The organism is Mesorhizobium sp. ORM8.1, from assembly GCF_053005525.2.
In genome coordinates, this window is sequence record NZ_JBRKPX020000002.1 from 115,344 (window position 1) to 230,288 (window position 114,945).

At 59.6% G+C, this 114,945-nt stretch carries 97 protein-coding genes and 17 pseudogenes (2 of these 114 running past the window's edge); 43 read left to right on the forward strand and 71 right to left on the reverse strand.

The features are described 5' to 3' along the window. From ACVDG8_RS37385 to ACVDG8_RS37440, 12 genes and pseudogenes are all read right to left on the reverse strand, one after another. Positions 1–497, reverse strand: the beginning of a protein-coding gene (locus tag ACVDG8_RS37385) for an aminotransferase (protein ID WP_447250638.1). 907 nt of this gene lie to the left of the window's left edge; 497 of the gene's 1,404 nt are visible here — the first part of the coding sequence; the start codon lies at positions 495–497; the stop codon falls past the left edge of the window. A 397-nt stretch (positions 498–894) separates the two neighbouring features. Beyond that, positions 895–1,563, reverse strand: a complete 669-nt coding sequence (locus ACVDG8_RS37390; protein WP_455707923.1) for an SDR family NAD(P)-dependent oxidoreductase — start codon at positions 1,561–1,563, stop codon at positions 895–897. A 222-nt stretch (positions 1,564–1,785) separates the two neighbouring features. Beyond that, positions 1,786–2,892: an AraC family transcriptional regulator ligand-binding domain-containing protein gene (locus tag ACVDG8_RS37395; RefSeq protein WP_447250640.1), complete on the reverse strand. Its 1,107-nt coding sequence runs from the start codon at positions 2,890–2,892 to the stop codon at positions 1,786–1,788. Beyond that, complete coding sequence (locus ACVDG8_RS37400) at positions 2,880–3,071, reverse strand: hypothetical protein (RefSeq protein WP_447250641.1); 192 nt, start codon at positions 3,069–3,071, stop codon at positions 2,880–2,882. The genes ACVDG8_RS37395 and ACVDG8_RS37400 overlap by 13 nt, the downstream gene beginning before the upstream one ends. A gap of 135 nt (positions 3,072–3,206) precedes the next feature. Next, positions 3,207–3,611 (reverse strand): N,N-dimethylformamidase beta subunit family domain-containing protein, encoded by a 405-nt coding sequence (locus ACVDG8_RS37405; RefSeq protein WP_455707958.1) that lies wholly within the window; start codon positions 3,609–3,611, stop codon positions 3,207–3,209. Between the two features lie 17 nt (positions 3,612–3,628). Then, a pseudogene (locus ACVDG8_RS37410) lies at positions 3,629–5,497 on the reverse strand (N,N-dimethylformamidase beta subunit family domain-containing protein); the annotation flags it as partial. Positions 5,498–5,516: 19 nt separating this feature from the next. Then, entirely contained in the window at positions 5,517–6,551 is a 1,035-nt protein-coding gene (locus ACVDG8_RS37415) for a branched-chain amino acid ABC transporter permease (RefSeq protein ID WP_455707924.1), read from the reverse strand. 553 nt (positions 6,552–7,104) lie between these two features. Continuing rightward, the gene (locus ACVDG8_RS37420) at positions 7,105–7,983 is read right to left on the reverse strand and encodes a branched-chain amino acid ABC transporter permease (protein ID WP_447250644.1); all 879 of its coding nucleotides are present in this window, start codon (positions 7,981–7,983) and stop codon (positions 7,105–7,107) included. Between the two features lie 13 nt (positions 7,984–7,996). Then, entirely contained in the window at positions 7,997–8,746 is a 750-nt protein-coding gene (locus ACVDG8_RS37425) for an ABC transporter ATP-binding protein (RefSeq protein WP_447250645.1), read from the reverse strand. Beyond that, positions 8,743–9,456 (reverse strand): ABC transporter ATP-binding protein, encoded by a 714-nt coding sequence (locus ACVDG8_RS37430; RefSeq protein WP_447250646.1) that lies wholly within the window; start codon positions 9,454–9,456, stop codon positions 8,743–8,745. The genes ACVDG8_RS37425 and ACVDG8_RS37430 overlap by 4 nt, the downstream gene beginning before the upstream one ends. Before the next feature lie 24 nt (positions 9,457–9,480). Next, positions 9,481–10,251: an ABC transporter substrate-binding protein gene (locus ACVDG8_RS37435; RefSeq protein ID WP_455707925.1), complete on the reverse strand. Its 771-nt coding sequence runs from the start codon at positions 10,249–10,251 to the stop codon at positions 9,481–9,483. Between the two features lie 16 nt (positions 10,252–10,267). After that, positions 10,268–10,747 (reverse strand): hypothetical protein, encoded by a 480-nt coding sequence (locus ACVDG8_RS37440; protein ID WP_455707926.1) that lies wholly within the window; start codon positions 10,745–10,747, stop codon positions 10,268–10,270. Between the two features lie 417 nt (positions 10,748–11,164). Here ACVDG8_RS37440 and ACVDG8_RS37445 point away from each other — a divergent pair, with 417 nt between their 5' ends. Continuing rightward, the gene (locus tag ACVDG8_RS37445) at positions 11,165–12,832 is read left to right on the forward strand and encodes a choline dehydrogenase (protein WP_447250648.1); all 1,668 of its coding nucleotides are present in this window, start codon (positions 11,165–11,167) and stop codon (positions 12,830–12,832) included. Between the two features lie 239 nt (positions 12,833–13,071). On the opposite strand, the gene irrA is transcribed toward ACVDG8_RS37445, so the two are convergent. Then, positions 13,072–13,470 (reverse strand): iron response transcriptional regulator IrrA, encoded by a 399-nt coding sequence (irrA, locus tag ACVDG8_RS37450; protein ID WP_447250649.1) that lies wholly within the window; start codon positions 13,468–13,470, stop codon positions 13,072–13,074. A gap of 406 nt (positions 13,471–13,876) precedes the next feature. Here irrA and maiA point away from each other — a divergent pair, with 406 nt between their 5' ends. Further along, the gene (gene maiA / locus ACVDG8_RS37455; RefSeq protein WP_447250437.1) at positions 13,877–14,515 is read left to right on the forward strand and encodes a maleylacetoacetate isomerase; all 639 of its coding nucleotides are present in this window, start codon (positions 13,877–13,879) and stop codon (positions 14,513–14,515) included. A 130-nt stretch (positions 14,516–14,645) separates the two neighbouring features. Here the strand turns inward: maiA and ACVDG8_RS37460 are convergent, their stop codons facing one another. Then, positions 14,646–15,686, reverse strand: coding sequence for a YncE family protein (locus ACVDG8_RS37460; RefSeq protein WP_455707927.1), 1,041 nt, complete (start codon positions 15,684–15,686; stop codon positions 14,646–14,648). A 264-nt stretch (positions 15,687–15,950) separates the two neighbouring features. After that, on the reverse strand, positions 15,951–17,318 hold the full coding sequence (locus ACVDG8_RS37465; protein ID WP_447250651.1) for an aminotransferase: 1,368 nt from the start codon (positions 17,316–17,318) through the stop codon (positions 15,951–15,953). 225 nt (positions 17,319–17,543) lie between these two features. On the opposite strand from ACVDG8_RS37465, the gene ACVDG8_RS37470 reads away from it, so the two are divergent. The 4 genes from ACVDG8_RS37470 (at position 17,544) to ACVDG8_RS37485 (ending at position 21,069) form a co-directional block, all read left to right on the forward strand. Beyond that, positions 17,544–18,386 carry a transporter substrate-binding domain-containing protein gene (locus ACVDG8_RS37470; protein ID WP_447250652.1) on the forward strand — a complete coding sequence of 281 codons (843 nt, stop codon included), beginning with the start codon at positions 17,544–17,546 and terminating at the stop codon, positions 18,384–18,386. 82 nt (positions 18,387–18,468) lie between these two features. Beyond that, positions 18,469–19,173, forward strand: coding sequence for an ABC transporter permease (locus ACVDG8_RS37475; RefSeq protein ID WP_447250653.1), 705 nt, complete (start codon positions 18,469–18,471; stop codon positions 19,171–19,173). Positions 19,174–19,176: 3 nt separating this feature from the next. Continuing rightward, a complete protein-coding gene (locus ACVDG8_RS37480; protein ID WP_447250444.1) occupies positions 19,177–19,875 on the forward strand; it encodes an ABC transporter permease in 699 nt (232 codons plus the stop codon). A 372-nt stretch (positions 19,876–20,247) separates the two neighbouring features. Continuing rightward, on the forward strand, positions 20,248–21,069 hold the full coding sequence (locus tag ACVDG8_RS37485; protein WP_447250445.1) for an IS630 family transposase: 822 nt from the start codon (positions 20,248–20,250) through the stop codon (positions 21,067–21,069). A gap of 180 nt (positions 21,070–21,249) precedes the next feature. On the opposite strand, the gene ACVDG8_RS37490 is transcribed toward ACVDG8_RS37485, so the two are convergent. From ACVDG8_RS37490 to ACVDG8_RS37500, 3 genes are read right to left on the reverse strand one after another with little or no spacing between them, the layout of a single operon-like run. Further along, a complete protein-coding gene (locus ACVDG8_RS37490; protein ID WP_455707928.1) occupies positions 21,250–22,935 on the reverse strand; it encodes an ABC transporter ATP-binding protein in 1,686 nt (561 codons plus the stop codon). Then, positions 22,928–23,806 carry an ABC transporter permease gene (locus ACVDG8_RS37495; protein WP_447250655.1) on the reverse strand — a complete coding sequence of 293 codons (879 nt, stop codon included), beginning with the start codon at positions 23,804–23,806 and terminating at the stop codon, positions 22,928–22,930. The genes ACVDG8_RS37490 and ACVDG8_RS37495 overlap by 8 nt, the downstream gene beginning before the upstream one ends. 11 nt (positions 23,807–23,817) lie before the next feature. Beyond that, positions 23,818–24,768 carry an ABC transporter permease gene (locus ACVDG8_RS37500; protein ID WP_447250656.1) on the reverse strand — a complete coding sequence of 317 codons (951 nt, stop codon included), beginning with the start codon at positions 24,766–24,768 and terminating at the stop codon, positions 23,818–23,820. A gap of 297 nt (positions 24,769–25,065) precedes the next feature. On the opposite strand from ACVDG8_RS37500, the gene ACVDG8_RS37505 reads away from it, so the two are divergent. From ACVDG8_RS37505 to ACVDG8_RS37520, 4 genes and pseudogenes are all read left to right on the forward strand, one after another. Beyond that, positions 25,066–26,340, forward strand: coding sequence for a M20 family metallopeptidase (locus ACVDG8_RS37505; protein ID WP_447250657.1), 1,275 nt, complete (start codon positions 25,066–25,068; stop codon positions 26,338–26,340). A 58-nt stretch (positions 26,341–26,398) separates the two neighbouring features. Continuing rightward, positions 26,399–27,303: pseudogene (locus ACVDG8_RS37510) on the forward strand (IS481 family transposase); the annotation flags it as partial. Continuing rightward, positions 27,304–27,747, forward strand: a pseudogene (locus tag ACVDG8_RS37515) (transposase); the annotation flags it as partial. It lies immediately after the preceding pseudogene. A 78-nt stretch (positions 27,748–27,825) separates the two neighbouring features. Continuing rightward, positions 27,826–28,158: pseudogene (locus tag ACVDG8_RS37520) on the forward strand (IS5 family transposase); the annotation flags it as partial. Between the two features lie 256 nt (positions 28,159–28,414). Here the strand turns inward: ACVDG8_RS37520 and ACVDG8_RS37525 are convergent. Beyond that, a pseudogene (locus tag ACVDG8_RS37525) lies at positions 28,415–29,442 on the reverse strand (IS110 family RNA-guided transposase). A 62-nt stretch (positions 29,443–29,504) separates the two neighbouring features. Here ACVDG8_RS37525 and ACVDG8_RS37530 point away from each other — a divergent pair. Further along, positions 29,505–29,942, forward strand: a pseudogene (locus ACVDG8_RS37530) (IS5 family transposase); the annotation flags it as partial. A 235-nt stretch (positions 29,943–30,177) separates the two neighbouring features. Here ACVDG8_RS37530 and ACVDG8_RS37535 read toward each other — a convergent pair. The 4 genes and pseudogenes from ACVDG8_RS37535 to ACVDG8_RS37550 all read right to left on the reverse strand — a co-directional run bounded on the left by ACVDG8_RS37535 (position 30,178) and on the right by ACVDG8_RS37550 (position 34,460). Next, positions 30,178–31,164, reverse strand: coding sequence for a 2-dehydropantoate 2-reductase (locus ACVDG8_RS37535; protein ID WP_447250453.1), 987 nt, complete (start codon positions 31,162–31,164; stop codon positions 30,178–30,180). Then, a complete protein-coding gene (locus ACVDG8_RS37540) occupies positions 31,164–32,675 on the reverse strand; it encodes an acyl--CoA ligase (protein ID WP_447250454.1) in 1,512 nt (503 codons plus the stop codon). Before ACVDG8_RS37540 ends, ACVDG8_RS37535 begins: the two co-directional genes overlap by 1 nt. 122 nt (positions 32,676–32,797) lie before the next feature. Next, positions 32,798–33,646, reverse strand: a complete 849-nt coding sequence (locus ACVDG8_RS37545; RefSeq protein ID WP_447250455.1) for an amidohydrolase family protein — start codon at positions 33,644–33,646, stop codon at positions 32,798–32,800. Between the two features lie 83 nt (positions 33,647–33,729). Then, positions 33,730–34,460, reverse strand: a pseudogene (locus tag ACVDG8_RS37550) (SDR family NAD(P)-dependent oxidoreductase). A gap of 56 nt (positions 34,461–34,516) precedes the next feature. On the opposite strand from ACVDG8_RS37550, the gene ACVDG8_RS37555 reads away from it, so the two are divergent. The 7 genes and pseudogenes from ACVDG8_RS37555 to ACVDG8_RS37585 all read left to right on the forward strand — a co-directional run bounded on the left by ACVDG8_RS37555 (position 34,517) and on the right by ACVDG8_RS37585 (position 43,001). Further along, entirely contained in the window at positions 34,517–35,440 is a 924-nt protein-coding gene (locus tag ACVDG8_RS37555) for an enoyl-CoA hydratase/isomerase family protein (protein WP_447250457.1), read from the forward strand. A gap of 321 nt (positions 35,441–35,761) precedes the next feature. Further along, positions 35,762–37,368: pseudogene (locus ACVDG8_RS37560) on the forward strand (ABC transporter substrate-binding protein). Between the two features lie 48 nt (positions 37,369–37,416). Next, positions 37,417–39,018 (forward strand): ABC transporter substrate-binding protein, encoded by a 1,602-nt coding sequence (locus ACVDG8_RS37565; protein ID WP_447250669.1) that lies wholly within the window; start codon positions 37,417–37,419, stop codon positions 39,016–39,018. A gap of 144 nt (positions 39,019–39,162) precedes the next feature. Further along, positions 39,163–40,104, forward strand: coding sequence for an ABC transporter permease (locus ACVDG8_RS37570; protein ID WP_447250459.1), 942 nt, complete (start codon positions 39,163–39,165; stop codon positions 40,102–40,104). 14 nt (positions 40,105–40,118) lie between these two features. Further along, the gene (locus ACVDG8_RS37575) at positions 40,119–40,976 is read left to right on the forward strand and encodes an ABC transporter permease (RefSeq protein ID WP_447250670.1); all 858 of its coding nucleotides are present in this window, start codon (positions 40,119–40,121) and stop codon (positions 40,974–40,976) included. 34 nt (positions 40,977–41,010) lie between these two features. Continuing rightward, complete coding sequence (locus ACVDG8_RS37580; protein ID WP_447250460.1) at positions 41,011–41,982, forward strand: ABC transporter ATP-binding protein; 972 nt, start codon at positions 41,011–41,013, stop codon at positions 41,980–41,982. Positions 41,983–41,993: 11 nt separating this feature from the next. Then, positions 41,994–43,001 (forward strand): ABC transporter ATP-binding protein, encoded by a 1,008-nt coding sequence (locus tag ACVDG8_RS37585; RefSeq protein ID WP_447250461.1) that lies wholly within the window; start codon positions 41,994–41,996, stop codon positions 42,999–43,001. Between the two features lie 119 nt (positions 43,002–43,120). On the opposite strand, the gene ACVDG8_RS37590 is transcribed toward ACVDG8_RS37585, so the two are convergent. Beyond that, on the reverse strand, positions 43,121–43,252 hold the full coding sequence (locus tag ACVDG8_RS37590) for a hypothetical protein (RefSeq protein ID WP_455707961.1): 132 nt from the start codon (positions 43,250–43,252) through the stop codon (positions 43,121–43,123). On the opposite strand from ACVDG8_RS37590, the gene ACVDG8_RS37595 reads away from it, so the two are divergent. Genes ACVDG8_RS37595 through ACVDG8_RS37605 form a run of 3 tightly spaced genes read left to right on the forward strand, consistent with a single transcriptional unit; the run spans position 43,197 to position 45,409 of the window. Further along, on the forward strand, positions 43,197–43,484 hold the full coding sequence (locus ACVDG8_RS37595) for a hypothetical protein (RefSeq protein ID WP_455707959.1): 288 nt from the start codon (positions 43,197–43,199) through the stop codon (positions 43,482–43,484). The genes ACVDG8_RS37590 and ACVDG8_RS37595 overlap by 56 nt on opposite strands. Further along, complete coding sequence (gene ggt, locus ACVDG8_RS37600) at positions 43,394–44,743, forward strand: gamma-glutamyltransferase (protein ID WP_455707929.1); 1,350 nt, start codon at positions 43,394–43,396, stop codon at positions 44,741–44,743. The genes ACVDG8_RS37595 and ggt overlap by 91 nt, the downstream gene beginning before the upstream one ends. A gap of 45 nt (positions 44,744–44,788) precedes the next feature. Further along, positions 44,789–45,409, forward strand: coding sequence for an NUDIX hydrolase (locus tag ACVDG8_RS37605; RefSeq protein WP_447250463.1), 621 nt, complete (start codon positions 44,789–44,791; stop codon positions 45,407–45,409). A 25-nt stretch (positions 45,410–45,434) separates the two neighbouring features. On the opposite strand, the pseudogene ACVDG8_RS37610 reads toward ACVDG8_RS37605, so the two are convergent. After that, positions 45,435–45,680: pseudogene (locus ACVDG8_RS37610) on the reverse strand (Re/Si-specific NAD(P)(+) transhydrogenase subunit alpha); the annotation flags it as partial. 128 nt (positions 45,681–45,808) lie between these two features. Between ACVDG8_RS37610 and ACVDG8_RS37615 the strand changes: the two are divergent. Then, positions 45,809–46,563 (forward strand): IS5 family transposase gene (locus tag ACVDG8_RS37615; protein WP_455707930.1). Its coding sequence is split into 2 segments (ribosomal slippage): positions 45,809–46,142 and positions 46,142–46,563, totalling 756 coding nucleotides; the frame shifts between segments, so codons are not numbered across the junction. A gap of 16 nt (positions 46,564–46,579) precedes the next feature. Here ACVDG8_RS37615 and ACVDG8_RS37620 read toward each other — a convergent pair. The 5 genes and pseudogenes from ACVDG8_RS37620 to ACVDG8_RS37640 form a co-directional block, all read right to left on the reverse strand. Then, complete coding sequence (locus ACVDG8_RS37620) at positions 46,580–47,677, reverse strand: IS630 family transposase (protein WP_447250464.1); 1,098 nt, start codon at positions 47,675–47,677, stop codon at positions 46,580–46,582. A gap of 74 nt (positions 47,678–47,751) precedes the next feature. Beyond that, positions 47,752–48,145: pseudogene (locus ACVDG8_RS37625) on the reverse strand (Re/Si-specific NAD(P)(+) transhydrogenase subunit alpha); the annotation flags it as partial. A 244-nt stretch (positions 48,146–48,389) separates the two neighbouring features. Further along, positions 48,390–49,211, reverse strand: a complete 822-nt coding sequence (gene panB / locus ACVDG8_RS37630; protein WP_447250466.1) for a 3-methyl-2-oxobutanoate hydroxymethyltransferase — start codon at positions 49,209–49,211, stop codon at positions 48,390–48,392. Between the two features lie 244 nt (positions 49,212–49,455). Beyond that, complete coding sequence (gene gfa / locus ACVDG8_RS37635) at positions 49,456–50,025, reverse strand: S-(hydroxymethyl)glutathione synthase (protein ID WP_447250467.1); 570 nt, start codon at positions 50,023–50,025, stop codon at positions 49,456–49,458. Positions 50,026–50,093: 68 nt separating this feature from the next. Then, positions 50,094–51,221, reverse strand: a complete 1,128-nt coding sequence (locus ACVDG8_RS37640; RefSeq protein WP_447250468.1) for an S-(hydroxymethyl)glutathione dehydrogenase/class III alcohol dehydrogenase — start codon at positions 51,219–51,221, stop codon at positions 50,094–50,096. Between the two features lie 258 nt (positions 51,222–51,479). On the opposite strand from ACVDG8_RS37640, the gene ACVDG8_RS37645 reads away from it, so the two are divergent. Next, on the forward strand, positions 51,480–51,632 hold the full coding sequence (locus ACVDG8_RS37645) for a hypothetical protein (RefSeq protein ID WP_447250469.1): 153 nt from the start codon (positions 51,480–51,482) through the stop codon (positions 51,630–51,632). 534 nt (positions 51,633–52,166) lie between these two features. Here the strand turns inward: ACVDG8_RS37645 and ACVDG8_RS37650 are convergent. Continuing rightward, positions 52,167–52,331: pseudogene (locus ACVDG8_RS37650) on the reverse strand (IS481 family transposase); the annotation flags it as partial. After that, a pseudogene (gene tnpC / locus ACVDG8_RS37655) lies at positions 52,327–53,091 on the reverse strand (IS66 family transposase); the annotation flags it as partial. The pseudogenes tnpC and ACVDG8_RS37650, both read right to left, overlap by 5 nt. A gap of 398 nt (positions 53,092–53,489) precedes the next feature. On the opposite strand from tnpC, the gene ACVDG8_RS37660 reads away from it, so the two are divergent. Next, positions 53,490–53,639, forward strand: coding sequence for an NAD(P)-binding protein (locus ACVDG8_RS37660; RefSeq protein ID WP_455707931.1), 150 nt, complete (start codon positions 53,490–53,492; stop codon positions 53,637–53,639). Next, a complete protein-coding gene (locus ACVDG8_RS37665; protein WP_455707932.1) occupies positions 53,591–55,222 on the forward strand; it encodes a choline dehydrogenase in 1,632 nt (543 codons plus the stop codon). The genes ACVDG8_RS37660 and ACVDG8_RS37665 overlap by 49 nt, the downstream gene beginning before the upstream one ends. 184 nt (positions 55,223–55,406) lie before the next feature. Here ACVDG8_RS37665 and ACVDG8_RS37670 read toward each other — a convergent pair whose 3' ends face one another. Together ACVDG8_RS37670 and ACVDG8_RS37675 are read right to left on the reverse strand one after the other, a co-directional pair. Further along, complete coding sequence (locus ACVDG8_RS37670) at positions 55,407–56,840, reverse strand: NAD-dependent succinate-semialdehyde dehydrogenase (RefSeq protein ID WP_447250471.1); 1,434 nt, start codon at positions 56,838–56,840, stop codon at positions 55,407–55,409. Between the two features lie 736 nt (positions 56,841–57,576). Further along, positions 57,577–58,149 carry a hypothetical protein gene (locus ACVDG8_RS37675; RefSeq protein WP_447250472.1) on the reverse strand — a complete coding sequence of 191 codons (573 nt, stop codon included), beginning with the start codon at positions 58,147–58,149 and terminating at the stop codon, positions 57,577–57,579. A 1,037-nt stretch (positions 58,150–59,186) separates the two neighbouring features. On the opposite strand from ACVDG8_RS37675, the gene ACVDG8_RS37680 reads away from it, so the two are divergent. After that, positions 59,187–60,461, forward strand: coding sequence for a hypothetical protein (locus ACVDG8_RS37680; protein WP_447250473.1), 1,275 nt, complete (start codon positions 59,187–59,189; stop codon positions 60,459–60,461). Between the two features lie 110 nt (positions 60,462–60,571). On the opposite strand, the gene ACVDG8_RS37685 is transcribed toward ACVDG8_RS37680, so the two are convergent. After that, entirely contained in the window at positions 60,572–61,726 is a 1,155-nt protein-coding gene (locus ACVDG8_RS37685) for a TIR domain-containing protein (RefSeq protein WP_455707933.1), read from the reverse strand. Between the two features lie 466 nt (positions 61,727–62,192). Then, positions 62,193–63,215: an IS110 family RNA-guided transposase gene (locus ACVDG8_RS37690; protein ID WP_447250672.1), complete on the reverse strand. Its 1,023-nt coding sequence runs from the start codon at positions 63,213–63,215 to the stop codon at positions 62,193–62,195. A gap of 231 nt (positions 63,216–63,446) precedes the next feature. On the opposite strand from ACVDG8_RS37690, the gene ACVDG8_RS37695 reads away from it, so the two are divergent. Beyond that, entirely contained in the window at positions 63,447–64,214 is a 768-nt protein-coding gene (locus ACVDG8_RS37695) for a hypothetical protein (protein ID WP_455707934.1), read from the forward strand. Positions 64,215–64,295: 81 nt separating this feature from the next. Here ACVDG8_RS37695 and ACVDG8_RS37700 read toward each other — a convergent pair whose 3' ends face one another. From ACVDG8_RS37700 to ACVDG8_RS37720, 5 genes and pseudogenes are all read right to left on the reverse strand, one after another. Further along, on the reverse strand, positions 64,296–66,434 hold the full coding sequence (locus tag ACVDG8_RS37700) for a hypothetical protein (protein WP_128374101.1): 2,139 nt from the start codon (positions 66,432–66,434) through the stop codon (positions 64,296–64,298). A gap of 355 nt (positions 66,435–66,789) precedes the next feature. Further along, the gene (locus ACVDG8_RS37705) at positions 66,790–67,473 is read right to left on the reverse strand and encodes a DUF2971 domain-containing protein (protein WP_447250477.1); all 684 of its coding nucleotides are present in this window, start codon (positions 67,471–67,473) and stop codon (positions 66,790–66,792) included. Between the two features lie 2 nt (positions 67,474–67,475). Then, a complete protein-coding gene (locus ACVDG8_RS37710) occupies positions 67,476–67,943 on the reverse strand; it encodes a hypothetical protein (protein WP_447250478.1) in 468 nt (155 codons plus the stop codon). A gap of 140 nt (positions 67,944–68,083) precedes the next feature. Beyond that, complete coding sequence (locus tag ACVDG8_RS37715; RefSeq protein ID WP_447250479.1) at positions 68,084–69,034, reverse strand: IS630 family transposase; 951 nt, start codon at positions 69,032–69,034, stop codon at positions 68,084–68,086. 283 nt (positions 69,035–69,317) lie between these two features. Next, a pseudogene (locus tag ACVDG8_RS37720) lies at positions 69,318–69,629 on the reverse strand (CapA family protein); the annotation flags it as partial. 120 nt (positions 69,630–69,749) lie between these two features. Between ACVDG8_RS37720 and ACVDG8_RS37725 the strand changes: the two are divergent. After that, entirely contained in the window at positions 69,750–70,460 is a 711-nt protein-coding gene (locus ACVDG8_RS37725) for a topoisomerase DNA-binding C4 zinc finger domain-containing protein (RefSeq protein ID WP_447250480.1), read from the forward strand. Positions 70,461–70,497: 37 nt separating this feature from the next. Here ACVDG8_RS37725 and ACVDG8_RS37730 read toward each other — a convergent pair whose 3' ends face one another. The 6 genes and pseudogenes from ACVDG8_RS37730 to ACVDG8_RS37755 all read right to left on the reverse strand — a co-directional run bounded on the left by ACVDG8_RS37730 (position 70,498) and on the right by ACVDG8_RS37755 (position 80,644). Next, positions 70,498–70,722: a hypothetical protein gene (locus tag ACVDG8_RS37730; protein ID WP_447250481.1), complete on the reverse strand. Its 225-nt coding sequence runs from the start codon at positions 70,720–70,722 to the stop codon at positions 70,498–70,500. A 57-nt stretch (positions 70,723–70,779) separates the two neighbouring features. Further along, positions 70,780–71,736 (reverse strand): COG2958 family protein, encoded by a 957-nt coding sequence (locus ACVDG8_RS37735; protein WP_128373687.1) that lies wholly within the window; start codon positions 71,734–71,736, stop codon positions 70,780–70,782. A 17-nt stretch (positions 71,737–71,753) separates the two neighbouring features. After that, positions 71,754–72,035 carry a hypothetical protein gene (locus ACVDG8_RS37740; protein ID WP_126089350.1) on the reverse strand — a complete coding sequence of 94 codons (282 nt, stop codon included), beginning with the start codon at positions 72,033–72,035 and terminating at the stop codon, positions 71,754–71,756. A 100-nt stretch (positions 72,036–72,135) separates the two neighbouring features. Then, positions 72,136–75,435: a type ISP restriction/modification enzyme gene (locus ACVDG8_RS37745; protein WP_447250482.1), complete on the reverse strand. Its 3,300-nt coding sequence runs from the start codon at positions 75,433–75,435 to the stop codon at positions 72,136–72,138. Between the two features lie 483 nt (positions 75,436–75,918). After that, positions 75,919–79,368, reverse strand: a complete 3,450-nt coding sequence (locus ACVDG8_RS37750; RefSeq protein ID WP_455707935.1) for an AAA family ATPase — start codon at positions 79,366–79,368, stop codon at positions 75,919–75,921. A 17-nt stretch (positions 79,369–79,385) separates the two neighbouring features. Then, a pseudogene (locus tag ACVDG8_RS37755) lies at positions 79,386–80,644 on the reverse strand (metallophosphoesterase family protein). Between the two features lie 656 nt (positions 80,645–81,300). On the opposite strand from ACVDG8_RS37755, the gene ACVDG8_RS37760 reads away from it, so the two are divergent. Beyond that, positions 81,301–83,913, forward strand: coding sequence for an AAA family ATPase (locus ACVDG8_RS37760; protein WP_447250485.1), 2,613 nt, complete (start codon positions 81,301–81,303; stop codon positions 83,911–83,913). Between the two features lie 8 nt (positions 83,914–83,921). On the opposite strand, the gene scpB is transcribed toward ACVDG8_RS37760, so the two are convergent. Next, on the reverse strand, positions 83,922–84,620 hold the full coding sequence (gene scpB / locus ACVDG8_RS37765) for an SMC-Scp complex subunit ScpB (RefSeq protein WP_447250486.1): 699 nt from the start codon (positions 84,618–84,620) through the stop codon (positions 83,922–83,924). A gap of 2 nt (positions 84,621–84,622) precedes the next feature. Further along, positions 84,623–85,576, reverse strand: a complete 954-nt coding sequence (locus ACVDG8_RS37770; protein WP_447250487.1) for a DUF1403 family protein — start codon at positions 85,574–85,576, stop codon at positions 84,623–84,625. 294 nt (positions 85,577–85,870) lie between these two features. On the opposite strand from ACVDG8_RS37770, the pseudogene ACVDG8_RS37775 reads away from it, so the two are divergent. After that, a pseudogene (locus tag ACVDG8_RS37775) lies at positions 85,871–86,939 on the forward strand (site-specific integrase). A gap of 17 nt (positions 86,940–86,956) precedes the next feature. Here ACVDG8_RS37775 and ACVDG8_RS37780 read toward each other — a convergent pair. The 3 genes from ACVDG8_RS37780 to ACVDG8_RS37790 form a co-directional block, all read right to left on the reverse strand. Further along, positions 86,957–87,301 (reverse strand): helix-turn-helix domain-containing protein, encoded by a 345-nt coding sequence (locus tag ACVDG8_RS37780; protein ID WP_447250488.1) that lies wholly within the window; start codon positions 87,299–87,301, stop codon positions 86,957–86,959. Next, a complete protein-coding gene (locus ACVDG8_RS37785) occupies positions 87,298–87,636 on the reverse strand; it encodes a type II toxin-antitoxin system RelE/ParE family toxin (protein ID WP_095809220.1) in 339 nt (112 codons plus the stop codon). Before ACVDG8_RS37785 ends, ACVDG8_RS37780 begins: the two co-directional genes overlap by 4 nt. Positions 87,637–88,080: 444 nt before the next feature. Then, complete coding sequence (locus tag ACVDG8_RS37790) at positions 88,081–88,344, reverse strand: hypothetical protein (protein WP_447250489.1); 264 nt, start codon at positions 88,342–88,344, stop codon at positions 88,081–88,083. 197 nt (positions 88,345–88,541) lie between these two features. Between ACVDG8_RS37790 and ACVDG8_RS37795 the strand changes: the two genes are divergently transcribed. The 4 genes from ACVDG8_RS37795 to repC all read left to right on the forward strand — a co-directional run bounded on the left by ACVDG8_RS37795 (position 88,542) and on the right by repC (position 93,880). Continuing rightward, the gene (locus ACVDG8_RS37795) at positions 88,542–89,636 is read left to right on the forward strand and encodes a hypothetical protein (RefSeq protein WP_447250490.1); all 1,095 of its coding nucleotides are present in this window, start codon (positions 88,542–88,544) and stop codon (positions 89,634–89,636) included. A 635-nt stretch (positions 89,637–90,271) separates the two neighbouring features. Beyond that, positions 90,272–91,474 (forward strand): plasmid partitioning protein RepA, encoded by a 1,203-nt coding sequence (repA, locus tag ACVDG8_RS37800; protein WP_447250491.1) that lies wholly within the window; start codon positions 90,272–90,274, stop codon positions 91,472–91,474. A gap of 80 nt (positions 91,475–91,554) precedes the next feature. Then, positions 91,555–92,520: a plasmid partitioning protein RepB gene (gene repB / locus ACVDG8_RS37805; RefSeq protein WP_447250492.1), complete on the forward strand. Its 966-nt coding sequence runs from the start codon at positions 91,555–91,557 to the stop codon at positions 92,518–92,520. A 154-nt stretch (positions 92,521–92,674) separates the two neighbouring features. Further along, positions 92,675–93,880 (forward strand): plasmid replication protein RepC, encoded by a 1,206-nt coding sequence (repC, locus tag ACVDG8_RS37810; RefSeq protein WP_455707936.1) that lies wholly within the window; start codon positions 92,675–92,677, stop codon positions 93,878–93,880. Positions 93,881–94,449: 569 nt separating this feature from the next. Here repC and ACVDG8_RS37815 read toward each other — a convergent pair. Continuing rightward, a complete protein-coding gene (locus tag ACVDG8_RS37815) occupies positions 94,450–94,650 on the reverse strand; it encodes a DUF6494 family protein (RefSeq protein WP_455707937.1) in 201 nt (66 codons plus the stop codon). A gap of 248 nt (positions 94,651–94,898) precedes the next feature. Here ACVDG8_RS37815 and ACVDG8_RS37820 point away from each other — a divergent pair, with 248 nt between their 5' ends. The 4 genes from ACVDG8_RS37820 (at position 94,899) to ACVDG8_RS37835 (ending at position 97,231) form a co-directional block, all read left to right on the forward strand. Next, on the forward strand, positions 94,899–95,603 hold the full coding sequence (locus ACVDG8_RS37820) for a hypothetical protein (protein ID WP_447250495.1): 705 nt from the start codon (positions 94,899–94,901) through the stop codon (positions 95,601–95,603). Between the two features lie 464 nt (positions 95,604–96,067). Beyond that, the gene (locus tag ACVDG8_RS37825) at positions 96,068–96,361 is read left to right on the forward strand and encodes a type II toxin-antitoxin system Phd/YefM family antitoxin (RefSeq protein ID WP_447250673.1); all 294 of its coding nucleotides are present in this window, start codon (positions 96,068–96,070) and stop codon (positions 96,359–96,361) included. Further along, positions 96,348–96,779 (forward strand): plasmid maintenance toxin (PemK-like), encoded by a 432-nt coding sequence (locus ACVDG8_RS37830; protein ID WP_447250496.1) that lies wholly within the window; start codon positions 96,348–96,350, stop codon positions 96,777–96,779. Before ACVDG8_RS37825 ends, ACVDG8_RS37830 begins: the two co-directional genes overlap by 14 nt. Before the next feature lie 239 nt (positions 96,780–97,018). Then, positions 97,019–97,231, forward strand: a complete 213-nt coding sequence (locus ACVDG8_RS37835; RefSeq protein WP_006339568.1) for a cold-shock protein — start codon at positions 97,019–97,021, stop codon at positions 97,229–97,231. Between the two features lie 132 nt (positions 97,232–97,363). Here the strand turns inward: ACVDG8_RS37835 and ACVDG8_RS37840 are convergent, their stop codons facing one another. From ACVDG8_RS37840 to ACVDG8_RS37860, 5 genes are all read right to left on the reverse strand, one after another. Then, on the reverse strand, positions 97,364–97,828 hold the full coding sequence (locus ACVDG8_RS37840) for a MucR family transcriptional regulator (RefSeq protein ID WP_447250497.1): 465 nt from the start codon (positions 97,826–97,828) through the stop codon (positions 97,364–97,366). A 299-nt stretch (positions 97,829–98,127) separates the two neighbouring features. After that, complete coding sequence (locus ACVDG8_RS37845; protein ID WP_455707938.1) at positions 98,128–98,925, reverse strand: DUF309 domain-containing protein; 798 nt, start codon at positions 98,923–98,925, stop codon at positions 98,128–98,130. A gap of 124 nt (positions 98,926–99,049) precedes the next feature. Further along, positions 99,050–99,796 carry a thermonuclease family protein gene (locus tag ACVDG8_RS37850; RefSeq protein WP_447250499.1) on the reverse strand — a complete coding sequence of 249 codons (747 nt, stop codon included), beginning with the start codon at positions 99,794–99,796 and terminating at the stop codon, positions 99,050–99,052. 135 nt (positions 99,797–99,931) lie between these two features. Further along, the gene (locus ACVDG8_RS37855) at positions 99,932–100,213 is read right to left on the reverse strand and encodes a hypothetical protein (RefSeq protein ID WP_447250500.1); all 282 of its coding nucleotides are present in this window, start codon (positions 100,211–100,213) and stop codon (positions 99,932–99,934) included. A gap of 256 nt (positions 100,214–100,469) precedes the next feature. Further along, complete coding sequence (locus ACVDG8_RS37860; protein WP_447250501.1) at positions 100,470–100,655, reverse strand: DUF3606 domain-containing protein; 186 nt, start codon at positions 100,653–100,655, stop codon at positions 100,470–100,472. Between the two features lie 175 nt (positions 100,656–100,830). Between ACVDG8_RS37860 and ACVDG8_RS37865 the strand changes: the two genes are divergently transcribed. Continuing rightward, the gene (locus ACVDG8_RS37865) at positions 100,831–101,664 is read left to right on the forward strand and encodes an ATP-dependent DNA ligase (RefSeq protein ID WP_455707960.1); all 834 of its coding nucleotides are present in this window, start codon (positions 100,831–100,833) and stop codon (positions 101,662–101,664) included. A gap of 378 nt (positions 101,665–102,042) precedes the next feature. Here ACVDG8_RS37865 and ACVDG8_RS37870 read toward each other — a convergent pair whose 3' ends face one another. Genes ACVDG8_RS37870 through ACVDG8_RS37895 form a run of 6 tightly spaced genes read right to left on the reverse strand, consistent with a single transcriptional unit; the run spans position 102,043 to position 104,104 of the window. Continuing rightward, complete coding sequence (locus tag ACVDG8_RS37870; RefSeq protein ID WP_455707939.1) at positions 102,043–102,261, reverse strand: hypothetical protein; 219 nt, start codon at positions 102,259–102,261, stop codon at positions 102,043–102,045. Then, entirely contained in the window at positions 102,258–102,548 is a 291-nt protein-coding gene (locus tag ACVDG8_RS37875) for a hypothetical protein (RefSeq protein WP_447250505.1), read from the reverse strand. The genes ACVDG8_RS37870 and ACVDG8_RS37875 overlap by 4 nt, the downstream gene beginning before the upstream one ends. Before the next feature lie 13 nt (positions 102,549–102,561). After that, positions 102,562–102,738, reverse strand: a complete 177-nt coding sequence (locus tag ACVDG8_RS37880; protein ID WP_447250506.1) for a hypothetical protein — start codon at positions 102,736–102,738, stop codon at positions 102,562–102,564. Beyond that, positions 102,735–103,427, reverse strand: a complete 693-nt coding sequence (locus ACVDG8_RS37885; protein ID WP_447250507.1) for an SOS response-associated peptidase — start codon at positions 103,425–103,427, stop codon at positions 102,735–102,737. The genes ACVDG8_RS37880 and ACVDG8_RS37885 overlap by 4 nt, the downstream gene beginning before the upstream one ends. Positions 103,428–103,436: 9 nt before the next feature. Beyond that, positions 103,437–103,778, reverse strand: coding sequence for a hypothetical protein (locus ACVDG8_RS37890; protein WP_455707940.1), 342 nt, complete (start codon positions 103,776–103,778; stop codon positions 103,437–103,439). Positions 103,779–103,816: 38 nt separating this feature from the next. Beyond that, positions 103,817–104,104: a hypothetical protein gene (locus ACVDG8_RS37895; protein ID WP_447250509.1), complete on the reverse strand. Its 288-nt coding sequence runs from the start codon at positions 104,102–104,104 to the stop codon at positions 103,817–103,819. 93 nt (positions 104,105–104,197) lie between these two features. Between ACVDG8_RS37895 and ACVDG8_RS37900 the strand changes: the two genes are divergently transcribed. Then, positions 104,198–104,518 (forward strand): hypothetical protein, encoded by a 321-nt coding sequence (locus ACVDG8_RS37900; protein ID WP_455707941.1) that lies wholly within the window; start codon positions 104,198–104,200, stop codon positions 104,516–104,518. 66 nt (positions 104,519–104,584) lie between these two features. Here the strand turns inward: ACVDG8_RS37900 and ACVDG8_RS37905 are convergent, their stop codons facing one another. Continuing rightward, positions 104,585–105,799 carry a DUF1173 domain-containing protein gene (locus ACVDG8_RS37905; RefSeq protein WP_455707942.1) on the reverse strand — a complete coding sequence of 405 codons (1,215 nt, stop codon included), beginning with the start codon at positions 105,797–105,799 and terminating at the stop codon, positions 104,585–104,587. A 308-nt stretch (positions 105,800–106,107) separates the two neighbouring features. On the opposite strand from ACVDG8_RS37905, the pseudogene ACVDG8_RS37910 reads away from it, so the two are divergent. Then, positions 106,108–106,686: pseudogene (locus ACVDG8_RS37910) on the forward strand (hypothetical protein); the annotation flags it as partial. A gap of 66 nt (positions 106,687–106,752) precedes the next feature. Further along, a complete protein-coding gene (locus ACVDG8_RS37915; RefSeq protein WP_455707943.1) occupies positions 106,753–107,625 on the forward strand; it encodes an ArdC family protein in 873 nt (290 codons plus the stop codon). On the opposite strand, the gene ACVDG8_RS37920 is transcribed toward ACVDG8_RS37915, so the two are convergent. From ACVDG8_RS37920 to ACVDG8_RS37935, 4 genes are all read right to left on the reverse strand, one after another. Further along, the gene (locus tag ACVDG8_RS37920; protein WP_447250512.1) at positions 107,626–107,892 is read right to left on the reverse strand and encodes a hypothetical protein; all 267 of its coding nucleotides are present in this window, start codon (positions 107,890–107,892) and stop codon (positions 107,626–107,628) included. A 179-nt stretch (positions 107,893–108,071) separates the two neighbouring features. Further along, positions 108,072–109,934, reverse strand: a complete 1,863-nt coding sequence (locus tag ACVDG8_RS37925; protein ID WP_455707944.1) for an integrase — start codon at positions 109,932–109,934, stop codon at positions 108,072–108,074. Between the two features lie 4 nt (positions 109,935–109,938). Beyond that, positions 109,939–111,705, reverse strand: a complete 1,767-nt coding sequence (locus ACVDG8_RS37930) for a hypothetical protein (protein ID WP_447250514.1) — start codon at positions 111,703–111,705, stop codon at positions 109,939–109,941. Next, positions 111,695–112,765 carry a tyrosine-type recombinase/integrase gene (locus ACVDG8_RS37935; RefSeq protein WP_447250515.1) on the reverse strand — a complete coding sequence of 357 codons (1,071 nt, stop codon included), beginning with the start codon at positions 112,763–112,765 and terminating at the stop codon, positions 111,695–111,697. Before ACVDG8_RS37935 ends, ACVDG8_RS37930 begins: the two co-directional genes overlap by 11 nt. A gap of 256 nt (positions 112,766–113,021) precedes the next feature. On the opposite strand from ACVDG8_RS37935, the pseudogene ACVDG8_RS37940 reads away from it, so the two are divergent. After that, positions 113,022–113,663: pseudogene (locus ACVDG8_RS37940) on the forward strand (DUF932 domain-containing protein); the annotation flags it as partial. 365 nt (positions 113,664–114,028) lie between these two features. Here the strand turns inward: ACVDG8_RS37940 and ACVDG8_RS37945 are convergent. After that, complete coding sequence (locus ACVDG8_RS37945; protein ID WP_447250516.1) at positions 114,029–114,487, reverse strand: MucR family transcriptional regulator; 459 nt, start codon at positions 114,485–114,487, stop codon at positions 114,029–114,031. Positions 114,488–114,701: 214 nt separating this feature from the next. Beyond that, positions 114,702–114,945: the 3' end of an alpha/beta hydrolase gene (locus ACVDG8_RS37950; protein WP_447250674.1), read on the reverse strand. Its footprint extends 971 nt past the window's final position; 244 of the gene's 1,215 nt are visible here — the last part of the coding sequence; its start codon lies beyond the right edge, outside the window; it ends in the stop codon at positions 114,702–114,704.

Sequence of the window (114,945 nt, forward strand, 5' to 3'; positions counted from 1 at the left end):
GTCATCGACATGGCGAGATACGTGCTGCCATGGTAGCCGTCCTGGCGGGTGATGATCTTTTTCTTCGTCCGCTTGCCCAGACGATTGAAGTAAAAGTGGATCATCCGCACCGCTGTGTCGTTGGCGACGGATCCGCCCGACCCGTAGAAGATATGATTGAGCGATCCGGGCGCAAGCTCAGCGAGCTTGGCCGCCAGTTCCGCCGGCGGCACCGACGTGTAGTGACCGAATGTAGAGCAAAAGGCGATCTCACGAGCTTGCTGCGCCATCGCTTGCGCCATCTCTTCGCGACCATAGCCTATGTTCACGCACCAGGCGCCCCCAACGCCGTCGAGATACCGCCGGCCCTCGCCATCCACGAGATACGCGCCATCAGCACCGGTAAAAACCATTGAACCGGTCTGCTTGAACGTCGAAAAATCCGTAAACGGATGAATATGATGATTCAGATCCTGCTGCTTGACCGTGTCAACATCGTAATTCCGATGAACAGACATTCGCTCACTCCCGCCATTTGCCCCTTTTAGGCACATTGTCATTCATACGCCCGTCATCGGCGCAGCAGCACGAGTGCACGACGCCGACCGACTCCAAAGCCACAAAAGGTTATCGGGGCATTTCGCGCGGATTTCAAACCAGGGTCAAGGCTGCCCGGACCTAGGTGCGTCGTTGTGCGTGCTGCCCTGGAGGCGACATGCACTGAACAACCTATCAGGACTGCCTTCGGCACGATTGACATTCAGCGCCAAAGTTGCGGCTCCTGATCCAGCGCAACAGCAAGCGGCGGTAACATCCACGCATTCGATCAAAAGGCCTCAAGCATGCCGAGCTCGGCCCGTCCTTGCCGCTGTCTCTGAAGGCGAACCGTGCGCAGAGAGGATCGTGCGAACGTCGCTATTGCGAAACAAAGCCTCCATCCACCGCTATGGATTGGCCTGTTACATAAGACGCCCGGTCAGACAACAGGAATGCTGCAACCGCCGCGACCTCCTCGGGCTCAGCAATGCGCCCGATCGGGATATTGGCCGCGAATGGATGGACACTCGTGCCGTCGGTCAGTTTCACAATGTCCGGTTCGGTCATCGGAGTGCGGGTTGTCACGGGATTGATCGTGTTTACCCTTATGCCTTTATCGGCGAATTCCACGGCCGCACCTCGCGCAAACGCGGCCAACCCACCCTTGCTGGCGCAGTAGATGGCGGCCCCGGCAAAGGCCGTGTCTGCCAGAACCGATCCATTGAAGACGATCGATCCGCTGCCCCGATCGAGCATTGTAGGCAGAACGGCTTTCAGGCAGAAAAAGGCGCTCTTCAGATTGGTATCGATATGTGCATCCCAGGTCGCTTCGTCCTGGTCGACCAGCGGCGGGGCAAGTTGATAAATACCCGCATTCGCAAACAGGCCGTCAATGTGGCCAAAATGCTGGATGAATCGCTTCGTCATGTCCTCGACGGCCACCCATTTTGTCAATTCGGCCGGGACGAACATAACATTGTTGCCTCGTGCCCTAATCTCGGCGGCAATCTTCTCACCTTCCGCAACGTTGCGGCCTGTTAAGGCCACCCTTGCTCCCTCTTTGGCAAAATAGAACGAGGCAGCGCGCCTATGCCCGATGTGGCCCCCGTTATAAGCAAAACCTTGCCTTCTAGCTCTCCCATCGTATGTCTCCCTATCTATGAAAAAGCCTGGCCTCGAGCTAAAGCGGCAGTCCTGCACTTTGCTTGCACGGATCGCTTAACCTTAGCCGTCCGAGCGGATGGACATCCTGGCCTGCGCTTCGGCCCTTCAGACCCTGTGCCGGTCTCGCACGGGATGGTTCAATTCAATCAGACATTGGGCTGTCCTGCGCCGCGGTGTCCTGACAGGTTCCCAGTCGCCGCGACGTTGGGCTCGATATTGAACCGGCGTCAGGTTCATCTGGGATTTGAAGTGCCGCGAAAATGCGCTTGTTTCACTAAAGCCGACACTCAGAGCAACCTCTGTGATCGACATGGCGGTGGCCTCCAGCAGGGACGCGGCTAGCAAGATCCTGACTTCATTTCGCAACTCCAAAAAACTGACGCCGATCTCCTGCAGGCGTCTTTGAAAAGACCGCGGGCTCATGCCGAAGTCTGCCGCCGCGCAGTCCATGTCATGCGACTCGCCGCAACGAAATACCGCCACAAGCCAGGCCCGAATGGCATCGCTCAGACCGAGGCGTCCCTGATCCGCCGTCCATGTCTCTTCGGGCTCCGCAGGTAAGGAAATGTCGTCGACGCGGACCGATGTGGGAAGCGCGCAATCCAGGAAACGAGCTGGAAATGCGATGAGATTGTATGGACGATTGAAAAGGACCGGACACTGGAAATGCTGTCCGAACGCTGCGGCGTCCTGAGTCGCGTGGGCAAATTCCACGCGGCTGGGATGCCAGTTTGCTTCCAAGAGGTTCTTCAGAATCGCATGGTGGCAGGCGATGGTAAGATTGGCGTCCTGTTCGCGATACCGTACGCCGGGATCGGTTATCAGGTATTTGAGATAGGCCATTCCGTTTTCAGTGGTCAACTCAGTCCGGGACCGGCTTTGTAAAAGCGGGTAATGCCGGATGAACTGCCTCAAGCCCTCGCCGATGCTAGCGGAGGACAGGTATTTGCGACCAGCAACCCCGAGCGCGCTGTAAGGCCGGTATGCGCCAAGAGACAAACCGAGTGTCGCGTCGTTCCGGTCGGCGGCGGCGGCTTCCAGCATAGTCGAATATGTGGCGAGCGGGGTAACGCGCGAGGTGGCAGAATACTTCAAATTGCGCAGTCCGGACTGGGCCACGACCGAATTAACATTGACGCGGAAATGAGGAAGAGTCGCCAGAAGGCTCTGTGTCGATAAATTGGAAACGGTGCCGTACTCTATCGGTGACACAGCTCCACCTTTCCTTCAAACGAGTGGCTCAACAAATCAGTCTTATCCAGCGCCCGCCCATCCACCGTGCCGCGATGCGCGGATTCGACCTTCTCGCGAAAGCAAAGCTCAAGCGTAACGTTGGGCTGACTCTCCCAACCCGACGCCTTACCAAGCTTCTCATTCTCCGTCATCTTCATCAAGCGCTCACGCTTCCAAAAGCGCGAAACGGATCGAAACCGGCGTGGATCGGACATGAAAGCGGCGGCGCCGAAGAACGGCTCATCGCTGGCGGATCTTTGAACCGCCCAGCGTGCGCAGAGTCAATGAATGATCTAGGCGTCATAGTCCTTACCGGGTAGTGCGCCGGGCCCAACGAATGCGTCGAGGATATTCTTCGTCAAAACCGAAACGGAATTGTTGTAATTGTTCCAGGACAAGGCAGCGCTCCAGGCAATCGAGCCCGTCGAGAACACAGCACCGTCATTTGGCGTCGTGAAATAAACGAGGTCCGCGCGGACCCAAGGGTTCTCCGTCCCGCCAAGGCCCGGGGTCGAGAACATGATCTCCTCCTGGACGAGAACATAATTGTCGCTGAACGGCTCCGAGGATGCCAGGATGCGGGCATGGGGCGGCGTGCCGTGCATGAGATCGTAGCGGTCAACCTCCGATCCGGCCGCTCCCCCTGAAACACTCCGAAGTCCCCCACGACGTCGCCATCGATCCCCTTGAAAATCCATGAGACGCTCCGGTGGTAACTGTCGGGCATCCGGCGGAACGCTGCTGCGACGTCTTCTCCATCTGCGGTGTAGCCGACGCCGACCAGCTTCTGGGGAGCGCGGCCGCGATGCCGCCACAAGCCGCTCCGTTCCCCCGTTGTTGCCAGATAATGCTCGCCGGGCCGCGACTGCCAGGCTCGGTTGCCTGCATCCAATCGGCGGATTTCCATGACTGAGAGGTCATCGTCCCGGAATCCGACACACCAGTAGTAGCCGTTGCCACCGAGATAAAGGAGACGGCCGCCATCTGCCAGATAATCTTCGGTCGCGTCCATCATGCGCTCCGAATAATATTCGTTGTGGGTCCCGTTCAGAACGACCTTGTACGGCTTGACAGCGGCGATGCCGTCGCGGTGAAGATCTTCATCCGTGATCACGTCATAGCTGTATTCCATCGCCTCAAGCCAGGCGACGATATAGAGGTCGGCCGCGAACTGCCACGGACCCGGAGCGCCCGGCGTGCGGTATTTTGGTCGGAAATTGATGATGGGACGGCGATAGGAACTGTAGCATATGCCGGCACCGTCATTGTGGGCGTTGTAGGTCGATAGGCCGAATTCCGCATCGTTTTTATACACCTCCACATCGATGTCCTGAACCACCGATGTGATCGCGCTGACGGACTGAAACATGGCGCCGTCGAAGGCGCCGCTGCCATTGGCATAAGCCAGATAGCTTGCCGTCGGCATGATCAAGACGATGTCACCAGTCGGCTTTTGCGGACGCACGACGAAAGGTGCGAATTCCTCGGCGTCGTCCTTGGTTAGTTTGACCGCGTAGACGCCCGACCGCAAATCTTGCGGCACGGTGAGGGCAAGGGTCGGCGCCCAACCGCAGTCCGTCAGCGCGTCGGCGTGGAACTCGATGCCGCCATATTCGTTCGGCGCCAAGCGAAAGCAGTCATTTCGTCCGGACCAGTTCCAGCCGGTCTGGCCACGCACCGGCCTGTTCACGCCTTCCGCATGGACGCCGTTCGGGCCCATATCCGTCACAGTGTCGCCGATGCCCTGGTCCATGTAGCCCGCACTTGTGTCCCAATAGGCGAGCATGTTTGCCGCGTCGGGCAGCGCCCCGTCGCGTATCGCGTCGAGTTCCGGGCGCGCCAAAGCCCCGCGTTGCATGCCGCAACGGTCGATCTTGCCATTGTAGCACTGGCTGAAAAACGTACCGCGAGTCTGATTGTCGTCTGCGGCAGCGCCGATCACGAAAGCCGCGTTGACCGCTCGGATTGGCCGCACGCGCAAGGTTTCGGAAAGATGCGAGCGATAGTCATAGGGGACGATTTTGGAAAGAAGACTGTTGTAACGGTTGATCACCGGCTCCTGATAGAGCGTCGCAACCCCACTGGCGGCGTCGTAGCTCACGGCCACGAAGTACCAGATGCGGGCGACCAGCGGCACGTCCGCCGAAATGCTGTCGACCGCCTTTCCATCGCCGACCCAGAATTCCAGACGCCCTTCGGGATTGATGCCGAAACCGAAGCCCTCCGTCTGCCTTGTCTGCCAGCGGCCCAGTATGACCTGCCGTCCCTCGCCGAGCAGCGTCGGAAAAATGTAGGCGTGCAACGTGAACGGCCCGGTGTGCGCGAGTTTGTCGAGCGCGTCGGCCACCCGAAGAAAGTTGCCCTTCTGGATGTGTTGCTTTCGCGCCGGCCACTCCTGTTCGATGGAGGACGCGACCGGCTGTTCGATATAGCCGGGCCCTTGCGGATTCTCGTCTCCGTGGATCAAGCGCACGAGTTGGGCTGTTACCGATTGCGTGCCCTCGGCGCTGACCATGACGTTCAGCAGGTCGCCCGGTTTGACGGAAATCTTGTCAGTGTACGCCGAGATGCGGATCTTTGCCATGTGCTGCACTACCTTGTCTTCACGCTTCCATGAGGTCCTGAACGCGCTTCAGGAACACGGCATGGCGTGCATCCTCTTCTGTGGGGTAGATTTTGTCATCGACGATACGGGGCGGCACGCCTCGTTTGCCCGACAGCGCGACGATACGGTATTCCGCGAAAGCCTTGATGGTGAGAACGGCGTATTTGTCCACAACGGAGGCGCGGCGGAAGTAGGTGAGAAGGCGATTGAGGTTCTCGCTTCGCCGTTCTCGAAAACTGTTCCGGTGTTCTTCGATCAGTTCGTCGGTTATCAGCGCTTTCAGCTGCCTGCGGATCGCTACATCAAACCGCTGCTCGTAGATCTTTTGCTTGTCGGCAATTTCGGTCGCTTGCTCTGGCATGATTTCGCTTCCTTTTGTCCGGGTGTCTGCACGCTCGCTCTTTTGCTTGGCGCGCCAGGCGCGGAACTGGGAGACGCTGCCGAAAAGGCCGCCGCGGAAAAACAGCACGGTGAGGAGCATGATCCCTGCAATGAGTATCAGGCGCGCGGGTCCGAAGCCGATGAGCACTTTGTCGAAGAAAACGACGATCAACGTGCCCGCGACTGCGCCTTCGGTCGTGCCGATTCCGCCGATCACGATCATTCCCAGCATCAGCAGCAGTTGATCCATCGTGAACAACGACGGCGATACCCCGTGCTGCAGGCTCGCATAGAACCCACCCACGCCCCCAAGCGCTGCCGACGATACGAGGAAGACCTGAATGCGGACGCGCCGGTAGTCGATGCCTAGGGCTTCGGCGAATGCCTCGTGCCCTTCCGGCGCAGCGCGCAAAAGACGTCCGAGACGCTGGCCGTCCACGATCCGGTACAAAACCAAAGAAAGGACGAGGACGAACAATGCCGCGTAATAGCCCAGGATCAACCCGCCCTTGTCAGACAGCGACGACGGCACGAAACCGTCCACGCCGAAAAGGCCGCCGACCGATGCTCCGAGAATGCGGGACTGCGATGCATAGGCTCGGCACAGCTCGGAAATGCCGACGGTCAGCAACGCGTAATAGAAGCCCTCCATTCAGATCGCGGGAATGGAGATGATGACCCCGAAAGCCAGCCCGAAAAGAGGTCCTGCGAGCAGGACGGCCCACCAAGGAAGCCAAAATAGACCGATAGGACGGCCGTCCCGTAGGCGCTAACCCCGACCGTGGCGAGACTGGCGAGAGAAAGATGCCGGCTGTGCCGATCTGCAGCATCCAGATGACGTTGATCGCGGCATAGATCGCGAACGTCGTCGCGGCCGACACCACCGCGTTGCTGCCGAAAAACGTCGGAACGGTCGATAGCACCAACAGCGCGATCAACCAGAGGACAGGGCGCCAGTCGGCGATGCGCCACTCCGCCCTGAGCGTGAACGGATTGTGGCGGACCTTTGCCAGCAAGGGCGTTCGACGCGTGAAGGGGTATCGCAATCGCCGCCTGCTGCGCTCGCCCCTTAGGTCGAGGCGGCCTGGCACGCGCCGATGGCCGACGAGCTCAGTCTCGCCGGCTTGCGGCCCCGGCGTTCCGGTCGCGGCGGCCACGGAATCTGCGCCGCCCTCGGTCTTCAGGATTTCTCGGGGTGACATGAGCTACTCGCGCGTGTGCTCGATCATCCCGGCGATGCCGCGCGGGCGAACGAGCAAAACAGCGATGATGAAGAGGAACTGTGCGATCAGAACATATTGCCCGCCTAGCGTGAGCGCAGTAACGGACTCTACAAACCCGATCAAGATAGCGGCGATGAGCGCCCCGCCCACGCTCCCGAGCCCTCCTGCGAGGGCGACCACCATGCCTTTCGCGAGCGGCATCGCACCCGACGTCGGGCTTACGAAATAATTCTGGGAAAGCAGGACCGCCGCAAGTCCGGCCATCGCGCCGGTGAGCATCATGACGGAGATCGCCGTCGAGCGCAGCCCGACGCCGACGAGCGCGGCGCCTTCGGGATTTTGCATCATCGCCCGAATTTCAAGCCCCCTGCGGCTGAACTTCATCCATGACAGGGTCGCCAGCATCAGCGCTGTGGAACAGACGATGGTGCCAACCTTGTCATAGGTGATCGTGACGGGACCGGCATGGAAACTTCCAGCCCCGAATATTTTCGGCAGGGCCTTCACCTGCAAGCCGAAAACCCAGATGAGAAATTGGCCACCGATAAGGCTGATGGCGAGCGTCGCTATTAGGCTGCGCAACGGAAAGTTTGGCTTGTCGTAGAGCGGAAGGAAAGCAACGCAGCCAATGATTGCTCCCGTCACGGCGCCAGTAATTATGCCGCCGGCCAGGACGGCCGGTCCGCTTGCACTGATGTTCTGCGAGACGAACCAGGCGCCATAACCGGACATGGCAAAGGTGAAGCCCTGCGCCATGTTGATCATCCCGAGGCTCGACCAGATAATTGAAATGCCGACCGCCATCAAACTATAGATCGCCGCTAGCGAAACGGTCGTTATGACGAGGTAATACGGGTCCAAGTTTTCGACGCCTCTAGGTTGTCAGCGCTTCGCTGATGCTGGCCGCGGGATCATTGCGCGTCTCCCGTTCGGGCGCGGAGACCAAAGTGCCCCCTTGCAGGTTTCCGCCGTGCAACCCAACAAGGCGCGAAACCTTGCCTTCGAGCAGCGACAGGTTCTGCTCGGCGATCACCATCGCGCCATCATGGAGGTCGATGCGCGCCAATGCCTCGACCACGCTCTTGCTGATCTTGGGCGCAAGACCAAGGGAAGGCTCGTCCACCAAAAGGAGCTTGGCCTCGCACATAAGGCCCCGGCCGAGGCTAACCATTCGCCGCTCTCCGCCGGAAAGCTTGCCGACGGGTTGGCGCAGCAGCTTTTCCAGCGACGGGAAGATGGCCAGTACGCGATCGCGCCGCATCTTGCGCTCCCGCCAGGCGCGCGGCGTGTAGGCGCCGCTGTCCAAATGATCGGCGACGGTCAGCCCATGGAACAACGCATCGCCCTGCGGCATCAGCGAAACCCCCATGCGCACGATCTTATGCGTCGACCGCCCCGGTCCGTGGCTGCGCGTTCCGCCAATCTCGGTGCCGTCGAACATGATCGAGCCGCTCTGCCAGCCGGTGAGGCCGACGATGGCCTTGAGCAGAGTCGACTTGCCGTGGCCATTGAGGCCGATAAGGCCGATGCGCTCACCAGCATGCACGTTCAGGCTCACGCCGTGCAGAACGCGAAGCGGTCCATACCCCGCCGCCAGATTTTCGATGCGCAAGATCTCGGTCACGCCGCCTCCATGTCGAAATAGGCGGCACGCACCTTCGGGTCCTTGAACACCGTCTCGACTGGTCCTTCGGCGATGATCTTGCCGAGGTCGAGCACGACCACGCGGTCGGCGATGGCGCTCAGCAGTTCCAGTCGGTGCTCCACGAGGATGATCCCGATGTTCAGTTCACGCGCCAGATAACGGATCGTCCTGTCGAGTTCGTCGATCTCCGAATTGATGAGGCCGGCCGCCGGCTCGTCGAGAAGAAGGACCCGGACGTCGCGCATGAGCAGACAGGCCAAAAGGAGCTTTCTGCGGTTGAGCGTATCGAGGCTGCCGGCAAGTGCCGTCGGCGAAACCTCCAGCCCAACCAGCCCCGCCGCACGCTCCGCGTGGAAGCGCGTCAGATGAGGAAGATAGGCCTGGCGCGAGGCGCGGAAAACCTCCGCGACGGTCAACGCTTCGGGCACGACCGGTGACTGATAGGTCCGGCCAAGTCCGAGCGCGGCCCTGGCGAAGAGCTTGAGCGACGTGATGTCACGTCCATCGAACAGGACCCGGCCTTGGCTCGGCACGTAGCGGCCGGAAAGTATTTCGAAAAGGGTGGTCTTGCCGGCGCCGTTTGGACCGATGGCGCCAAGTATCTCGCCCGGCTTTAGGTCGAGCGAGATTCCGTCCAGGATCGTGCGCCCGCCGAGGCGGATCCCTATGCCTTCGCAGCCGAAAAGCATGACAGGCCTACCGCGCTGCCACGCTCAGGCCCAAGGCACGGACTTGAACTTGGACTCGGCGAGTGCCGTCGGCTGGATGACCTTATGCTCGCCATCCTGGACCTGGTAGTACAGCTGGGCCATTCCCTGATTCATGTCCTTTGTCTGCATCGGATAATGCAGGCCTGCCTGGTCTTCGTTGTTCATGTTGATCGTGCCGACCACGCCGCGGTAGGGGTGGGTTCGGATATAATCGGCGACGGCCTTGAAGTCCGAGGGGTCGGCGCTTTGCCAAGCGTTTTTCAGGACGTTGACGGTATCATAAGCCAACGCCGGACAAGACAGCGGCACCGGCCCGGGATGGCGCCGCTGGAACTTCGCGCGGAATTCCTTGCCTTGGGCGTTGGGATAGATGCCGAACATCGTCGACCAGACCATCCCTTCGGCGGCGCCACTGGCTATTTGCAGAAATTCCGTTTGCGACGGCCCATAGTGAATGTAGACAAGCGCACCCTTGACCGGGTCGTTGATGAATTGCTGGCAGAACGCGGCCTCTTCCGAGGCCGACCAGTAATCCAGCATGATCGTGCCGCAACCCTCCTGCTTGATCGCCTGCATGACCGGTCCCCAATCCTGCACCGGGTTTTGAATGTCCGTGATCGTCGCCAGCGTGAATTTACTTTGCGGAAGAGTTTTGATCACCTCGTCGGCGATCGTCATGTTGTACTGGCTGGACTCGCAGATCAGGTGAACCTTGTTGTTGATAGGCTTCCACACGCCATCGGCCGCGGTCGCTTCAAGGAATTTCGGAAACATCCGGCCGTAATAGATCTCAGGTGGGTCCAGATGGAAGAAATTCCAGTATTTGTCCCGGTTCTTCTTGCCGTATTCGATCAGCGCGATGCTGGTGTCGCCTGTCAGGTACGGCGCCTTCCAGTCGCCCAGGGCTTCTATGCCCGGGATGCGCGAATAGAGGAAATTGCACCCGATCGCGTGGGGCTGCGAGATCGGCGATCGCCCGCATTCCCGCCTGGGTCCCTTCGACCGTCCACAAATCAATATCATTGCGGACGACCTGTATCTCACGTCCCCGCACGCCACCCGCGGCGTTGATTTCGTCGGCCGCCAATTGCGCGCCGTTCAGATAGTCGGTGAAATCCGGAAGCTGGGCTACCACGACCGAGAGGCGGATCGGTTCATTGTTTGCGGCCAGCGAAGGAGCGAAGTACGGAATGGCCAGCGGCGCGCCGGCTACCGCCGCGATACCTTTGACGACCTGGCGTCTGGAAAATTTCGGTTTGGAGTCGATCATCTCTTTCCCCTGTCGCTTCTCGCCGCGTTTCTTTGAGGCGCCTCGTCGAGGCGTTCTTGCCCGGTGCCGGGCTCACCGCCAGGCTTCGTTTCGAGCCTGTCCCCATTTTTGCCAGCGTAGCATCGGCGCCATCCCCCAACTTGACAGTTTACGCCAAAATGCAGCGCCTTGCCGCGAGACCGATCGTCTTCGCGGAGACCAGGCGCCGCACAGCGAATCGAGCGCTTCGCGCAGCGGTCGGCGATGGGGTAATCCCGTTTTTTAGGACTTGAACGTCCCGAAATATTGACAATGCCCGACAAATAATGTTTTGAGCGGACTTGGGCAAGGGCCCAGCGGCACTGGCGAGATCGTTGGACGAAACGGGCGTCCGGAACGATTTGCGCGCGGCCGCGTTCGCAACGGGGCACGGGCGGATTGAACCAGACTTACGACTATATCATCGTCGGCGCGGGTTCGGCAGGCTGCGTTTTGGCCAACAGGTTGTCGGCGGACCCGACTGTCTCGGTGTTGCTGCTTGAGACCGGAGCGGAACCAAAGGGCTGGAAACTGGACATGCCGGGTGCCCTTGGGCATGCCTTGAAGACGAATTATGTCGCCACCTTCTATTCCGAACCCGAACCTGAACTTCATGGACGGCGGCTTTATTCGCCGCGAGGCCGGGTTCTTGGCGGCAGTTCGTCGGTCAACGGAATGGTATATATTCGCGGACACGCAAAGGATTTCGACCATTGGCGGGATCTCGGAGCGGTCGGCTGGGGTTATGCGGACGTCCTCCCCTATTTCCGCCGCGCGGAAGGATTTTCCGGACCCAAGGACGAATACAGGGGTGACGACGGCCCGCTCAAGACGAGAAGCGGCACCGATACGCTGGACACATATGACCGCATGTGGCTCGCCGCGGGCCTTGAGGCCGGCTATCCCAACACCAGTGATGTGAACGGATACTGCCAGGAGGGCCTAGGCCCCTATAGTTCGACCACATATAAGCGCCGTCGTTGGAGCACCTTTCGCGCCTATCTCGAACCGATTATGAATCGGCCGAATCTGACTGTCGTGACGAAAGCCACGGCTAGGCGTGTAGTGCTCGATAACAAACGCGCGACGGGCGTGGATTATGAGATAGACCGTGTCGCGCAGCATGCCTCGGCCAGGCGCGAGGTTATTGTCAGCGGCGGCACCTTTGGCAGCCCCCACTTTCTGATGCTTTCCGGGATCGGCAACGCGGGGGATCTGAAGAAGCGCGGCGTGGACCCGGTCCACGACCTGCCCGGCGTGGGCGAGAACTTGATCGACCATCCTGACGTGCCGGTAGCCTACACCAGCACCCGCCACGACACACTCCGCTCCATGCTCAGCCCGATCGGCCAGATCAAGGCCGGCGTTCGCTGGTTCCTGAATATGGCAGGCCCCTGCGATACCGCTCACCTACACGTTGGCGGCCACATAAGAAGCGCCGCGGGCGTCGAATGGCCGGATCTCCAGTTCCATTTCTTGCCGCTGTGCTACACGTTGAAGGACGACGGGTCGCATGATTTCGCCCCTTTCCACGGATTCTTGGCCCATGTCGCGTTGAGCCGCCCGGCCAGCCGCGGCAGGCTGTGGCTAAATTCGGCAGATCCCTATGACCAGCCGAAATTCATCTACAACTATTTCAAGGTCGCATCGGATCTCGAGTCAATGCGAAGGGGAGTGAAGCTCCTGCGCGAAATCTTCGGATCGAGTGCTTTCGACGCGGTGCGCGGGGAAGAGGTCATCCCTGGTCCGTCGGCCAAGAGCGACGAAGACATCGACGCGTTTCTGAGACGAGCCGTGCAGACCGAATATCACCCATGCGGCACCTGCCGGATTGGACGCGACGATGATCCGATGGCCGTCCTGGATGCGCAGTGCAGGGTTAGAGGGTTGGACGGCCTGAGGGTCGTCGACGCGTCGGTCATGCCTGACATTACCAATGGCAATCTCAACGCGCCGACCACCATGATCGCCGAAAAGGCATCGGACATGATATTGGGCCGGCAGGCGCTCGCACCATCGAACGCCCCTGCCTGGATCAATCCGCACTGGCAGAACGCCCAAAGATAGGTCGGGACGCCGGACGAAGGCCACGGCATCGGGCTGGAAGGCAGCGTACGGAACAGGCAGCGGCACAGAGCCGGCAGCGGTGATCGCAAGGACTTCAAGCCTCTAAAGGCGGGCGACCTCTTTGCGGAGTACTCGCATCGTTTGCATGGCCGACCGTCGCCCGATGCACTCACGACGTGAGCGACGATGCAAGCGGCTACAGTCTTGTGGTCGGATCACGCCGTGCTTTTCGCAACGAGTCAGGCCTTACGGCGCAAGCGTATGACGACGTCGACATGGGCAATCTCGTATCCGTCCGGGGGCTCCGGTATGCCGTCCACGTCGGCACCCGCCTCTATATCGATGACGGCATTGTCCTCTTTGAAGAAGAAATGATGATGGCTTTGAGGATTTGTATCGAAATAGGTTCTTGAGACGTCAAGCGCCAATTCCCGTATGAGTTTCAACGCGGAGAGCTGATGCAGCGTATTGTAGACGGTGGCCAGCGACACATTGATACCGGCGTTTGTTGCTTCCTCAAAAAGCGTCTCTGCCGAGACGTGGCGATTTCCATGTGCGAAAAGCAATTTGCAGAGTTCAATCCGTTGCTTCGTAGGCCGAAGGCCAGCCCTGCTTAGGATTGAAAGAGGTTCGTTCATCGTATTGCGCCGGATTGTGGAAGAAACGTTCTGGTTATGTCATTATGCCGCCGTGCATCTCTAAAGCCGGTCGCGGCGCCTCTCGTGCGGCGAATGCGTTATGGCACATGACTTCCGACAACGGCCGGAACACCGGTCGACGATGCTGTCGATCGATGTCGCCTACGTGCGGCTCCACTTTGCAGACAAACGCAAGTTAGGCTTGCCACTAGGAAGTGTCAACGATTATGGGACCAACAAGTCTCGAAAAACAGGAAATGCAAGGCATGCCCTGCTGCGAACATGCATGTTGGCGAAGAATATGTTGTCTCATGTTCTTAAATCGGGCAAGCGGAGCAGCGTCGTCTGCCGCAGCGTGCGGTTCACCCGACTTTGACTCTGTCTGCTTTGGGTAAGGTGATCGGTGATGAGCAAGGCCACCCTTTATGATTACTGGCGATCCTCCGCAAGCTACCGGCTCAGGATCGCGCTCAACCATTTCGGTGTGGACTACGATAGAATTCCGATAAATTTGCTTAAAGACGAGCAAAAGTATCCCGACCATGTCGGGCGCAACCCGCAGGGCATGGTCCCGGTGCTGGAGACCGATGGATTGAGGCTCACGCAGTCTCTGGCGATCATCGAATATCTGAGCGAGACACGCGCGCCCTCGCTGCTTCCGCCTACGCCCGAAGGGCGGGCGAGGGTCCGCGCGCTCTCGTATGTGATCGCCATGGATATTCACCCCATCTGCAATGGCAGCGTCGCAAACCACGTGGTCGCGCTGTCAGGGGGAGGTGACGACGTGCGTTCGGCATGGATGCAAAGGTTCATCGGCCAGGGTCTGGATGCATTCGAGCATCTGCTCGACCATCCCGCCACGCGACGCTTCTGCCATGGGGACGAGCCGACAATGGCCGATGCCTGTCTCGTCCCGCAGGTCTACAACGCTGAACGATGGGGCGTCGACATGACGCCGATGCCTCGCATCCGCCGTATCGTGTCCGCGTGTAACGGACTCAGGCCATTCCGCGAAGCGATCCCGGTTCCGCCCCAGTCTTCCTGATAGAACAGGGCGGAACATGGTCTGGCGACATGAGTTCCTTGCGGCTCCATGGCGGCCCGCCTTGATAAAGGCAATCAGCGATCCCGCACCTGCCGGCAGGCGATGGGTTTCCGGCGGGCCATGCCTCAGCTTATTTGGGCTCCGGCAGGATTGCGACGCGATCGCCGGTGAAACTTCCTATCCAGATTTTTCCGCCGGCAATGAGAGCGGACGTTCCCGAGCCGAAATTGCGTGTCGATGGAAGTTTTTCGACGATCCGCTTGGACGTCCAGCTTTTCAGGTCGATCCTGGCAACGGCGGTCGGAAACTCGCAGACGGCGACGGACTTGAAAATACAATCTTCGACCAATTTCTTCGCCGAGCCGACTTGACCGGCGGCTAGGAGATCCCCGTTGGGCTCCAGATGAATATTATCGACCAGGAATCCGAGTTTTATCCTATCGCGGTGAAACGGTATTTTCTCCAATGACAGGCGATGGACCGTTCCGTCGGACCAACCGGCGATGTAGAGCCATTTACCGTCCTCCGAAGCATCCAGGCCGTTGTCCCCCGCAATTTCGCTGCCGGCTATTTCGGACCAACCAGTCGCCGGTGACCAGCGCACGACAAAGCCGCTGGGTTCGCCGGCAACCGACCTGTCCAGCCAGGTCTTATTCGACGGGTCGAAGAGCACCGTCACGGCGATCCCACCGTTCGGTAGGTGCGCTACCGAATTTCCGGAGAATTTTTCGGGCATCAGCACGCAGCCGCGCCAGGCAGCGGCCGGTTGGTCGTCGACGAGCTTGACATCGAAAATTTCGATGGACTCTCTGCCGCCATGATTGACTACGTAGAGCGAATGGCTGCCGTCCTTATTATCTCGAATGGCGATGCCATGCGCCGAAAACAGCTCAGGCTGCGGGGCACCGGGGCACTGGCCATAGGGATCGACCGCTTGCCCGGAGAAATCGATTTTGATGTCATGGTGTTCGGCACTGGAGGCACGAATGGCCTCGAGCCCGCCGCCGGACCATCTGTCGTCTCCGAGCTTGCCGGCGATGATCCAGTCCGTATTGCCGACCCTGACCAGGTCTTCGGGTTTCTTCAGGCCGCAAAGATAGTTGACGCCGCCTTGTGACGCGCAGGCGGTAGCCGCGCGCGAGGCATCCACGCGGGCAAACAGCGCGCACAAGGCCAAGACGCCGACAGTGCACAAACGCCTGACGATCGTGGTACTCAATCTTAGTTGCATCATAAAATCTCCCCTTTGGCATCACCGTTCAATATTACGGGACGGCTTCGGCTCCTTCGAACCAATGTTATCCTGCCCCCGAAATAATAAGGCGCCAGGAAAGTCCCAGGCGCCGGCAAGAGTACCCACAGCGGCAATCGCATCTATCGTCCCGCGCAAGACTGCCGGATCACCGTGCTTTCGGCTCGTTCGAGCAGGCTCGCATCAAGGCTTGTCGCCTTGCCGGAATTTCCGGTCGGCATCCTTGATGACCGAGATCAGAATATCGATGACGTAGTCCACGTCTTCCCTCGTCATGATCAGTGGCGGAGCCAGAATCAGTGTGTCGTTGACGACCGGACGCACGATCAGGCCGCGTTCGGCAGCAGTCGCCGCCGCCGAGACGGCCACCTTCAGCTTGGGATCGAAATTTTGACGGACCGACCTATCGGCCATGAGCTCGATGGCCCACATAAGGCCGATCCCGCGAACCTCTCCGACGATCGGCAATATGCCAATCTCGCCCTTGAGACGCGATTCCAGATACTTGCCGGTTTGCGCTGCGTTTTCTACGATCTTTTCGTCCCTGTAGATATTCAGCACTTCGATTGCCGCGGCCGCGCAAACAGGGTGGGCGCCATAGGTGTAGCCGTGATGGATGAAGCCCTGCTGCCTTGCTGCCTCATCCATCGCATCGCTCACTTTCTGACCGATGTAAAGCGCCGATATGGGCATATAGGACGATGAAAGCATCTTTGCGCTCGACATCATGTCGGGCCGAAGATTGTATTGCTGGCTTGCCCACATTTTCCCGGTTCTTCCAAACCCATTGATGATCTCATCGACGACAAACAGGATTTTGTACTTTTCGAGCACCGCCTGGACCTTGTCGAAATACGTCGCCGGCGGCGGCAACACGCCGCCGGTGCCCATCACCGGTTCGGCAAAGAACGCGGCAATTGTTTCCGGGCCCTCCGCCAGAATGAGTTCTTCGAGACTATTCGCCAGCCGGCTTGCATAGGCCTCTTCCGTTTCTCCCGGCTTCGCGAAACGCGCGTAGTGCGGACAGTCGGCGTGCAGGAAGCCCGGCAGAGGAAGGCCATACTGATGGTGCTGGAACGGTAGGCCGCTGAGGCTTGCAGTCGCCACGCCGGTGCCGTGGTAGCCTTGTAGCCTGCCGATCATCTTGCGGCGCTCCGGCTTGCCTTGCATAACCCAATAGAGCCAGCAAAGTTTGATCGCGGTATCGTTGGCTTCCGAGCCCGAGGACTGCAGCATCACACGCGCCATCGGCACGGGCGCGACCTCGATCAAGCGTTCCGAAAGCTCCAGCGCCACATCGGTCGTCTTGTACATGAAGACCTGGTAAAACGGCATTATGTCCAATTGAGCCTTGATGGCGTCGAGGAGCCGCTTGTTGTTGGAGCCCAGCCCAAGGCTGTACAGGCCCGACATGCCTTCGTAATAGCGCTTTCCGTTGGAATCGTAGACCCACGGACCCTCCGCGCGCGTCATGACGGTGAAGTCTGAGAGCGTCGCCTTGCTGAGGTCGGTGAAGGGATGGGCGAGCTTGATGGTGGAATTGGCGTTCAACGGATCCTCCCGTATTACGAGGCTCCCTGTCGGTCAGCGGCAGCGGAGAGCGCGGCATGCTTGCGCGGCTTTTCAGAAGGGCGCAACTTTTGCACGAGCTGTCAATAGATTTCGGTACAGAGAGGTCCCATAAATCGGGACTGTGTTCCAAAAAGATTTGACACAACAATAGATTTGAACTTGTCATACGCTGTGAGGTTGGCTTCAGCCTTTGGGAGGACGATCATGAAGATATACAAGCTGCTGGCCGCGGCCGGCTTACTGCTGTCTGCGCTGGTGGCACCCGCGCTCGCGTTGCCAAGTAGTATAACGATAGCTACCGAAGCTTCTTATCCGCCGTGGAACTTCACCAAGCCCGACGGCAAGCTTGGAGGCTTTGAGATTGAGCTTGCGGATGAGCTTTGCAAGCGCATGGGCTTACAGTGCACCATGGTTGCCCAGGATTGGGACGGCATCATTCCGGGCCTGGTCGCAGGCAAGTATGATGCCATCATGTCCGGCATAAACGCCACGCCGAAACGGCGCCAGGTCATCGACTTTTCGCGCGCCTACGCATTCTATCCAGGGGGCTTCGGTTCCGTAAAGGACGGCCCCCTTTCCAAGATCGACACGGGAAAACTATTTGATCTGGTTAAGGACAAGGACGCCGCGCTCAAGGAGATCGGCGAACTGAAATCGGCCCTGAAGGGGAAGACGATTGGCGTCCAGGTTTCGACGATCCACGAGGACTTCCTTAAAAAATATCTCGCCGATTCGGCCACGATCCGGTCCTACTCCAAACCGGAGGAGTACAACCTCGATCTCTTGTCCGGCCGTCTTGACGCAATCTTCGCTTCGGTTGGCGGTCTGCGGGACACATTTGGTAAACCCGACTACAAAAACTATGCGGTCGTCGGACCACTCTTCTCGGGCGACGTGATCGGCGATGGCTCTTCGGTCGCCTTGAGAAAAGGAGAGCCGGAACTGAAGGCCGCATGGGACAAGGCGATCAACGACATGTTGGACGACGGCAGCCTGAAAAACCTGTCCATCAAGTGGTTTAAGGAAGACATCACGCCTTCTCGTTGATTAAGTTGGTAAGGATCTGTGCTGAATTTGGGCCGGCCGCAAGCCGGCCCAAACCTACGCCTGGCCCCGGGGAGCCGACTGGATGAATTACATTGATTTGATGCTCAACACGAGTTGGGGGCTCTATTTGGTCGTCGGCGCCCTTGTCACCGCCGCGGTTTCCAGTACGGCTCTGTGTCTTGGTGCAGCTTTGGGTTCGCTTATCGCCTGGGCGAAGCTTCGCGGCGGGCTCGGCCTGCGGATTTTTGCGGATGGATGCACAACTTTTCTGAGGGGCATACCGGATCTGCTGGTGATCTACCTCTTCTACTTTGGCGGAGGGTCCTTTCTGACCGGGATTGCCGGCTTGTTTGGACATCACGGATTTGTCGATATTCCCGCATTCTGGACGGGCGCCTGCGCCTTGGCCGTTATTTCCTCCGCCTATCAGGCGGAAGTGTTCCGAGCTGCGTTCCTCGCGATTCCGCGTGGGGAGCTGGAGGCTGCGAAAGCCATCGGTATGCACACGATGCTGCTCTTCAGGCGCATCATAGTGCCACAAGCACTGCGTACAGCCATTCCGGGACTGGCCAATTGTTGGCAGCTGCTATTGAAGGAATCCGCCTTGATCTCGATCACGGGCCTCGCCGAGCTCCTTCGCCGCTCCCAGTACGGATCGGTTTCGACAGGAGAGCCTTTCGATTTTTATCTCACGGCAGGCGGTCTATATTTAATATTGACCATAATTTCAGGATGGGGCTTTGCCAACGCGGAACGCCGTGCGGCCCGTGGCGTGAAGAGGATATAGGCGGTGGACATCGCTTTCATGGTCGGCACGATCACGCAGCTTTTGGCTGGAGTGCCGTTGACGCTGTCGCTTGCCGGTTCATCGCTCGTGATTGGTGCAATATTGGCGCTGTTAATTGCCCTCGCTAACACGTCGGCCTATTGGCCGCTGCGCATGGCTGCCCAGGCTTACGTGTTCGTCCTTCGCGGCACCCCACTATTGGTCCAGTTGTTTTTGATCTACTACGGCCTGAGCCAGTTTCCGACTTTGCGGGACAGTATTCTGTGGCCGTTTCTTCGTGATCCTTATTGGTGTGCGTTGCTGGCTTTTACGTTGAATACGGCTGCGTATGGGTCGGAGGCGATACGCGGCGGCTTGCTGGCGGTGCCGAGCGGAGCGGTCGAGGCGGCCCGTGCCTGCGGCATGTCCCGCCTGAAGCTGTTCAGGCGCATTGTTTTCCCGATCGCCATCAGGCATGCCATTCCAGCCTACAGCAATGAAATCGTTGGTGTTGTGAAATCCACGTCCTTGGCCTCGATGGTGACTCTGGCCGAGGTCACGGGCATTGCGGGAAGGATAACCTCGGACACGTTCCGTGTCGTGGAGGTCTTTGTTTGCGCCGCGATCATCTATCTGGCAATTAATTTTCTCCTCACAAGGGCGATATTGCTTCTCGAATTTTGGCTGTCGCCGCATCTGCGTCAGCCGGCGTCGGCTACATGATGAACGCATCCGTCAGTGGCGGATTTCCACGTAGCGGGTAGAAAGATCCCGCCAAGCTGAAGCGCCCGCGGCTGGATTGGCACACTGAAAACAGGAGCGGCCCGGCGTCTAACCATCGGGGCGCCGCCACAAAGATCCAGCGTCGATGCCGAACGGCGATTGGCCCGCTCTGGAGCGGCGCAAGAACGACGAGCACGCGGGTCGGCGATGCCCCGCGGGCGACGGCCTTTGGCTCGCTTGCCTCGCTGGCAAGCGAGCCAGCCTATCAGAGTTGCCCTTTGCAGCCTGCGCTAAAAGCACGTCGCGATTTAAGGGATTCAGGATTCCCCTTGATTTGAGTTCATGATTCATTGCGGTTGAAAGGAGACCGCGATGGGCAAGCCGCTACCGCTTGAGTTGCGTCGGCGTGTTGCTGCGTATGTCGATGAGGGACATGGCCACCGCGAGGCTGCGCGCCATTTCCGTGTTTCGCCTCGCTTCGTGACGCTGGATGAGCTTTGCGTCGAGTTGGAGGAGCGTGGGGTGAACGTGCACCGCTCCAATGTCGGGCGCCTGCTCCAGCGCCTGGGGCTCAGTCATAAAAAAACTCTACAGGCCAGCGAGCAACAGCGGGCCGACGTGCGCCAGGCGCGTGAACTATGGATGGGGCGGCGAAAGCGCTTCTTCAACAAGGCTTTGGCGCGGTTGATCTTCATCGATGAGACGTCGACCAACACCAAGCTGACCAAACGCACAGGCTGGGCGCCGAAGGGCGAGCGCTTCAGGACGCATGCACCATTCGGCAAATGGCAGACGCAGACCTTTATCGCCGGGCTGCGATGCCACGGTCTTGTCGCGCCATGGATCGTCAACGCGCCGATGAATGCCGCCATCTTCGAACACTACGTCGAAACGCAGCTCGCTCCCGAACTGTCGCCCGGCGATATCGTCATTCTCGACAATGTCGGCTTCCACAAGAACGAGCGCGCCGCACAACTGGTTCGCCAAAGGGGCGCCTGGCTCCTGTTCTTGCCGCCATACTCGCCCGATCTCAACCCGATCGAGATGGCCTATTCAAAACTCAAGGCACGGCTGCGAAAGAAGGCGGCCAGAACCTTCGACGCACTCTGCCAAGCTCTCGGCGATATCTGCCACCTGTTCGAGCCGGCCGAATGCAGAAACTTCTTCAAAGCTGCCGGATATGAGGCCAATTAATCGCGACACGCTTAGAACGCGCGCGACCGTTATCGCGATAGCACACGCAACCGCCCAGCGGGGGTGCATGCCGCTGTCCCGGCTTCGATCAGAATTGTAGGATCATTTGCATTGCTTCGACAGCCGCCCGACTGAGCGGCCGCGACGTATCGCTGCTGCACCCGCCAGGTCGATGAAAAATCAAGGGGGCCAATCAGGTTTGCGAGACGTCGCTCCATTCCTGGAACACGGCGGGGGGGCATTGGGCTGGCTCTGGCGGCTGCCATGTGTTGCCAGATACCCCGTCAGCCAGTCGGGATCCATCTGCGGTACGGAAGCAAGCAATTGCTCGGTGTAAGGAGCATGCGGCGGCGTGAAGATTTCATCCTTGCGCCCTTGCTCGACAATTTTCCCGGCCTGCAGAACGACGACCTCGTCGGCGATCGCACGGACCGTGGCGATGTCATGCGTGATGAAAAGATACGAGACCCCGGACTCCTTTTGGACGCGCATGAGTGTCTTCAGGATGTTCTCCTGCACGATTTGATCGAGGGCGGAAGTTATCTCGTCGCAAATGATCAGTTGCGGATTGGCCGCCAATGCCCGCGCGATGGCCACCCGCTGCTTTTGCCCACCGGAGAGCTCGCCGGGACGGCGATGCAACAATCCCAGCGACAGTTCCATCATGGACATCAGTTCGAAAAGGCGCTTGCGTTTGGCCTCACCTTTTAGATTGAGGAACGCAGTGAGCGGCCGGCCGATGAGCCACTCGACGGAATGCTTGGGATTGAGCGCGGTATCTGCGGATTGGTAAATCAGCTGCACCGCGCGGCGAAGATCGACGTCCCTCTGCTTCAGCGAGCCGGGTAGCACATTTTTTCCCAACCTGATCTCGCCAGAAAGAGGCGGCAGAAAGCCGGCTATCACGCGGCCAAGGGTCGATTTGCCGGATCCGGACTCTCCCACCAGTGTAAGCGTATGACTACGATCGACCCGCATGGACACGCCATCGAGAACCTTGATGTGGCCGTAGGCGGCCGAAAGGTTGTCGATCGAAAGCAATGGCTCCGACGCCGCCGCCGGCGTGTGATCGAGTTTACGGACTGCCCAGAGCGACCGGGTGTACTCTGCCACGGGAGATGACAGCATTTGCCTGGTCGGCGCCTCCTCCTCGATCTTGCCATCCTTGAGCACGATGATGCGGTCCGCCATCTGGGCGACGATTGCCAGATCGTGGCTGATATAGATTGCCGATGTGCCAAGATCGGCAACGGTCGAACGGATCGCCGCTAAAACCTGGACTTGGGTCGTCACGTCCAAGGCCGTCGTCGGCTCGTCGAAGATGACGACATCGGGGTCGGTCATGAGGGCCATGGCCGTCATGATTCTCTGGAGTTGGCCGCCCGAAACCTGGTGCGGGTAGCGCTGGCCGATTGTTTCCGGGTTAGGCAGGTCCAGCTTGCGAAAAATTTCGACCGCCCGCTTTTCGAAGTACGCCCTGGTGTATTCGCCCGTCTGGGTTGCTCGCTCGACGGTTTGATCAATCAGCTTGAGCGCGGGGTTAAACGATGCGGCCGCGCTTTGCGCGACATAGGCGATGCGGCTGCCGCGAATTTTACGCCGCTGCGCCTCCGAAAGTCCAAGCAGATTAACTCCGTCGAAAACGACCGATCCGCCGCAAAAACGGCACCCCGGACGCGAGATGCCGAGCAGGGCGAGTCCGATCGTCGACTTGCCCGCGCCGGACTCGCCGATCAACCCTATCACCTCGCCTCGTTTCACATTGAAGGAAATCCCATGTAGAATCGGATGGATGTTACGGTCGGAAACGGCTTCGACCTTGAGATCCTGGACTTCTAGGATCGCCCTTTCTTTCATTCTAGACATCGTCGCGCAATCCACTGGCCAGTTGCAGTTGCCAATCTACGACGAAGTTGACCGATACCACCAAGAGTGCGATCGCCCCGGCGGGCACCAAGGGCGTGACGTCGCCGTAGCCGATAAGGATAGCATTCTCTCGCACCATCGAACCCCAATCAGCCAAAGGAGGCTGAACGCCCAGCCCAAGAAACGACAATCCGGAAATCGTCAGAAGAACAAAGCAGAACCGGACACCGAATTCTGCCACCAGCGGCGCCGATATATTGGGAAGCACCTCTTGGAACAACAACCGCCAAAGCGGCTCGCCGCGCAATTGGGCTGCTTCGAAGAATTCCAACTCAACAACGTTCATCGTAACTGCGCGACCGAGCCGGAAGAACCGGGTAGAATCCAACGCCGCGATGATCAAAATCATGTTAAGCGTGGACGGACCCGAAATCGAAAGCAGCACCAGCGCGAAGATCAGCTGCGGTATGGAGATCAGGACATCGACTGCACGGGACAGGACTTGGTCGAACCATCCCTTCACGACCGCCGCTAGCATGCCGAGCGTCGCGCCGAGACCGAGCGCCATCACCGTGGTGACCAGCGCGATGACGACCGAGTTTCGTGTCCCGTAGATCAGGCGCGAAAGCATGTCGCGGCCGAGCTGGTCCGTTCCGAGCAAGTATTTGGCGCCCCATGGATCGAAAGCCGCATCGGAGACGACCTGCCCTTCGCCATACGGCGCGACGAAATTGGCAAAGATCGCCGTCAGCAGGAGCAGAGTAACGACTACCAATCCGAATAACGCCGAAATCGGCGCTGTCGCTATTCGCCGCCAGCTTCGGTACAGCAGGCCCGGCCTGAACGAGCCCATGGTTTCGGTTGTCTGCATATGACCCCCTGTCATTTCGGGTAGAGCAGACGAGGATTGGTGGCGATCGTCACCACATCCGCCAGCATGTTGACTACGATATAGGTAGCAGCGAAGATAAGCGTGCAGGCTTGCACCACGGGATAGTCACGGTTGCGCACCGCATCGACCATCGTCTGCCCGATGCCAGGATACACGAAAATCACCTCGACGATCACGACGCCGACGACAAGATAGGCCACGTCGAACGCTATGATGCTGGATATCGGAGCCCACGCATTTGGAAGCGCATGCCGGGTGATGATCTTGAGCGGAACGATGCCCTTGCAATGGGCCATCTCGATATAGGGCTGGGAAAGAAGGTTGACCAGCGACGCCCTGGTCATGCGCGCGATATGGCCGATGGTCGCGATGGCCAGCGTCGCGATCGGCAGCGTTAATGAGCGGGCATAGGTCACCGCGTCCGAGCTGCCGTGAAGCGATGACAAGGCGGGGAACCACCTCAGCTTCACCGCGAAAAGCAAAACCATGAGATAGGCGATGAAGAACTCTGGACAGGCGATCGTCGTCATGGTGATGACGCCAATGAGCTTTTCGCCGGCCGAGTTTCTATACATCGCCGACAATATGCCTATGGCGACGGCGATAGGCACCGCGATTATGGCGGTGATGCCTGCCAGGATGACGGTATTGTAAAGACGGGGACCGACGATGCCTGCCACCGTCCGCACATCGCCGGTTTGCGACATCAGCGAAAATCCGAAGTCGCCGCGCACAACGCCCCACAGCCATGTGAAATAGCGTATGTAACCGGGCTGGTTCAGCCCCAGCGATTCCCGCATGGCGGCCAAGCTTTCCGGTGTCGCGTCGCGGCCCAGGATGGCGGCGGCGAAATCGCCCGGCAGGGCGTTTGTCATGGCAAAGATCAGGACGGAAACGACTAGCAGTGAAATAAAGGCGAGCCCGATGCGGACCGCCAGCATCCGGAGCACCAATTTACCCATCGCATGCGACCCGCGACGTCAGAAACAATGAACCTATCAATCCGTCAAATCCTCTGGCTTCGAATCCTGAGCACAACATTGGGGCCGACATTTGCACCTTGGTCCAATCAGCCTGACACCGGCGACTTTGGGGAGCGGCGTTTGGGAAGGCAAGTGAATCATTTTTAATATGGCCGAAAAAAAGTTTGTGGTCCGGATTGGCGGATGAGGGCACCATGAAGCGCCGCAAGAAAAGGCGGCCGTTTCGTGGGGATCAGACGCGTGCGGGAGATGGAAATGGATCATGGCCACCGGGACAAACGCATATTGGATGCGGTCGAACAGTCTCGCGATGCGCTACTTGGCGCCGTGTCGGAAGCGGTCAGAATCCCAAGCGTCACCGGTACCGAGGGACCGGCCGCGATGTTTTTTGCCGATGTGCTTAAAGGCTTGGGCGCGGACTGCCAGTTGGACAGGGTCACCGATGCTTTCATGCGGCAAAACACCTCCTGCAGCAGCGAAACCGATCTTGGCAACCGGCCAAATGTCTATGGATGGTTCCGGGCCGCCGGCAGCATTTCACCGCCGATCGTCCTGAACGGGCATGTGGATGTCGTCCCGCCTGGGGATGCGCACCTCTGGACGCATCCGCCGTTCAGCGGGGATCGCGAGAACGGTGTCATCTGGGGGAGAGGCAGTGCCGACATGAAGGGCGGGTTGCTCTGCGGCATATTTGCCGCCAAAGCGCTTCAAACCGCCGGTATCCCGCTCAGCCGCGATATTCAGGTCCAATGTGTGGTCGGTGAGGAATCGACCGGAATCGGGACGAGATACGCTCTCGCCTCGCAGCCACGGCCGGCGGCGGCCATCGTTCTTGAACCGACCGAGAACAATGTGGTGTCGACATGTGGCGGTTCGATGCATTTCGAAATCCAGGCGTTTGGTCGCGCGGCCCACACATCGGTTTCTTGGACAGGTCAAAGCGCCATGGAAAATCTTTGGCGGCTATACCATGAATTGAAGGGCTGGGCCGTCTCGAAGCGAAATCCGGTGACGCTGCCGAAAGGCATCCGATGGCCCAGGCACGATCCGTTCGCGATCGGACGTTTCGAGGCGGGAGAATGGCTGGCCACCCTGCCCGAGACTGCGCGCATGTTCGGCAGGATAGGCGTCCACCCGTCTCAGACCATCCAAAGCGTCAAGACGGGATTTGAGGAGGCGCTTGCCGAAATCTGCGCCAACGAGGCCTCGCTGAAGGATAAACCTGCAAAGGTCCGTTGGCTGGACGAAGGGCTCGCCTCATGGTCGACCCCGGTCGGCGACGATCTGGTCCAGGCCTTCATCCTCGCAAACGCCTCGGTGGGCCAATCGGCCGAGCCTCACGGCGCCACTTACGGAAGCGACGCCGGTACATTCGCGCTGGCAGGCATACCCACGGTGCTTTTTGGACCCGGCCGCATTGTCGACGCCCATATCGTGGATGAGCACGTTTCGGAGGAAGCGCTGATCGATGCCACGCGCACGATCGCATTGGCGCTGTCGCGGCTCGCAGCTCCGGACCAGGCGGCCTAGGTGTCTGGTCCCAGAGTGTGGGGATCAGTCAAGCTGCCCCCTCATTCAGGGATCAGCTATGGGACAGATACTCCACGGCAGTGCCACGACCACGCACACCATCCGAGCAGCGATACAGCGATCGAAAGCTCCGCTCAAAGAACCCGCCACGCAGCACGGTCTAAATCGGAAAACTGTCGCCAAGTGGCGCAAGCGGACCTTCGTCCACGATGCGCCGATGGGTCCGAAGACCGTACGCTCCACCGTTCTGACGGCCGAGGAGGAGGCGATGATCATCGCCTTCCGCAAGCATACACTGCTGCCTCTGGATGACTGTCTCTATGCGCTGCAAGCGACGGTCCCGCACCTGACGCGGTCGTCCTTGCATCGTTGCCTTCAGCGTCACGGGATCAGCCGCCTGCCCGAGGTCGCCGGCGACAAGCCAGCCAAACAGCCCTTCAAGCGCTACCCAATCGGCTATTTCCACATCGACATCGCCGAGGTCCGAACCGAGGAGGGCAAGCTCTACCTATTCGTGGCAGTGGATCGGACCTCGAAGTTCGCTTTCGCCCGGTTGATGCAGAAGGCGACCACAGTCACCGCCAGAGCTTTCCTCGACGAATTGGTCGAAGCCGTCCCCTGCAAAATCCACACCGTGCTCACCGACAACGGCATCCAGTTCGCCGACCTGTCCAAGAACCGGGATGGCCCGACCACGCGCTGGCGCGGCCACCCCTTCGACCGGACCTGCTGGAAGCATGGCATCGATCACCGTCTCACCAAGCCCAACCACCCATGGACCAACGGCCAGGTCGAACGGATGAACCGGACGCTGAAAGAGGCAACCGTCCGGCGATATCACTATGAGACCCGACAACTTGAAAATCACCTTGCCGCCTTCACGAAGCCATCTGCACGGCATGGGCCAAACAGCCAGATCGCTTCCGCATCGATCCGGTCCACTTGACCTCGGGACTGAACAGCCGCTGCTTTAAGCGCCACCGCGCGCAGGAGTTCCTGAAATTCCTGCGCGAGATCGAGGCCAATGTCCCGGCTGACCTCGATATCCACATCGCCATGGACAACTACACCACCCACAAGACCAGCACCGTGCGCGCCTTCTTCCTCAAGCGTCCCCGCTGGCATATTCACTTCACACCGACAGCGGCCTCATGGCTCAACTAGGTCGAACGCTTCTTCGCCAACCTGACCGACAAGCAGATCAGGCGCGGCGTCCATGGGTCGACACAGGAGTTGGAGACGGCAATCAAAACCTACATCGAAGCCGTCAATGCCGATCCAAAACCCTTCAGATGGACCAAGTCGGCCGACGATATCCTCAACACCATCAAGCGCTTCTGTCTGGCTACGCTTCAAGTCGCACAACACCAAACCGAAATGGCTCAAACTTCGGAATCAGGACACTAGGCTGTAGTGACAATTTAACGGCTTGGGATTCCCATCGAGCGTCAAATCAGATTCAAGGCTGACTTTTGGAGGTCGGCTTTGGAAGGTGAAGTTCTACGCGACGATCAGAGGGAGCAGATCGAGCCATTTGTGCCCGGTGGACGTAAGGGCAAGCGCGGGCCTCGTAGCAATGGCCGTCGCTTCTTCGATGCGCTTTTATGGATCGCTCGCTCTGGCGCACGCTGGCGCGACCTGCCGGAGCGGTTTGGTCCGCATCAGAGGGCAAAGCGACGTTACTACCGCTGGATCGAAGCAGGTGTGTTCGACCGCATGTTCGAAGCGATCAGCAGCGATCCAGATCTGGAATGGCTGATGATCGACGCAACCGTTATCCGCGCTCAGGCCCAGGCTGCAGGGGCCCGGCGCAAACGTATGGCCCGCCCCGGTTGCAAGCGACGATTGGGTGACGACGTGAGCAGTCTGCACAAACGTATCCGGCATGTCGGCGTGAAAGCCGCTGCCAAGATGGACATCCGCGCGTCCCGATCCTCATAAAGGGGCCGGCCTCGAGGGCCATTTTGCGCCGGAGGCTTTCGGGACACCGATCGACTGTCAGGCCATCTTCCTCTCACCACTCGCAGTTCGTCGCGCCCGGCGGGGTTTTTGCCGGACGCGTGTTCTATGTGCCTCAGGCCGCCGTCCCTCGCGTGGCCTCGTAGCTCCGCCCGTGGTGCAGCAACGCCCAGACGGTTCGCGCCATCTTCGCAGCCAGTGCGACGACCGCGACATTGGGATGGGCGCGGGCGAGAAGCGCACGCAGCCACGATCCGATCGCCGTGTCGCTCCTGGCCAGCGAGGGCATGGCGGATCGCGCGCCCTGGATCAGCATCTTGCGCAGATACCTGCTTCCGCGCTTCGTGATTCCCAGCAGCTTCGGCCTGCCGCCGGTAGTGACCTGGCGGGGCACGAGACCCAACCATGCTGCCAGGTCGCGCCCCTTGGCAAACGTCGCTGCGCTGCCGACCGCGGCCACGAGCGCGGTGGCGTTCAGCGTTCCGATGCCGGGAATGCCTGTCAGCCGTCGGGCCCGGTCGTCGGTTCGGGCCATGGCTGCGAATTCAGCGTCAAAGGCGGCGATGCGGCGGTCCAACTCCTCCCAGCGTGTGCGCATGTCTTCCAGCAGGAACGCCATGCGCGGGCTCAACGCGTCCACGCCGGAATCCAGCAGTTCACCGAGTAGGAGGCGCAGTCGGGCGTGGCCCTGCGCCACATGTGCCCGCGCTCCAAAAGCAAGCTCCTGATCTGGTTGGTCAGCGAGGTGCGCTCGCCAACCAGGCGGTCGCGCACTCGATGTAGCGTCTGAACGTCGAGTTGCTCCTCGCTCTTGAGTTCGACGAAAATCATGGTTGGCTGGGTCGCAGCTTCGGCGATCGCCTCGGCGTCACGGTCGTCATTCTTCTGCGCCTTGACGTAAGGCCGCACATACTCCGGCGACATCAGCCGAACCTTGTGTCCCAGCGCCGCCAGCGACCGGCCCATGTGATGGGCGCCGCAGCAGGCTTCCATCGCCATCGTGCAGAGCGGTAGCTTTGCGGCAAACGCAATCACGCCATCTCGGCGCATCCGCCGTCGCACGACCACCGACCCATCCGCGTCGAGGCCGACGATGCTACAGCTGTTCTTGCCCAGGTCGATGCCGAGGATCACTATGCTCATGGTCCGTTCCTTCCTTTCTGAACACCGACATCCTACACAGATGTCGGCGGGAGGGGCGGGCCATCCATAAAGGGGGATCTGAAGCCCAGGCTCTCGGCCGCTCGCGTGGCGGGTTCGGCACCAAACTCCATGCCGTCGTAGATGCACTCGGCCTGCCGGTCCGCTTCGAGATCTGCCCCGGTCAGCAAAACGACATGGCACCTGCCTGTGGTCTGGTCGAGGGGCTTGCGGCCCGCCAGGTGATCGCCGATCGCGCCTATGATGCCGATCGGCTGCATGATGTGGTCCTTGACCAAGGCCGCGAACCGGTCATCCCGCCGCGGCGGCATCGCAAATACCAGCACAGCTACGACAAGATCGCCTACAAAAATCGCTGGGGCATCGAGGCGTTCTTCGCCAAGCTCAAACTGTGGCGGCGCATCGCAACGCGCTACGACAAAATCGCCGCCAACTTCCTCGGCTTCGTCAAACTCGCAGCCATCATGCTTTGGCTCAAATGATTAAATTGTCACTACAGCCTAGAGCCTTTTCATGCTTGGATGGAACTGTTCTGCCGGCGGAAGCCCACCCAAGATGGAGGGTTTGGCAGGTTGATGTGGTGCGTCGGCCGCCATATGGCGCATCGCGTTACTGTTCGTGGACCGACTCGCCAAAAGAAAACAGAATTCTCCTGCTCACCGCAGTTGACACGTCCGTCGGCGATCAAAGCCCGACGCGGCGCGCATCGTTCTGATCTCAGCCGGCACTGTAGCAGCCGCGCTCGATCGCCAGCCGTCGCACCAGCGCCAACACCGCGTCGATGGTCGGCGTCGGCTGACCCGAGAGGCGGCCGAGTTCCTGGACGGCGCCCACCAGCGCGTCGATCTCCATCGGGCGGCCGCGCTCCAGGTCCTGCAACATTGAGGTCTTGTGGTCGCCGACGTCGCCTGCGCCCTTGATGCGCTGGTCGACCGGAAGCAGAAACCGCACGCCAAGCTGTTCGCCGATACGCTGCGCTTCCAGCATCATGGCGCGGGCGACGGACTGTGTGCCGTCGTCGGCAACGATTGCCGCCAGCGTGCTGCCGGTCAGCGCCGAGATCGGATTGAAGGAAAGATTTCCCCAGAGCTTCACCCAGATTTCCGAGCGTATGTCCTCGCGTACCGGTGCCTGGAGCCTGGCCCGCACCATTTCGCGGGCCAGCGCAGCGATGCGCTCGCTCTTTTCGCCCGAAGGCTCGCCCAGCGAAAACCGGGTGCCCTCGACATGGCGGATGAGACCTGGCGCATCCACCTCGACCGCTGGATAAACGACTGAACCGATGACGCGCTCGGGCCCGATGCGCTGCCAGATCTTTCCTGTGTGATCGACAGCCTGCAGCTGCGTCCCTTCCAGCGCGCCGCCGGCCTTGTAGAAATACCACCACGGCACCCCGTTCTGCATGGTGACGACAGCCGTCCTCTCGCCCAGCAACGGGGCGATCTCGTCCAAAGCCCACGCAAGCGAATGCGCTTTAAGCGCCAAGATCACGTAGTCCTGCGGGCCGAGTTCCTCGGCGCGCATCGCCGCCCGTACCCGTGCGATCGTTTCCTGGCCGTCCTCGACCAGTCTCAAACCGCCGGCTTTGATAGCCTCAAGATGCGCGCCCCGGGCAACGATGGACAGATCGACCTGACCCGCGATTGCCAGCTTGGCGGCGAGATAACCACCGATGGCGCCGGCGCCGAATATTGTAATGCGCATCAGCCGAGCCCGAGCTTGGCGGCAAGGCCGATGCGCTGCAACTTGCCCGTCGCCCCTTTGGGAATCTCGTCCAGGATCACCACCTTGCGCGGCACCTTGAAGTCGGCGAGACGGGTCGCCGCAAACTGACGAATATCAAGCTCGCTTGCGCTCTGGCCTTCTCGCAGCACAATTGCCGCAGCCACCTCTTCGCCGAGCTTCTCATGCGGGATGGCGAAGGTGACGACCTGGGCTACCGCCGGATGATCCATCAACACCCCGTCAACCTCGAGCGGCGATATTTTTTCCCCACCCCGGTTGATGATCTCCTTGAGTCTGCCCGTGACGCGCAGGTAGCTGTCCTCGTCGAACATGCCTTGATCCCCGGTATGGAACCAGCCATGGGCGAAGGCGCTTGCATTCGCCGCGGCATTTTTCTCATAGCCGCCCGTCACATTCGGCCCGCGAATGACCACTTCGCCGATCTCGCCGATCTTGAGCAGCGTTCCGTCCGGTGCCATGATGGCCACTTCCGGTCCGGCGGCAGCGCCGACGCTGCTTGGTTTGCGCTTGTCCGGAGGCAGCCGATTGGATGTCATCTGATGCGCCGCTTCGGTCATGCCATAGGCCTCGATGACCGGGCAGCCGAAGGTGGCTTCAAGTTCGCCCATGACCTGCGCCGGCAAGGAGGCCGACGACGATCGGATGAAGCGCAATTTCGCCTCGGCGAGCTGGTCGGGATTGCGCGCGGCTCGCGGCAGGATCGCTTGATGCATGGTGGGCACCGCCGTGTACCAACTCGGCTTGGCTTCGGAGAGCCACTGGAAGAAGCGCAGCGCGTTGAACCCCGGCGTGCAAAAGACGCTGCCACCGGCTGCCAGCGACGACAGCACCGCGGCAACCAGACCGTGGATGTGGAACAAAGGCATGATGTTGAGGCAACGGTCGGCAGCGGTCAGGCCGAGCGTGGCGCCGATATGTGCAGCCGACGCCGCGAGATTGGCATGGCTGAGCGGGACGAGCTTAGGGCGGGAGGTCGTTCCGGACGTATGCAGGAGAAGCGCGGTCTCGCCGGCACTCGCCAGACCGGACGTGACGGCCGGCCCGACCGGGTCGCCCTCGATGGTGAAGACGCCCGCCGACGCACCGTCCGGCACCACCAGTCTCAGAACCGGGATGCCGAGGCGCGAGGCGGCCTCGATCGACGGCCCCGCTTCGTCCCGGCCGACGAGAATGGCTTTGACGCCTATGTCGCTCAGACAAAAGTCGAGTTCGTCGGCCCGGTAAGCGGGATTGAGCGGCGCGCTTGACGCCGCCGATGCAACCGACAGGAAACCCGTCGCCATTTCCGGCCCGTTCGGCAAGACGATGGCAACACGGTCGCCACGTCCAATGCCCAGTTCGTTGAGCCGCGCGACGGTATCGTGGATAAGACGGCGTAAGCCGCCATGCGAGAGGGCCGCCCGGTCGGGGGCTACAATGGCCGGTGCGTGGTCCTCGCCATGAACTGACATATTGACCAAGGCTTGCATCCTCTTTCCATAGTCTTCAATCATTCGCGTCCGGATCTGTGAAGACCCGGACGCGATGTAACACGATATAGTCAATTGAGACGGGCGCTACTTGCGCAAACGAAAGTTGTTGCCGGCAGGCGTTACTTGTAGTTGAATACCTTCTCGGCATTCTTCCAGAGGAGCTTTTCGATGACCTGCGGCTTCAGGTTCAGATCCTTCAGCTGGTCAAAAGCCTCTTTATGCTTCACGAGGGGGAAATCCGAACCCCACAGGACCTTGTCTTGTCCCCAGGAATTAAGGAACTTGACCATCTCCGGCTTCCAATATTTCGGCGCATAAGCCGATGTCCCGAGATAGACGTTTGGATGTTTCGAGGCGATTGCGATGGCTTCCTCGACCCACGGCCAACCCGTGTGGGTGCAGACGATCGTCAGTTCGGGGAAATACAGCGCGATCCTGTCGAGACGCGCCGGGCGGCCGTTTTCGATCGGCATGAAATCGAGCGTATGCCCCATCGAAAAGACGGCGGGCACGCCCAGTTCCACGCATTTCGCATAATACGGAAAATAATTGGCATGCTCCGGTCCGAGGTCGAAGCCATGCGGATGCACATGGATGCCGACGAACCCGTATTCCTTGACCGACTTTTCGAAATGCCTGACGCCACGCAGCGCTTCGAAAGGATTGACGCCATATAGCCCGTAGGCGATTCCGGGCAATTGCTTTGTTACTTCATAAACTTCTTCAGGCGTGACGTGCAAGTAAGGCCGTTGGAAACGATAGCTCCAACCGTAAAACGAAGCGATATTCGTTTTGCCGAGGCCCACTTCGTTAACATACTTGCGAAATTCTTCGACCGTCATTCCTTTAAGGGTCTTGGCGCGGCCGAGGCTTTCGAAGACCGCCAGCTCCTCTTCATCGCCGAGAAAGTGCTTCTCGATCGACTCGGGAGTGAAAAGATGGCCGAGAATATCGATAGGTTTTCCCATCAGACGTATTTCCTTCGCAATTTGTATCTTTTGTCTTCGTCAACACCCATGCCGATCAAGGCAGCGGGAGGCCGCCGTTCACATCACTGCATTGTCAGGCCGCCGCTGACGCTGAGCACCTGCCCGGTGATGTAGGATGCATCCTCGGACACGAGGAAAGCGATCGCAGCCGCCTGTTCCTCGGGCTTTGCCATCCTTCTGAAGGGAATGACCTTCAGCCGGCGTGCCACCAATTCGGGATCCTGGTCGGCCTCGAGCGGGGTATCAGTGGGTCCGGGCGCCGTGCAATTCACGTTGATCTTGTACCTGGCCCATTCGCGCGCGACGCTCTTTGCGAAGGCTATAACCCCCCCTTCAGGCCCGCATAGACGGCTTCGCCGCTGGTGCCCACCTTGCCGGCATCGGAGGTGACGAACAGCATCTTCCCGCCACCCTGCTCGATCATGATAGGGGCGATAGCATGGCTTAGATGCACCACGGGCATGAAATTCAAGTTTACGAGTCGACGCCAATAATCCTCCGATTCTTCGACGAAGCGGGAACTCGCGGTCCAGCCGATCAGATTGACGAAAACGTCGATCCGGCCCAGGTCGGCCTTCACTCGCGAAACCAGGTTTCGGCAGGCTGCTCCTTCGGACGCATCGATTTGATACGCTTTCGCATCGAGGCCTTCGCTGGTTATCGTTTTTGTGAGGTGCTCGGTGTTCAGGTCGGCCGCCGCGATCTGGAAACCTGCATCGGCGAGCTTGCGCACAGTGGGCAGCCCCATGCCGCCGCCGGCACCTGTGACCAATGCCACCTTTTTTACTGACATGCTTATCTCCTTAGGACGCTTTGCTCCAGCCTAGCGATTTCTGGCGCCCGCTGCACATGACAATTCTTGGCCAGGGATTAATTCCATTGCGCGTTTGTGTTCCAAACCCCGTCCCATCGACGCCGTCCGGCTTGCGGATTGCGCTCTATGTCCACTGCAGCGTATCGATTGCCGTCGGCGCCTTCTTCAAGGCGTGTTCACTGCGGGAAAGGGATTGGTCCGGTTTGGATGTACTGCTTTCCATAGATGATCATATCGCCTGCATGACGATCAACCGCGAGCATCGGCGCAACGCGTTCGACATGGCCACCACGAAGTTATTCCTCGATTGCCTGCTTGAAGTTCGGCGCAGTGATGCATCCATACTTGTGGTCAGCGGGAAGGGAACGAAAGCCTTCAGCGCCGGCATGGATATCAAGGCGGGGTCTACCTACACGAAGCGCGAACTGGAAGACTACGCGCGGATCATGCTGACCTGCCGCGAGACGCTTGACGAGTTGCCTTGTGCGACGATTGCGGCGATCGAGGGGTTTTGTCTTGGCGGCGGGCTGGAGCTTGCGCTTGGCTGCGACCTGCGCATTGCCAGCGAGGCGGCGCGGTTTGGTTTTCCGGAAGTCAGGCTGGGGGTACTGCCCAGCGGCGGCGGCACCGTGCGCGCGCCGCGCGCCATCGGCATGGCCCGGGCCCGCGAGATGCTGATCTTCGGCGAGCAGATCGATGCGCGCAAGGCCCTCGACTGGGGTCTGGTCAACCGCCTCGTTCCGGCTGAGACCGCGCTCCAGGCCGCGCTCGACTATGCCGCGACCTATGGCGACACGGTCAATCGGCAGACCGTCTCGATCCTCAAGGACATCCTCGTCTCCGGCCAGGGCGCCTCCACCCGCGTCGGACAGACGCTCGCATTCCTCGGGGATTGCGCCCTAATGGGGTCGAGCGAGTACAAGGCGGGCATGGCCAGCCTGAACAAACCCAAGAGCTGACCGGGCGGCGTGACAACCGATCCGCGCGTCGATTTCACCCGGCGCAGCGAACATGAAGCCGCCTTGTTGATCCGAGGCGCACCGTCCGGATCCCCTGCGCTGCGACGAAGGTCGGCTTTCCGACGGCTTCGGCCAAGGTCTTCCTGGCGGGCATTTTAATCGCGAACCGGGGGAAACGGCGATGTTGGAAGCCATTCAAAAAAACTCATGCTGCAAGAATGAATTACATTCGACAGTGGCAAAGGAGGCATTTAGCGTTCTCGTCCCGGTCAAATCTGCGGAGAACAGGTCCGGGCGACAAAAAACAAGAGGGAACAATCGATGAAATCCACGCACACGCATCGACGGAATTTCTTGAAGCTGGCCGCATCGATCTCCGCGATTGGTTTGGCTGGTCGGTTGCCTGCTTTCGCCCAGCAATCGTCGACCCTGCGCTATATTGCCGTTGAAGACCTGGCCTATCTCGATCCGGTAACGTCGACGGCCTATTCGACGCGCAACCATGCCTTCATGGTCTATGAAACGCTTTTTGACGTGAACTCGCGTTTCGAGCCCTTGCCCCAGATGCTGGCAAGTCACGACGTGAGCGCCGACGGATTGACCTGGACATTGACGTTGCGCGACGGACTGACCTGGCATGACGGGCAGCCGGTCACCGCCAGGACTGCGTCGCCAGCATCAAGCGCTGGGCGCAGCGCGACGGGTTCGGAACCGCGCTTATGAACGCGACCAAGGAACTTGCCGCGGACGGCGACAAAGTCATCCGCTTTGCGATGAAGACCCCGTTCCCGCTCCTTCCTAACGCGCTTGGCAAACCCAACTCGCCGCTTTGCGTCATGATGCCGGAGCGCTTGGCCAACACGGATCCCAATCAGGCGGTGACGGAAGCCATCGGCAGCGGTCCGTTCCGCTACGTTCCCGAGGAACGTGTGCCCGGCGTCCTGAACGTCTACAAGAAGTTCGACAAATACGTGCCGCGCACCGATGGTACGCCGGATTTCGTATCCGGATCCAAGAACGTGTATTTCGACGAGGTCCGGTGGACGACGATACCCGATGTCGCCACATCGACGGCGGCGCTTCAAAGTGGCGAGCAGGACTGGCTCGAAATTGTGGCGCCTGACGTTATGCCCTTGTTCGCGCAGACGCCCGAAGTTGAAGTGACCGTTCTCGATTCAGACGGCGAAATGACCATGATGCAGGTCAATCATCTGCAGCCGCCGTTCAACAATCCGGCGATTCGTCGGGCGTTCTGGGGCGCGATCGACCAGGATGCGCTTATGCAATCCGTGGTCGGCTCGGACAAGTCTCTCTACCAGACGCCTGTCGGCTTCTTCTCACCCAATAGCCCTATGGCGAACGATGCCGGGCTAGACCAGGTGCGCGCGCCCAAGTCTCACGATCAGGTTAAGCAAGACCTCATCGATGCTGGCTATAAGGGCGAAAAGGTCGTGCTGTTGGTTGCCGCGGACAATCCGGCCTACAAAGCACTCGCGACCACGATAGCCGACATCATGCCGCGCGTGGGAATGAACGTCGACTTCGTCGCATTGGATCTTGCGACCTTGTTTGCACGCAGGAAGAGCATGGACCCGGTCGAGAAGGGCGGGTGGAGCGCATTTGTTACGTCGTGGGCCGGAAGTGACTGGTTGAATCCGGCCGTACACGTAACTTTGCAAAGCGTCGGTAAGAAAGGCTATGCGGGATGGGCCGACATTCCGAAAGTCGTGGAACTTCGCAAAAAATGGTTCGTAGCGCCCGATTTGGCCGCACAAAAAACAATCTGCGAGGAAATGCAGAAAATCGCCTTTGACCAAGTTCCTTTTTACCCTCTTGGAAAGTACCTCAAGGCAACGGGCTACCGGAAGGATCGTGTAAAGGACGTGCTGAAAGGCTTTCCGATATTCTGGAACATAAAGCCGGCATAGATTGATGCCCTTGTGTCAAACAAATTCGGGTAGGAATTTTTCGTGAAAATGGCAAATCCACATCGGCGAACGTTCCTGAAGCTGGCTGCTTCCGCCAGCGCAGCATCGCTTCTGCGTCCGTCGCTGTCCGAAGCCCAACAAGAATCAACGCTCCGATACATAGCCGTCAGTGACCTGGCATATCTCGATCCGGTGACATCGACGGCCTTCTCGACACGGAACCATGCGTTCATGGTCTATGACACGCTGTTCGCCGTGAACTCGCGTTTTGAAGCCGTTCCCCAGATGCTGGCAAGCCACAAGATGAGCGAGGACGAGCTGACGTGGACACTCACGCTTCGCGACGGGCTCGCCTGGCATGACGGACAGCCTGTTACCGCCAGGGATTGTGTTGCCAGCATCAAGCGCTGGGCTCAGCGCGACCAGTTTGGCGCCGCCCTGATAGAGGCGACGCGCGATTTGGCGGACAACGGACCCGCCACGATTGTGTTTTCCTTGAAGAAGCCGTTTCCTCTTCTGGCCGACGCGCTGGGCAAGCCAAATTCGCCGATATGTGTGATGATGCCGGAACGCCTTGCCAAAACCGACCCCAATCAAGCGGTGACGGAAGCGGTGGGAAGCGGGCCGTTCCGCTATGCGGTGGAAAAGCGGGTTCCGGGCGTTCTTAACGTCTATGAGAAATTCGACAAATACGTGCCGCGCCGGGACGGCGTTCCGGATTTCGTGTCCGGCCCGAAGATTGCCCACTTCGACGAAGTCCGATGGACGACGATGACGGACATCGCCACATCGACGGCCGCACTTCAAAACGGCGAGCAGGACTGGCTCGAAATCGTCAATCCGGACGCGCGCCCGCTGCTGCAGCAGACCCCAGGGGTCGAAGCCACGGTTTTGGACAATCTGGGCGAAATGACAATGTTGCAGGTCAATCATTTGCAACCGCCCTTCAACAACCCGGCCATTCGGCGGGCGTTCTGGGGAGCAATCGACCAGGACTCGCTCATGCAGGCCGTGGTCGGCTCGGATAAGTCCCTGTACCAAACACCCGTGGGATTCTTCTCTCCCAACGGTCCGATGGCGAATGATGCCGGGATGGATAGGATCCGTACCCCGAAGTCGCGCGACCAGGTCAAGAAGGACCTCATCGATGCCGGGTACAAGGGCGAAAAGGTCGTATTTATCGTCGCCTCGGAAAACCCGACTTACAATTCACTGTCCGCCGCGCTGGCCGACACGATGACCCGTGTCGGAATCAACGTCGAATATGTTGCGCTGGATCTTGCAACACTGTTCTCGCGCCGGAAAAACACCGATTCCGTCGACAGGGGCGGCTGGAGTGCATTCGTGGTCGGGTGGGCAGGCAGCGACTGGCTGAACCCCGCTGTTCATGTTGCGTTGCGCAGCAGCGGCGCCAACGCATATGCGGGCTGGGCAAACATACCGAAGATCGTGGAGCTTAGAAAGAAATGGTTCGAGGCTCCCGACGTGGCCGCCCAGAAGGCGATCTGCGAGGAGATGCAGGCCGTGGCGTTCGAAGAGGTGCCATTCTACACGCTGGGCAAATATTTTAAAACAACCGGCTATCGCAGGGACCGCATCCGCGACGTGTTGAACGGCTTTCCGATCTTTTGGAATGTTCGGCCCGTATAAACATGTTTCCAGCGCCGGAGCGCCTTACTCTTCAAAATCGACCTTCATCAAGGTATCTCTGGCCTGCGCCTCGGCTCAGAGGCCTGACCAGTTGGCGCAAGAGCGTGAGCCTGTTCGAAAACGTCGACTAATGGACAAAGAAGCATGGCCACTTACATCTTTCGACGCATCCTGTCGACCATTCCCGTGATTGGCGTTGTTGCGATTTTCGTCTTCTCGCTTCTCTATTTCGCCCCGGGCGATCCTGCGGCCTTGATTGCCGGAGACCAGGCGTCGGTACAGGATGTAGGGAAGATACGGGAATTGCTCGGGCTCAACAGGGGCTTCGTCGTTCAGTTCGTCGATTGGTTCTTGAGTATTTGCCAGGGGGATCTTGGGACGTCCCTGTTTGCCGGACAATCGGTACTGAGCCTGATTGCGCAACGCATCGAACCGACACTGTCTCTTATGGTTCTCGCAACACTGATTTCTGTGGTCATTGGAGTGCCGCTTGGCGTATTGGCCGCGAGCCGGGAGGGAACCCTGGTCGATAGACTTGTCATGATGTTTGTCGTGTTTGGGTTTTCGGTGCCCGGCTTCATAGTCGGTTATTTGCTTGCCTATGTATTTGGCCTGAAGCTTCGCCTTACACCCGTGCAAGGCTATTCCGAACTCCACAGGGGAATCTTTCTCTGGCTGGATAGCCTGATCCTGCCCTCCTTCGCGCTCGCTTTCTCCTATATCGCGCTCATCGCGCGGATAACGCGAACAGCGATGCTCGAGACTCTGCATCAGGATTTCGTACGAACGGCCCGTGCTAAGGGCCTGTCGAATTGGTCCGTTCTTTTTGTCCACGCCCTGAAGAATGCGGCCGTCCCCATCGTCACCGTTGTCGGCATTGGCGTCGCCATGCTGATCGGAGGTGCCGTGGTAACCGAGACTGTCTTCGGCATTCCCGGATTGGGCCGCCTCACTGTGGATGCGATCCTCCGTCGAGATTATCCGGTCATACAAGGTGTGGTTTTACTATTCAGTCTATCTTACGTTTTCGTCAATTTAATCATCGATATAATGTATATATATCTTGACCCGAGGATAAGATTTTGACCGCAACCTTATCTATGAATGAGCCGAGATATTCATTCGGAAAGGATGTGCTTTGGATGATAAGAAAGAACCCGAGCCTAGCTATCGGGATGATTTTACTGGCGATTATTATCATAATTGCGTTGATCGCGCCGTGGATTTCGTTCGCCGATCCAACCGCCGTCGCCCCGATAAAGCGCAATCTGCCGCCTTCGCACTCCGCGTGGTTTGGTACGGATGCACTTGGTCGCGACATCTATGCGCGCACTATCTACGGAACCCGCGTATCGGTCGCCATTGGCTTCAGCGTCGCTGCTGTAACATCTATCTTGGGTCTTGCGATCGGCTTGGTCTCCGGGTTCATTCGTGCACTCGACGGAATAATAATGCGAATAACTGATGGATTGATGGCGATACCGTCCATCCTCCTGGCGGTCGCATTGATGGCCCTGACCGGCGGGAGTTTGTGGACTGTGATCGGAGCGATTACCGTCGCCGAGACGCCGCGAATGGCCCGGCTCGTCAGGGGTGTCGTCCTATCGATACGCGACCAGCCCTTTGTGGAGGCCGCGATTACCACCGGCACCAGGACTCCGGTCATCATGTTGCGGCACATTCTGCCCAATACCGTGCCGACACTCAGTGTGCAGGCTACTTACGTTTGCGCCAACGCCATGATCACCGAATCCTTCCTGTCATTCATCGGCGCCGGTGTGCCGCCGATCACCCCGTCATGGGGCAACATTATCGCTGAAGGTCGGGCGCTTTGGCAGATTTATCCGCATATGATCGCGTTTCCAGCCATCTTCCTGTCTGTCACTGTGCTTTCGGTGAACATGTTGGGCGATGGAATTCGAGACGCCATGGCTCCACGCAAGATTTCAGGTTCGTAATACTAATGGATGGCCTGCTTCCGATGGGACACCGATGACTTTGCTTACCGTGGACAATTTGAACGTCAGCTTTCAAAGCGACGGCGGTTTTAACAGAGCTGTCGATGGCGTGTCGTTCAAGGTAGAAAGGCAGCAGACGGTCGCGATCGTTGGCGAAAGCGGCTCCGGTAAATCCGTGACCGCGATGTCGATCCTGAAGCTGCTTTCGGAACCGCCCGCCAAGATCACCGGGTCGATTTTGTTCGAGGGCAAGGACCTTCTCGGGTTTTCCGAGAAGGAAATGCGATCTGTCAGAGGCAACCAGATCAGCATGATATTTCAAGAACCCATGACGAGTCTGAATCCCGTTATGAGCGTTGGACGTCAGATTGGGGAGCCGCTGCGTCTTCACAGGAAGATGAGCAAGGCGCAGGCCCGGATAGGATCGGCAGAATTGCTGTCGCTCGTCGGCATTCCCGAGCCCCAGCGGAGATTGAAGGAGTATCCGCATCAGCTGTCGGGCGGCATGCGCCAGCGCGTCATGATCGCCATGGCGCTTGCCTGCTCGCCGAAGCTGTTGGTCGCCGACGAGCCGACGACGGCGCTTGACGTGACTATTCAGGCGCAGGTTCTCGAACTTATACGCGATCTTAAAAGCCGCATTGGCTCGGCCATAATCATGATCACGCACGATTTGGGCGTAGTGGCCGAGGTTGCCGACCGGGTCGTGGTGATGTATGCCGGCTATAAGGTCGAGGAGGCAAGCGTTGCGTCTCTGTTTCGCACGCCCCTCCATCCTTATACGATCGGATTGCTCAACGCCGTGCCGAAGCTCGGCGCAAGTGCGAGTGGCCGCGAAAGCAGATTGGCGGAAATACCCGGAAGCATCCCGAGCACCTCGGCGCTGATAAAGGGTTGCGTGTTTGCGGGGCGATGTCCGCGAGCAACAGATATATGTTTGACCGTGGCTCCGCCTCTTGAAGAGAAGCGACCAGATCATCAAGTCGCTTGCCATCACGCGGAATGAGGGGAACCGACATGGAACAACCCGTTCTGTCTGTGCGCAATCTTACCAAGCACTTTCCGTTGCCGAGCGGCATGTTGTCTTCCCGCAAGGCGTCCGCCATTCACGCCGTGGATGGAGTGTCCTTCGACATTGGCCGAGGAGAAACACTGTCCATCGTTGGCGAATCCGGGTGCGGAAAATCAACCGTCGGACGAGCGATTCTGCGGCTGACAGTCCCGACGTCCGGCGAGGTATGGATCAACGGGGCAAGAATAGACAATGTTTCAACCCGGCAACTGCGCCCACTTCGCAAGTCTTTCCAAGTCGTCTTTCAAGACCCTTTTTCAAGCCTCAACCCGCGTATGTATGTCAGGGACATCATTGCCGAACCGCTGTTGAATTTCTCCATTGCGGCTGGCGGCAAGGATGTCACCGAACGCATAGCGGCTTTATTGAAGATGGTTGGATTGCCGCGGGAGGCGATGAACCGGCGGCCGCACGAATTTTCAGGCGGGCAGCGTCAAAGGATTGGAATAGCCAGGGCGTTGGCGGCGGAGCCCGAAATAATCGTATGCGACGAGGCCGTCTCAGCGTTAGATGTTTCGGTCAAGGCGCAAATCGTAAATCTGTTGGGCGACCTGCAAAACGAACTGGGTCTCGCGATACTGTTTATCAGCCATGATCTGGCGATCGTTGAGCATTTGTCGCAGCGGGTCGCGGTCATGTACCTGGGCGTGATCGTCGAGATCGGTTCGACGAAAGACGTCTTTCTTTCTCCCAACCATCCTTACACGAAGGCGTTGCTGGAATCGGCTCCTGTGGTCGATCCCGGTATGAAGCGGGATAGACGCCTCCTAAAAGGCGAGATCCCGAGTCCAATCGATTTGCCTGTCGGATGCAGGTTCGCCAGCAGATGTCCGTTCGTCTTTGACAGATGCCGGTCCGAAGAACCTGCGTTGCTACCCGTCGGCGCAGGTCATCTGTCGGCCTGCCACCTCAATTCCGTTGGCCCAAGCCGAACTTGGCCGAAATCGTCATGACGTCTTGATTTCGAGAGGCAAGCAGTGAACGGCAACCACAGATGGCGGGACCGCGCCGCTACGACTTTCCAGTGCGAAAAGCAAGCGGCGGCCGGCAGTCGGGGCGTGGCTGTCACCAATCATCCTTTGGCGACTGCCGCGGCATCGGAAATGCTTTTGGCAGGCGGAAACGCCTTCGATGCGGCGAGCGCGGCATTGTTTACCCTGACCGTGGTCGAGCCGATGATGGTCGGGCTTTTGGGCGGCTGCATGGCCCTGCTGCGAACGGCCGATGGCGAGACCCGGGTCTTGGATGGAAACTGTGCGGTGCCTTCAGCGGCTCGTCCTGATTTGTTCCAGCCGCTTCCTCTCTCACACGCGACAAATATGCCGTGGTTGATCGAGCCAATTCCGTGGGGGCGAAGTCCGTCGCGGTACCCGGCGCGCTTCCGACGTGGTGCGAGATGCAGCGGCGCTGGGGCAAATTCACATTGGCCGACGTGATCGAGCCGGCTATCCGCATCGCCAGACGCGGCTTCATTGTCACGCCTTATTTGCAATCCTGCATCGAAGATGCGGCAGACGACCTTCTGCAGGATGAAACGATAGCAAAGTGGCTGCTGCCAAAGGGCCAACCCCTTCGAGCGGGCGACAGATTGGCCAACGAACTCTATTCCGAGACTTTGGTTGCCGTCGCCTCCGCTGGGCCCGAAGCAATCCATGGGGGAACTTTCGGCGAGGCGTTGGTGGCTTGCCTCGCACGGCAGGGCGGCATCTTGTCTTCAGCTGATCTGACAAATTATCGGGTCAAGGAGGCGTCTCCAATTTCCGGCGAGTATCGCGGCTGGCAGGTGACATCGGTTCCGCCTCCCTCCGCCGCAGGTGTCCACATTGTCCAGATGCTCAAGGTCCTGGAAGGATTTGACCTGCGCAGCATCGGATTCGGCAGCGCCGAGATGATTCATATACTCGCCGAAACGATGAAGCTTGCGTTTGCCGACCGGGAACAAGCAACCGGCGATCCGGCATTTGTGAGCGTGCCGGTCGAGACATTGATGTCCTCCGACTACGCAAGGCAGCGGCGCGGTTTGATTGATCTCAAGCAGGCGCAGAATTGGTCAAGCGGACTGTCCACCGGTGAAAGCCCAAATACCACGCACATCACGATCGCCGACGCCGAAGGAAATCTCGTCTGCAGCACCCAGACCATAAGCTCGATCTTCGGCGCACGCATTATGGTTCCCGAGACTGGAATGATCCCCAACAACTATTTGGCGGTGTTCGATCCGGTGCCCGGCAGAACGCAATCGCTCGAGCCTGGCAAACGGGTCACCACGTCCATGGCTCCGACCATAGCACAAAAGGATGGGAAACTTCGGTATGCGCTGGGTCTTCCCGGCGGAAAACGTATTTTCCCGACCGTCCTGCAAGTCTTGGTGGATCTGTTCGATCATGGGATGACGTTGCAGGAAGCCGTCGAAGCGCCGCGGATTTTTGCCGAAGGGGACACGCTCGAAGTCGAGGACACCGTACCGGAAAATGTGGTAAAGGCGCTGAGAGGCAAGGGCCATGATTGTGTTGTCGTGCCCCAGATTGCTGGCGGCATGAACGGCATCGCGTTTTGCGACGACGCTAGCATGATTGGAGCAAGCTGTTGGCGCGCTGATGGAACCGTGGCCGCTTTGGGAGGCGGATTGGCGCGATCGGATGTGCACTTCTGGCCTGAAGCGCCGCCAACAATCCCCGCCAATTCGCCAGTTTGACAACCTATCACTTTACAGCAAGACCAATCAACAGCGTAGATCGACATGCATACTACCTTGCCAGGCGATCCAGACGAGATCCGTCGAATATTCGAGAGTTTTGAACGGTATCGTCAGGAGGCCCCTCGCGGCAATCTAAAGGGCGCAGCGGTCTGCATCCCAGTTGGTCTGGCCGGTGGCGAACCGGCAGTTGGACTGATCAAACGGGCGTCTGCGCTCCGTGCGCATCCAGGCCAGTTTGCGTTTCCCGGCGGCAAGCGCGACATGGGCGAGACAGCTGTAAAAGCTGCACTGCGTGAACTGAGGGAAGAACTGGGGATAGTCGTCGCAGAAGACCGCATCCTCGGCAGACTCGATGACTTCGTATCACGGTCGGGTTATGTGATGTCGCCCGTTATTGTTTGGGTGGGAGATATGGGAGAGATCCGGCCCAACCCCAGCGAGGTCGCACGAGCATTCACCATATCGCTTCTGCATCTGAGCTCACCTGGCATAGCTGAGTGGTTTTACGTTGCGGACAGCTCTCGGCCAGCTCTGCGCTTGGCCATTGGTAGCTCCTACCTTTATGCCCCGGCTGCGGCAATTTTGTTTCAGTTTATGGAGACGCTGATGGGACGTATCACCCGCGTGTCAGACATTGAACAGCCGGAATTTGCGCGTCAGTAGATACGGCAGAGATCGGCGACAAAATGCGGATGTTGTTGGCGTTGGTCGAAGACCTGGGCCCGACGCGGCTGTGAAAGTCAGTGTGGCCGACGATTGTGACACCGTTCTTCACAACAATCTTCTGGGCTGAGACGGTCAGTCGCAATTGCCGCCGCGCTCGGCTGCGAGATCGACCACGACCGAACCGGACTCACCATATCGGCGGCCGAAGATTTAGGCGCATCACGGTCGGGATTAGGGCCGTTGTGATGACTAAATCCACCTGAGGAGCCTTGGGGACGAAACAGTTCCGTTTGCTTGAGCACGGAATTCGGACGTCAGGGTGCGGCACAGCCGCTAGGCTCAGGACCTATTAATTCCGTTTGAGATGTGATTCACGGTCTCCAATTGGAGGCCGTGATGGGTGATTTGTTTCTGTTGAGCGAGCGCCAGATGGTGCGGATATCGCCGTTCTTCCCGCTGTCGCACGGAGTTCCCCGGGTAGATGACCGGCGGGTGGTGAGCGGCATCATCTACGTGATCCGCAACGGGCTGCAGTGGAAAGACGCGCCGGCCGGCTACGGCCCGCACAAGACGCTCTACAATCGCTTCATCCGCTGGAGTCTGATGGGAGTGTTCGACCGCATCTTCGCCGGCCTTGCCGGGGAAGGACCGAAGCCCGAGCGCATCATGATCGATGCGACGCATCTGAAGGCGCACCGCACGGCGGCGAGCCTGCTTAAAAAGGGGATGTTCCCCGTCGTATCGGGCGAACCAAGGGAGGACTGAACTCCAAGCTCCACACCGTCTGCGACGGTGAAGGCCGGCCGATCATCCTGCTCCTGTCAGAAGGCCAGATGAGCGACCACAAGGGTGCCCGTCTCGTCCCTGACGCCTTGCCGCCAGCCTCTCATCTCATCGCTGATCGCGGCCACGACAGCGCATGGTTCCGCGAGGAACTGGAAGCCAGGGACATCGAGCCGTGCATCCCGTCGAGCCGGAGCCGCAAAGTCCCATACGCCTACGACACCACGCTCTACCGCCAGCGCCACAACATCGAGAACCTGTTCGCCAAGCTCAAGGACTGGCGGCGCATCGCCACCCGCTACGACCGATGTGCCCACACATTCTTCTCGCCCATCTGCATCGCAGCCGCCGTCATCTTCTGGCTCTGATCAATGAGTCCTGAGCCTAGTCACCTGAATCTGAAGTTCGGTTCATTGTCTTCTGGCAGAAACGCTTGACCGATGCGAGGATCTGGTCGGCGGATTTGACCCACTTGTATGGGGTGGGGTTTTCGTTGTGGGTTTCGATGAATGCGTCGATGTCGGCCTCCAGTTCTGCGGTGGAACGGTGTACGCCGCGCTGCAACTGCTTTCGCGTCAGCTCGGCGAACCACCGCTCGACCTGATTGATCCAGGATGCCGACGTTGGCGTGAAGTGAACATGCCAGTGTGGGCGGCGCGCGAGCCAGGCCTTAATCCTCGGCGTCTTGTGGGTCGCATAGTTGTCCATCACCAGATGCACGTCCGGCCCATCGGGCATTTCGGCGTCGATCCGCTTCAGGAAATCGAGGAATTCGGTGGCCCGGTGACGCTTGTAGCACTGACCGATCACCGCCCCGGTGGCAACATCTAGCGCGGCAAACAGCGATGTCGTGCCGTTGCGGACATAGGTATGGGTGCGCCGTTCGGCGACGCCCGGCGCCATGGGCAGCACAGGCTGCTCGCGATCCAAGGCCTGGATTTGCGACTTCTCATCCACGCAAAGCACGACCGCCCGGTCCGGAGGCGACATGTAAAGACCGACGATGTCCTGCACCTTGTCGACAAAGAGCGGATCAGAGGAAAGCTTGAATGTCTCGGCACGATGCGGCTGCAGGCCAAACGCGGTCCAGATCCGACGGATGGTGGTATGCGAAAGGCCGCTGTCGGCTGCCATCGAACGGATGGACCAGTGCGTGGCATCCTTAGGAGTGGTGTTCAACGTACGCTCGACGACCTGGGCAACCTGGGTATCGGAGACAGTTCGCGGTCGACCCGCACGATATTCATCTGTCAGCCCTTCAATACCATCCTGTATGAACCGGCGGCGCCACTTGCCAACCGTGTGCTCGTGAACACCCAGGCGTTCGGCAACGTCCTTGCTTTGCAAGCCCTGCGCGCACAAAAGGATCATCCGGCATCGATCCGACAAGGAGCGTGGCGCTTTATGCCGGCGCACCTGAGATTCAAGAAAACTTCTATCCGCGTCGCTCAGAACGACGACGTCCGCCTGCCTGCCAACCATCGATCAAACTCCTGCTCTTGTGACAGAAGCCCAACAAAATGAACCTTACTTTGGTTCCAGGTGACTAGTTGGGGCGTCATCCTGCTGGTCCGAGAAGTCGAGAAATAGAGAAATAGAAACTCGCGCTCATCGATTTCGGCACGTTCGGGGCGGACGTCGAAGGCGCGCATGATCGTCACCCAGGCCACGGGCCGCCTCCATTGCAGCAAGCCCGGCGACGCCTGCGCCAATTACCAGCACCTGGCACTTCGCCGGCGACCGTCACTTGATCCGAAAAGCGACCGAAATTGTTCACCGCCTCGATGACCACCCAGTAGCCGGCGCTGTTGGCCTCAAGGGGGCGCCTCCATCTCTGTGCTGGCTGATACGCGGCACCATGTCGATTGCGATGACGGTAACGCCCTTCTTGTTAGCAAGCTCGAGCAACGCATCGTTTTGGCCGGGGTAGAACAGGGAGATCAGCGTCTGCCGGCACGTGCTTCGACCACGACCTGATAGCCGAGCCTTGCCATGTGCGCCGCCGATTTGATCGCGCCAACCATCTCTCCCACAAAGGTCTCCTAAGTGCGCCAATCTTCTTAGATCCACTTTCTCCTGATAGGGCGCAACCGTGAGTCGGTCGCCGCCAAGGAAGCTGAGCGATCGATGCCGCCCCATCTTGCTAGAAAAGACCGGCGACATACCGGCCACCTCGGTGCCAATATTAACAATGTCATCCTGAAACGTCAGCAAAGACATGCTCGCTCGCAGGAAAGCGCCTTTGTCGAACGTCCTCGGCGTACGAAGCTATGGCATGGTCCGCATCACCTAACAGCTCAGCATACCGTTTGACGAATTTGGGCTTGAACGACGAAAACAGACCGAGCATGTCGTCTACTACAAGAATCTGTCCGTCGCACGCCGAGGAAGCGCCGATGCCTATAGTGGGGATGGAAATCCGTTGCGTAATCGCACGGGCAATTGATTCCGGGACCTTTTCCAGAACAACCGCAAAGGCCCCTGCTTCGGCGACGGCAACGGCATCGTCGATGACCCGACTGGATGCCGCACCCCTGCCCTGAACCTTGTAACCGCCGAGCACATTGAAAGCCTGGGGCGTCAGACCGACATGAGCCATGACGGGAATGCCACGGGCAGTTAGAAAGCCTATCGTTGGCACTATACGCGCGCCGCCCTCTAGCTTCACTGCCGCGCATCCGGTTTCAGCCATCACACGCGCGGCACTCTGAAAGGCTTGCTCGGGAGTTCCCTCGTAGGAACCGAACGGCATGTCCACAACCATCAGGGCATGTGCCAGGCCGCGCCTCACGGCCTTGCCATGTAGTATCATCATGTCGAGCGTTACACCCAACGTAGACGGTAGACCATGAAGAACCATTCCCACGCTATCTCCCACCAGGACGATATCGCAATGGCGATCGACGAGATTGGCGATAGGGGTAGTATAGGCCGTTAGGCAGACGAGCGGAGCGCCATTCTTGCGGACCATTATTTCTGAAGGCGTCAACGCCTTATCTTTTCTCTCGACACCCATAATCCTCGACTCTTGTCATCAACAGCACCGTCTTGAGTTCCTGCGCAATATTATCCGGTCAGGGTGTTTCGGGATGTATCCTTTGTCGGTCCCGGTGCTAGCGCCGATGACCAAAACTGCTCCAGTCCATTGACTTGGGAGTGCTCGCAGTGGAAGGGATCGACCGTTGCCTTGAGCTACCGAGGTGACCTGAGCCACCTCAGTCCTCTCACGATCAGTGGGTAAGAATCTGAGGTCGGGTCTCTCAGGCCGGCAGCGCGCCGGACTTCTTCGCCGTCCAGGTGGCGATATAGTCCATCAAGCCGGGGTTGAGGCAGTCATAGGGCTCCAGCCCGATCGTCTTCAACCGCGCCCGGATGCCGTCCATCCGCTTCGGATCGACACCGGATTCGATGATCGACGAGACAAAAGCGGTGAAACCCGGCGGCGACCAGCCGTCTTCCTCGAAGCGCTCGGGATGGAGGAAGGTCAGGCCCTTGAACGGGTGGTCGCGCTCGACCGGGCCATGCATGTGAACGCCGCAGCCGGTGCAGGCATGGCGCTGGATCAGCGCTGCCGGATCGACCACTTTGAGCTTGTCGCCATTCTCGGTGACGCTGACATCGCCGGTGCCGGCGACGGCCACGACCGAGAACACCGCGCCCTCCGGCTTCCAGCACTTGGTGCAGCCGCAGGCATGGTTGTGGGCGATCTGGCCCTTGACCTTCACCTTCACCGGCTCGCTGGTGCAGGCGCAGACCAGCGTGCCGCCGGCAAAGGCAGCACTTTCCTTCGGCAAACCGTTGTCGATCTTCGGATGCAGTTTTTCCGCCATTTTCTTCTCCTCCCAGTTGTGAACCACAGAGGTCGCTGGCCGGTCGGTCGGCGGCGTGTGGCCTTGCTTCAGTAAACCACCACGCTCCTGATCGACTTGCCCTCATGCATGAGGTCGAACCCCTTGTTGATGTCCTCCAACTTCAACGTATGGGTGATCATCGGGTCGATCTGGATCTTTTTCTCCATGTACCAGTCGACGATCTTCGGCACGTCGGTGCGGCCGCGCGCGCCGCCGAAGGCGGTGCCCATCCAACTGCGGCCGGTGACCAACTGGAACGGCCTGGTCGAGATCTCCTGGCCAGCCCCTGCGACGCCGATGACGACCGATTTGCCCCAGCCGCGATGCGAGGCTTCCAGCGCCTGGCGCATCACCTTGGTGTTGCCGGTGCAGTCGAACGTGTAGTCGGCGCCGCCGATCTGGTCGGCGCCGCGCTTGGTCATGTTGACCAGGTGCGGAACGATGTCGCCGTCGATCTCCTTCGGATTGACGAAATGCGTCATGCCGAAGCGCTCGCCCCATGCCTTCTTGTCGTTGTTGAGGTCGACACCGATGATCATGTCGGCGCCGGCAAGGCGAAGGCCCTGGATGACGTTGAGGCCGATGCCGCCGAGGCCGAAAACGACGGCGGTGGCGCCTTGCTCGACGCGTGCCGTGTTGATGACCGCGCCGATGCCGGTGGTGACGCCGCAGCCGATGTAGCAGATCTTGTCGAAGGGCGCGTCGGGATTGACCTTGGCCAGCGCGATCTCGGGCAAGACCGTAAAATTGGAGAAGGTCGAGCAGCCCATGTAGTGGAAGATCTTGTCCTTGCCGATCGAGAAGCGCGACGAGCCGTCCGGCATCAGGCCTTGGCCCTGCGTGGCGCGGATGGCGGTGCACAGATTGGTTTTCCTGGACAGGCAGGACGGGCACTGGCGGCATTCCGGCGTATAGAGCGGAATGACATGGTCGCCCTTCTTGACCGAGGTGACGCCCTTGCCGACATCGACGACCACGCCGGCGCCCTCATGGCCGAGGATGGCCGGGAACAGGCCTTCTGGATCGGCGCCCGACAAGGTGAACTCATCGGTGTGGCAGATGCCGGTCGCCTTGATCTCGACCAGCACCTCGCCCTCGCGCGGACCGTCGAGGTCGACCTCCATGATCTCCAGCGGTTTTCCTGCGGCGGCAGCGACAGCGGCGCGGGTTTTCATGAACCGATACCTTTCAGATGAAACCAGAAAGTTACGCCAAGCAAACTGTGAAGCTAATCGGCCATCCCTCCAGCCTGAATTCCGCAGTCTGGCTCGGGTGGATTCTTAGCGAGCTCTGAGCGCCCGAGGAACTCAAAAATTTTGGCCCAATGTGCGTCGGTATTGGCCACAGCGGTCCTTGCTGGCGTGGGGACGGCGTTGCGGCATCAAGTCCTCTGATATTCCAGCCCTTTTTCGAGCGGTCCGAGGACACCAGAAGTGATCAATCAGATCGAACGCCACCGTGGTGTCAATGTGGACTTCTTGGCCTTCGCCGGCGCGCTCCTTTTGGAGAAGGGCCAAGCTGCCGCAGATCTTGTCAGCAATCATCAGTTGCACATTTTCGGGTTCTCCGCTCCTTCGCCTAACTGACCGAGATCCTTCAGCATTTGGCTTGCGTATGCTATTCCAAAGTCCGAAACTCGAAGGGTCACCCCGATATTTTCCACCGGTATCGAGCATTGCTTACGCCCCGAGGTTTGGTACCTCAAGCGCTTTTTGTTCCTTTGCTATGAGTTTGACTCATAAGTCTCCCCCAACCGATTAACGGCGACATGCATGAGCTCGGCAAGGCGCAGTCAGCAGAATGGCACGGCTATACTCCCAATAAGCGCCGCGTCGGTCCGATGACGACGTGGCTGCAGTTCGCAACGCGACGAATTGACCGTCGCGCACGGTCCGCGCGGTGGGTGGGGAGGGCGAAGCCGCAACATGCAAGCTACTTGCCGGAGACCCGCCATGAGGTCCGTTCCCGAGGTGTACTTTCAAGGAACTGGTTCGATTGCCCGGCAATTCCGAGGCAGCTGCACCACGTATATCCCCCAGCCGAGGATCCTACCTTTTGACTGTTCGACCGCCGTGGAAGGGAGTGGACACCGGCGATGACCATCGCGACCACGACCGTCCCTAAATGTTTAGTCCCGGCATTTGATGGATCGGATCGAACTTGAACTTTTCGGACTCGATGGTCCATTGTTTGCAGATGAACTCGTAGGGCGTGAGGCCCTTCAGTGTCTTCAGCAGGCGCCCAAAGTTGTAAGCTGCTACGAAGTCGGCGAGGTGGCGTTGGAGCGATCCCGCCCCAGGGGCGATCGTCGCGAGCATAAGCGAACAGCTGGCCCGTCTTGGTGCGGCCGCGCCCGGGATCGAGCACCGGCGCCGTGGTCTCGTCGGCGAAGAGCTTCCCGGACGCCTTCAGCCGCTCGAACAACCGCTCGTGGATGGGGCGGAGCAGGAAAGCCGCCTTGCTGACCCAATCGGCAAGCGTCGAGCGATCCAGGTTCACGCCTTGGCGAGCGTAGATTTGCTCCTGGCGATACAGGGGAAGATGGTCGGCGTACTTGGAGACCAGCACATGGGCGACGGTCGCCTCAGTCGGGATGCCGCCCTCGACAAGCCGTGGCGGAGCCGGTGCCTGCACCACGACCTCCTCGCAGCTCCGGCAGGCGTATTTCGGTCGGCGCGTGACGATGACGCGGAACTTGGCCGGCACGATGTCGAGGCGCTCGGAGCGATCCTCGCCCATGACATGCAGCATTCCCTTGCAGCACGGGCAGATCTTGTCGGGAATGTCGATGATCTGCTCGATACGCGGCAGATGCGCGGGCAGTGATCCACGGTTGGCGCGGCGCTTCCTGGCGCGAGCCTCGCGCGCTTCCCTGCCGGTTTGGGCTCCTGTGCCGCGACCACCGCTGGAACAAACAACGGCTCGGGTGCCGGCGCATTCGCCAACGGCACCCGCGCTCACCGTCTCGCCAGCATCGTAGCTTTCCGCCACGATCCGCGCCTTCTCCTCCGGCAACATTCGCGCCGCCGTCCAGAACCCGTGAATATCTCAAGCCGTCGAACCGGCTCCTCGTCCCTGGACTTAAGCGTAAGCTCTGAAATCGTCATGTGTCGAAGCCCTCAAAGGCTCCGAGCATCGTCGCTCACGACAACGCGCGAAAGGTTCCAACGGGACAGCGCTTACGTACCATCAAAGCCTGGGATCAAACATTTTAGATCGCTCGATTTGGCTCGCTTGCTGCACTTTGGTTGATGATCGGGCGTTGACTACCGGACTGGCCCAAAATCTTTCTTTTGGTCCCCGAAATTTTTCGGAGCTACCACCTGTTTCCGCTGATATACGCAGAGGCCGGTTTTGCTATGCAAGCACCGCTACCTGCGGGGACGCGAGGTGGTTTGAACTGATCGACTTTATGCTACCCTGGGATGTGTGCTTGGTGGAAGATGGCAAACAACAATCAAAATATTTCCGAATATAGCTATATCGTTGTCGGCGCGGGTTCGGCCGGATGTATTATCGCCAGTCGTCTCACTGAGGATCCAGGATGTACTGTGCTTCTCCTAGAGGCGGGGGGCGCGACACCAGTGTTTTAACGCGGATGCCCGCAGCATATCCTTTCGCCGTAAATAGCGCAAAACTTACTTGGCAGTACGAAGCCGGACCGGAACCCTATTTGAACGATCGTATGATAGCGCACCCGCGCGGGCGCGTGCTTGGGGGCTCATCGTCGGTGAATGCCATGGCGTTCGTTCGAGGACATCCTACTGACTACGATGGATGGGCTCAGCGCGGACTAACAAGTTGGACCTGGGAGAGGTGCCTTCCATATTTTAAGAAGATCGAAAGATATGATGGCGGCGCAAACATTTGGCGCGGTGGTGACGGTCCGATAAGAGTGCAGACTTCACGGACGGATGAGAAACTGTTTGATTGCTTTTTGACTGCAGGCGAGCAAGCTGGCTTCGGAACGAGTGATGACTACAACGGCTATCGTCAAGAAGGCGTTCACCGCTCGCAGAGCAATTCCGGCGGTGGTGTTCGTTGGTCGACCGCTCGTGCTTACCTACATCCGGCGCTAAGTCGCGACAATCTGACAGTCATGACTGGCGCATTGGTGCAAAATATCCGAATAGACGGCAATCGCGCAGTTGGTCTCACCTTTAGTTATCGAGGAAAGGAAATTCGCGTTGAAGCAACGCAGGAAGTTGTCTTGAGCGCTGGTGCGATCGCGACTCCCCAACTTATGCTTCTATCGGGCGTTGGCGACGCACATCATTTAAGAGAAATGGAAATACCGGTCGTTCGGCATCTGCCCGGTGTTGGTGCCAATCTCGAGGATCATGTCGCGGTTCCAGTCCGCTATCATACCAGCGGTCCGATATCGTTCGCTAGACATCTTGGCCCGATTGGTCGAGCTCGCATTGGTTTGGATTGGGCACTGCGCCGGAAAGGGCTGGGAACAACCAACTATTTTGAGGTTGGCGGATTCATCCGCAGCCATCCAGACGTAGAAATACCTGATGTTCAGCTTGAACTTTTACCCATGCTGCGCGTCTACCGTCGCGGCAAAATTGATGTTGCCCATGGATTTCAACTCCATGTGAACACTATGCGTCCAACGAGCCGGGGGCGTGTCCAGCTGAAAAGCCGAAATCCAAGTCAGTATCCGTCTATATTGTTCAATTATTTAAAAGACAAAGAAGATATTGATACTTTGGTCCGGGCGATTAAAGCTGCTCGCGAATTGGTGGCCCAACGGGCATGGGATGGCGTTCGAGGAGCCGAGATTGAGCCAGGGAAAGACGTCCAGACTGAACGGGAGCTCCTATCCTGGTTGAGGGCTAACGCCGCTACGGAGTATCACCCTGCCTGTACATGCCGCATGGGAACGGATTCGCTTGCCGTGGTGGACGAGTGGGGATTGGTGCATGGGCTTGAGAATCTGAGAATCGTTGACGCATCTATCATACCCAGGATGATAACAGGAAATTTGAACGCTCCTGTCATGATGATGGCAGAGAAAATCGCCGACCATATGCGGGGCCTGCGTGCGCTAGATCTCGATAGAGGCCCCTTACTTCAAACGCGATTGACCAGATTGGCTAGACCATTGGCGGAAAAGATGGAACCGACGCTTGCTGCTCGGGGGCAGGATCGAGCGACGGACGTCGGCTAACGGTTGTCAAGTGCGAGATGGGGCTTTGGTGCGTCCAGTCAATCGGTTCCCGTCAAAGGCCACGTTACGTCTCATCTGGCCAGCGACCTTCAACAGCCGGACTGTGCGCGAGCAAGTCACTCATGACTCTCCGGATTCAGTCCCGCCTCGGACTATAACGAGAGCTGTTCCTCACGGACGGCACTTAATCCGAAAAGTCAGTGGTAACACTTTTTATCTCGAGAAACTGTTTAAGTCCCTCAATGCCGCCGACCCTACCAAGCCCACTATCCTTCACCCCTCCAAACGGATACTCGACGGAAGCGATCGCAAGCGTGTTGATGCCGACCATCCCGAATTGAAGACTCTCGGAAACGGCGCGGGCACGAGACAAGGAGCGAGTGAAAACGTAAGAAGCGAGCCCAACTGGAACGCTGTTCGACCGCTGGATTACGTCATTCACATCGGAAAAGTGGTTTATGACCGCGACGGGTCCGAAGATCTCTTCGCGAACGGTCCGCAAATTCTCTGGCACATTTGCGAGCACGGTCGGCTCCATGAAACAGCCCGAGTTTCCAATTCGACGCCCGCCGAACACCAGCGTACCTCCGCCGCGTACTGCATCTTCGACAAGCGCTAGGACTGCATCAAGCCGGCGGGTACTTACCAGCGGTCCCATTTCAGTACCTGCTTCAGAACCAGGACCGACCTTGAGTGACCTCGCTCGAGCAGCCATGAGTTCAACGAACCTATCAAAGACGGTTCGTTCCACGAAGATCCGGTTTGGTGTTGTGCAAACTTGTCCGGAATTGCGGAATTTACGATATGCAATTTGAGAGACCACGGATTCCAAGTTGACATCGTCGAACACGATTGCCGGCGCGTTGCCACCCAGTTCCAGAGTTGTGGATTTCATCGTGGCACCGGCGAGAGCCGCAAGCTGTTTTCCAACTGGGACTGAGCCCGTGAAGGCAATCTTCCGGATCACTGGCGAATTGATCAGATGCTTGGCGATCATCGCTGGATCACCAAAGACCAGATTGACGGCCCCGTGTGGTACACCCGCCTCGTGCAGAATATCTACCAGCATAGCTGTTGCGCTTGGAGCTTCCTCGGCCGCCTTCACGACCGCCGTACAGCCGGCGGCAAGCGCCGGAGCAAGATGGTTGGCGACCTCACCGACGGGAAAATTCCATGGGGTCAGAATTAACACAGGACCCACCGGAACCTGTTGAACTTTGAATTCCACGTTTGAGGAAGAGGACGGAACGATGCGCCCGTAACTGCGACGTCCTTCCTCTGCGAACCACTCCAATGCTTCATAGATACCGGAAACCTCCGCTAGCGCCTCCGCTAACGGCTTTCCCTGTTCCAAGGTGATAACTTGAGCCAGTTTTTGCTCGTTCTCGCGCGTTATCTGGGCAGCCTTGCGCAAAATCTCACCACGCTGTGCGCTGCTACGGCCCTTCCAAGCTGCAAATTCCCGAGCGGCGCTGACCGCTGCCCTGTCAAGGTCTTCCTCAGTCGCACAAGGCAGCCTCCCAAGCAATTCACCCGTTGCGGGATTGGTAACCTCAATCGTCGAGCGCTGATCGGCGTGAATGGTCTCCCCGTCGATAATGAGCGCGAAATGGTGCAAATTTAATCTCCTTATCACAGCTCAATATAAGCGATGGCGGTCAAGGAGCTTGTACGCGGCCTCGTACCGAGGGCGCATCCATTCGAGGGGGAAAGTCCAAACTGTATTTCCGTTGGCAATTAGCTAATCCGTCAAATATGCCGGCTTGCACGACTTCGCCCCGATGAACGTCCTCTCGTGTAGGAATGGAATGCATCAGGGACCGTCGCAAACGAAAAGAAATCGTGCGACTCCAAATTTCTTGGTGTGGCTTGGTAAGCCCCCAGATTTGGATGTCCTGCATTGCCGTGGATAACGCCTAGACTCAGGACTCATTGATCAGAACCAGAAGATGACGGCGGCTGCGATGCAGATGAACGCATTTGAAACCGACGACCCTGGTATTTTCCGCGGTAACCGAACAACGACAAAACCTGCATCTCAAGAAGCCACTGCGAGGCATTCCACGCGTCGAAGATGTCCACGTCATTGGTGAAGGGTGTCGGATGGGTGTACCCGTTGCGAAATTAGCAAAGAAAACCCGTCGCGGGCCGGTTGCGCTTTCTTGGCTTTCAGGCGCCGTCCGGATCGAAGGCATGAGGGGCGGTGAGTTGACCGCGACGCTTTACTTGCTGAGATGTCTTCTAAGCTAGCGGAGAATGTTTGTGGATGGACAGGAACTGATCGACATCTCAGATCGTCTCGATGGGCTGGCAGCTGCGCTGTGCCGTCCGGAATTATCTGTCGCTGTCCGGAATTAAGCCGGGCTGCGGAGGTCGTCAGCGGTGGCGTTTCGGCGCTCGTGTAGAAGCCTGAGCACATCGCTGCCGCACGACATGCCGCGAAGCGTGGTCTCTATCCGGGGAAGACGAATGTTGCCGAAGCCGCTGGTCCCCGCAGCGCAATTCTGGAGGAGATGGCAAAGCGCGCGAAGGGAGGTGTTCTCCCCGTAGATAACAATCGCTTCGTAGGCGTCGGCTCCCTCAACGTTGTGTTCCGCGCCGATCCTCACGCAGTCCTCCCGCGTCGGCTGCCCGATCTCGAAACGCATGCCGATACGGCTTTCGATCTGATCCACAGCGTGGGTATCACGCCTCGTGCCGGCTAACCGATGAGTGTTGCGGGCGAGCAGTAAAGCGAAGCCGCACCGCTCCTGAAGATGCAGCAGCTCCCGCAAAACAGTGGGAGTGAAGTTCTGATATTCGTCCACCAGCAACGGACGCGTCGGGCCGTATCGGGCGCCCAAAAAATTCATGCAATCCTTCGCAAGATCGTATGTGTGCTTGCTGTCCCTTTGGACGCCGTAGGCGTCATGCAGCATCAGGAACATCGGCCTGATAGCCTTGGTATGCTGCGTAACCTCACAATAGGCAGCTCCGCTGTGCCCTCCAGAATTATCTGTCGTCGTCCGGAATTAAGCGGGCTTAGAACTGAAACGAATACGCCGAGAGGTGCGAGCGGCACTCACTCGAAAAGGGTTACCAAACCTGGCCCCGTGGGTTACCAATCCGCGTGTTGAGTGGCCTTAGGTTACCAATCAGGGCCGCAATAAGCTCATTGAAGACAGCTCCTTAGCGTCAGTTCGGAATTATATGTCGTTGGGGCACATTGGTAACCTGTTGACTGAAGGGCATTGGTAACCTCTTCTGGCGAAAGGGGTGGAATATGAGCCGCTTAGCAGTGAGGTCGACGACAGATAATTCTGGGCTTGGACTCTCACCAGCGACAGATAATTCTGGACGGCATACCAGTGTGCCGTCCAGAATTATCTGTCGCTGTCCGGAATTAAGTCAGGACGTCGCCGCCGTGCGCACGTGCCAACGTTGAGATGCTGACGCCATCTGTCTCAAGCGATTGTGGGGGAAGTACAGAGCTGAACCTTGGTCGATAGGGCTGCTACCTCGGTTTACCAATCCTGGCGTCTTGGGTTGACCAATCCGTTGGCCGACGTAAGCGGGTTGACCAACAAGGGCGCCTAAATTCCACGCAACTCCAATTACTTAATACCAGTCCAGAATTAACTGTCATTGAGGCCATTGGTAAACTCGGTTCTTTGGATCGGGAATCCCTACCTCGGCCTGAAACCCTCTTGTTTTCAACCGCATAGGCCGAGCACCCGGGGCCCATAATTCCGGACTGGCAAACCCCATGAAATGTCAAATAATTCCGGACATCACACCACACTGCCCCCTTTTATGCGACTTCTTGAGCACAAAAGACGAACACCGAAAAGGGGTGGCTGACCGGCGCCGCCGTCGCAAAAATTATCCAAACCGCTGATAAGTCGGGGACAAGCGGCGAGATCCAGCGCCTGCCGTTATCCCGGCAGTACGATATCGGTCGCGATTGAACTGAGAACAATCGCTAATGCAATTGACACGTCTGGAACTTTATAAACGGGTCTGTGACGGGCCGCTGAGCAAAGTTGCCCCGGAGCTCGGAATTTCCGGCACAGTGCTGGCCGCCATCTGCAAGCAATATGGGGTCCCTTACCCTGGATCGGGCTACTGGACCCGCAAGTCCCTCGGCCTTGCGGCAGAGCTGCCGACGCTCGCGGAGGCATCGGATGAAACCATCGAGATTACGCCGTCAACCCCAAAGCCACGGCGCAAGAGGACGCCGGAAGAAATCGCGGCACGCAAAACCAGGCGCGCCGCGAAACCTGATCGGCCAGCACATCATCCGCTATTGTTCGGTGTCGAAGAGCATTTTCGAAAAACGCGGGACGTCAAACACGGCGAGTTCCTCAGACCCCACAAAAGGATCCTGCCGGATCTGATTTCTTCAGAGGCTGCGCTGTTGCGCGCACTCTCGATCGCCAATGACCTCTATCTCGCGCTGCATAAACAAGGGTACCGGGTTCGCATCGCACAAGCCGCCGATGATCTCCATCGCATCCACATCAAGGAACAGGAGGTGGAGCGAAAGGATCGCAAATACGGGCGCTATCACTCCGGAAGCATCTGGGCTCCGGACCGGCCGACCGTCTTCTATATCGACACGGTGCCAATCGGGCTCGCTCTCACCGAGATGACCGAACGAGTGTCGATGCGATACCTCAATGGTGAGTATCATCGCGAAGACAGCAGGCTTATCCGGGCAGCCAAGCCCTGGCAGCTGACGCATTCCTGGACGACAGGGCAGGACCTGCCGTCGGGACGCTTTGGGGTCGTTGTCTATTCGCCGAAAGGGGGCGTCGATTGGTCGGCTAGCTGGCAGGAAACGGAGCAGGAGACACTTGGCAAGCTTATCCCAAGAATCGTCGAGACCGTGAAAGGGGTCAAGGATGACCTCCAACGCCTCATGACCGCCGCAGATGAGGCCGAGGCGAAGAGGAAAAAGGAGCGAGAGGAGGAATGGGAGCGCTACCTAAGGCAAGAGGATGCCCGGAAAATAGCTCAGGCTCTTGCCGACAGCCGTGAACAACTTGCGGAAATTATCGAGAGGTGGGGACGAGCGATGACGATAGAGCGCTTTTTCGCTGATGCGGAAGAGCGCCTGAAGCATGCTACCGTTGAGCGGCGGCACCGCCTGGAAGAGCGCCTGACCCTCGCAAGGTCAATGATGGGAGGTGTAGACCCGCTGGATTTCATCGAAAGCTGGGTAGCCCCAGAGGAACGGCACCGTGCTATATACGCCTAAGCAGTCTTGGTTGACGATACCACCGCGCGCCGCCCAAACATCCGGGATGAAGGGATGGAAGCCGGCCCGACCGCTCTTAGCAGGGGCGCCAGGCGTGCGTCGATGACTGCCTAGTGGGTATCGATCAGACCTTCGCGCTCAAGGAGACGTCGAACGTCCTCAAACGAAGCTGTGATATTGCCTGCGGGAAACCGCAACTGGCCAAGGCCCTGGATGTTAGAAAACTCTTCGCATCCTTCCTCAAGCATCACAAGCGCCCGGGTGAAACCGAGTCGACCTTGAAACAGGCCGACCTCGTGAATGACATTCATGCGTGCCTGTAGCTTGCCATCCTTCATTTCATCCTCGGCGGTGAGGATGATGAAAGCGATCGCCGCGGAATCGAGCATCTCGGACAACCGGGCGATATTTGTAACGCCTGCTACGGGGACGCGATTGAACTCGTCGGCCGGCAAATGCAGCCGGTCCTGGACGAAGTCTTTGAGCGCGCGCCAAAGGAGACTGCGGCCGTGGCCAATGAACACATTGGTGCCCACCAGCGCGGATTTTCGCTTCCGCCCTTCCACCCGGAGAAGATGGGAACCGGCCTGCCGTGCAAGACCGGAGATCTTACGCGCGACGATGCCCGGTGCCCCGAGTAACGCCATCTTAAGCGTGACGGCTTGGTGTGGCGCTAAGCGCATGCCCTGCGTCATCGCGCGCATGTCACGCGAGATGATTTGGCCCCGGGGCAGCATCGCCCGCGCGCCATCCTGCTCTGAAAGGACGCGCTCGTCTGCGATCTTTGATTTCACATCCTCGAGGAAACTGTCTGGACGGTCGCGCAACACCTCGGAGAGCAAAGAGGCGATCGTTTGCTTCGCTTCATCGACTGCTTGCGCCACCGCACGAGATTCGACCTCCATCTTTTTCAGATCGGGATTGCCACCACGGCGTTTAATCTCCGCCACCACGTCGTCATAGCGATACTCTTCCCAGGTCCCAACCGAGCCATCCAACGGCCACGCGTCTGCTATCCCAGACTCGATGCTGAAATGTGCGCCGGCGGGAGGCCGTGCCAAACCCGCATAGTACACGACGGAATGGTAGCCGAGGTTGGACCCACTCCAGGCCTGCCCGACCTGCTCGCACACCGCGCCGATGCGTCGCAATCCTTGGGTGAGTTCGTCGACCTCAAGCCCATCTGCCAGGACCTTCAGCCGATCCGCGATCTCGATCAGTTCCTGCCCTTCCATCGGCGGACCCCATAGTTTCGGCGTGACCATGGCGTCAACGTCCGCGGACTCAGTGTGCTTACGCAAAGGTAGGCCACCGGCATCACCCTCTCAACATCGACGTCATGAAAATAGCCTTTCCGCTGTGGACTGCGGCGATCGGCTTGCCACCGGATTCCGGGATGTGATTCAATTCGGGTCGAAGGGCTTACGGCGCTGGCCTCGGCGCGCGCCAAGGCAGCTTCGGGGCCGTGTACGGACGGCTCTCCGTTGGCAAGGGATTCTTTGAGCTTTGCCTTTGCTGGTTGGTGCGGCCATGTATCCGACCTGTAGGTGCGGCCTATCATGTGCCGCTGGCCATAATGCCATTCGCGCGTCTCAGGTCCCGATCGTAAGCTCGCACTCAAGGTGCACGGCCCCAGTGGGTTTTCCTGATCCGGCGGTATCAACCGGCTTTGTGCATTAGCTCCTGTCCGCCCTTTCCAACCTCGTCAGCGATCGCTCGCCTTATCTTGTTCTATTCGATGACCGGCTCCCTGTAGCGCTCTCCGCTCGTCATCAGTGCCCAGACCATCCGGGCGGTCTTGTTGGCCAACGCAACCGCCGCAACCTTGGCTGTTCGCCGCGTCATCAACTGCACGAGCCATGGCCTCCTGGTACCGTTGCGCTCGGCATAGCGGATGACCGCCATCGCACCCACCACGAGCAACTGCCGCAAGTAGCGATTGCCGGCCTTGGAGATACTGCCGAGCCTCTCCTTTCCCCCGCTCGAGTTCTGCTTCGGCACGAGTCCGATCCATGCCGATAGACAGCGCCCCGACTTGAACGCATGCGCATCCGCGACCGTAGCCACGAATGCACTTGCCAGCAGCGGGCCGACGCCTGGGATTTCCATCAACCTGCGACCAAGCTCGGTCTCACGCGCATTCGCCCGAACCCTACGATCGTTTTCGAGAATCTGTTTCTTCACGACCCTGAGCTGCGCCTCGAGCATGCGAAGGCATAGCCGCGCGTCAGCTGGTATCCTGGCCTCGTTCTCGTCGTTGACGACCACGAGCAGTTGCTCAATCCCATTCCGCCCGATCGGCGCTACGATCCCGAACTCGGATAGGTGTGCCCGCAACGCGTTCGATATCTGCGTGCGCTGGCGGTTGAGCATCAACCGGACCCGGTGCAGCATCATCACACTTTGCTGCTCGGGTGATTTCACAGGCACGAAGCGCATGGTCGGCCGAGTGACCGCCTCGCAGATCGCCTCTGCATCTGCGGCATCATTCTTCTGCCGCTTCAGATAAGGCTTCACATACTGCGCCGGCAGCAGCCGCACATCATGGCCACGTGCAGTCAGTTCTCTCGCCCAATAATGCGACGAGCTGCAGGCTTCGATACCGACCAGGCAACGTGGCAGGCTCTCGAAGAATGCCAGCACGCGCCCACGCGTCAGCTTCCTGCGAACGACAACCTCACTCGCCGCATCCACCCCGTGGACTTGAAACACTGACTTCGCAATATCCAGACCAATCGTCGTAACGTTGCCCATCATAGATCTCCTCCAGTTCTGGCCCCACGATCATACCGCAGGGCGGGAGGAGAGCCGTCCACCGCATCAGAAGCGGACTGGCGGCTGCTGGACTTCAAAGGTCGGAAGGCTGCCATTGATCTTGGTCAATCAAGACCGTCGGTCTACAAGAAGCGCTCCCCGGCACGCGTCGTTGGGACAACGGCTTGGTCGTGGCGACTGCACGATGGCCACCATATCGGAACGACACGATTGAGCAGCAATCAGATCATAGAAAGAGCGATCGGCAGCTTAGCGAACATCATGCGAATGTATGTCGAGACGCACATGCGCTTTGGTGAGCTATTCAAAGTTGATCCCGAGGAGGCGATTGACAACCTGGATCGCACTTTCGAAATGAAGCTTGAGGCCTTTCACACGCTCTATGATGTCTCGAAGGGCCTGTTCCCATATTTCGGTAACGGCGATACCACCGTGCTCTTAGCGGTACGCAATGCAATCCATCATCGTAATCATCCCCTATTCCACAGTTTGAATCAGCGTCTGTACCTCGATACCGATCTGGATCGCTGGTGCGGCGCTTCCTTCCTTCTTGCGAGCCACTCCACGCTTCATGGCAGTCCAATCCAGATGTCCCATTACGTCAGGCTGGACGATCTGGACGCTCGGCTTGACCCTTCATGCGCCTCGCCCTACCTCGACACCATCGTCGGCAGCGACAAGGCTGTGCGGAGGATGGAAGGCATCGATATGCAGCTCAAACTTCCGGCAATCCGCGACCGCGGGTTACGTGACCGATACCCGAAGGATCAAATCTATTTGGACTTGATGCCCATCTTCGTTTCCGCCGTTTGCAAGGTATTTAAGGCAATGAAGGCTGCCGGGGTCGCTTTCAGGGGATTCGACGCCGAAACTTACGCAGTTCCCTTCACATCAGAAATTGAAGTCGATCTCAGCAACCCATCACTGAAACGACTACAGGTTGGCGGCTTAGGACCTCCCGTTATCGTCGACGTTTAGCTGGTGCCCGAGGGGCCGAGTCCTGCCAGTCCGCTCCCCGAACTCAAACGCGCAAGGCGGACCCAAGGGCGCGGTCGCAGTTCAAATGTTGTCGCGACGGAAGTCCAGTTTGAGTTTGTCCTGGTAGACGCCAATGCGTTTTTTGGCGCGGTCGATCACATCACTGAAATGCAGTATCTCGAAATAGGTCTCACCCAGCGATTGCCGCGTCTCGGGATCCTTCAGTTCGCTTGATTGGAACCAGCCCTTGCCGGTCGGGAACGGCGTCCAGTTCCCGCTCAGACGCAGCGTATTGACGCTATCGCCGATCAGATAGCCATAGAATTTTCTGAGTTTGCCGCCGGATTTCGCCGCAAGCAGCTGAGCATATTCGGAAAGATCGCCGATATGCTCGTCAGTGGAAACACCAGGCGCCTTGAATTCGACGATGATCGCCGAGCCCTCCTTACTGAACACCGCGATGTCGGGACGCTTGCCCCCGTTGTCGCTCGTGCGTTTCGCAAGAATTTTTCGAAGTGCCTCGTCGATGTCACTCTCAAATACATTGGTGTCATCGTTCCATCTGATGTTCGCGAGCGGCAAATCCGACGCGATATAGTCATAATATTGGTACTCTTCGCTCAGCAACCAGATATCGTGATCAGTCGTTTCGGTGCTGTCCTTGCGCATCGGGAAAAAGATGCTGTGGATGATCTGCTCATCCTTGCGTCTGGCGCCGTCGGCGGCCGCCTGCATGGCAAGCCGCTGGCCGCAGGCGAGATCGAGGATATCGACGATCGCGGCGCGACGCACGATTAGCTGCGACAGGTTCGCCATGTCGAAGTTCTTGAGCGATGACGTATATTTCCAGGAAAGCTCATGGATTTTCTTGCGGAACTCGTCGGAGTCCGGCTCGGCTGCCATGATCTCCTCCTTGAGGCTGAAGATCGCGGCGGTCTCGTCGATGATGGCCTTCTGGTATTTGCTCAACACGCGTTCAGCGACCGACTGGGCGGATTCGCCGTACACGATCCTGGTCTTGGTATCCTGTAGCATCGCTTCGCTGATACCGAACTGGTGGGTGGCCTCCTTGAGCACCGCCTCCTTCTTCCAGTCGGCAGGAGTGACCATCTCGTCGATGACCGGGTCGAGCGCCTCATGAATGTCAGCGTAGGACAATTTTTCCGCCGAAAACATATCGCCGCTCGGAATCTCGTCGGGAATATTGTCGAAGTCGTCGCGCTGCTCGTTGACGCGTGCGTCCAGATAGTCAGCCTCGATCAGCACGATATGATGGAAACCGCCGACCGGGTTGTTTTGCTCGGTACGCGTCCTGAGGTAGTGACCCGTGATGTCCTTCACAGGCGTGGACTTAGCACAGAAGGCGATGGCGTTGCGCGGAAGATCATACTGTTCGGCATCGAGCTGATAGTGGGAGAGGTTGAATGTTTGCCGCGTGCCGAGACGGTCCCCTGATGCAGGATCACGCTCTTCGACATCAACAGCACGCTCGGCAGTGACTGCCGGCAGGTCGGCGAGCCGTAGCGCTTCGATCTTCGCTTGGTCGTCCTTCCAGTGCCGTGTGGTGAACCGGATCTCGAAGTTGCCGAGCTGTTCACCGAGTCCGACGAGCCGCTGCAGGAAAGCGACGAGCATCTGCTTTTTCAGCCCCGGCGCCGAGAAGAGGGTGCTGAGGGCCTCACCGTGGGATACGCGCGGGCGAACCGCCTCTTTGAATTGCTCAAGCCGGATGACGGTCCCGATGTCGGCTTCAGCGACCGGCGCCGTGGTAAAATCATCAGCCTCGATCTGCTTCTGCGGTTCGGAATACCGAAACTCGCGCTTCAGGAGAGAGTCACCGTCCCGGTAGGTACTGGTGATCCTCATCGCTGCGAAATGATGGAAGAACTGGATGCGTCCCGCGCCCTTGCACTTTCCGATGCCAGAGATGGAGAGATCGTCCTTGTAGGACGTATCCTTTGTCAGGAAGGCCTTGAGTTGGTCGTCGCCGAGACCGCATCCGTTGTCGCCGCACGAAACGTTCATTAGTTCGCGATCGTCGAGCAAGTCTGCACGCAAGAAATCGACTTCGATTGCAATATTCATGTCCGGCGCGGATTGGTCGCTCGCTCGCCGAATGAGATAGGCATCGATCGCATTGGCGATAAGTTCTTCAAAGACCACGTATTGGTTCAAGCTGAGCTTGGTGTTCTTGATGCTTCCCCTGATGTCGAGCGTCATTTCGTTTCGATCCAAACCCCTAACTCAAGTCAGCCTGCTTCTGGCCGCCTGCCCATGTGCAAGTCAAGCGATGCCAGTTCGCAGCCTCCACCGCAACTCATAGACGAGCGTACCGTCGATACTATCCCTCATGCCAGCCTAAGCGGAGGCCAAATCCTACGTCCGCATTGGGCGGCTTCCGATGGCACCTCGAATGGCCGAAATGAAGGCGCGTTCCAGACAGCCACAACGGGGTCGAAGGCAGGATGACTCCTTCCGGTCGCCGCCGTGATATCAGACGTTGAGCTACGTCTTGGGCGAGCAGCCTGCCTTCTTTTCGCTCCTACCCTGCCGAACTGCCAACGCTTTGTTGCCGCTAAGGTGTCTGCGGATCAACAGGCGGCCATAAACTAAACTGGCGTTGACGGGTGACCTCGAACTTGGCGAAGTCGCCTCGTGCCAGCATTACCTCGACGTCCATCCCTTTCACCATCTCCCGCATCTGCTCATAGGAGCGCTCGCGGAACTTTGGACCGGCAATGGCTTCCTTCAGCCGCAGGCCGGACCCGAATGGCTGGAAGTAGTGCGTCTGGCCCTGGATGACCTCGGGATTGACCAGTGGCAGTTGCCAGCGCCACTCGTCTTCATATGCCCAGCCGTCAGACTTTATCCGCGCCAAGTCTTTAAGGTGCTCAGGTCCGATTTCGGCATACGACGACAGTCCGAGGTCGGCAAGGCGCGGCCTGGTTTTGCGGTAGCGGACCTTGAAGAAGTCGTCTTCCGAAATGTCAAACCCAAGCACCATCCCGCGAAAACTTTCGCCATAGTGCCCCCACATCTGCGGCTTGGACCAAGTTTCGCTCATGCAGATAATGCCCTGCTCCATGTCCAGCCGGCGACGATACGAGGACAGGTGGATGCGGTCGCGCTTGTTGTCGAGCGCGATGCCTATGAATTCGAAAGCGTCATTGAGGTCTTCGATTCGGGAGATGCGTAGGCGCCGCTTCTCGATGGCGGCGACCGCATATTGGCCCTTCAGGAAGTGGTAGAGCCGCCGCATGGTTAGTGAGTCCTAAAGTCGTTGTATGGAGTGTCCAGAACCGTTGCGACGTAGATTTCAAGCAGCGCCTGCCGCGTCTGATCCGTTTCCTCAACATAGCGGTAGTTCATGTTGCGAATGCGCGTCTTGGCTGCCGCAAACTCCCGGATGAAATCTTCCATGAGCGCGATTTCCTTGCGACCACCCTCCTTCGTATAGCGGGCGGCGGGGAGGTCTAGCAATTGGACTGCAATCCGGAAGGCGAAACTCGCCTGGTTGTGGCGCGACCCGTTTCGGGTGTGGAGAAAATAGCGCTCACGCAGCCGGTTTGAACGGCCAACGTACAGGGGCTCGTCACCTTCGCTGAACAGGTAGACGCCGCTGACGGGAATCTTTGTTGGTGGCGGTGTACCGGCGTGCGGCTTCATCGCTATCAGCTTCTCGTACAAGGTGTGAAGGCCACCAACCTTCTCCAGAAACCGTGGCTGCATCGACCGCCCCTCCGTCAATCCCGCGCTTACTTCGGGTGTTTGCAAATCATGCTCTCTTGGGTGCCATATCTCGACTCTATTGTCAGCGTCCCGACGTGGAAGCACTCATCCAAACCCGCCATTCCTAAAGCGTGTCGCGATTAATTGGCCTCATATCCGGCAGCTTTGAAGAAGTTTCTGCATTCGGCCGGCTCGAACAGGTGGCAGATATCGCCGAGAGCTTGGCAGAGTGCGTCGAAGGTTCTGGCCGCCTTCTTTCGCAGCCGTGCCTTGAGTTTTGAATAGGCCATCTCGATCGGGTTGAGATCGGGCGAGTATGGCGGCAAGAACAGGAGCCAGGCGCCCCTTTGGCGAACCAGTTGTGCGGCGCGCTCGTTCTTGTGGAAGCCGACATTGTCGAGAATGACGATATCGCCGGGCGACAGTTCGGGAGCGAGCTGCGTTTCGACGTAGTGTTCGAAGATGGCGGCATTCATCGGCGCGTTGACGATCCATGGCGCGACAAGACCGTGGCATCGCAGCCCGGCGATAAAGGTCTGCGTCTGCCATTTGCCGAATGGTGCATGCGTCCTGAAGCGCTCGCCCTTCGGCGCCCAGCCTGTGCGTTTGGTCAGCTTGGTGTTGGTCGACGTCTCATCGATGAAGATCAACCGCGCCAAAGCCTTGTTGAAGAAGCGCTTTCGCCGCCCCATCCATAGTTCACGCGCCTGGCGCACGTCGGCCCGCTGTTGCTCGCTGGCCTGTAGAGTTTTTTTATGACTGAGCCCCAGGCGCTGGAGCAGGCGCCCGACATTGGAGCGGTGCACGTTCACCCCACGCTCCTCCAACTCGACGCAAAGCTCATCCAGCGTCAACTCGCCGGTCTCGGCCAACCGCAAGCGGACAAACTCCGCATACGGCTCAAGCTTTCCGCCGCCAATATGACCCTGCCGACGCGCTTCAAGCGAACCGGTCTGCCGGCGCAGGTTGATCAGATTGTTCACGAAGCGAGGCGAAACACGGAAATGGCGCGCAGCCTCGCGGTGGCCATGTCCCTCATCGACATACGCAGCAACACGCCTACGCAACTCAAGCGGTAGCGGCTTGCCCATCGCGGTCTCCTTTCAACCGCAATGAATCATGAACTCAAATCAAGGGGAATCCTGAATCCCTTAAATCGCGACGTGCTTTAGCAATCCCCAGCCTGACGATAAAACCGGTTCCGGATGAAAGGCAGCTTTAGGAACTGATGACACCGGCCTAAACGACTGTATTGAAGGCGCTAAGCAGTCGGTTCAGCTCGCAAGCGGCCACATAGCATTTCGGCACCCTTTTTGACGGCGATCGACAGGCCGTGCGAGAGTGAACGGGCCGCCAAGTCCTCGATCATTTCGGCTCCCGGCTTACAAGCTCCACCTTTCTCGCGCCAAAGGTTTTCATTCCCGGGCGACGCGCATCCTCGGCATCGACACCGATGTCGGCGTGATGGAAGCCTCGCTCCGCCGCCTCTTCGAGCGTCGACAGAACGCCAAGCGGGCCGAGATCGAAGGCATGGTTGTTGGAGAGCGCTAGGGCGTTGAACCCGATGTCCTTCAGCGCATCCAGCACCACGGGTGCCGAACAACCAAAGTAGGAACCCTTCATCGGTCATCCACCATGCTGGCCGAACACCGTGGTCTCGAAATTCGTGAAAGCAATATCGGCTTCCTAAACGAAACGTGGAAGATATAGTCTTCCTATTCCTATTCCTATTCCTATTCCTATTCCTATTCCTATCCCTATCCCAATCCCTTGGCCGCCGCTACAATGACTCAAGAAGTAAATCCGGTGATCATTGTGCCTGAGGATCCACAAACGGACACGATTAGTGTTCCGGTGCTAAAGATATTCGATGGTGACGGGTTTCTAACTCGGGTCAAGGTTTCCGAGGTCACAGGAAACCCAAGGGATCAAGCCGAGATTGAGATAACCGCTAGATTCGGGTTCATCGATGCTCCGGAAATTGAACAGCCCGGGGGCCAAGAGGCCAGGGATTTCCTCACCGCCTTGATCGGCGGCAAGTGGGTCGAACTTGCCATCTTGATGAAGATGAATACTGGGCGGTCAGTAGACACGTACGGCCGTGTCGTTTGCGTCCCCTATCTGACGCTGGATTACGCCGCCGGCGAGTTCAGAACACCGTCGTCATGCCCTCATGTCATAACGACGTTTGGGGCGCCCTTCCGCGTGACGAGAAACGTCGAGCTAGAGATGGTCGTCAATGGCTGGGCTTGGGTTCTGGAGCGATACGGACCCGATCAGCGTTACCTCGATGCCCTGGAGGACGCCAAACGCGCAAAGCGGGGCATATGGGCCTTCAAGGACAACATCCATCCTTGGGAATTCAAGAAACAGAAACATCACAACAAAGCGCCAAAGCCCCCATGCCCGACAGAGAGTTGTCGCGGTCACCTTGTTAGAAAGAGCGGCAGGTTCGGCGAATTCCTGGGCTGCTCCGAATATCCGCGATGCAGGTATTCTTGTTCGGTGGCCGGCTGACCGTCCGCCCACGCCAACCACCCTCAACATAGGGCATCTACCCGGAAATTATGCCAACGATGATGAGGGCCAGGAAAAACCCAAAAAGCAACGAGTAGAGCACAAAATGGCTTTTCTCGATCCGGATAACGATGACCTCGCGTTCCAGAGGCTTTCCAAGCGGCTGCTCTTCAAGGACCGCCTCTCGATAGGTCTCAATGAAGGGAACCCTTGACGAGCGAAGCCTTTCCCTCTTCTCGTCTAACCTTCTCCTCGGATCCATCGTCGCCCCCTACAATCGACCCTTTGATTTATCTCTACGTGGTGGGAGGATTGTCGACTACATATCGCCCGTCTGGAAGAAGTGGCGGACCTTCGTCATGAACTGCTTGAAGTCCTTGTTCTCGGTTGCGAGGCGGCTGCACATAGGCCATTCGATATCTGGCTTCTCGCGCGCCGGAACAAGGATTTCGCTCTCGATAGGATTTTCCTCATCGAGGCGGATCAGGCCGATGCCGTGCATCGCATACAGAATTCGCAATTCCTTGAGAGTTTCGGAACCTTCGAAATTAGCGGCAACAAGGTAGCCATAGTTGGCCCATGAGGAATTCGAAACGGCCTGAAAATAGGTCTCGCGGGCATTCGAACGGTTGATGAGAAGCTTTACCTCAAACGACCAGAGTCGGATTTGCCTATCGCGGCTCTCCCGGATTGCTGTCACAACCTCGGGGTGAAGGCCGTCCGACAGGTTTTCCATCCCCACCACGTCAGGAAACAACCACTTGTTGCCGCCACTCCCGTACGTGTTGGAAGATTTCTTCTCGTCGATGCGATGGCCTTGAACACCGTGCTCCGCTTCCAAAAATTCTATCAGCAGCGGATACAGATCATGTTCACTTCGCCGCAGAACCTTCTTTTGGGTTTCGCCGGCGGCAGCGGGAACAGCACCTTCCGGCGCGGTCGCGAACTCAAGGACAGGCTCCTTGCCGCTCTCGACATCAGCCACTTCCTGTTCCTCGGTCTTGTCGGACCAATAGAAGAGGCGCGGTCGCACGCCTTCCGTGCTGCGCAATTGCGGAAGCTGCTTTTGCCAGATGGGACGGTTAGCCCCGATCTCGGCGACAAGCTGATAAAGAAGCTGATCATGGGTCTGGATTGCTACGCTGCGCTTTATCTTCGCTGCCACCGCCTCGGGATATGTTTCTGCGATCCATATCGCTATGTCCCTGGCTTTGAATCTCTTCCCTGGGTTCGCTGACAAAAGTTCAACAACCCTGTTCTTCAATTCTAATGCCATGAATGACAGCCCCGAGTTTACGCCGCCAACAGACGCCGCATCTCCTCCTCGAAATCGAAGCAAAGCTGCTTTGCTTCGTCTTCGGGCAGCCACAGCACCATCTGCGGCACGATCTTGCGGTACAGCCGCACGCTGTCGGGGTCCCAAGGCAACGTGTCAGCCGCCCGCGCCTCGGCGATCAGCCTGTGCAGCCGCGCGCGCACACGGTCGGGGTCGCCGTGGTAATAGACGGTCGGCGCGTCCTCGTCGAAAAGCTCGGGCTGGGCTGCGCCGAAAAGGTCGAGCTGATTCCTGGCCATTGTCCTGCCGATACGATTCTCTGGTTGCACTATGCCCCAGCTAAACGGGCCAAGCGATGGCTGGAAACCTGCTTATCCCCGGTTTCCTGACGCTACACTGTCAGTTATTTCTGGCACCCAATACCACCTTCAGGTGATCGGCCTTGATGAGCTCGGCCTTCAGGATGCTTGCCAGCAGGTCGGCCTGCGTCGGCTCTAGCGCGATCACCCGCCCCAGCACATTGAGGAGGTCGATCAGGTCGCTGGTGTATTCGGCCAGCCAATGGTCGGGCTGTATCCTGTCGAGTGGCGATGGCGGCCGCTTGTCGCCGATCTGTGGCCGCGTGCGGTCAAGCCGGCGGTAGCTGAACCAGTGCCATACCACCTGTTTGCCTGAGACTTCATAGGCCCACATTTCCGGCGAGACGTTGTCAACGAACCCGTTGCCGACATGCAGCCGACGCTTGGCCGGATCGTATTCCATGGTGTCGGGCAGCGGCTCCGGCGGACCGGGAATGCTGCCACCCTCCGGAATGAACGGCCGGGCACCCTCGGCCATGCGCGGCGGCGCCTTCGGCCGTCCGGCTGCCGGATCGGCGAAACGCTCGCCGTAGGTGTGAAGCCAGATGACTTCACGGCCGAGCGCGACGGCTTCCGAAAACAGTGCCGGGTCTGCAGTCAACGGCACGCGCAAGCCAGGCTGTACGAGGTCGTTCTGGAACCGCGCGGTAAAGGCCGGATGCGCCATAACCGCCGCCAGATAGGCCAAGACATCCTCGGCCGAGACCGCATGGCCGTAAACGTCGGCTAGCACGCCAGCCAGTTGCGTCGGGACGTTCGGAACCTTCGCCGCCGCATCTCGCCACAGCGGATATACCCGGCCGCCGAATGAGCCTTTGTAGTGATCGTGATCTGGAATCAGCCCTGTGAAGGTGATCGCTGGTCCGGATTTTGGAGACGATGCTTCCAAGGCAGTCAGGTAGACTTCGCGCGCGGAGTAGCAGTTCCACAATGTCGGCCGAGCCATGCTCAAAAGGCGATGATCTGGCACGATCCACTGGCGATCGAAGGATCGAAATCCGTATCGACAGGGGGAAACGATCGATTCTTCGTCTTTGATAACTGCACTGGCTCTCACTCCGTGATCGCCCAATCCGACAGACACAACCTTGTCCAGGTATCGATCCCGGTCGGGGTGAAACAGCCGTTCCTTCTTCTCGATGTTTGTCTCGCGGCGTAATGCGTCCCAACGCCGAGACAAAGACTCGGGGTCGGGAGCGATAACCCACGTCCGATGTGTTTTTGTGCCGGGACTCGACCAGTCGAAAAACCTATCTAACGGCGGGAACGTTACCCACTCGTCACTCGCTGCCGGAAAGAACGGCGCGCGCCAGTCGGCAGGACAATCCTGCCAGTCTGACGCGTCGAGCGTCAGGGTCTCCAGCGCGGTGAACTTGTCCCCGCGCGGCCCCTTGGGGAGCGCGCGGAATCTCACCCTGGCCGGCGTGTTCCGATCCTTGCTAAGCGGCTTCGCCGCCAACACGATGCAGACGGGCTGCTGCACGCCTTGGAAGATGCGAGTCCGGACTTCCGGCTGGTGTCCGTCCGGCGAGCAGTCGATCACCCATATGTCGGAACAGGTGCGCCGGAGATCGTCGCGCATCTTCTGAAATCCATCCCCACCAAGGAAGCCGGCGACCGTGATGAAGCAGATGATGCCCTCCTCGTCCCGGTCGGGGGTTCCGGTCGCTGCACGGTTGCCGGTGCCGAACACCTTCCACGTTGCCCAGCGCCAGAAATAGACATAGAGGTTCTTCAAGTGATGGGTGTAGGCGCCAAGCTTCCATTCCGGCGGCGGCGCCCACCAATCCATCGGCGCGGGGCGACCGGTCGCGCCTTGCTCCACCCAGGCGCCCATGCCACTTGCCTGATTCTTGTAGGGCGGATTGCCGAGCACGACGGTGATGTCGCGCTGCTGCTTGATCCGGTTTGCTTCCCGCCGCGATTGCGCGATAGGGCCACTCTGCACCAGTGTGTCCTGCTCGATATATGGGTTGCCGAGCGTGTCGGTGATGAAAAGCTGCAAGTCGGGTAGTTTCGGCGGGGTCTTGGCATCCGGCTTCGTCAGAGCCTGCAACTCGGCGATCAGGCGAAGCTGAGCGACGGCGAAGGGGCCGAACTGGAGCTCGAACCCGATCAGTCGACTCATCGCCGCCTCGACCGCGCCGCGCACCGCGCCCTTGCCCTGGTCGGCCTCGACCGTGGCGGCAATCTTGCGTATGACCCCAAGCAGGAAGGTGCCTGTGCCCATCGCCGGATCGGCAAGCGTCACGTCGGTCGATGCCAGGCCCGCCGGGCGCGAGAACAGCGGTCCGCGCAAGGTTTCGTCCACCAACCGCGTCATCGCTGCCACCACCTCCGGCGGCGTGTAGTAGGAGCCGGTCAGCTTCCTGAGATCGTTGTCGTAGACTTCGAGAAAATCCTCGTAGAAATAGAGCCAGGCTTCCGGCTTGTCCTTGCTGATGGTGTGCCAGTTCACCTCGTTCAGCACGCGGGTCAGCGTGGCGAGCGACGTCTCCAACGCCTTCTGGTTTTCGGGGTCGTCAGTAAGAAGGCCGAGGGCGGTGCCGATCAGCGAATTGGAGCCGCGCAACTGATAGGCTGCCTGGTGGATGCCGCCGGAGAGCGAAATGTCGATCGCGCGAGCGACGAGCAGGCCGAACGTCACGGCCTGCGCATAGCCGTCAGCGAAACGGTAGTCGTTGGCTTCCGGAAACAGCAGCCTGCGCCAATCTCTGGCGAGATCCGTCAGTCCCTGGCTCTTGCGCTCCAGTTGTTCAATCACCTCATCGCGCAAAAGGCGGCACAGTCGCGCCGAAATCTGCGCGAGCTGCTTGGCGTTGGCGGGCGGTATGGGTTTCCAGGTCAGGAAGTTGACAATCAGAGGCAGCAGCCCGTCGGGGGCGCCGAGCTTCGCCCCATCGCTTTCGATATTGCCTTCGAGCGCGACGACCTTGCCGACGATCTCACCGTCCTGCCATAGGCTGAAGGACTGGCCATCGGTATAGAGGAGATTGGGCAGCGATTTCAGTTTGCCCCATTGTTCTTTGTCGTGCGGATCGGTGAAGCGGCGCGGATCGGCACCCTTGCCCGGTGCCTTTAGTTCGATGAATCCGACCAGCACCTTGTTGGCCGTGACCGCGAAATCTGGCCGGGTCTTGATGTCGGCAAGGCGGGTCTCGCCGACCAGGTGGACAGCGCCGGCTGCGAAACCTTCGACCTCCGCAAGCGACTTGACCAGCACCTCAAGAGGCCCGCGAAGCTGCTCCTCGGGCTGCCCGCCGATTGCCGGATTCGAAAGCTTCGGTTTCAGCGATGCGCCATAGGCCGACACCGCACCTGCAACTGTCCCTGCGGCCAATATTCCCCTCCGCGCCGTCCCACCCCCAGGGTGAATCAGGCCAAACTGCCACTTTCTGTTGAACCTATTCAAAGAGCTCTAGATTTGCAGGCATTTTTTCAGTCAATTCCGAACAATATTGCCCGCCCCCACGAACCGACGATAAAGGCGGTCGTCTCTTGGACTCATTTCAGCAGCGCTCGCAGGAGTGCCTTCACACCGACCTCCACCAAGGCCCGGACGCGCCCGCCCAACGCTGCCTGGATCGCATCCGAAGACGAGATGCTTTGCAGGAAGCCTCCACCAGAAAAAACGGTGCCCGAATCTCCTACCATTCAGGTTCTATCGAGGACGGACGCCCTCCGCTATTTTTTCCCGTCGTCGACAATGACTGCAATCAAGAAGCAGCAGAGCCTACGTCCACGGGGACATGATGAAGGTCCGAGTGCGGTCGGTAAAGTGTCGCTTGTCGGCGAGTGCGGGCCAACGGCAATGCCGCGTAGATCACCCGAGCTCGTGGATCATAACGTCGGGAATGACCGACTTCGCAATCTCGCATAGGTGCTGGTGATGGGTGAGATAGATCACCTGGCCTACGCTGGCCATCTCGCCAAACAGGCGGAAAACTTCCTCCGACCGGAGATGGTCGAAGGTCTCCATGATGTCGTCGGCGATGAACGGAACAGAGGGCCTGAGCTTGGCAAACTCGTAATATCCCGCGAGGCGCAGAGCCAAGTAGAGCTGAAAACGCGCGCCTTTCGACAAAGCGTCTGCGACCTTCGATTGGCCATCCCGCTGCGTGGCGATGAGGACCTCACCGCCCTTTACCGGCTGGGTCGTCAAGCCTGTGTACTGGCCGCGCGTGATCAGCGCGAAGGCGTCGGAGGCCTGGCTCATCATTCCAGAGCGGTGACGTTCGCGGTAGACCCGGAGCGCGCTTGCCGCGGACATGACACCGAGCTTCAACTCGATATAACGGGCAGCCTTCTCCTCGATTTCGAGAAGCACGGTGCGGCGCTCGGCATCGATGCGGGCAACTTGGCTGTCGCCGCCAATCGCGTCGAGCTTGTCGGTCGCTCGGGTACGCCGGACGAGTTGCTGTTGCAATGCTTCATCGAGGTCAGCGAGGCGCCGCTCGATTTCGGCCTTTTCAATTGCCAACTCGTCGAGATCGACGCTCTCCAGCAATGAGCGCGCCCGGGCGAAGTCCTCAAGGGCGAACTCGCTCGTCAGCCGTTCTTCAAGCTCGGCCACGGTGCTCTGCAGGCCGTCTCGCTCGCGAAGCTGTTCATCGCGCTCTGAGACCTCCGGCAGAGTTCTTACCCCAAAGGCATCGAGCACTTCCTGTTTCGTCGTGTCGTTTGCCGCGACCTCGGCTTTCAGCGCCTCTCGAACCTCGCGCAATTTCTGAACATCAAGGAGGAGATTTGCCCTCGCCTCTCGAGCACGCTCAGCTTGCTCGAGACGCTCTGTCAGCCTGACGCTAACCTGCTCTGGCGCCTCGTCGCTCGCACACTCGGCGCCCTGCGCACCGAGGCTGGCCACCTCTTCGGCAAATGCAGTCCTATCCGCCTCCATCTTGCGGATGCGGATGCGCATGGCCTCACGATCCTGCAGGGCCTTCGACAGCTCCGACAACTGGTCGAGCACACTGCCAAGGCCTGTCCCGGCAATGCCTTCTTCGAGCCAAGTGCCCTTCAGCGTTTCCTTGACCTCGGCCTGCCATCTACCCTCTCGCCTTTCGGCAATTTCAACAGCGAGCCGCCTGGCGGCCAGCTCCTCTTCCTTCGCGGCGACGCTCCTCAGCGCTTCCGCCCGTTCCGCGTCGACCTTCGCCTGCCTGTCCAGAAAGCGGTCAGCTGCGACCGCCAATGCCTCCAGGGCCTCACCAGCGTCCGGCTGAATTCCAACGCTTTGAAGAGCCGAGGCCAATGCGAGATGGATCCACTCTCCCTCGGCTATTGCGCATTCAATTCTTGCGCGTGCGAGCAGAATGTCGTCCCAAGAGGCAAGCGCGTCAGCGCGTGCGGAAAGTCGCTCTTCGAGAAGTCCTATCAAAAGGTCGAGCGACTGAGCCTGGCAATCCTGAAGTAAGGCGCTAGCTCCTTCCTTGATTTCAGCGGACGCTATCTCTGCGCGCTGCGACGCCCCGGCGAGCTGGCAGCTTGCGCGCTCTATTGCCGCTTCGGTCTCGGCAACCTTTTGTTTCACTGCGCGCAGATCTGCGAGCTCGCTCGCATGGGCCAATCGTCCAGCCCCGACATGATCATCCTTGGCCAATGCTGTGGCAAACAGGTCCGCAGTTTCAGCCTTGAGGTCCGCCCGGTGACTTCGCCAGGCCTCGTCTCTCTCACGTCGTATGGCTGTGGCTGTTTCATCGTCAGCGAGATTGGCCGAGGCGCGGACAGTAGCCAACCGTGACGAAGTAGTTATCCGACTTTGTTCATACTCAGCCAGACGCTCGGTGAAGACTGCCTTGTCCCTTTGAAGGTCCGCGGCCAGTGTTTTCCAGGCAGTCACCTGCGTCGGCGGCGGGACCGACATCTTCGAAAGTACGTCGGCATCCCCTGACCATGGCTGGAGGCGCCGCATTGCATCCGCCAGCCTTATTTGCCGCTCGGCCTCCAAGGCGCGCGCCTCTCGAATTTCCCGTGTGTGACTACTCTGCTTCGCCCCCGACACGGCTGCCATCAATCTGGCTCTTGCGGGCTCGGGCACTGCCCTCTCCTCGCCAACTCGGCCTTGCGCAGCGTTGAGCCCGTCGAGCGCGGCAGCGGCTTCATCGCGGGCCATCTGCAGGCTCGTCGTGATCCCGGAGCGTTGCTCGAGCATGTTGCGAAGCGTGCCGACCACAAAGGCAGGCAGAATGAGCCGGGACGGATCCTGTTCGGCCGACCTTCCGAGCGCGGCGAGACAAGTCGCCACGACCTGGTCGAGCATCTGGACTTCCATCTTGCGGGTCGGCAGATCCATGCCCGCGGACAGATAGCGCGCCTTGCGATCGGCAAGTCCTCGCACCTGCTCCGAGATCGCCAGCACAGCCTCATCGACGGCGATTGCTTCGATCTTTGCCTTCGCGCGATCAATCTCATCGGCATTGGCCTGGAGGCGGGTTCTCAATCGGGCATCCTGATCGATCAATTCCGCGACGCTGCCACTCCAGGTCCGGGAAGGAGACGGCATGTCAGGCAGCTCAGCCAGCCTGCTTGCCTTGCGTTTTATTTCGGCAAGGAGCGGCGCGGCGCGCGCATATCGTTCGATCGTGGCGAGCCGCGCCGACAACACCGCGCGTTCAGCCAGGCTGCGGTCATACTTGTCCTGGGCTTCCACCCTTTCCGCCTCGAGCGCCTCGAATGTCGAGGCCAGCGTGTCGATCGCCTCCTTGCGTAACTTGAGCTCCGCGAACCGCTTCTTTAGCAACGCGATTTCGGTGCTCTGGGCCTGTTTGCGATGAAGACCGTCTGCCTCCGTATCTAGTGCAGCCAGGACGTCGCTGGCATGCCCAAGCCCGGCGCTGGCAGTGAAAAGGAGCTTGCCGAGATCGCCACGCGATTCAAGGATCGCCTTGCCGCCCGCTTCCAGCGTCTCGTCATCGAGCGAGAACATGCTGCTGTAGGCATCGCGGGACAAGCCCGTGAGGTTTGCCGAAATGGCAATTTCGCTGAGCGGCCTGCCTTCAGCGTCGTGCAGGGAGTTGCTGCGGCTTTTGGTGCGTGAGACGCCAAGCGTCCGTCCCTCGAATTCCAGCAACCCGCCGATGCGCATGGAGCTATATTCGTGCAGAAAATTATAGCGGCTGCGCTCCTCGATGCCAAAGAGCAGATCCAAATAGGCGGAAAGCGCTGTCGACTTGCCGGCCTCATTCAGGCCGAAGACGATATGCAAATCCGGGTCCGAAGCCGGCTTCTCCCCGAAGTCGATCGCTTTATCGGTAAACTTGCCATAGCGGGTCAAGTCAAGGCGCCGCAATCTCATCGCGTCGCGCCTGCCTTGAGCCGGGCCGTGACCAGGTCTACGCTTCCGGCAAGCACATCGTCGAGAAACTGTTCGAGCCCTGCTTCGTCCTTGCCGGCGAAGCCCCGCGCATCGGGCGGCAGGTCCGCGATCGTCTTCAAGACGAATTCGCGCGCTTCGGATCGAAATGCTTCCGAGCTCCCATTGGCGCGCATTGATTGAGCGAGCTCCAAAGTGGGATCGGCAACATTGCCCGAATCTCCGACAGCGGAAGCCGAAAGATCAAGCTCCAGCTTCTCCACCCAGGTGTCGCCCGCCTGCTCCGCTGCCTGCTCAGATTCAGCGACGGCCAAGTCGCGGTCGCGCATCAGCGACCATGAAAGGGCAGACGTGCCGATCAGGCGAAGGCGGGCAACAAGGTATCGCGATCTGGCAATCTCCCGGGATTGCTCCAGCCTTGCTCGGATACGGACGATGGCTTCACTCCACTCCAATGCCCCGGTCAGATCGACACTCACCCGCTCGAACTGCGCGACACTGGTGAGCCTATCCTCGATCTCGACCGAGCGATCATCGCGGATAGTGACCAGCGTGACCGATTTCTCGCCTGCCTCGTTGATGTCCCTTCCCTGAGGGATCCCCGGCATTACCAGCGTGCTCGCACCGGAATAGACCTGGCGAATGTGGACATGGCCAAGTGCCCAATAGTCAAAGCCGTGGCCGTGCAGATCGGCGACGCTGCAGGGTGCATAGACATCGTGGGCCGGGGAACCGGCCAGACTCGTATGCATGATGCCGATGTTGGCAGCGCCCTCCTGCGGGGCGGCATATTTGGGCAAGAGGCTTTCGGGCGCCTTGGGGCTGGCGAAGCTCAGCCCATGGAAAGCAACGTCCACTCCAGAGCCAGGCTGGATCACCGATTGGCAGCGGCCTCAAAAATGGTCACCGTGTCGGGCATGACAAGCTGCTTCGTAATCCTAGACATAGCGTCATGATTGCCGCGAATCATGTAGACTCTGACACCGGCCTGATGGAGGCGCGTCAACTCGGAAGCCAGAAAGCGCGCCGTCTTCATCGAGGTCTGGTCGCCATCATAAAGGTCGCCGGCGATCACAAGCGCATCGACATCCTCCGCAAGGCACAAATCCACTATCGCGGTGAATGCCTGGCGGCTGGCATCTCCGACGAGTTCGGCAAGCTCGGGATTGCGCAGCGCAAGCGAGCGCAAAGGCGAATCGAGATGGATGTCGGCTGTATGAACAAATCGAAATGCCATCCGCGGCGCTCTCCAGGCCCGAACAGAAGCTCAGGCAAATGCGGACACCAAGGCCTAGTCGCCCGAACGTCACGGCTAGCGGTCTCCTGGGCCTCGGTAGCAAAGTCCGACAGCGTTGGGCAACGGGAGGCGAGCTAGATCCTATGATAAACATCAACACTCGACCGCTAAACGGCTCCGTGTGCGGACCGCGTTGCCCTCGGCTGGCTCGCGATTGATTGCTGAGCCGTGTCCGGGGCATCGCATGTCTGTCACCCCTCATTCATGGACTCGAGATAGGGGCCGCGGCATGACCAGGACGATGTTAATTACTGGGGCCGGTCGCGGGATCGGGCTGTCGCGCGCACGTTTCCATACCGAACGAGGCAGGGTGGTAAAAAACTTCAACGTCTGCTGGCAGCGCTGGCGCCAGACGACCACTTTGCGGTGCCATCAATCGCATGAATCTGAACACCGACTTCGCAGGTCGATCCCAACGGTAGAAATCTCTTCCATTCGTACGCTCCTGGTTCGTCTATTCTAACCGATGCCACCTAGCGCCGGCGGAGCGGGAGCCTTCCAGCCTCTTGTGCTGACCCCATGATTGCTTCTCGGCGTCGCTAGTATAGGTTGCGGTCTCCTGCCATTCCACATGACCTCCTCAGGTAAATCGTGCCATGCATCAGCCCGCACCGCGTAAGACTGTTCTTCAAACGATTCTCGATTGGTCGCAAAGCAGGCCGGCATGGCAGAGGGATGCCCTCCGGCGCATTGTGACGTCAGGCACTATTAATGCGGCGGGCGTCAGTGAGATCTTCGATTTATGCAAGAAGGAGCATGGCGCGCCTGATATCGAGCTCGAAGCCGCGCCACTTGAGTCGGCGCATTTGCCGGCTAACCCAGGAAATGGATCCGCTATCACGCTATCGTCGCTCAGTGACGTCGTAGGGGTCAATCAACTTGCTCCGAAGCAGACGCTTGCGTTCGAACAAAAGGGTTTAACGATCATCTATGGGCCAAACGGCGCTGGCAAATCCGGATACGGCCGAGTACTCAAGCGCGCTTGCCGGGCGCGCAAAGCCGGCGAAATAATGCCAGATGCGTTTTCGCTTTCCTTCGGAGGCAAAGCGACCGCGAACTTCACCATTTCTAGAGATGGGGTGCTGCAACCCGTTCTCCCTTGGGAGGACAATGCAAACCCGGATCCGGTACTCTCTGCGGTGAGCGTGTTCGACCGAGAATGCGGTGCAGTCCATATCCAGGATAAAAACGAGGTCGCGTTCCGGCCATTCGGGCTCGACATTCCGGATGATCTTGCTGGAATTTGCACCCAACTCAAGACCTCGATCCAGGCCGAGGAAGGTCATCTGAAGGCACTGAAAGACCCGGTTTTCGACACGCCAACGTGGCAGGGGACCACAGCTGTCGGGCGGATCATGTCTCAGCTCAAACACAACACCAAGCTCGATGGCCTTTGTGCCCTAGCCACCATGACTGATGCCGAACGGGCGCGTCTTCAGCAGCTCGCCGAAGACCTGGCAAAGAATCCAGTCGAGGCGGCGACCGAACAGCAACAATTCGCCGATGGCATCGCGAAAGTCCTACGCTATATCAAGAAGGTACAGGAAGTCTACACGGACGACGCCCTCAACGCGCTGAAGGGCCTTGCGGACGATGCAAGGGTTAAGCGCGCGGCGGCTTTGCTGTCGGCCGAGACCGCCTTCAAGGATGCTACGTTTCCTGGGGTCGGCGCCGAAACATGGCGAGCCCTTTGGGAGGCTGCAAGACATTATTCGAAGCACGTTGAACAGCAGTTCCCGCCAGTGGAGGGAGAGCACTGCGTACTTTGCCATCAACCGTTGAACGCCGACGCGGGCGCACGCCTGGTGACCTTTGAGAGGTTCATCCGCGAGGACACGGAAAAGCAGGCTACGGCTGCTGAGAAGGCCTACGACACCGCGCTCACGGACTTCCGATCCAGGCACCCCGACATCAGGTTCATAGGCGAGATCCGGCGACGTATTGCTATCCACCATCCAACTGCGGCGGCGGCAGTACTGCGCTTCATGGCGTCAGCCGATTTGCGTAGGTTGCAGTGCCTCAGGGATCTTGTCAGCCCTGGTGGGATGGCGCTGTCGCCACAAGCTACCCTTCCCGAAGCAGAACTAGTGGAGATTGAAAGCGAAGCACGCGTCTATGCTCGTCAGTTGGAAGCCGCTGCAGACCTTGAAGGCCGCAAGATCCTGCAGGCGGAGCACGACGAGCTGAAAGATAGAGCCGCTGCTGGCCACTTACACGACATCGCCGGGAAGGAGATAGATCGGCTTGTGAAGCTGGATCGCCTGGCCAAGTGCCTAGGTCAGACGTCGACGACGGCGATCACCAAACTCGGTAACGAACTCGCAGACGAGATTATCACACCCCGAATGCGTGACCGCTTTCAGCGCGAAATCGTTCGGCTCGCCGCGGAGAAAGTCCGTGTCGAGGTAGTCCGATCCGGCGGCCAATATGGCTCGCCGAACTATCAAATCCGCCTCTTTGCCAATGCCAAAACTAAGGTGCACCTAGTGTTGAGCGAGGGGGAACAAACCTGCGTAGCTCTGGCGGCTTTCCTCACCGAGCTGGCAACTGCCACCCATAAATCTGCACTGATCTTCGACGATCCGGTGACGTCCCTCGATCACCGATGGCGGCGGAAAGTTGCGCATCGGCTTGTGGAAGAGGCAAAGGAACGGCAGATCATCGTGTTTACGCACGACTTGGTGTTCGTAAACGACTTGAATGACGGTGCATTCCGCCAAGGCCTTCCGACGAAAATGTCCAATCTATCGCGCGGCCCGAATGGAACGGGCATAGTAGGAGATGGTCTCCCTTGGGATCATGCGGGGGTAAGGGCGCGGGTCGACCGGCTTGAGAAAGACCAACGGGCGGCAAAAGCGCTCTACGACGCCAATGACGAAGATGGGTATCGCAATGCAGCAATCAGGCTCTATGGTCATCTCCGCGCTACCTGGGAACGCGCCCTGGAAGAGATCGTCTTTGCAGGTGTATTGATCCGTCATCGCGATTACATCGACACGAAAAACCTGAAGAAGGTGTCAGTTCTCCTAGAAGCCGACGCAGAGATCTTCCGTACCGCATTCAAAAAGTGCAGCGACATCATCGAAGCCCATGATCCCTCTCGCGTCCGAAATGAAGAGCCGCCGGCGCCGACTGAAGTTTCAGACGATATTAAGGCCCTCACCGATTGGGCGGAATCCTTGCGCACACGCCAAAAAGCCATCACCTAAGAGGCCCTCTATTCATCGATGGCGGCGTAGGCACCACTCTCGCCGGGGTCCGAAAACCCCGGCATGATGTCGCCCGCGAGCAGCTTTTCTTTCGACAGCAGCCCAGCATCCTCGAGCGCCTCGAAATCCGGCAGCTGGCGCAGCGTGTCGAGCCCGAACTGCGACAGAAAATTTTTGGTCGTCACATAGGTATAGGGCGCCCCCGGCTGCGGGCTGCGCGGCCCCGAAGCGATCAGCTGCTCAGCGCGCAGCACGCCGATCAGGTCGCGCGACACCTCCTTGCCGAAGAAGCTCGACAGCTCGCCACGCGTGATCGGCTGGAAATAGGCAATGCACATCAAAACAAGCGCTTCGGATTGCGACAGCTCTTTTGCCCCCTCGTCCACTGCCGTGCCGAAGGCGGCATGGATGGCGTCGCCGAAAACCTTTTTGGTCCGGTGCTGCCAGCCGCCGGCGACCGCGACGAGCTCATAGGGGCGGCCGGCGAGTTCGGCGCGAATGTCGTCGATGATCAGCTCGATATTGCAATTTCTTCCGACCACCCGCGCCAGCACACTGCGTGTCACCGGTTCATTTGCGGCAAAGATCACCGCTTCGACGCGGCCCATCCACTCACGCCAGCGCAGCTCCGGCGGCAGGTGCTCCAGCTCGGTATCCAGCAACGCCGGCTGAACGTTTGGCTTGCGGCGGGCAGACGCTTCGCTCATGGCTAGAGCCCGAACAGACGAAAGGTGGGGCGGCCCGACAGCTCCCTCACGGCATCGAGTTGCTGTAGCCGCTCGAACAGACGTCGCGCCGCAAAACGCGACAGGTTTTTTGTCGTCAGCGAGCCGGAGACGGCGTCGTCGTCGAGCAGTCTTTGGATCACATCGCCTGATCCCTTTGCCCTCAGCTTCGGTGCGACGGCGATAAGCCGTTCCGCGCGACGCGACAGCTCGGAGGCGAGTCGGCAGGCGTCGGCCGCCGCATGAACCAGCGCAACGCAGACCGCGCGCTCAAAACTTGTCTCGCCGGGCAGGATGCGCTTGCCGCCGGCCTCGCCGCGAAAAGCCGGACCAAAGGCCTGCGCCATCAGCAGCGGCAGCGGCCGCGGCCAGCGCAGGCCTTGCGCCAGCACCAGGTCGGCGAGCCACCAGGCAAAGATCTCGGCATCCGGCCTCATAGCGATGACATGAGCGGCGATCGCCGCGGCGGCGAACGGCGCCGACCGCTGGGATACCGCGAGATTTTCGATCTGCATGCAAAGGTCGGCGAGCGCGTGGCCGTCCCAATGGAGGCCAAGCTGGTCGAGTACCTTCTCGAGCCGATCGGCGCTGGCGGCGGGCGGCTGCCCGGCCAACTGCCGCCAGGCGCCAAGGATGGCGCCGGCCGGACCGGGATCGGCCCCCGCCTGGCGCAGATACCAGGCATCGCGCAGGGCGGCCGCGTCCTCGGCCCGGCCGGCGAGCCGCATGCTGGCGGCGGCGCAGTTGAGCGCCAGCCGCTGCCGCCAGGCGCCGGCCCAGCTGGCTTGCGCGCGGGCAAGCGTGTCGAGGGCGCCCAAGGCGGCGCCGGCCTGGAAGGCGGCGTCGGCCTCATGCAGCGTGCCGCCGGCAGCGAGCGCCCAGACGGGCACGGTTGGCGGCGCGGTGGGGCTGGCGGTCGGGGGATCGAGGCGAATCATGGTTTTGGAGGCTAAAGTGTCCGTGCGCTTTACGCCATGATTTTCACACCGAAACGCACAGCCTGTCGGCGGTATGAAACGAATGATAATCTTGCATTATCATTCGTTTTCGTCTCTATATGATAAATGGCCGTTCTCAGCGAGCAGAAGCCCAAAAATCGCCCTCAGCGACCCTCCGGAGCGTCCCACAGTACGGGGCCGCAAGACGTTGTTTCCGCCGCGCCGGTGTCGGCTGAGCCCGGGGCCGGCGCCGACAGTCTCGACGGCGAGCTGCCCGACATCGTCTCGATCGTCATGGCGATGGATCAGGCGCCGGAAGACGAGCCTGCGCAAGCCCCTCCCCTGCCCTGCCGATCAGCGGCGGCCAGACACGTGTGCCGGCGCATCTGGAAAAACTCGCCGATCGTGCCCGCGACTATGTCGAGGCGGCGAGCGCGGCCAACACCAGGCGCGCCTACGCCGCCGACTGGAAGCATTTTTGCGCCTGGGCGCGCCGCCAGCATCTCGATGTGTTGCCGCCCGATCCGCAGGTCGTCGGCCTTTACATCACGGCCTGCGCGTCCGGCAAGCTAACGGGGGACAGGAAGCCGAACGCCGTCTCGACAATCGAGCGACGGCTTTCGTCGCTGACCTGGAACTTTTCTCAGCGTGGCCAGCCGCTGGACAAAAAGACCGGCATATCGCCACGGTCATGGCCGGCATCCGCAACAGCCACGCCGCCCCGCCCCGGCAGAAGGAAGCCATTCTGCCGGAGGATCTGATTGCCATGCTCGAGACACTCGATCGCGGTACCCTGCGCGGCTTGCGCGACCGCGCCATGCTGCTCCTCGGCTTTGCCGGCGGCCTGCGCCGCTCCGAGATCGTGGCTTTGGATGTCGGCCGCGACCAGACCGAGGACGGCCGCGGCTGGATCGAGATCCTCGACAAGGGCATGCTCGTTTCCCTTCGCGGCAAAACCGGCTGGCGGGAGGTCGAAGTCGGGCGCGGCTCGTCCGATGCCACCTGCCCGGTTGTCGCGGTGCAGACCTGGCTCAAGCTCGCCCGTATCGCACACGGACCGCTGTTCCGGCGCGTCACCGGCCAGGGCAAGGCGGTTGGCGCCGATCGGCTCAATGACCAGGAGGTCGCCCGCCTGGTCAAGCGGACCGCGCTGGCGGCCGGCGTACGCGGCGACCTGCCGGAAGGCGAACGCGGAAAGCTCTTTGCTGGCCATTCGCTGCGCGCTGGCCTCGCCTCCTCGGCCGAAGTCGATGAGCGCTATGTGCAAAAGCAGCTCGGCCATGCCTCGGCTGAAATGACTCGCCGCTATCAGCGCAGACGCGATCGGTTCCGTGTCAATCTCACCAAGGCGAGCGGATTGTAGAAAAGCCCCTCCCCTGCTCAGTGTGATGCACCAGCAGGTTCTTTGGTCGTCTGCTTCTCAGACGACAGGGCTCGCAGCACGGCCTCAGGCTCTTTCTCCATGATGCGAAGCAATGTGCGCGCAGCGCCACTCGGCTGCCTTTTTCCCTGCTCCCATTTCTTGTAGCCGGATGGGCTGGTCCCAAGCACGGTTGCCATCTCATCCTGCGTCAGATCGAGCCTCTTGCGCACGGCTTTTGCGTCCACAGCGCCAACTTCCACACTGTGCACCTTGATGCCGGCAACGTCCTTGCCTTGTGCATGAGCCAAAGCTTCCGACATCGCCTGGATCAGATCGGCGCCGAACTTCGTCATCTCGCTCATGTCCTGCTCCTGTTAGCTGCCTTGATCGCCTTGGCGAATGCCGCGACCGCCTTGGCTTCATCGGGCTTCAGATCGACTTTTTCGTTCTTTCCGTAGGCCAATAGCGCGTAGATCGGCGCGTCGTCGCTGTACCAATAGTAGATAACGCGCGCACCGCCGCGCTTGCCCTTGCCTTTGGCGCCAACCCGCACCTTTCGCACCCCGCCGGTTCCGGGAATCTCATCACCAACCAACGGATTGGCGGCCAGAAAGTCGATCAGTTCCTTTCGCTCATCCTCACTGAACAGCTCAGCTGCCTGCTTGATGAATAACGGTGTCTCGGCAACTGTCTGCATGCGACCCATATGACCCAATGGGTCACTATATGGAAGTGGAAACGGGGAAAGTCAATGCCTGGCGACCTGCGGGCACTCCGCCATCTCGGTGATCCTTATCCTCCGCGTTTGGGGATCCGCTTCGTAGACGATCTCTCAGACGCAGGTGCACGCGTCCGGCTGCGAGGTAATCGTCCAGCAGCGCGGTTCCGGGGCGTCCGCGCCCCGCCCCTGCCCTATCCTGGCTGCTTCGCAGATAGGCGCCAGCGACACGCTGGTCGTCCCGGCTTGATCGTCTGGCGCGATCCGTTAGTCATCTTCTCGAGGTCATCATCGCCGTTCCGCCGCCAGATGACCATTCAAAGTCATCTTCCCCGGCATTCTCGCGAAGCTGATCGATCAGGTCGATAGTTATACCAAAAAGCCGCCGCCATTCGGACGGGCGTCGGCTATCAAGTCCAGCCATTACGCGGCGAGCGGATAGCTCTCGCCGGACCAGGCAGAGAACTTGGCGGCAAAAGCCTTCAGGTCATCGACCCCAATGTGATGAGCGGTTGCGAACTCGACTTGCTGAGCGAGAGGAACCTCGCCGAGAAAGGCGCTGACATGACCGGGATGCTGCTTGGCCAGATCGATATCAGCAATGCAATGCGCCAGCGCCGCGTCGTCCAGTTGATCACTGTAGGGCGCGTTCACGGTCGTCAGGACTGAACCCAGATGCTTGCTCATCATGCGTGCAAGATAGTCGTTTCAGGGCTTGTCGCACAAAGTTGCCGCCCTCCAGCGCACCCATCGGCGATCCGGGACGTCAGCGTTGTTCTCGTGACCGAAATCAGCCAGAATCGCCCTCCAAGATCGCCTACGACGACGCACGGCGTTCCCTTGACGAAAAAAGCGGGGATTTCCCACCCGGCCGGAGCCCGAGAATGACCGAGCAAAAACCCGTCCGCCTGCCCGACCCCGCTTCCGTCGAAACCGTCCTCGCGGCTTTAGAGCCGCAGTCGGCCGACGTCGAACTCGCCCCTGCCCTGAACAAGGCCTTTCCGGGCTTCGTCTTCACCGTCGCCACCATCGACGATCCCTACTGGTGCAACCCTCACGACGTTGTCGCTGCCGACGGCACCCGCCTCGACGACCATCGCGCCTGGGTCGAGCATGAACTGGCCGAGGTCGGCGGTGACCTCAACGCCTTCTGGAACCGGCATCGTCAGAGCGGGGAAAAATTCGCCGAATGGCGCGGCACCACGGCCTTCGCCTTTGCCTCGACCGGTCCCGGCGCCGCCGACTTCGTGCAGATATCGCTCGGCCGCGAGATCGAGTTTCTCGCCGGCGCGGTGGTCGATCCCGACTATCGCCCCCGCGCCATCGACGATCTGTTCGATCCGACCTGGGTTTTGCGCGGTTCCGCGGTCGAGACACAACAGCTCGCAGGGCCAGTCTACCGGCTGCGCGGCCGTTCCGGCGGCGGCATCGTCCACATGCGCAGTTTTTTGGCGCGCCGGGCGCGCATCGAACGCGAACTGCGCGAGGCGCAGCGGCCCGAGCTGAAAAACCGTGTCATCCGCGAGGTCGGGCCAGATGGCACACGCGACACCGCGTTTTTTGACGCCAATCCCGACTGGTTCGATTTCGTGCCTCGCGAAAGCCGCTTTTTTGTTGCCTGGGAGCGATCGAGTGCTGCCATCGACCGCATCTTTGCGCACTGGGCCTTCGACATCCACGACCGCGATGATCGCGGCCGGCGCGAGATTGGCTTTATTCCGCGGCCCCTCAAAATCCCGACTGAGAGGCTGCTCGCCGACGAAGGCGTCTCCGTGCACCGGCTGATGGAACGGATCGAGGCGATCGACAGCGAAATCGGTCTGCCCTTCGCCTGGTTCTTTCTGATGACCCACGGCCACTGGGTCGATCCGAATGTCGGTCACGCGATCGCCGAAGGCCTGCGCACGGGCCGGGTGCGGCTACCCGATCAGGACGCCGCCGTTCTGCTCGCCTGGGCGGACAAACCGTATCTGTTTTGAGCGAGACGCAAAACTGTGGCGCCGAGGCGCTTGATAGGCGGGATCCGGTGCCGCCCCTTCGATTGTAGCGCAGTTTTGGTCGGCATCTCGTCCGACGACGGCGTCAAGACACTGCGCCATCTGTCTCGGTCAGCAATCTGATCGGCCGCGCGCGCCGGCAACGCGGTGATCATCGGCCACCGAGAACTTCTGCGCACACCTGCGCCTTTTTCCGCGAGATCGCGCAAATGGCCGCCGCAACTGCAGATTTGTTCGGCCCGTTCGCATCGTGGGCCAAGATGCGGGCGCATTTCTGCGTGCCCATATCTCGATAACCTCCTGCAATGCCCTGGGCTGCCCCCGATGCTCGGCCCGTCCTGTCGGCAGCGACTGCAAAGTCCGGCCAGCTCAATCGCTGCTGCGCGACTCGTTTTACTGCCGTAAATTCTGGTGCTTATGGCAGAGGAAACATAGGCTTAGTTCTGCACGGATGGAAACCGTGTCGGCGATGATCGAGATGTTGGCCCCGAGAGCTGGTCCTCACCGTTAACCTTCTGTTAACCCAAAACTTCTTGCTGTGCTTGGCCGAATCGGAGCTTAATGGCGCTTGTTAGATAGTTTCATCGCAAAAAGCGCCAATTCGGATTTCCACGAGAATGAACATCGCCATGCGGCTACCAAGCTTCGAGTTCGATGACAAAATTCTCGAGCAGGGTGCCGAGATATCGCGACGCCTCAATCAACTCCGCATGGAGAAGTTTCCACCCGACGCGACAAAGACTCTGCGCACGTTCTCAATGGGTGAAGTAGCCCACTATCTTGGCGTGTCGCAGAACAATTTGAAGCGCCTTCATCTCGAGGGCAAAGGACCCCTGCCCGCTCAAAATTCCTCCGGCCGGCGGTCTTACACGGCGGAGCAGATGCTCGAGCTGCGCCATTTCCTGGACCGCCATGGCCGGACCGAAGTGAAGAAGTACGTGCCGCACCGCAAGCCTGGAGACAAGCTCCAGATCGTGGCGGTCGTAAATTTCAAGGGAGGCAGCGGCAAAACCACCACGGCTGCCCACCTCGCCCAACACCTGGCCCTGACGGGGCATCGCGTTTTGGCAATTGACCTCGATCCGCAGGCGTCGCTTTCTGCGCTTCATGGGTTCCAGCCCGAACTGGACCGCAACCTCTCTCTCTACGAGGCAATCCGTTACGATGAGGATCAAAAGCCGATTTCGGACGTCATATCGCCGACCAACTTCCCAGGCTTGGACATCATCCCAGCCAATCTGGAACTCCAGGAGTACGAGTACGACACGCCGCTAGCGATGCAGGACAAGTCGTCCAGTACAGGCCGGCAGTTTTTCACCAGAATCGCAAAGGCGCTGTCAGAAGTGGACAGCCGCTACGATGTCGTCGTCATCGATTGCCCACCGCAGCTTGGCTATCTAACCCTGACGGCGATGTCGGCAGCGACATCCGTTCTGATCACGGTTCATCCGCAGATGCTTGATCTGATGTCCATGAGCCAGTTTCTGCTGATGCTCGGGGGCATACTGAAGACCATTAAGGCGGCTGGCGCGGAAATCCAGTTGGACTGGTTTCGTTACCTCATCACCCGCTACGAGCCCACGGACATTCCGCAAGCGCAGATGGTCGGCTTCATGCAGTCCATGCTGGCCGGTCAGATCCTTGAGAACCCGATGCTCAAGTCAACTGCCATCTCGGACGCCGGCCTGACCAAGCAGACCCTGTATGAGGTGGAGAAATCGGCGTTTACGCGCTCGACCTACGATCGGGCGCTTGAGTCACTTGATGCAGTGAATTCGGAAATCGTCGACCTCATTCATCGTACATGGGGCAGGTCATGATTGAAGGGCACTTTACCGCAGTAAAAAAAGGCGGTTTTTTCTACGAAGTCAGTCGCCTAGCGGAAAATCGGAGCGATTGAATGGCCCGCAAGGATGTATTTGGAAGCGTGATGGGGGCAGGGGCTGTTGCCGCGGAGGTGCGGGACGTCGCCAACTACGCCGTTCGAGGCGCCTCGCGATCGATCATGCAATCCTTTGAGGAGCTGTCCAAGAGTTCCGTGGTCGATCTGGATCCCGCCCTGATCGACAGTTCGTTCGTTTCAGATCGTATCGACGACGCTGATGACGAGTTCCTTGAGCTGCTGGCGGCAATTCGGGAGCGCGGGCAAGATTCCCCCGTCCTGGTCAGGCCGCATCCATCGGCGCCAGGGCGCTATCAGACTGTCTTTGGACACCGAAGGCTCAAGGTCGCCCGGCATTTGGGCCGGCCCGTTCGAGCGGTCGTCAAGAACATGGACGATAAGGACCATGTGATAGCCCAGGGGCAGGAGAACGCTGCCAGGGCAGATCTGTCCTTCATTGAACGGACCTTATTTGCCGAGCGTATCCTCAAGGCCGGCCATTCGCCTGAGACTGTCAAGCTGGCGCTAGCGCTGGACGATACAACTTTTTCCAAGATGCGCTCGGTTACCAGCCACGTGCCCGAGGGAATTATTTTGGCGGTCGGAGCGGCCAAGGGCATAGGTCGAGATCGCTGGTGGCAACTCGCAAAGCTAATGGAGCGCCATGAAAATGGGCTCAGGGCAGCGGACTATGTGAAGAGCGCAGACTTTTCGTCGCTTCAGAGCGATATCCGCTTCACACGATTGTTTGACTTCCTGAGTTCCGTTCCGAATCGTGCCCGAGCGCCGGCGAAGTCGCAAGACAGAGCTTGGACGCCAGGGGACAAGTCCGTACGCGCCAAGATCACCGATACGGGAAAGATCTTTACGCTAGCCTTGAAATCGAAGGACGCGTCGACCTTCGGCGCGTTCATTGCTGATAGGCTAGACGAACTTTTCGTGGCCTTCCGGGAATCGGAACAGGCAAAGAAAACAGGAGACTGAACCGCAAAAGAAAAAGGCCCCCGAACGTCACCGTCGCGGAAGCCCTTCTCACGTCTGTAGCAAGCTGAGAATCGCATTTCCCCGAATCACTGTCAAGAGTCGCGGCGTCGTTTTGGCGAGCAGATTTCTTTTGCCTAATCGAGGGTGAAAGAAAATGGAGACGGGCATTGCAACGACGCCCTTTGGGCGGCGGCCGATGTCGCTCGCCATGCTGGCAGCGCAAAACGAGTCACGTGAGATCCCCAAAGGCAGGGTCGTCGACAAGTGGCAGATCTATCGCAACCTCTGCGAAGGCAAGAGCGTCGTCGGCATCGGCGATCGTGCCCTGGCCGTGCTCAATGCGTTGATATCTTTCTATCCTGACAGTGAGTTGAGTGAAGAAAACGACCTCATCGTCTTTCCATCAAACGCACAGCTGTCGCTCAGGGCGCACGGAATGCCTGATGCCACGCTCAGGCGGCACCTAGCGGCTCTTGTTGATGGCGGGTTGATCATCCGTCGGGATAGCCCGAACGGCAAGCGTTACGCCCGCAAGGGCAGGGGAGGGGAGATCGAGGAAGCCTTTGGCTTCTCCCTGGCGCCGCTTCTGGCCCGTGCTTTCGAGTTCGAGGCGGCCGCCGAACGCGTTCGCGCCGGCAACAGGGCGCTCAGGCTTATGCGCGAGCGGATCACCTTGCACCGCCGTGACATCCACAAGCTGATCGAGGCCGCCGTCGACGACGCTGTTCCGGGTGACTGGGGAGGCCTGTGGAAGCGTTTCCGCGGCATTGTGGAGGCAATTCCGCGCCGAGCCTGCACTGCCGAGCTCGAACCGGTCGTAGCTGATCTGGCCGCGTTGCACGACGAAGTGGATAAGATGCTGGAAATTCATATGAATTCCACGAATCCGGGCGGCAATGACTCTCAAAACGAGCGGCAGCAATCTGATTCAAACACCTACGCTATATTTGAACTTGAACCTGCTTTGGAGAAAAGCGGGACGACGGTCGAACCAAGACGAGCAGCCGACGAGAAGCCGAAAGGCTATCCGATCGGACTTGTGTTGAAGGCCTGCCCCGAAATTGCGGACTACGCCGTCGATGGCATTGGCAGTTGGCGCGACTTGATGATCACCGCGGCCCAGGTGCGAGGCTACCTTGGCGTGTCGCCCTCAGCCTATGAGGAGGCTTGCCATGTGATGGGTCAGGAGGTCGCCGCGATCGTGATTGCCTGCATCCTGCAAAGGGCCCAGCATATCAACTCGGCCGGCGGCTATCTGCGGGTGCTGACCGAAAAAGCGAGGGCAGGGCAGTTCTCCGTCGGGCCGATGCTGATGGCGGCGCTTAAAGCCAATGGCGCAACCGTGAAGATGACCGGATGAAATTGCGAGCACATCGCCGGTCCCTCCACGACCTTGCGCGGGAACCGTGACACAAGATCAGGAAGTGACGTGGAGCTGTGATGTCCTTCTGGAGCCTTTCTCCTGGAAAGATCCGAAGACCGTTCGTGTTCAGCCCGATCTTTTCGAGCCGGAGATCAGGAACGCATTGCGCGACAAGGTGTTTTGCGGCAATAGCGCTTTGTCCGGAGCATCGATTTTGGCTGAGGACCGCGTATCTGCAGCTCTACAGTCAGTACATTGAACAGATCGCCCATGATCGTCTCGAATGGCTTGCCTGGCTGGTGTCAGTGAGTCAGGTGCTGCGGGAGCTTGGCCGTCAGGAGGAGGCAACCGGCGATGGCCCGGCGTGGCCGCGGGCCAATGTCGATGTCGAATGAGCGGCTCAGTCCGCAACAGGTCGATGGCCCTGGTTTTCGCTTGTATTCGAACCGCACCAGTCGGGCCGATAGCCAAGAGTGTGGTGAGCGGCAATGCGTGGATCTGACCAGACCCCATCCCACAGCTAGTCCGTCTCGACGCTTTCGGCCGCGTCGGACGTTTCGCCTAGCTTATGGAAGTTCGATCTCGCCGTCCACCATGTGGTTGCGGCCGGTACCTTCCGCCGTCAGCGTCATGCGGACGTTCAACTTCTTCTTCTTCTCGCCGCCGATTTGCCCTTCGCGCACCGTCTCCTCGATCTTGCGCTGGGAGGTGACGCCGACTTCCTTTAGGAACTTGCGGATCGACATGTTGAAGGCGTCTTCGCTCATGACGGAACTCCTCTGTGTCTGGAAGAGATTGTAAGGGAAGGCAAGGGATCAAGGAAGCAGGACGGTGACGCACCGGGCACTGTGCAACAGCGAGAAAAAATGGGTAACCCGTGAATTATTCTCGCTGATACACTTTCCGCCGCGATTTACCCTCGCAAAGAAGTTGGGACGGCTATTTCATCTCGCTGGCGTAAACCCGCAAATCACCTATCCTCTGGGCCATGTCATCTTACCGAAAGGAAAAAGCGATGACCGAGAAACGTGGCCGTGGCCGTCCCCCGGGCGAAGGCAAGAAAGACGGACCATTCTTGGCCGACATGGCTGACCTCATGATCTGGACGCCGAACATGAGGAAGACCACCGCGATTAGGCGAGTTATGGCCGCTCGCAAAGATTGGGAGGCCGCGAGCCCAGAGGCTTTCGTTCACCGATTGCAGGACAAATGGCGCGTGCGAGGTGAGGCGGCGCTTGTAGCTGCACATAAGAGAGCGGCGGCGCGGACCGCCACGCCGAGGTCCAGCCACCTGAACTATGTGGGGATACCGGTCGGGCCGCAATGGCATCTTGGTGCCCTGAGCCCTTCGGCCTCGGCTGTCCTTGACGAAGCAGCTTCGGCAGCTCGAAGGGCCTTAGATGCCGTCCAGGGAGACTTTGGAAAATACAGCGCGGTGTGGCAGGCCATGCAGGGCGACCTTGCAAAATACGGAGCCCGTTTTGACACCGTGAGGGACCACGCCTCTGCCACGTTTCGTCAGTTCGAGGAAGCTCGACGTCGAGCTATCGGACCCTGCCAAGGAATTCTGGACGAATTCGCCTCACTTCAGAAGCAAGCCGAAGCGCAGTTCGCGGCGGTCCGTGGCCCCTTCGCCGAACTTGAGAAGTCCTTTGCCCAGTACGCATCTGGCGCTTCAGTCAACTCGCTGGCTGTCCGCACCGCACTGGGCCTTGCCTAAAGTGATGGACCCCCGGCCGACGTAGCCGGAGGGCCTTTCGTGTTCCTACCGCTGCACCTTCTCCGGCAAGCCTTCAATCAGGTGACTGAACGGCGCCGAGAACGGCAGGAAGTTGCCAAGCGGGACGAAGGCGTTCCAGGTTGTGGTTCATTCGTCCCGCCAGATAACCCGTTTCTGCCAGCGGATTTCCACGAGACGCCTGTAGCGGATGGTATGCGCCTGCTCTCCAGTTGGATGAAAAGAGTTGGGCGCTCATCCACTCCCGGCTCTTGCACTGCTGACAGCTCTCACATCGCGGATCGTGACGTTGCCGATGACCTCCCGCAAATCGAGGGGCTTATAGTTACGTGTGACGTTGCAGCGGGCGCAGCGAATGCCGGCGACCTGCCCGTTTTCGCGGGTCTGGCGATTACTTGTGGAAAGCCCGGAAAGCCCGTATATTACGGAAGAAAGGAGTCCTGCCGATGACCACTACCGTCACCGCCGCCGCCGTCTCGAAAAACTTCGGCGCCTATCAGGATGCCGCGGTTCGCGACCCGGTCATCATCACCAAGAACGGCCGGCCGCGCACCGTGCTGCTGGCTTACGAGGATTTTGTCCGGCTCTCCAAGCGGGACCGGCGGGTCGAGCTAACGGCAGAGCTCAGTGCGGACGAAATCGCAGCAGTCGAATCCGCCGAAATGGAGCCGGGTCTTGACCATCTCAACGACGAACTCCTTCCGGCAAAAGGTCTGACGGCAAAAAATGCTGCCGGCTGAAATCAAGGTCGGCCACGTTTTCCGTTATTCGTATCTCTGGCATTGGCAACATCGCGAAGGCCGCGAGGAAGGCGACAAGGACCGGCCCTGCCTGGTGCTAGCGCTGGTCGCCATGCAGGAGGACGGCTCGCCGGTTGTCCGAGTTCTGCCGATCACGCACGCACCGCCCTCCGATCCCGCCGATGCCATCGAAATCCCGGCTGCGGTCAAGTTGCGCTTGCGGCTCGACGGCGAGCGGTCGTGGATCGTTTTGACGGAAAGCAACCGGTTCGCCTGGCCGGGCCCCGATATCCGGCCGCTGAACACGGAGAGCGGCTATTACGGGCCGTTGCCGCCGGCGCTGTTTGCCGCGGTCAAGCGCCGGTTTGTCGCCATTGCGACAAGCCAAGCGCACAGGAGCACGCCACGCTCCGCGTAACCGCTGATCGGCACCGATCAGCGCACGATCGGTGAAGGAGCCTTGGACCTGCGCCGACAGTTGGGGCGCCGTGGTAGGCGGTGGAGAGCATACTCGTCATGCGCGACCCACACCCCGGCCGATCGAATGGGGTCTTGCAATTTTCGCTTCTGCTGCGTTTAACTCCCCAGTCTCGAAATGAACCGGGCTGGCTTAACGGCCAAGTCCACGTCGCAGTTGTCACAGAGGAATGCACAGATATGGCGACCGGAACCGTGAAGTGGTTCAACAGCACCAAGGGATTTGGATTTATCCAGCCCGACAATGGCGGTCAGGACGTTTTCGTCCACATTTCCGCTGTCGAACGCGCTGGCCTCTCGACGCTGAACGACGGCCAGAAGATCAACTATGAGATCGAGCAGGACCGCCGCACTGGCAAGTCCTCTGCTGGCAGCCTCAGCAAAGCTGGCTGAATTTTCGCCTGCGTCCCGGCAAGAGCGAGATGAACGCGAGGTAAGGCGGGGATTGGTCCCCGCCTTTCCTATTCTGCGCAGATATTGCCGATAAGCAGCTGCGCGCTCCAGAATGACCCTCGAGAGATAAAGTTAGGCTGCGACCTTCTTGCGGGTCCGCTTCGCCGGCGCCGGCGTTTCAGGCTCTTTCGGTTTGCGGCCGAGCCCCATGGTCTTGGCCAATGCCGAGCGTGCAGCGGCGTAATTCGGCGCGACCATCGGATAATCCGTCGCCAGGCCCCATTTGGCGCGATATTCGTCCGGGGTCAGCCCATAGCGGGTTGAAAGATGGCGCTTTAGCGATTTGAATTTCTTGCCGTCCTCAAGGCAGATGATGTAGTCCGCCATCACCGACTTCTTGATCGGGACCGCAGGCTTGAGAGCCTCCGGCTCTGCTACGGAGACGCCTCCGGTTGTGCCTTTCAAAGCCGAGTGTACTTGGTCGATCAGGGCAGGGAGATCGGCCACCGGGACTGGATTATTCGAGACATAGGCTGACACGACATCGGCGGTAAGCTCGATGAGGCTGTCGAGATTGTGATCGGCTTCTTCTGTCATGAAACTCTCCGGGTGGCTTGAAGGACAGCGGGCGAAGTCCTGCTACATATTGATGGCGGCCGCTGAAAGCAATAAATGTCTCAGCAGCATAAGTATCGGAATAAGCTAATGCTGGTGCGTGTCGGCCCCAGCGTTCGTTCGGCTGCTATGCGCCGGAACCGATGCGCGGCCGCGCCAGCTTGAGCCTTTGTAATTCCGAAAACAACGTGACGAAATTCCGTGCTCCATGAAAATACGGCCAGGTGAATGGAACCTGGGCATCCGTCGTTCGCCAGTGACGTGGGGCCAACGTGTCCGGTCTATTCCTGGCGTCTTCCACGGATGACTGTTTGTCTTTCTTGCGACCTGATCGGCCTTGCGCCGGTACTTGGTCCTAGAATGAAGTCAAACACGGGTTGGGGCTGACCGAGCGCTATCGGCTGCAGGGCTGCCGGGATCCTTGCCGCGGCTTCGGCGTGTTCAGCGAGCGCTGCGGGTGACATGCCGAGCGCACGCTCGAAGCCATGATCGGCCGTGTTGATCAGTCGACGAAGGAACGCCGCGGCGCGTCCGGCATGACGCATCGCCGCCGCCTGCTTGCCCTCGCGGATCTTCACGCCGGCCGCCGATAATAGGATCAATCCCTTGAAGAGCGTCCGAAGCGGAGCGCCTCGGTCTGCAACTTGCCACAGACCTTCCCAAGCCTCGTGGGCTTCCCAGTAATAGCCATGGTTGAAGAGATCGAGGCCCCAGAGAAATGTGTCTGAATCAAGCGAGATCTCAGCCGACAGCATGGCGTCGCTTTTGTAGCTGTGTCCCGCGGGATCGCGCACCGGATGCGGTTGCCTGCCCGGCAGATACGCATAGGATGGAAAGCTCTTTTCTGGCAGCCAACGCCGGCGCAACATCGAACCAATAGCCATCAAAGCCGTATAGCACACCCGTGACATCCTGAACGGATGATCACTCTGGAGCGCCCGTCGGCAGAAAAATGGGGTTTTGGGCAAACTTGCGGTGCGACAATGAAGCTGCGAGCGCGAAATTGTGGGGGCGTTAATCCGGTGGACCAGCAGGATGAATTTGAAATATTTTTCAAGGGCCTGTTGTGCCTGCCACAAGAATTGGGACGGTAGACGAGCGCGACTGCAGAAGCGCGCGCTGATGTAATCGTGGTCAGCGATCGGTACGCGAATCTATCGAGTTCCAGTTCTAGATCGAATGGCCTCGTTGGGCGGCGAGGCATCAGCAAAGCGTCTCGCACGCCATGCCGTCGCCGTCCCGGTCCAGCTTCCGGCCCCACGAGCAGTTGTGCAGATACCACTGGGCTTCGTCGCACGAACTGATCTGTGAGCAGTAGCGTCGCGGCTCGCACGAATAGACCCCGCTCTGCGCGACAAGCTTGCGGCTGACTATGCCGAGTGGCTGGCTCGACGGCGCTGCGCCGTCGGCGTGCGACGCTCGCCAGTCCCAAGGCGCCTGAAACATTCCGACCCACAGACCGACCTTCGTCGCTTCAGCCGTGGCCTGCTGCCCTGCATAGGCGCCGTGGCTGTAGCGCGGCCAATCCAGCGCCTGGCCGTGCTCGACCATCCATGCCGCCACGCTGGTGCCGTCGGCGCGCCGGCAGTCGCCGACGAAGCGGCGATAGCGATCCCAAGTCACGAACGTGCACTGCACGGGCCTCGAGGCGGCCAGGAAGCCGTCCAGTGCTTCGGCCGATCGCCTGCCGCAGGGATATTCGAAACCCTTGGCGTCGTCGCAGTATTGCCGGCTCTCAGGCGCGTCGATGCCGTTGAAGCGGATCCGCTGGCCGTGGACTTCGATCGTGTCGCCGTCGATGACAGAGGCGACGCCGGTTATCGGCGCCGGCTTCGGGCCGATCAAGTTCGACAGGTTGAGCTCAGGCATGCTGTCGCTGTGCTGCATAGCTGTTTGCGCGATCAGCGCGCCGCCCGCGGCGACGGTAACGAAGATCAGCCGTCGCGGCACGCTCGCCCAACGCAGCGCACGCGACCGTCGCGCTCCGGTGCGCTTGCGCCATTGGCCAGACCGATTGTCGTGACGAGACTTGTCCAAGCCCTTTCCCCCGCTTGGGAGGATGCTCTTAAATAGGCTCGAAGTCCACTATGGCTGGAGCAGAGCGCCACCGTATTGCGCCCACAGATGTTCGCAGTCCCATGTCCGTAAGCTTGGCGTTCCTGGGTCCCCATAGAAGACCATTGCACTGCGGACGTCGTAGCCAAGCACCGACGCATTGGCGACGAACTGGATGGCGCGCCCTAAGCTGATGGCGCCGATCTGGGCTTCACTTTTGCTGGTGAGGTCGATCACCCCGCGGATTTCCGCGTCCGCGCCTCTGCCAGCCAAAACAGCCGTCGAGATCGCATCGTCCAGGGCAAGGAGCATCGCGTGGGTCCCTGTTAGCAGCGCTTGCTAACTTCGAAGCCCGAAATTTGTTCCGCGTGCCCTAAAACAATCCGAGACCAACTGTCCAGTTCAAGCGGCGCATTGTCCGGTTGTTCATGCCAAATGACTTGCCGGAGATCGCGTCGGTCGACCGGCTGGCCGCATTTCCTGCAATGGTAGAAGTGATCCTGGTCGCGAGCCGGATCGCCCCCATGTCGGCGCCCGACGATGGGCGGCCCAAGGTCGGAAAGCTTCGTCACCCGCGCAACTTCCTGGCCTCACGCTCCAAGGTTTTGCGATCGTTGCCGTGCGCGCCGATCAACTCCCGCACCTGGTCGGGCGTGATGCGGTGCTGCTTGGCGAAGTAGCGTACCTCATGATCCTCATCTGCTGACACGCGGTCGCGGTCCCGGAAGTCGCGTTTCGTTTTGTCGTCGGTCATGGCTGTTCCTCCTGGCCAGAAAGACAGCGGCTGCGCCGGAACGTTCCCCTCAAGCCTTTTAAGCAACCGCTAACGGAACGCTTGCGGCTGTGCGATATTGAATCAAATTCGAGTTTTGCGTTGAGGTTCCGATGCGCAAGCCCCCGGCGGGGTCCGGTTGTCCTTCGTCCGTCCGATGGAGCCGGAGCTCGTCGAGCAGCCGCCCAAAGGCGACGGATGGAGCCACGAAGTCAAATTCGACGGCTACCGTACGCAGTTGATCAAGGACGTCGACGGCATCCGCCTGTACACCAAAACGGGAATCGACTGGACGGCGAAATATCGGCCGCTCGCGGAGGAAGCCGCGGCGCTCGACGCCGAAAGCTTCATCATCGAAGCCGAAACGATCGTGACGAACGAAGCCGGTCTGTCGGACTTTCACGCCCTGCGCTCGGCCATCACCAGATGCCCGCAGGAACTCTACCTGGTCGCGTTCGATCTCCTGCACCTCAACGGGCATGATCTGCGCGACATGGCGCTGAAAGATCGCCGCGAGGTGCTGGAGGCGCTCATTCCCTCCGGCGGCCATATCCAATTCAGCGAAGCGCTGCCAGGCACGGGCGACGCGGTTTACCATCTGGCCTGCGAAGCCGGTCTGGAGGGTATCGTCTCGAAGCGGCTGGACAGCGTCTATCGGAGCGGCTCGACAATAAACTGGCGCAAGGTCAAGTGCTATGTCGAGAAGGAGATGGACATCATCGGGGTAAAACGCGAGGCGGGGAAGCCGGCGATGGTGCTCATGGCCGACAAGGGCCGTTACATGGGCGGCGCCTTCGTGACCTTCAAAGCCGACAAGCGACAGGCCCTATGGAACCGCGTGCAGGGCAAGATCGGCGCGCCTCCTCCGAAGGGGCTCGCAAAGGAAAAGGCCGAATGGCTCAGGCCCGGCCTAGTCGGCCGGGTCAAGTTCCTGAAGGGGGAGGAAAAGCTGCGCCATGCATCGCTGAAGGACTTCCACGAGGAATATTAAGTGTTGCTTATGCGCTACAGCACATCGCCTCGGCCAGCTATAAGGTTTTGGCGGATCCACGGCGGACCATCCGGCGAAACTCTGAAATGGGGGATACCTGAAGAAGCCTATGAGAAGCCTGTTCTGGCCAAGCGCGAGAAGCTGAGCGACATCACTGCGCGGCCGCCTTCGTCGCTGGCTGGGTAGGCGAAACGCGGGAGCGGCCCGGTAGTTTTGTCTGTTTGGGGATCAAAGGCCGCCGGGCCTAACCGGCGGGATAGCTAAGGGGACTTGTGCTAAGGGCACCGGCTGTCGATGAATATACGCTCCCGCTAAAATATCAGGACGCATACATAAGGCGAAGTCTCCCACCTCTTTAGAGCGACTTTCCAGCGCGGATCATCGCCCGTGCAATTGCCAACTCGGCTTCCACCTTGGCGTCTTCTGCGTCATGTTATCGGCCGCGATCAGACGCCGCAGCGCCCGCATGACTTCGCCGCGCTGCCAACCGGCCTCCAGCATGCAATCGACAATGGCCTGAAAGCCCGGCTCCATTGCTTCCTGGCAGTCGATCTCCCGATCGGCGTAATCGAGCTTCTGTCTTGGCGCGGTGATCATGCGTTGCCTTCCACTGTCGTTTCTTCGTCCAGTGCGCGCGGCACGGGCAGGAAAGCGTTCGCCACAAGCCAATCGCTGACGATGGTCCTGACAAGATCGCTCTTCGACAGCCCCATTTCGTCGGCTACACCGGCCAGCGACTCCTCGACATTCGGCTCAAGCACCAGGCCCGTCACGTTCCTGAGCATAAGGGCCCTTCGCAGCATGACTTGAAGATCGGCGCGGGAAATCTCCCCGATCCGATCGGCCGCAGTTTCCAGATCGGTGGCTACGGTATGACGCGTCATTTCAGCTCTCCGGCTACAGGAACTTCTCTCCTTCGGCCCTATGCTCAAAGCAGAACCAGCGCGGCGCCTGCTTCGGCTTGGCGAAGCCCCAGCCGGCATCCTTGATGCAGCCGGAGTGCTCGCAGATATGATGTTGCACGCCGGGCGGCGTGGCGTATTCGGGGATTGGAAGTCTGATTTCGTCGCTCATAGCAGCTGGATCGGTTCGATGAGTCCGGCATGGTCATTGGGCTGCTTGTTGATGGCGGCGGCGTTGACCTCCCGACCGACGCGATAGAACTGAAGTTGCCCATCAATATCGTGCTTGAGAACGTCCCTTAGCTCGCCGACCGGCGTCTTCGGATCAAGCCAGGCATCATAATAGGCGGGGTCGAGCATGAGGGGCTGGCGATCGTGGATCTGGTTGACGGGCGCGGCGGACGGCTCTGTGATGATCGTGCAACTCGTGATGTCGAGGCTAGAGTTGTAGGCCCACAGGCCTGCGAATGAGAAAGGCGCGTGTCCGGGCTGGAAAATGTGCCACGGGTCTTTGCCACCATCGGCCGGGCTCTTGGTCCATTCATAGTAGCCGTCGGCCGGGATGAGGCAGCGCTTAGATTTGAAGGCGTCACGGAATGCCGGCGTCGTGTCGACCGTCTCGATCTTGGCGTTGAACGTTGTCGCCTTGGGCATCTCCTTCGCCCAGAAGGGGACCAGCCACCAGCGCCCGGCGCGAATCTTGTGGTTGCCGTCGTCAGCGATGGTGACGAAAGGCACCTCGTCGGTCGGCGCGATGTTATAGCGCGGCGCGTCATTGCGCCCGACATCGGCCTGTGCAGTCAGTCGGTAGAGCCGATGGATCTCGGACCATGGCAGATATCTGGTGTAGCGTCCGCACATGCTTCCACCTCAGTTCCGCAGGGCTTCCGGCACGCTCAGCGGCCCGAGCTCAAGAAATCGCTCATAGGCACCCTGCCGGCGCCAGACGCCGAGCGCGCGACCGCCTTCGCGCTCCCTCGCCGGATCGAACACTATGCCGCCGAAGTGGGCGCGAAAAGCCTCCGCCGCGGCTGGATCGCGAAAGCAATGCAGTCGCCATTCCTCATAGCGACCGTCCGGCCAGGTCGCTTGTACTTTGCGCGTCCAATGATCGAGGCAATGGTCGTCGCAGAATCGGCGGATCAGCGTGTCGTTGCGTGCCGTGCAGAGGTCGTCAGGCAAAGCGATTTGATGCGGCCATTCACGATCCACGATAGTCGGCGTCGGGCGGCCTCTGCTCCGCCTGACCATCAGTGCTGCTTTCGACGACCGTGCACCCTCCACGCCTCCTGTAAATGAATGTCGGTCTGGTCGCGCATCGCATCGGAAAGTGAAATCGCCAAATCCAAATCGTCTGGGTAGATCGCCATAATCCAAGCCGCCGTCATTTCCGTAATGGCCTGCTTCTGACTGACGTCGGATAAACCGCGCAGTGGCTTGACCATCTTTGCAACGGCGCGGCGGATGTCGGGCATCTCGCGCTTCACTGTGGCGTATATCTCGGGCTGCTCAACTTCAGTTGCACGCATCGGTTTCATGGGAATGTCTCCGTTTTGCCAGTAGTGAACAAAATAGGAACATCGGAGTCAAGACCCCTTGACCTGACAGGAATATGTTCCTCATTTCAGCATATGCCGGAACAACCCGAAAAATGGCCGCGAGGTGCTGCCTGGACCCTGACGCATGCCCACGACGCGGGGCAAGTAGCGGGCATCCGCTGCGCCCGCTGCAACGTCACGCGCTACTATAAGCCGCTCGAATTGCGGGAGGTGATCGGCAACGTCACTATCGACGATGTGCGGAACAAGGTCCGCTGTCAGCAGTGCAAGAGCCGGGAGTGGATGAGCGCGCAGCTATTCCACCCCACCGGAGAGCAGGCGCACACGATCCGCTTCCGGCGCTTGGTGGAGATCCGATGGGAGCGGCGTGTGATCTGGCGCGACGAAAGATAAATGCGAGCGCTTAAGATACCGGTCACGCACAGGCCGGGTAGCTGAAAATACTCGCCGGCGCGCGAGTCAATAGCGTCCCCCGTCTTGTCGACCAGGCAAAGTCGGCATCTCACTATCGGCCGTCCGCCAGATCCAGGAATCAAACTCCGGTCGCGACGCGATCAGTTCGCTCAGCGTTTCCTGGTACGTACTGTCGGAGGAAGGGGGTACGACATAAAGGCCAACCGGCCGCGGCTGTGTCTGCAATATCGCCGTCGCGGTTGGCTTGTCCACCGGCAAATTGAAGCGCAGTCCTTTCACGCTTCGCTCCCTTGTCCTGGCAAGGGCGTCGACCAGCTTCTTTTCAAAGGCGGAGTCGTACGGCACCCAATTCTCCGCCACGACCATAACGGCCATTTCCTCGATCACCGCCAGCCCCGCCGGAGTCAAACCGAAGGTGGCAATCGCGATTAGATGCGATGCCTCATCCGCGCCCCAGAGTGCCATCTCGGTTTCAAAGCGCGTTTGAAGCCGACGATGAAGGCTTTCGTCCAACAAGAACACGAACCCCGGCATGTGCTTTACGATCAACTTGTGGCCGCTCCGAGCCGGGCTGAACTCCTTGACCTCACCGACCAGGATCATCAGCTTTCTGGGGCCGCTCTTTGGGGGCAGCGCGGGTGCAAGCGCCTGTCCGCGCCTTTGCTCGATCGCGATCTTGTCGGCGGACCGGAACGGCTCGGGCACGAACAGGATTTCGCTGAGAGCTCCGCCCTTGACCGTCATCTGGCCAGCGGCCTCGACGAGGTGCCAGCGAACATTCCACCAATGCCGTTTGCCAGCCCATCGCGACGTCCAGACTGTCAGTTCCGCTTCGTGCCAGAGATAATGGAGCAGGGCTCGCAGGGACAGTTTCTTGGTGTCCCCGACCACGCTGTCCGAACCTACGGCGCCAGCTGCCGGCACAGATCGCGTGCCGACCTTCGATAGGCGAAAGCCCAGCTTCAGCGCGGCCATGCCGCTCTCGGAATCGACCTGGATAGCGCTGCCCATTAGTACGCCGAGGCCGGACAGTTCGTCGGGCGGCTCGTAAGAGGAACAGGAAGGATCGTGGCTGCCACCCGACAGCGGCATCCGCTTGACCATGTATTGGTCGCCAACCTGCGCAATATACATCGCCGGGGAGGGCTCTTTGCACAAGCAAAGCGGTCGCAGCTTTCTGCGATATGCATCCGCAAGCGCAGCCTGTAGATCAGGCGCCGCCTCCTCGATCACCTGGTCAGCAAGTCTGAAACTTCGCATTGCCTCCGTTGCTCCGGACGCCGCCGCATCCCCACCCCCATTGAGTCATGGTTTTGCCATCGAAGCAACGGGGCTGGTTCGTCAAGGCATGATCGCCCGCCTCTCTCGCCGGGACGGGGCTGCCCGCTTCGCTGAACACCCGGCCTGCGGCTGGTCTTCACCTTGGGCGTGCGTTTGGGCGCTGCGACGCCGGCGGGCACTTCGAAAGGCGACGGTGCGGGCAGCAGAGGAAGAGGGCAGGCGGGGCTTTCGGTGGGCGGACGAAGGCCCGGGAGAGAGGCTCCCGGCGTCCGCCGCGGAGCAAACCCATGACACAGATGGAAATTCAGGCACCGACGCTGAACGCGCGTGCAGGTTACAAGGTGGATGTGAGCCGCGGCCAGCGCGTCGGCCGCGTTTCGTCCGAGTGGTTCAACCGACCGGCCGACGAGCGCTACCTGTCGCTCACCGACCTGCGAAACTCGGTGAGCGCACGGTCGCAGCGCAGCCGTACGCGCATTGTCGAAAGCGAACGCATCCGCGTCGAAGCCAGCCGCGACGACGCGGAACGCCTCATGCTCATGCTGCCCGATGCCGAGGCACCGGTTGTCCCCACGCATTGGAGTTTTGGCCAGCTTGCCAGCCTGGTCGGGGCACCGGCTGCTTACCTGCGGCAGCTCCCGGCCCCGCTCGCGGCCATCAATCTCCAATACGGGCTGACCTCGCAGCGGGCGGAGCAGGTAAAAACGCTTGAAATCCAGAACGGCCGCGTCGAGCTGCGGGCGGTGACCGGTCCCGACTACGGCCGGATTTTCGACCACGAGCTGGTCGAGGCCGTGCAGAAGATCGCCGGCAATGGCACCGGCGACACGCGCTGGAAAGTGCCGGGCTTAGGTCATTTTGCAACTGTATTCTTGAGCGCTGACACCTCCTGCGCAGGGAGGGCCTGATCATGGCGGCTCAAGATCGGGCAGATGTATACCCGCGTCACGGCGGAGATCATCGGGGCAATCGAGCAAGGTGCAGGCGAGTGGCACGCGCCGTGGTTCCACGACGGCACGAACGCTGCACGGCCAACCAATATATCGTCAGGCAAGCGCTACCGGGGCATAAATACGGTGGCGCTTTGGGTCGCAGCCATGGCCGGCGGTTACGGCGATGGTCTATGGGGGACCTACCGACAATGGCAGGACGCCGGCGCGCAGGTACGCAAGGGTGAGCATTCGACCACCGTCGTGCTGTGGAAGCAGATCGCTTCCTCCGAGCCGGCTGATGACGATGACGACGATGATGAAGGTGGCCGCCGCCGGATGTTCGCCCGGGCATTTTCGGTGTTCAATGTCGCTCAGGTGGACGGATACGAGCGCCCGCCGACGGACACGCTGCCGGAGAACGAGCGTCTCGCGCACGCAGAGGCGTTCATCGCCAACCTCGATATCAAGACCGTGTTCGGCGGATCGGAAGCTTACTATCTTCCGTCTTCGGACACGGTGTTCATGCCGGACTTCGCCTCCTTCCGCGATGCCGCGTCGTTCTATGGCGTCTTGCTGCATGAATGCGGGCACGCCTCGGGGTCGAAGAAGCGGCTTGACCGCGATCTTTCGGGCCGGTTTGGCTCCGCTGCCTATGCCGCGGAGGAATGCTGCGTCGAGATTCTCAGCGGGTTTGTCCTTGCCGATCTCGGGATCGCCCACCATCCGCGCCCCGATCATGCGGCCTATGTTGCCTCGTGGATCAAGGTGTTGAAGGACGATTCCCGCGCCATCTTCACGGCCGCGAGCAAGGCGCAACAAGCCGCCGATTGGATGCACGCGCAGCAATCCGCTCGGCATGAACAGGCCGCTTGATCAACGGTTGCGGGTGTTCGGCTCCGTCCCGTGCAGATGCACGGGAGACCGCAGCGCCCGCAATTCCGCATCGAGCTTCGCGGCTCTTTTTTCGGCGCGCGCAGTTGCCTGTTCGGCGTCCTGCGCGCGCCGAAGCAACATCGCATTCTCGGTTGCCAGACCGCGAACCTGCTCCCTCAACTCGGTAGCGACGGCGCGCCAATCGGTTTCCGGCGCTTCTTTCGATGCCACTGCAGCGTCGATGCGATGCGAAGCCGCCTGCAGCAACTCCGCAACGACGTCGCGATGATTGACGTAGATTGCATTGCGCCCGACGCCCGCTTCACGTGCAAGGGCGGCGACCGACAGCTTCGCGCTCCTCCCGCGCCACCAATCGCGCCAACGCCGCGCTCAGGCGATGGGCAGTGGCATCACGGCGCTTCTGCTGAGGCGTGATGCCCATTTTATCAGTGGGCACTATCGTTCTCCCCATCCAGCCCTCGGAGGATTCGATCGCATTCGACGATGCGCTCTTGAGCGAGTTTCCGGCTTTCACCATCGAGGGCAGGATGCCCAAGCAACTGAGCATTGCTCACCTTCCGATCTTCCCAGACCGCTCTATGACGCTCGCTCACCGCAAAGTTGGCGCAGCGGGCGCATACGCTCTGTGTGCGCAGGACCGCATTCGGTCCATGGTCATCACCCTGGCAGGCGGAATGCTCACGACGATAGAGGCAGTAACCCCAGTCGCAGACGCCAAGCACCATTCCGCTGTCTTTCAGGACGAAGTCTATATATTCGCCGAGATCGCCATCGTGTGTGCGGCCCCGGAACGGCGACCGTGACGCGATCATGTGCCCGGCATGGCCCGACAGATTTGACGCCGTCAGAAGGTCCTCGAGCGCTGCCCGTGTTTCCCTCAGGATTTCGTCGTTGATCAATTCGGCGAGCTCGAAGTCTGTGCCCACATAGGCGCTATCGGTCATCACCCGGCTCACGTGTCCGAGATGCTCCTGGAGGGCATGAAGGCCTGTCCTGTCGCGCTTGCCGATGAAGCGCGCGAACGTTTTCCGTCCCTGATGCGCGTTCAGGTGCCAAGGTCTTCCTTGATGAAGAGGAAGGTCGAGCATTGTTCGGAAGCTGCTGTTCAGCCGGCCGCCGAAGGCTCCACTGTGTGGGATGCCGATAGGCTGTCGCAGCAGCGTTGGATCCCGCGTCAGCATCCATAACTTGCCTGTCCCAAGCTTCTTGCGGATGGGTGCCGACAACCGCTCCAGTACGTCGACGATGCGGACCACGGGTTCGGATGCGATCCAACGATGAGGCTGGCCACCGTCGCCCGTCGCCATCTTGTAAATCCGTCCATCCAGATAGGTGACCTCCTGGCCATCCGGGCCGACATGTCGCTCGATGCATCCGGCCTCGAGCCCGAGGATTTCCGAGACGCGCGCGCCGACGAGCCAGGCGATCACCACGAAGCAGGCATCGTAGATGCGATCGATCACCGGATGGATGTCTTTCAACCTCACGACCGGCGCGTGCCAGGGACTGTCCTCATTCGGCAAGGTCGAGAAGGAGAAGTCGTCGAGCATCCGGCGAGCCCGCGCCTCTCCCGCGGGCGTCGGCCTGCCATCAAGCCGGTAGGCATAGACAACCGCTGCCAGATCGCGGAGCGCGATCACATCGTCAGCTGGTGTACCGATGAGCCGCAGGGCGCCACCGATCAGTGCCGTTGCAACCGCGTCGGGTGTACAGGGAAAGCCTCGCCCCCGCCGATCAAGGCGGGGAAGTCTGGGGCCGTATTCATCCAGGAATCTTCGAAGATCATCGGGAACGCCGTCTACCAGCTTCTCTCGCTGAGCATGGAGGCGTGCCAGCGTCGACAGATACCCAGCCCGGGTGCCAAGCGACAGCGCTTCGCCCTTTCGTCCTGGTCGTTCCCTCAGCGTAGTCATGAAACGGGCCGCAGCATCGGCATCAAGCTGATTGAAGCTGTCATGTCCTTCGCCGGCCATCCAGCAGACCAGAACGCGCATCTGATTGAAGATCGAGATAAGGGAGCCAGGTCCGAGCCTTCGCTTGCCCGCCGGCGGGTCTGTTCTGAGCGACCACAGGAAGCATTTGACGGCCTCGCGCAGCGCCGCCCATGTCGGCTCGGTGAACCGGCTGCCATCGGGGAGCTCGAACGTCCAGTCGATCGTCCGGCTACTGTCAGTTACACCGGGTCGGGTAAGATCGAACCGCCATGTGTCATCATCCCAGGTCGAGGTCGAGGAGATCGAGCGTGGCAGGACGGAGGTATTTCGCAGGGCCGTTGCAGCTTGGGCCATGGGTTCACTCCAGCGCTGGCAACGCGGACAACGAGGGGATTAGGGCGCGCGCGTCATCATGAAGTTCGGCAGGGAAGTCGGGCAGAATGCCACCGACCAGACGATCGTGGCTGGGCTTGTAAATCAGCGCCCACCGCTGAGGGTCGAGGCGCGTGCGCGCCTTCTCCAGTTGTTCTATCGCCAGAAGGATGCGCGCGAGGTGGATTGCATCGATCGGCACCACCAGGCCCGGACAGGACAGGCAGCCGCCGAAGTGCGGGCAGAGTTTTTCCCCGCCAACCGTCGGATCAGTACAGCGATGGCCGAACGTCTCCGCGGCAAGGGCCGGCGCTGACGAACATTGCTCGGATTCGCCAGGGGATTCGAGGATCCAGGCCACCATCATCGCCTGCAACCTAGCAATGGTTCCATGCTGGAGCGCGCGGCTTTGATCTCCCCTGATATAGCGATCGGTGAGTTCCGGGGTGGCATGATTGAGCACAGTCTGCGCCGCGCGCACATCGCCGCCCGATGCTCGATAATGCTCGATGGCGACGCTGCCTCGGAACATCCTCGTGTGGAAGCGCGGCAACGCCGTGCGCAACTGATCGGGATGTTCGTCATTCCATGCAGCGATACGCCGGTTTGCCCGCTCGATGAATCGAGCCATGGCGCCTTCGAGTGTCGTACGCTGGATGACGCCGACGTCCCGGCCCGGTCTGCGCATCAGGAACAGCCGATCCTTTTCGCTCGCAGGTGCGCGCGCCACCAGCGGGGCGGTCATTTTCAGCAGCTTGTTGATGAGATTGGGCACCGCATAGCGCCGCCGGCAATCAAAGGATCGTCGCTGCGCCCGCTTGACCAGGTGTCCGGCACGGCCCTTCTGCCAGTCGATCATCGTCCGATGTTCGATCAGGGGATGAGGCTCGATGCAATCGCGGTCGATAAGCCGAAGTGCCTCGGCGTTTCCAGCAGTCTGGATCGCAATGGCGATGAAGAAGGAAGCCAGACAGTCTGGCGTTGCATGAATGTGACGTTCGAACCTGTCGTGCCCACCATGGAGATGTAACCTGCGGCCGAGTCGGTCCGGCAAGGCACGACGCGGTGGCATCACGCCGTGCCCGAGGCTGTGGATTTCCCGCAGCATCGCTTCGAACCCATCGCAATCGCCGCTCTTTGCCGGAGCCGCAAGCAGTCGCTGTCCTTCCTCGAAGAGCGCCCAGGCATCGTCGATCTCTTCATAGCAGAACCGCAAGATAGCCTTGAGCTGCAAGCCGGACAGCCGGCCGCCTTCCTTCGGTGCATGCCTGCCGGGAAACGGATTGAAGGGGAACGACGGCCTAACCGGCAGCAGATCCGGCCGTCGCCTCGCGATCCACTCGGTCAGAAGCTTGACCGGCTGATAGCGATTGTGACGCAGGCCCGGAGCACAGGGTTTTCCAGTTCGCGAAGGCAAGGCGTCCAGCCACAATATGTATCGGCCGAACAGTTCTGTCGTTAAATTCGCCGGCGCCTGAACACTGCCGCCATCGGCGAGAAAGCGGGTGAAGAACTTCAGTGCATTCCAGCATTGGTGACGCGTGGCAGGTGACGACGCTGTATGATGCCCCCGGAACGCCTCGGCATAGGGAGCGACAAGCTCGGCCGGAAGATTGAGTTGCCCGAGGTCGAACCGTTGCACCAGCTCGCCCCATGCATCCCGGAATAGCACGACCGGCCCACCTTCAATCGAAGCCGTGGGCTGGGTCTCATCCGATAGCTGGCGGTCGATGCGACGGCGGTCAGTACGCATCGTCGATCACGCGGCCGTAGAGATACTCGATCGTTTCGGCGATCGCGTCTCCATGTAATTCGACACAGCGCAGATAGATCGCCGTCGTCTCGATCGAGGCGTGACCAAGCAGGACCTGGAGGACCTTGAGGGGATTGATGTCGGGATTGCGTTGGGCTTCCGCCTGCAGCCGCACCAGCATGACCGTCGCGAAGGTGTGCCGCAGCCAGTGACCAGATCCATCCAATCCCGCCGCGGCAAAGCCACGTGCGAATGCGGTCGACAACCGGGCTTTGGTGATGGGCAGGCCACGCTTGTTGAGGAAGAGGGAGTTCGACGGCGCGTAGTCTGGATCTCGCCGTCGCAACCGCGTTATCAGCGCCGCGCGGTCTTCTCCGATATACCAGTTGGTGCGGTCGACAAGCCTCAGCGGCGGATAGACCGTGCGCCTTCGGCTGCCCTTCGTGACGGTGAGCGGGATTCCCACCAAGGGGTGATCCTCCATGTGCAGCCTGTCGCTGTGCGGCACCTGGCCCACCGTGAGCGCACACAGCTCCATCCGTCGCATGCCACTGGTCACCGCCCATTCCGCGATCAGCCGGTAGGGCATATCGAGAGCGGCGAGCAGCCGGTGAAGATCGACGACGCGCAACGGCCGAGGCAAGGTTTCATATTCCGCGACCGTCAGCACATTTCCCGGCCTGGGCTTGCCCGCCGCGTGAGCAAGGAAGCCTTTCGAGGCGGCTCTGACCGGCGGCGCGTCCCGATAGCTGAACGGAAGTTCGTCAATCATGTTGCGGCGATGTGCCCAGGCATAGAAGCGGCAGACCGACCGGACCCTGTCATTGATGGTCGACCGGGCATAAGGCCTTCCCGTATACTGGCTCGGCGTCTCGAGCATCCTGTTTCGATAGGCCAGGATGGTGCCTTCATCGACCGCGTCCCAGGACAGATCCGATTGTTCGAGGGTGTCGAACCAGTCGTAAAGATGCTCGCCATAGGTTCGGACCGTTTCCGGCGAGTGCGCCCGTAACTCTGCCTGCTCGATCAAATACGCGAAGGCAGGCTCGATGATCTGCATCTGGTTGGAAAGGAGAAGGGGAAACTCGGCCGGGATTGGAGGATAGCCAGGCGCAGCACGAACGATCATTGCCATGTCACGCCTCCAAGGGGTCTGAATCAGCGCCGCGCCGGGAAATCCGCTCCGGGCTTCGGCTACGCCTCCGCCCTGCGCGGATCTCCCGGCGCAATGCTGATTGGAGGCTTGATGCTCCCTTCAGGCGTCTGCGCTACCGTCTCATACAAGACTATCAGGACAGTTCCGTGACGTGATCTATCCGGGCGTACTCGATTGGTCGACCAGCATCTACAACCCCCATGTCGACATCTCGAAGAACACGACGACGCTTTATGCATCCGACCGCGATGTCTTTGTCTTTCTAGTTGACGACCTCAACCCGATAGAGGCCGGAAAGCTGCCAAACGGCGATCCGGATCTTTTCTTCCGGGGCTTCTACTGCTGGAATTCGGAAGTGGGCGCCAGGACCCTCGGCATCGCGAGCTTCTATCTTCGTGCGGTTTGCCAGAACCGTAATCTTTGGGGCGTGGAAAATTTTGAGGAGATCACCATCCGGCATTCCAAATATGCGGCTTCGCGCTTCGCCGCTGAGGCGGAGCCGGCGCTGATCCAGTTCGCCGACTCCTCGCCCATGCCCTTCGTCAACGGCATCAAGGCGGCGCGTGAGCGCGTCGTCGCCCGCAACGATGAAGACCGCGAGAGCTTCCTGCGCAAGCGGGGCTTCTCGAAGTTTCAAACCACGAAGATCATTGATGCCGTGTTGGCCGAAGAAGGCAGGCCGCCGGAGTCGATCTTTGATTTTGTGCAGGGCATCACAAGGGTCGCGCGTGACAAACCGCACCAGGATGTTCGCCTGGATATGGAGGGCAAAGCCAAGAAGCTCTTCGATTTGGCTGCCTGACACATCCGATGCCGGCCCCGCTGCCGGCATCGCCCGCTTGTTTGCCGGCGTCCTAGAGCACAAGGACGGACGCCTTCGCTCGCGGTGGGCCGGCGGACAGCAGCTCCTTCGGCCCGTCCGCAGTTGTCCGATACATCCAGCTTCCCAATCTCCTGCATCACTTTTCCGGCAATGCCCTGGAGGTCACCATACAATGCCGACGGTCGACTCGATTATTGAAGTAATCATCTATTGCCGCCCCGCCAGGAAAAAGGCCGGCGCACTCGCTGGAAGGTTGCTCGAATGGCGCCGACCAGACGGTCCTTTTCAGGTCCGCCGCTCCCCAGACATAGCTGAGTCTTTCCGTTGCGTCAGGTGGTAGCGGACTACGGTTTGGCTTTCCGCTTCCCGGGTGCCTTCTTGGCTGGTGCGACGGGTTCAGCCTTGCGGCCAAGTCCGATGGACTTCGCCAGTTGCGAGCGTTGAGCGGCGTAATTCGGAGCTGTCATAGGGTAGTCGTGCGGCAAGTTCCATTTGGCGCGATAGGCGTCCGGTGTCAGGCCGAAGTCCGTGCTAAGATGCCGTTTCAGTGATTTGAACTTCTTGCCGTCTTCGAGGCAGATAATGAAGTCCGGCGTCACCGACTTCTTCGGGTTGACCGCGGGAGTTTGCGGCTCAGCGACCGGTGGGACCGGAGTGCCAAGTCCGGACAGCGAAGCATGAACCGATGCTATCACCTCCGGCAACCCAGACACCGGCAACGGATTGTTGCTGACATATGCTGAGACAATGTCGGCTGTTAACTCAGCTAGTTCGGCACGGCGAGTGTCGGATTCGTTGGTCATTGCTGGTCCTTTTGTCTGATTTATCCCCTCTCTATTGGTTGATGATCAACGAAGCAACCGCCCTCCTAAGCCTGGTCTATCGAACTGCAGTGGAGCCGACGCTGAATTCGTACGGACTTCGACAATCCTTTGAGCCGTCGCGACGCGCGGGCTTGGAGGCCATCGTGGTTTTGAGCGGGCGTTGCTCAGAGCTGCGGAAACTTGAATAACGAATTTACTGAATTAGCAGTTTCGACTGTTTATTGCTTTGAAGGGTTTTTGCGACATTGCCAGAGTTATCCTGTGCGGGCTTGTCATAGATTCCAAACGGTGCGCCGACCGCATTGGTGGCCACTGTTCCGACAGTTCTGACTGTCCCACCAACCACTGCCGCGACACCTTCACCAAGAGAAACGTTTGAATCTGTTAATGTCTGACCAGTCATAAGGCGCTGACCAATGAGTTGAACGATGGCTGGG

Excerpts from the sequence above, each read along its gene's own strand:
- ACVDG8_RS37400 (WP_447250641.1), bottom strand. The coding sequence starts at position 3,071 with ATGAAGATGACGGAGAATGAGAAGCTTGGTAAGGCGTCGGGTTGGGAG.
- ACVDG8_RS37405 (WP_455707958.1), bottom strand. The coding sequence starts at position 3,611 with ATGGATTTTCAAGGGGATCGATGGCGACGTCGTGGGGGACTTCGGAGT.
- ACVDG8_RS37415 (WP_455707924.1), bottom strand. The coding sequence starts at position 6,551 with ATGGAGGGCTTCTATTACGCGTTGCTGACCGTCGGCATTTCCGAGCTG.
- ACVDG8_RS37430 (WP_447250646.1), bottom strand. The coding sequence starts at position 9,456 with ATGCTTTTCGGCTGCGAAGGCATAGGGATCCGCCTCGGCGGGCGCACG.
- ACVDG8_RS37435 (WP_455707925.1), bottom strand. The coding sequence starts at position 10,251 with ATGTTTCCGAAATTCCTTGAAGCGACCGCGGCCGATGGCGTGTGGAAG.
- ACVDG8_RS37440 (WP_455707926.1), bottom strand. The coding sequence starts at position 10,747 with ATGATCGACTCCAAACCGAAATTTTCCAGACGCCAGGTCGTCAAAGGT.
- irrA (WP_447250649.1), bottom strand. The coding sequence starts at position 13,470 with ATGAACGAACCTCTTTCAATCCTAAGCAGGGCTGGCCTTCGGCCTACG.
- maiA (WP_447250437.1), top strand. The coding sequence starts at position 13,877 with ATGAGCAAGGCCACCCTTTATGATTACTGGCGATCCTCCGCAAGCTAC.
- ACVDG8_RS37470 (WP_447250652.1), top strand. The coding sequence starts at position 17,544 with ATGAAGATATACAAGCTGCTGGCCGCGGCCGGCTTACTGCTGTCTGCG.
- ACVDG8_RS37475 (WP_447250653.1), top strand. The coding sequence starts at position 18,469 with ATGAATTACATTGATTTGATGCTCAACACGAGTTGGGGGCTCTATTTG.
- ACVDG8_RS37485 (WP_447250445.1), top strand. The coding sequence starts at position 20,248 with ATGGGCAAGCCGCTACCGCTTGAGTTGCGTCGGCGTGTTGCTGCGTAT.
- ACVDG8_RS37490 (WP_455707928.1), bottom strand. The coding sequence starts at position 22,935 with ATGTCTAGAATGAAAGAAAGGGCGATCCTAGAAGTCCAGGATCTCAAG.
- ACVDG8_RS37495 (WP_447250655.1), bottom strand. The coding sequence starts at position 23,806 with ATGCAGACAACCGAAACCATGGGCTCGTTCAGGCCGGGCCTGCTGTAC.
- ACVDG8_RS37500 (WP_447250656.1), bottom strand. The coding sequence starts at position 24,768 with ATGCTGGCGGTCCGCATCGGGCTCGCCTTTATTTCACTGCTAGTCGTT.
- ACVDG8_RS37505 (WP_447250657.1), top strand. The coding sequence starts at position 25,066 with ATGGATCATGGCCACCGGGACAAACGCATATTGGATGCGGTCGAACAG.
- ACVDG8_RS37535 (WP_447250453.1), bottom strand. The coding sequence starts at position 31,164 with ATGCGCATTACAATATTCGGCGCCGGCGCCATCGGTGGTTATCTCGCC.
- ACVDG8_RS37540 (WP_447250454.1), bottom strand. The coding sequence starts at position 32,675 with ATGCAAGCCTTGGTCAATATGTCAGTTCATGGCGAGGACCACGCACCG.
- ACVDG8_RS37545 (WP_447250455.1), bottom strand. The coding sequence starts at position 33,646 with ATGGGAAAACCTATCGATATTCTCGGCCATCTTTTCACTCCCGAGTCG.
- ACVDG8_RS37555 (WP_447250457.1), top strand. The coding sequence starts at position 34,517 with ATGACAATTCTTGGCCAGGGATTAATTCCATTGCGCGTTTGTGTTCCA.
- ACVDG8_RS37565 (WP_447250669.1), top strand. The coding sequence starts at position 37,417 with ATGGCAAATCCACATCGGCGAACGTTCCTGAAGCTGGCTGCTTCCGCC.
- ACVDG8_RS37570 (WP_447250459.1), top strand. The coding sequence starts at position 39,163 with ATGGCCACTTACATCTTTCGACGCATCCTGTCGACCATTCCCGTGATT.
- ACVDG8_RS37575 (WP_447250670.1), top strand. The coding sequence starts at position 40,119 with ATGAATGAGCCGAGATATTCATTCGGAAAGGATGTGCTTTGGATGATA.
- ACVDG8_RS37580 (WP_447250460.1), top strand. The coding sequence starts at position 41,011 with ATGACTTTGCTTACCGTGGACAATTTGAACGTCAGCTTTCAAAGCGAC.
- ACVDG8_RS37585 (WP_447250461.1), top strand. The coding sequence starts at position 41,994 with ATGGAACAACCCGTTCTGTCTGTGCGCAATCTTACCAAGCACTTTCCG.
- ACVDG8_RS37590 (WP_455707961.1), bottom strand. The coding sequence starts at position 43,252 with ATGCAGCCGCCCAAAAGCCCGACCATCATCGGCTCGACCACGGTCAGG.
- ACVDG8_RS37605 (WP_447250463.1), top strand. The coding sequence starts at position 44,789 with ATGCATACTACCTTGCCAGGCGATCCAGACGAGATCCGTCGAATATTC.
- ACVDG8_RS37620 (WP_447250464.1), bottom strand. The coding sequence starts at position 47,677 with ATGGTTGGCAGGCAGGCGGACGTCGTCGTTCTGAGCGACGCGGATAGA.
- panB (WP_447250466.1), bottom strand. The coding sequence starts at position 49,211 with ATGGGTGTCGAGAGAAAAGATAAGGCGTTGACGCCTTCAGAAATAATG.
- gfa (WP_447250467.1), bottom strand. The coding sequence starts at position 50,025 with ATGGCGGAAAAACTGCATCCGAAGATCGACAACGGTTTGCCGAAGGAA.
- ACVDG8_RS37640 (WP_447250468.1), bottom strand. The coding sequence starts at position 51,221 with ATGAAAACCCGCGCCGCTGTCGCTGCCGCCGCAGGAAAACCGCTGGAG.
- ACVDG8_RS37660 (WP_455707931.1), top strand. The coding sequence starts at position 53,490 with ATGGCAAACAACAATCAAAATATTTCCGAATATAGCTATATCGTTGTC.
- ACVDG8_RS37665 (WP_455707932.1), top strand. The coding sequence starts at position 53,591 with ATGTACTGTGCTTCTCCTAGAGGCGGGGGGCGCGACACCAGTGTTTTA.
- ACVDG8_RS37675 (WP_447250472.1), bottom strand. The coding sequence starts at position 58,149 with ATGTTCCTGATGCTGCATGACGCCTACGGCGTCCAAAGGGACAGCAAG.
- ACVDG8_RS37680 (WP_447250473.1), top strand. The coding sequence starts at position 59,187 with ATGCAATTGACACGTCTGGAACTTTATAAACGGGTCTGTGACGGGCCG.
- ACVDG8_RS37685 (WP_455707933.1), bottom strand. The coding sequence starts at position 61,726 with ATGGTCACGCCGAAACTATGGGGTCCGCCGATGGAAGGGCAGGAACTG.
- ACVDG8_RS37690 (WP_447250672.1), bottom strand. The coding sequence starts at position 63,215 with ATGGGCAACGTTACGACGATTGGTCTGGATATTGCGAAGTCAGTGTTT.
- ACVDG8_RS37700 (WP_128374101.1), bottom strand. The coding sequence starts at position 66,434 with ATGACGCTCGACATCAGGGGAAGCATCAAGAACACCAAGCTCAGCTTG.
- ACVDG8_RS37705 (WP_447250477.1), bottom strand. The coding sequence starts at position 67,473 with ATGCGGCGGCTCTACCACTTCCTGAAGGGCCAATATGCGGTCGCCGCC.
- ACVDG8_RS37710 (WP_447250478.1), bottom strand. The coding sequence starts at position 67,943 with ATGCAGCCACGGTTTCTGGAGAAGGTTGGTGGCCTTCACACCTTGTAC.
- ACVDG8_RS37715 (WP_447250479.1), bottom strand. The coding sequence starts at position 69,034 with ATGGGCAAGCCGCTACCGCTTGAGTTGCGTAGGCGTGTTGCTGCGTAT.
- ACVDG8_RS37730 (WP_447250481.1), bottom strand. The coding sequence starts at position 70,722 with ATGGATCCGAGGAGAAGGTTAGACGAGAAGAGGGAAAGGCTTCGCTCG.
- ACVDG8_RS37735 (WP_128373687.1), bottom strand. The coding sequence starts at position 71,736 with ATGGCATTAGAATTGAAGAACAGGGTTGTTGAACTTTTGTCAGCGAAC.
- ACVDG8_RS37740 (WP_126089350.1), bottom strand. The coding sequence starts at position 72,035 with ATGGCCAGGAATCAGCTCGACCTTTTCGGCGCAGCCCAGCCCGAGCTT.
- ACVDG8_RS37760 (WP_447250485.1), top strand. The coding sequence starts at position 81,301 with ATGCATCAGCCCGCACCGCGTAAGACTGTTCTTCAAACGATTCTCGAT.
- scpB (WP_447250486.1), bottom strand. The coding sequence starts at position 84,620 with ATGAGCGAAGCGTCTGCCCGCCGCAAGCCAAACGTTCAGCCGGCGTTG.
- ACVDG8_RS37770 (WP_447250487.1), bottom strand. The coding sequence starts at position 85,576 with ATGATTCGCCTCGATCCCCCGACCGCCAGCCCCACCGCGCCGCCAACC.
- ACVDG8_RS37780 (WP_447250488.1), bottom strand. The coding sequence starts at position 87,301 with ATGAGCGAGATGACGAAGTTCGGCGCCGATCTGATCCAGGCGATGTCG.
- ACVDG8_RS37785 (WP_095809220.1), bottom strand. The coding sequence starts at position 87,636 with ATGCAGACAGTTGCCGAGACACCGTTATTCATCAAGCAGGCAGCTGAG.
- ACVDG8_RS37790 (WP_447250489.1), bottom strand. The coding sequence starts at position 88,344 with ATGAGCAAGCATCTGGGTTCAGTCCTGACGACCGTGAACGCGCCCTAC.
- ACVDG8_RS37795 (WP_447250490.1), top strand. The coding sequence starts at position 88,542 with ATGACCGAGCAAAAACCCGTCCGCCTGCCCGACCCCGCTTCCGTCGAA.
- repA (WP_447250491.1), top strand. The coding sequence starts at position 90,272 with ATGAACATCGCCATGCGGCTACCAAGCTTCGAGTTCGATGACAAAATT.
- repB (WP_447250492.1), top strand. The coding sequence starts at position 91,555 with ATGGCCCGCAAGGATGTATTTGGAAGCGTGATGGGGGCAGGGGCTGTT.
- repC (WP_455707936.1), top strand. The coding sequence starts at position 92,675 with ATGGAGACGGGCATTGCAACGACGCCCTTTGGGCGGCGGCCGATGTCG.
- ACVDG8_RS37815 (WP_455707937.1), bottom strand. The coding sequence starts at position 94,650 with ATGAGCGAAGACGCCTTCAACATGTCGATCCGCAAGTTCCTAAAGGAA.
- ACVDG8_RS37820 (WP_447250495.1), top strand. The coding sequence starts at position 94,899 with ATGACCGAGAAACGTGGCCGTGGCCGTCCCCCGGGCGAAGGCAAGAAA.
- ACVDG8_RS37825 (WP_447250673.1), top strand. The coding sequence starts at position 96,068 with ATGACCACTACCGTCACCGCCGCCGCCGTCTCGAAAAACTTCGGCGCC.
- ACVDG8_RS37830 (WP_447250496.1), top strand. The coding sequence starts at position 96,348 with ATGCTGCCGGCTGAAATCAAGGTCGGCCACGTTTTCCGTTATTCGTAT.
- ACVDG8_RS37835 (WP_006339568.1), top strand. The coding sequence starts at position 97,019 with ATGGCGACCGGAACCGTGAAGTGGTTCAACAGCACCAAGGGATTTGGA.
- ACVDG8_RS37840 (WP_447250497.1), bottom strand. The coding sequence starts at position 97,828 with ATGACAGAAGAAGCCGATCACAATCTCGACAGCCTCATCGAGCTTACC.
- ACVDG8_RS37855 (WP_447250500.1), bottom strand. The coding sequence starts at position 100,213 with ATGCTCCTTGCCCTGGACGATGCGATCTCGACGGCTGTTTTGGCTGGC.
- ACVDG8_RS37860 (WP_447250501.1), bottom strand. The coding sequence starts at position 100,655 with ATGACCGACGACAAAACGAAACGCGACTTCCGGGACCGCGACCGCGTG.
- ACVDG8_RS37865 (WP_455707960.1), top strand. The coding sequence starts at position 100,831 with ATGGAGCCGGAGCTCGTCGAGCAGCCGCCCAAAGGCGACGGATGGAGC.
- ACVDG8_RS37870 (WP_455707939.1), bottom strand. The coding sequence starts at position 102,261 with ATGATCACCGCGCCAAGACAGAAGCTCGATTACGCCGATCGGGAGATC.
- ACVDG8_RS37875 (WP_447250505.1), bottom strand. The coding sequence starts at position 102,548 with ATGACGCGTCATACCGTAGCCACCGATCTGGAAACTGCGGCCGATCGG.
- ACVDG8_RS37880 (WP_447250506.1), bottom strand. The coding sequence starts at position 102,738 with ATGAGCGACGAAATCAGACTTCCAATCCCCGAATACGCCACGCCGCCC.
- ACVDG8_RS37885 (WP_447250507.1), bottom strand. The coding sequence starts at position 103,427 with ATGTGCGGACGCTACACCAGATATCTGCCATGGTCCGAGATCCATCGG.
- ACVDG8_RS37895 (WP_447250509.1), bottom strand. The coding sequence starts at position 104,104 with ATGAAACCGATGCGTGCAACTGAAGTTGAGCAGCCCGAGATATACGCC.
- ACVDG8_RS37900 (WP_455707941.1), top strand. The coding sequence starts at position 104,198 with ATGCCGGAACAACCCGAAAAATGGCCGCGAGGTGCTGCCTGGACCCTG.
- ACVDG8_RS37905 (WP_455707942.1), bottom strand. The coding sequence starts at position 105,799 with ATGCGAAGTTTCAGACTTGCTGACCAGGTGATCGAGGAGGCGGCGCCT.
- ACVDG8_RS37915 (WP_455707943.1), top strand. The coding sequence starts at position 106,753 with ATGTATACCCGCGTCACGGCGGAGATCATCGGGGCAATCGAGCAAGGT.
- ACVDG8_RS37925 (WP_455707944.1), bottom strand. The coding sequence starts at position 109,934 with ATGGCCCAAGCTGCAACGGCCCTGCGAAATACCTCCGTCCTGCCACGC.
- ACVDG8_RS37930 (WP_447250514.1), bottom strand. The coding sequence starts at position 111,705 with ATGCGTACTGACCGCCGTCGCATCGACCGCCAGCTATCGGATGAGACC.
- ACVDG8_RS37935 (WP_447250515.1), bottom strand. The coding sequence starts at position 112,765 with ATGCAGATCATCGAGCCTGCCTTCGCGTATTTGATCGAGCAGGCAGAG.
- ACVDG8_RS37945 (WP_447250516.1), bottom strand. The coding sequence starts at position 114,487 with ATGACCAACGAATCCGACACTCGCCGTGCCGAACTAGCTGAGTTAACA.